We start from the raw sequence: 113,762 nt of genomic DNA, 5'->3' as shown, positions 1-113,762 counted from the left end.
ACGCAATTTCAACGATTTAATCAGTTTCTGGAAATTATATGATGCGCCCTAAGTGTTTAGTTTTGCTAGCGGCTTTTAACGGTACTCAATGGATTGAAGAGCAACTATCAAGCATTCTGGCTCAAGAGGGTGTTGATGTTACTGTATTAATCAGCGTCGATAAGTCAGTCGATGGTACAGAACTGCTGGTTGATCAATATTGTGTGCAAGACGATCGCGTTCATTGCCTTCCACATGATTTACGCTTCGGTGGGGCCGCGAAAAACTTTTTCAGGCTTATAAAGGATGCACCCATTGAAGATTTTGATTACTTCGCCCTTTCTGATCAGGACGATATTTGGCTTCCAAGAAAATTAACAGATGCTGTCGCAAAGTTAACCTCATTTGAAGCCCAAGCATACTCAAGTGACGTGATAGCATTTTGGCCTGACGGCAGAAAAAAATTAGTCAAGAAATCCCAAAAGCAAGTTGAATATGATTATCTATTTGAAGCTGCTGGGCCCGGCTGTACATACGTTTTTACACCCTACTTATTTTCTTTACTTAAAAAACATATCACGGATGTTTATACGCAGCTAGATTGTATTTCGCTTCATGATTGGTATATTTATGCCTACACGCGATCAAATGGCTACAAATGGATTATCGACTCAAGGGCTAATATGTATTATAGACAGCATAGTAATAACCAAGTAGGCGTAAATACAGGATTGCGAGCATTCAGAAAACGGTTGTCCTCTGTATTTGATGGTTGGTACTTAAGACAAGCTGCCTGTATAGCAAACCTGATAGGTATCCAAAATAATTCATTCGTTAACTCATGGATTGACCTTGATCGTAGGGGAGTTCTGAATTTAGCATTCAATGGTAACGATTGCCGTAGACGTAGGCGTGACAAATTTGTATTTGCAATAATTTGCTTAGTGCTTACTGTGAAAGGTAATAAGTAAATGACAAACAAATTACTGATTACCGGATCTACAGGATTTGTGGGCAAGCAGTTGTTAGTTAAACTAATTGAAGATCAAAACTATAATATTAATCTGCTGAATAGGTCTGTTAAAACCCAAATATCTAGCTGTGTAAGCGAATTTACTGTCAAAGATTACAGCTCCTTAAAGCATACTCATGAATGTTTAAGTGATGTCGATACGGTTATTCATCTTGCTTCTCGTGTTCATGTTATGGCTGAAACTGAGTCTGACCCATTATTGGCGTTTAGAAAAGTTAATGTTGACATGACTCTTCATATTGCCCGAATGGCAGTGAGTGCCGGGGTACGCCGATTCATTTTCATAAGCTCTGTGAAAGTTAATGGTGAACAGACTAAGCCTGGCAGATATTTTTCGGCAGAAAGTATTCCAGCCCCGATAGATGCTTACGGAATATCAAAATACGAAGCTGAAATTGGTTTGAAAAAAATAGCTTCTGAAACCGGTCTCGAACTGGTAATTATTAGACCTGTTCTTGTATATGGCCCAGGAGTAAAAGCAAATTTTGACACAATGATGCGCTGGCTGACTAAAGGTATTCCCCTTCCATTCGGTGCGATCAACAATAAGCGTAGTTTTGTTGCAGTTGAAAATCTAGTAGATCTGATGATTACATGCATCCAGCACCCTGCAGCAGATGGAGAGGTATTTTTAGTAAGCGACGGCGAGGATATGTCTACTTCAGAGGTACTGAAGAAACTGGCTTTGTCATTGAATGTTAAGTCGCGCTTGATCAAAGTGCCTTGCGTGTTTTTGAATATATTAGCCGGATTAATAGGCAAAAAAAAATTATCACAAAGAGTTTGTGGCTCTTTACAAGTAGATATAGCTAAAACCTGTGCGGTTTTAAATTGGAAACCTATAATTTCCACCGATTTAGCTTTCCAAAAAACAGCTGATCACTTTTTAAGTGAACGCAAATGATAAATTATTTATATTACTCAATTATAGCATTTGTTACTTCATTCTGTTTAACGTGGATATTGAGACAGTATGCGCTTTCAGCGAATATTATAGATACTCCAAATGGCCGAAGTTCACATACGATCCCTACCCCACGAGGAGGTGGGGTCTCATTTGTGTTCACATTTCTAATAGCTGAATTGTTCTACTTATTCTTCAACGACGCACAATTACATATTACTTTCGCTGTCTTTGGTGCTGGCCTGATTGTAGCTGTAATTGGATTTATGGATGATCGAGGACATATTCCTGCTCGATGGCGTTTATTAGGCCACTTTTGTGCTTCGTTATGGGCTGTCTTTTGGTTACAAGGGCTTCCACCGCTCATGATGCTTTGGCTAAAAATAGATATTGGATGGCTTTCTTACATTCTTTGTACTTTGTATTTAGTCTGGATGCTTAATTTATACAATTTCATGGATGGTATCGATGGTTTAGCAGGTGTAGAGCTTCTTACATCATGTATGTCACTCGCACTTATCTATTTTTTGGCTGGTCATTTTGATATGGTATTTGCACCCTTAATCTTATCCATATCTGTAGCAGGATTTCTTTGCTGGAATTTCCCCCGAGCCCGTATATTTATGGGGGATGCAGGGAGTGGTTTTTTAGGAATTCTTCTAGGTATATTTTCTATTCAAGCTGCTTGGATAGCACAAGAATTTTTTTGGTCATGGTTAATAGTTATGGGTGTTTTTATTGTTGATGCGACTGTAACACTGTTGCGTAGGCTTATACGGGGCGATAAGGTCTACGAAGCTCATCGGAGTCATGCCTATCAGTTTGCAGCCCGACAATACGGAAAACATGCCTACATAACAATTGCGGTGGCTGCGATCAATATTTTTTGGTTGTTACCAATTGCAATGGCCGTTTGTTTTTTAAGCCTTGATGGGCTTGTCGCAGTTGTAATTGCTTACTTTCCCCTTATTGCTCTTGCATTGAAATATAGAGCAGGACAACAAGAAAACATCAAAATCTAGTTATACATGTGCACATGCAGTTGTTAACACTAGGAGGGGTTGTGAATAGATTTCGATCAAGTTTATTAGGTTTACCAAGGCGCCAAAAAAGGTTTTTGCAAGTCCTAACAGATATAGTTTTAGTTTGGACTTCGTTGTGGTTGGCGTTTGTTGTACGACTGGGTATTGACGAAATGAGCAACCCGGTTAAATTACATGTCTGGTTGTTTGTTGCTGCGCCGATAGTCGCCATACCTTTGTTTATACGGTTCGGAATGTATAGGGCTGTAATGCGTTACTTTGGTAACGATGCATTGATTGCAATAATAAAAGCAGTGAGTTTATCAGCGTTAATATTAGCTGTGCTTGTATATTGGTATAGCAATCATGAAAATATCGTCCCCCGATCAATAATTTTCAATTATTGGTGGCTCAGTTTAATCATGATCGGTGGTTTGCGTTTGATCATGCGTCAGTATTTCTTAGGGGATTGGTTTACAGCTGCACAACATGTCCCATTTACCAGTCGAAATGATGGACTTCCTAGGGTTGCCATTTATGGAGCTGGTGCTGCGGGTAATCAGTTGGTAGCAGCATTGCGTATGGGCAGGATTATGCGGCCTGTGGCATTTATTGATGATGATGAATCTATAGCTGATCGGGTGATATCAGGACTTCAAGTTTTTCGTTCTACTCAAATACAGGAAATGATAGAGCGTACTAGTGCGCAAGAGCTTTTATTAGCAATACCGTCATCTTCTCGTGCTCGACGTCGAGAAATTTTGAGTTTGCTTGAAGGGTTTCCGCTTCATGTAAGAAGCGTGCCAGGTTTCATGGATCTCGCTAGCGGACGCGTCAAAGTCGATGATATTCAAGAGGTGGACATTGCTGATCTTTTAGGGCGTGATGCTGTTCCTGCTCAGAGTGAATTGCTCGAACATTGCATTAAAGGCCTCAGCGTCTTAGTCACAGGTGCTGGGGGTTCCATAGGCTCTGAGCTGTGTCGTCAAATTCTGACGTTACGACCAACGACACTGATATTGTTCGAACACAGTGAGTTTAATCTTTACAGTATTTTGTCTGAATTAGAGCAGCGCGTTGATATTGAATCTCTTTCCGTCAAACTTTTACCTATATTAGGTTCAGTAAGTAATTCTAAAAAACTATTAGATGTCATGAGAACTTGGAAAGTAAGTACGGTTTATCATGCTGCTGCTTATAAGCATGTGCCGATTGTGGAACATAATATCGCTGAAGGTGTCCGTAACAATGTCATTGGCACGCTTAATACAGCGCAAGCAGCCCTTCAGTCGGGTGTTTCTAATTTTGTATTAATTTCTACCGACAAAGCAGTTAGACCTACTAATGTTATGGGCAGTACAAAACGTTTAGCAGAAATGATATTGCAGGCGTTGAGTCTGGAAATGGCGCCAGTACTTTTGGGAGATAAAAATAATGTTTTTTGCGTAAATAAAACCCGCTTCACTATGGTGCGTTTTGGTAATGTTCTTGGTTCCTCTGGATCTGTTATACCATTATTCCATAAACAAATTAAATCCGGTGGGCCAATAACAGTTACTCATCCCAAAATTACTCGGTATTTCATGACTATACCTGAGGCTGCTCAACTCGTATTACAAGCCGGATCGTTGGGTAAAGGAGGAGATGTTTTTGTGCTTGATATGGGTGAACCTGTTCGTATTGTCGAGCTAGCAGAAAAGATGATTCATCTATCCGGGCTCAGTATCCGGTCAGATATAAATCCACATGGCGATATTGAAATAGAGTTCACAGGACTCCGTCCAGGTGAGAAGCTTTATGAAGAATTGCTTATTGGTGACAATGTGATAGCCACACCTCATCCAATGATTATGAGTGCTCATGAAGATATGCTGTCATGGGATATTCTCAAGCAACGTTTATTACAACTACTTGAAGCTGTCGAGTTAGATGACTATGCTCGGGTTCGCCAATTATTACGCGACACTGTCAGTGGGTACTCTCCTGAAGGTGAAATCGTCGATTGGATTTATTTACAAAAACGTTTTGATGTTTAAAAGTTCTTATTTATTATAAATGTAGGAGTCATGTTTTGAAAATCGATTCACACAATTTGTGCGTAGTCATACCAAGCTATAAGGTCATTAAGCATATACTAGATGTTATTGAGTCTATCGGGCCTGAAGTAGACAAAATTTACGTTGTTGATGACTGTTGCCCTGAAGGTTCTGGTACTCATGTAGTTGAGCATTGCTTAGACCCACGGGTATCTGTCATATTTCTGGCTGCTAACGTCGGTGTAGGCGGCGCAGTTATGGCTGGTTATCAAAAAGCCATTGATGACAAAATGGATGTGATAGTAAAGATTGATGGCGACGGACAAATGGATCCATCGCTAATCAAAAAGTTTATTACACCCATCATTCTGGGACAGGCAGATTACACTAAAGGAAACAGATTTTTTGACCTGGAAGAAATCACAGCTATGCCGAAGATTAGATTGTTTGGCAACGCTGTTCTCTCTTTCATGACAAAGTTTTCTTCTGGCTATTGGGACTTATTCGATCCGACTAATGGATACACGGCAATTCATACGGATGTGGCAAAGCATTTACCCTTTAAAAAAATAAGCTCACGCTATTTCTTCGAAACAGATATTTTATTCAGATTAAATACTTTGAGAGCGGTAGTTGTTGATATACCCATGGATGCAAAATATGGAGATGAAGTTAGCAACCTGAGAATATCAAAAGTTGTTGGTGAGTTTTTAGTCAAGCATTTAAGAAACTTTGGTAAGCGTATATTCTATAATTATTATTTACGTAACATGTCTCTTGCTTCTTTTGAACTACCTGTAGGGCTTCTGTTGCTTATAAGTGGATTTGTATTTGGCGGAACGAATTGGTGGGTTTCCTCCCAAGCAGGTGTGCCTACGTCTGCGGGTACAGTAATGCTAGCGGCACTGCCTGTGATATTGGGAGTTCAGTTAATTTTGGCTTTCCTGGGCTATGATATTGCTTCAGTACCAAGTCGTATTATTCATACTAAACGTAATATCGATACTGTTAGAGGCGCAGAGTGATTAGTTTATTATCGTATCTAATAGCAATTATATGTGTAGTGGGTATCGCATCTGGGCAAATTCTATTTAAGTTAACCGCTAATGAATTTCACAAAAGTGGAAGTTTCTTTGATTACAAAACCTTCATTCTATTGTTTTCAGCCCTCGCTTTATATGGAGTGACAACTATTGCGTGGATTTGGGTATTGCAGAAAATTGAATTGGGGCGCGCTTATCCGTTGATGGCGCTTGCGTTTGTACTGGTGCCTTTAGGTAGCCACTTTATCTTGGGTGAAAGGTTTCAAGTTCAATATTTTGTAGGCGTATTGATTATAATCATCGGTATTTTGGTAGCTGTAAAGTCATAATTAATAATGCTTTTTTCTTAAGATGGGGGAGTGTATGTTTAAGCGGTTAAATTTGGAAGGCATGTGGTTATTATTGATATTCACGTCTGCTTTTTTTATGTCTACAATCATTCCACCTTTGCAGTCCCCAGATGAAGCAGATCATGTTAGGAGGGCTTATTTTCTTACGCAGGGTGTAATTATACTTGATAAGTCAGGAGGCAATTCTGGCGGGTTATTGGATACTGGGCTTCAAGCCTTCATGAATGCTTATGTCGTTTATCCCGGTCAACCAAGTCACAAATTGTCAAGTGATGAAAGAGATTTTGCTAATAATATAAAATGGACCGGCAGGTCATCGTTTGCCGACGCCCCAGGTACAGGTTATTATTTCCCTCTTATATACACTCCTCAAGCTGTGGGTCTTATAATTGGGAAAATACTCGATTTAACTGTTTTTGATTCCTATAGACTTTCTCGGTTTTTTTCATTACTCGCTATCACTGGATTGCTTTATTTTTCACTCAAGTTATATAAAATAAGTCCGTTGGCAATAGCATTTCTGATATTACCAATGAGTTTATTTCAACTGGCATCTGCAAGTCTGGATGGTATATCGATTGGAGTTGCTATTTTTGCGATTTCTATCTTCATGAAATTATCTGAGGATAGACAGAGTTCAGATAATAGACTTTTTTATTTTCTGTGTCTTTCGCTTATTTTGTTAGTCACTAGTCGTGCCTATTTGGTTCCTTTGCTTTTAATGCCTTTGTTTTTGGCATTCGTAACCAAGCGAAAAATATTTTACTATGTATCAATATTAACTATCTTTTTTTCGCTTGCGTGGTTGGCGATTGCGATCGGCTCAACGGTTGATACTCGAGTCACAAGAAATATATCGACTGGTTCAGCTGTTTATCTATATCTGAGTAATCCTCTAGAATTTATAAAAATATTTATCCACACTATCCCGGGATTTTATAAGTTTTATATTAACTCCTTCATAGGAATGTTGGGTGCGCTCGATACAGTATTCAAACCTGTAGTCTATATATGTATCAGTTACTTTTTAGTGTTCGTCGCACTATGCTCATTTTCCGTAGAGGCAATAAAGAATAATTTAAAAAATAGGCTATTTCTTCTGTTTAGTTCGTTTGTATCGATTTTAATTATCTTTTTTGCTTTGCTCGTCACATGGACTCCACATCCAGCCGAGTATATTCTTGGTGTTCAGGGCCGATATTTCCTAATACCTTTACTGCTTGCGGCTTATGCAATATCGCCGGGGGGATGGGCAAAATATAAATCCCTTGATAATATAGGCATGTTAGCTGTTATTGTTTTTTGGTTATTTTCAGTTGCCCTTACCAGTGAGTCAATACTGGGGCGTTATTATATAACTGATTTTAATACAAAGCAGTCTCCTGTGGCTACTCATCCAAGTGCACCTCTAGATATTAATACACCTATAGTTATTCAGCTAAAAGATGTCAAGGATGGTTCACAACAAGTTCTAAAGAGTATAGGGATAAATCTTGCAACTTGGGCAAGATCCAATACAGGCATGGCCAACTTGCAAATGATTACAGCTTCTGGTGATGAGTTTAACGAAAAGTTTAATTTGGAAGATGTCAAAGACAATGCTTATAAATTCTTCGACCTTCCCTTGGGTACCTATATTTCCGCTCGTATAACTGCGTTTGAAGGCGGTGGCATAAGTACATGGGAGGCTCATTCTGATGGTCGTATTGATACTTGTGTTGTTTTTGTATACGAAGCAGGTATCACTCGATATGTTCCGGGATGCCCCAGAGACTAAATGTTGCGAGTTTGTGCGGCTTTATATTTAATGTGTATTAAGGATCAGCATATGAAGATGTGCTGGTTAGAGGTTTATATGAAAAAGTTGAATAAGTTTTATACACATGAAAAAGCTTTGTGTGAATCTGTAAATGTAGGACCCGATACTAAAATTTGGGCCTTTGCTCATGTTTTACCAAATGCTATAGTGGGTTCTGATTGTAATATTTGTGATGGCGTGTTTATTGAAAATGACGTTGTCATTGGTGATCGCGTAACTTTAAAGTGTGGTGTTCAAGTTTGGGATGGTATAACATTAGAAGATGATGTGTTTGTTGGGCCTAATGCAACTTTTACAAACGATCTTTTTCCAAGAAGTAAAATTTATCCTAATAAATTTTATCGAACTATCGTACGTAAAGGCGCTTCATTAGGTGGTAATTGCACTATTCTGCCAGGGCTTACAATAGGTGAAAATGCTATGGTGGGAGCAGGGGCTGTAGTTACTCGTTCAGTCCCTGCAAATGCCATTGTTGTTGGTAATCCAGCAAAAATAATTGGCTATGTCGATACTGTTCCAATCTCTCAATCAGTTTCTGATGCAAGTAGGGTTGGGCTAACTAAAACAACAGTTTCTGGTGTGACGCTACATAAGTTCGATGAGGTTGTTGATATTAGGGGTAGTCTTTCAGTGGGGGAATTTGGAAGTACTGTGCCGTTCGATGTCGCGCGTTACTTTCTTGTATATAATGTTCCTACGGCCGAGACCCGTGGAGAGCATGCGCACAAAGAGTGTCACCAATTTTTAATAGTGGTCAAAGGGTCTATTCATGTTGTTGCAGATGACGGTGTTAATAGGCAAGAATTTGTGCTCAATGCCCCAACTCAAGGTTTATACCTTCCTCCGATGACTTGGGGGGTTCAATACAAATACTCAAATGATGCTGTTTTACTTGTTTTTGCATCGCATGTTTATGATGCAGCGGATTATATCCGGGATTATAATAAATTCTCTGAGTTAAAGAGCAATGGCTAGATTTAAAATAACGCTTTTTTTCAACTGTGAATATTCAACTCTGTTGAATTAGAACTCGCACTCTAAATCCCATTTGTGCGTTAGCATTTTAATGCTAGCTGATTCTTAACATCGTGATCCGTTTCTCGTAATTTACTACTCAAAGCTCATCATATATATTGCTCGATTAATTTATTCTTTACCCTCCTGAAGGGCCATCAGGAATAAATTTAATGAAACACGCTGTAACCTACACATCTTTGACACCCTCAGTCCATCGCCTACGTTTGGAGTACAGCTCAGGAAAGCTGTTTCCACTTAACGATGTAATGGAGTGTCATTTATGCGTAGTGCCTTAATTTCTTCGATGTTTTTGGCTTTGGTGGTCGGTATCTCCAGCGGAGTTCACGCGTCTCCTGCGCCAGTTGGTGCTGATCCGATTGCAGCTGCGAACATCTTGCCGGATGCGGAGTTGGTCACGATCAACCTCAATACGGCCGATGAGGTGACACTCCAGCGTGAGCTCTCCGGTGTAGGCGCCGCCAAGGCCAAAGCCATTGTGGCGTACCGTGAGGCTAATGGTGAGTTCACTTCTGCTGATGAGTTGCTGGAAGTGAAAGGCATTGGCAAAGCCATTTATGAAAAAAATCGCGACAAGGTAGCGGTTAATTAAACCGGTTACTTGAATGCTTGAGGCCAGTCATTGACTGGCCTTTTTCGTTTCCGGGTTTAAGGTTTGTGATTGCAGCCGCTTCAAAACCACCGCTCAAACCACCCGCAATCTCACCCGTCCTTGTTCTCTTTCGCATCCATTTCTGCATTACGCTCGGCAACACGCTTACGCTGTTCTTCAGTCAGCTCGACTTTGTTGGCTGTCTCACGCAGGGTCATCAATGCGCCAACGATGGCGCCGATGGCAACGATCAGAATTAACCAGGCATACCACGGCATTGTGTTCTCCTTGAAGGGCTATACGCTGGGCAAGAGGTTTACCCAGCGGGCGTTCTTTCATATGTGAGTAAGGTGATGTTCAGTGGTTCAATTGTAGGCCGGTTATTCCAAATAGCACTCTATGGGGCCACCGGGATTAAAATCGTGAAAATGCGATCATCGGGTGCCGGAGAGCGGCTGGTTCCGCTACAATGCGCGCCGATTTCGACCAGCCTGAGAACCCGCTAATGTCCGACTGCCAGACTCCTATTATCGTTGCCCTGGATTTTCCTACGCGCGACGCCGCACTGAAACTGGCCGATCAGTTGGACCCCAAGTTGTGCCGCGTCAAAGTGGGTAAAGAGCTGTTCACCAGCTGTGCTTCAGAAATTGTCGGCACGTTGCGTGACAAGGGGTTTGAAGTATTCCTCGACCTTAAATTCCATGACATTCCCAACACCACCGCAATGGCTGTTCAAGCGGCCGCCGAGATGGGTGTGTGGATGGTCAATGTTCACTGTTCGGGCGGTTTGCGCATGATGGCTGCTTGCCGTGAAGTGCTCGACAAGCGTACTGGCCCACAGCCGCTGCTGATCGGTGTGACGGTGTTGACGAGTATGGAGCGCGAAGACCTGGCCGGTATTGGCCTGGATATCGAGCCACAGGAGCAGGTATTGCGCCTGGCAGCCCTGGCGCAAAAAGCCGGCATGGATGGTCTGGTTTGTTCGGCTCTGGAAGCACAAGCCCTGAAGGCTGCACACCCGTCGCTGCAATTGGTGACTCCGGGTATTCGCCCAGCGGGCAGTGCTGTCGATGACCAGCGTCGTATTCTGACGCCGCGTCAGGCGCTGGATGCAGGCTCGGATTATCTGGTGATTGGCCGTCCGATCAGCCAGGCAGCAGACCCGGCCAAGGCTCTCGCTGCAGTGGTTGCTGAGCTGGCTTAAGAGTCAGTAATCGCTGCCGCATTTACGCGGCAGCGATTACGATTTCAGACCTTTAGAATCAATTTGCCGTTGTTCTCACCGCTGAACAACTTCATCAGGGTTTCCGGGAACGTTTCCAGACCCTCGACAATATGTTCTCTGCTTTTCAATTGGCCTTTTGCCAGCCATCCCGCCATTTCTTGCCCCGCAGCGACATAGCGGTCGGCGTAGTCCATCACGATAAACCCTTCCATGCGCGCGCGGTTCACCAGCAAAGACAGGTAATTGGCCGGGCCTTTTACAGCTTCTTTGTTGTTGTACTGGCTGATGGCGCCGCAGATGATGACGCGGGCCTTGAAGTTCAGTTGGCTCAGGACTGCGTCGAGGATGTCGCCACCGACGTTGTCAAAATACACGTCGACCCCTTTGGGGCATTCACGTTTAAGGCCCGCGATGACGTCTTCGTTCTTGTAGTCGATAACCCCGTCAAAGCCGAGTTCTTCGATCAGCACTTTGCATTTCTCTTTACCCCCGGCAATGCCGACCACACGGCAGCCTTTAAGCTTGGCTATTTGCCCGGCAATACTGCCCACCGCGCCTGCTGCTCCCGAAATCACAACCGTGTCACCGGCTTTAGGTGCGCCGACCTCGAGTAATGCAAAGTAGGCCGTCATCCCTGTCATGCCCAGTGCAGACAGATACACCGGCAAGGGGGCAAGTTTTGGATCGACCTTGTAAAAGCCCTGGGGTTCTCCGAGGAAGTAATCCTGTACGCCCAAGGCGCCATTCACATAGTCGCCAACAGCAAAGTCCGGGTGGCAGGAGGCAATTACTTCGCCGACCCCAAGAGCGCGCATGACTTCACCCAGGCCCACAGGCGGAATATAGGATTTGCCCTCATTCATCCAGCCACGCATCGCCGGGTCGAGGGACAGGTATTGGTTTTTGACCAGAATCTGGCCTTCTTTCGGTTGCCCGACCGGGACTTGCTGGTACGTGAAGGTATCGCGGGTGGCTGCACCAACGGGGCGTTTGGCGAGAAGAAATTGGCGGTTGGTCTCGGTGGTCATCGCAGGCTCTCAGCGTTAAAGACAAAGCCTGTTGATAGACCTTCTTGAAGCGGTGAGCAAGTGCCTGCTGAGTTACGAATGTTTTTTTATCAGTTTGAGTGATTATTGTGGTCGGGTGTTTATCACTTCGATAAATAAGCGCTTGATAGACGACAGCGTAGCGTTTCCTGGCTTGAGAGCCTGTACCCCTGTGAGGACAAGAATAATGAGCATGACGTTTTCCGGTCAGGTTGTGGTGATCACCGGAGCCGGTGCTGGCATTGGGCGCGCCACCGCGTTGGCCTTCGCCGCTGAGGGTTTGAGCGTGATAGTGGCTGATGTCGATGTGCCGCGCGCCGAGCAGACCGTTGAGTTCATTCGGGCTGCGGGTGGTAACGCGCACTGTGTGCCGTGCGATGTGACCCGCGAACTGGATGTGAAGCATCTGATGGAGCAGGTGTTACTGATTTATGGTCGCCTTGACTACGCCTTCAATAATGCCGGTATTGAAATTGAACAGGGGCGTCTGGCTGACGGCACACAGGACGAATTCGACGCCATCATGGGCGTCAATGTTAAAGGAGTCTGGTTGTGTATGAAGTATCAGTTGCCGCTATTGATGGCTCAGGGCGGTGGTGCAATCGTCAATACTGCGTCTGTGGCAGGGTTGGGAGCAGCGCCGAAGATGAGTATTTACTCGGCGTCCAAGCATGCGGTGATTGGGCTGACCAAGTCGGCGGCCATCGAATATGCCAAAAAGCATATTCGCGTCAATGCGGTGTGCCCGGCGGTGATCGATACCGATATGTTCCGCCGGGCCTACGAATCTGATCCCAAAAAGGCTGAGTTTGCGGCAGCCATTCACCCGGTGGGACGTATCGGCACCGTTGAAGAAGTCGCCAGTGCCGTTTTGTATTTGTGCTCCGACGGTGCCGCGTTCACCACCGGGCATGCATTGGCGGTCGATGGTGGCGCGATGGCGATCTGAAGGGTTGACCGACAGCCCCTACTTGGCTTTCCAGTTCAAGATCATCAAGGTCAACACCCCTGCGACGATGCCCCAGAACGCCGAGCCCACTGAAAACAATGTCATACCGGAAGCGGTCACCATGAAGGTAACAAGCGCCGCTTCGCGTTCTTTCGCTTCGCTCATGGCGATGGTCAAGCCATTGATGATGGAGCCGAACAGGGCCAGCGCTGCAATCGACAACACCAGTTCTTTGGGCAAGGAGGCGAACAGCGCCGCCAGTGTGGCCCCGAAGATGCCGGCAATACCGTAGAAAATCCCGCACCACATGGCCGCGGTGTAACGTTTTTTCGGGTCTTCGTGAGCATGCGGCCCGGTGCAGATGGCGGCGCTGATCGCGGCGAGGTTGATGCCGTGGGAGCCAAAGGGCGCCAGCAGCAGCGAGGCCACGCCCGTGGTAGTGATCAGCGGGGAGGCGGGGACGGTGTAGCCATCGGCGCGCAGCACTGCAATCCCCGGCATGTTTTGCGACGTCATGGCGACTACAAATAAAGGGATGCCGATGCTGATGGTGGCCGCCAGCGAGAATGAAGGCGTGGTCCACACGGGTATGGCCACCTCCAGAGCAAAACCGCTGAAGTCCAGCAGCCCGAGCAAGCCCGAGAGCAGTGTGCCGACCACCAATGCCGCCAAAACGGCATAGCGTGGGGTCAGGCGCTTCACGATCAGGTAGGTGGCGAACATGCCGATCACTAGCCCGGTGCGGTGTTGGGCTGCGACGAATATTTCACTGCCGATTTTGAACAGGATGCCGGCCAGCAAAGCCGCCGCCAGTGACGCCGGTATGCGTTTGACCAGCCGCTCGAAGCTGCCGGTCATGCCGCAAATGATCACCAGCACTGCACAGGTGATGTACGCACCGATGGCCTCGTCATACCTGACGCCACCCAGGCTGGTAATCAGCAGTGCGGCGCCGGGTGTCGACCAGGCAATGGTGATGGGCGTGCGATAACGCAGCGACAAGCCTATGCTGCACACCGCCATGCCAATGGATAGCGACCAGATCCACGAAGAAATTTGCCCGCTGCTCAGGCCCGCTGCCTGACCGGCCTGGAACATGAGCACCAGCGAGCTGGTGTAACCGGTCATCATGGCGATAAAGCCGGCAACCACCGCCGAGGGTGACGTATCGGTCAGCGGATGCAGGCGCGGCAGGGTGGCGTCGTTCATGAAGCGAGAGTCCTTGTTCTTGAATAAGTACGGTTGCGATGGCGCTGGCGTCAGCCTAAGCGCAAACGTTACATTTCGTTGCCATACAGACGGTGGCGCAAATGACCGTACAGTCGTACTGGCACTGCTGGTTGTGTACAATGCGTGCTGTTTTTTTCGCATTAATTCTCTGTCAGCGACGTCCGTTTACGTATTAACGTAGCGCCTATTCGCCGCCGCTTTCCCACACGAGTGCCCATGAACGAACAGTTGCAGCCTCTCAAGAAACAACCCCGTGCAGGCAAGACCGGCCGCACTGGAACCCAGGATGACATCGTCTACGCGCATATTTTCGAGGCGATCCTCGAACAGCGTCTGGCGCCTGGCACAAAGTTGAGCGAAGAAGCGCTGGGCGAAATCTTTGGGGTGAGTCGCACCATTATTCGACGCGCACTGTCCCGTCTGGCTCATGAGGGCGTCGTGTTATTGCGGCCCAATCGTGGCGCGGTGGTGGCGAGCCCTAGCGTAGAGGAAGCACGCCAGGTGTTTTTCGCCCGTCGACTGGTTGAAAAGGCGATCACGGAATTGGCGGTTGTGCATGCTACGGCCGAGGATTTGTCGCAGCTACGCGGCATGGTGCAGGACGAGCGCGACAGTTTTTCGCGAGGTGATCGCGGGGCTGGCATTCGGCTTTCGGGTGAGTTCCACCTCAAGCTGGCCGAGGCGGCCAAGAATGCGCCCTTGATCAGCTTCCAGCGCAGTCTGGTGTCGCAGACGTCCTTGATTATTGCCCAGTACGAGAGTGGCAACCGTTCGCACTGCTCATACGACGAGCACATGCAATTGATCGACGCCATTGAAGCGCGGGATGCCAAGCAGGCGGTGCATTTGATGATGCACCACATGGATCACATCGACAGCAAGCTCAACCTCGACGAAGAAAGCGCGTCGGATGATTTGCATGCAGTGTTTTCGCACTTGCTGCAAACCAAGGGTAAAAATTCACGTTCAGCCCCCAAACTCTGAGCTTTTCGTAGCAGTTGCCGAAGGCGACGTCCGATCACGCAGTGATCGTAAATTGGGTGAGTGCGGCCAATCAGAAATAACGCATTCTGCGACTTTACGACGGCTGCGCCGCCGGACGCAGCCTTCGGCAGCTGCTACGGGTTGAGCTTGTCCTTAGCGTGCGTGCACCAAATTGCCCGCTGCATAGGTCTCTTTTACGGTGCGGTCGTCGCCCAGGGTCATCAATACGAACAGGGTTTCAGCGATGTTTTTCGACTGCTGAAGGCGATAGCTCATCAATGGCGTGGCGTTGTAGTCGAGAACCAGGAAATCGGCATCGCTGCCCGGTTGCAGGTTACCGATACGGTCTTCAAGACGCAGTGCCCGTGCTCCGCCCAGGGTCGCCAGATACAGCGACTTGAACGGGTTGAGGCGGGCGCCTTGCAGTTGCATGACCTTATAGGCTTCGTTCAGGGTGTTGAGCAGCGAAAAGCTGGTGCCGGCGCCCACATCCGTTCCCAAACCGACATTGAGTTTGTGCTTTTCAGCCATCGGCAAGTTGAACAAACCACTGCCCAAAAACAGGTTGGACGTCGGGCAGAATGCGACAGCTGAACCTGTTTCTGCCAACCGTGCGCACTCTTCATCACACAGGTGCACGCCGTGGGCAAACACTGAGCGCTCACCCAGCAGTTGGTAGTGGTCGTACACATCCAGATAGCCTTTGCGTTCAGGGAAAAGCGACTTCACCCACTCGATTTCCTGCAGGTTCTCGCTGATATGGGTATGCAGGTACACGTCCGGGTATTCGCCCAGCAGTTTGCCGGCCAGCGTCAGCTGCTCAGGGGTGCTGGTGGGGGCGAAGCGGGGAGTGACGGCGTAATGCAGGCGGCCTTTGCCATGCCAGCGCTCGATCAGGGCTTTGCTTTCGCTGTAGCCGGATTCGGCGGTGTCGGTCAGGTACTCGGGCGCATTGCGGTCCATCATCACTTTGCCGGCGATCAAGCGCAGGTCCAGACGTTGGGCGGCTTCAAACAGGGCGTCAACCGATTGCGGGTGAACGCTACCAAATACCAGTGCGGTGGTGGTGCCGTTGCGCAGCAATTCCTTCAGGAAAATATCCGCGACTTCGTCGGCGTGCGCCTTGTCGGCGAACTGTTTTTCGCACGGGAATGTGTAGGTGTTCAGCCAGTCCAGTAATTGTTCGCCATAGGCGCCGATCATGCCGGTCTGCGGAAAATGGATGTGGGTGTCGATAAAGCCCGGCGTTATCAGCGCGTCGGTGTATTCGGTGATGGGGGTGTCGCTGGCCAGCGTCGCCAGCAGTTCACTGGCGTGGCCGACAGCGCTGATCTGACCGTTCTCAACCACCAGCAAGCCGTCTTCGAAGTACTCGTAGGACGCTTCTATTCCGACTTCGGCAGGGTCGGCGATGCTGTGCAAAATGGCGGCGCGGTAGGCTTTGCGGGTCATGACGTTTCTCAAGTCGTGGCGTGGCTGCGTCTTGATGACGGCAGCAAGTGCGTAATGGGATCGGCGCGGGCGGTGTGCTGGCCGAAATGGGCATTGTAGGTGGCGATAATTTCGCCGGCGATGGAAATGGCAATTTCAACAGGCAACTTGCCTTTGACTTCACTCAACCCCATCGGGCAGCGCATGCGCTGCAGGTGTTGTGGACTGATACCTCGGTCGCGCAGGCGATGCTCGAACTTTACGCGCTTGGTTTTGGAGCCGATCAAGCCAAAATAAGTAAAGTCGTTGCGTTTGAGCAGTGCGGCGCTGAGTTCCAGATCCAAAGCATGATTATGCGTCATCACGATGCAGTAGCAACCGGCTGGCAGGTCAGCTATTTCGTCGACGGGTTCATCGGTGACGATTTTACGCACGCCCGACGGAATGTGCTCGGGGAATTCCAGTTCGCGTGAGTCGATCCAGCGCACGCGGCAGGGCAGGCTGGCAAGCAGCGGCACCAAAGCGCGCGCTACGTGGCCTGCGCCAAACACGGCGATCTGCGCCTGCACCTGCCCCATCGGTTCGAACAGCAACACGGTGGCGCCCCCGCAACACTGGCCCAGACTGGCGCCCAGGTTGAAGCGCTGCAGTTGAGTGTCTTGTTTGCCGCTTTCGAGCATGTCGCGGGCAATGGTCATGGCTTTGTATTCCAGATGCCCGCCACCGATGGTGTCGTAGGTGCGGGTGGCGCTGACCACCATTTTCGAGCCGGCATTGCGAGGGGTCGAGCCGAGTTCTTCGATGATGGTGACCAGCACGCAAGGTTCGCCTTGTTGCTGCAAGTCGGCGAGGGCGCTTATCCAGTTATTCATGGCAATGTCCTTCGACAGCGACGGCTTCATGAGTACGGTGTGTATTGACCCTGTGTTTGCGCATTTGCTCGCAGCCCCACAGCACACGTTCGGGCGTTGCCGGTGCGTCGATGCTGGGGTGCACGCGGTAATCCGCCAGGCTGGCGACGGCGTCCTTGATGGCGCACCACGCAGCGATGCCGAGCATAAACGGTGGCTCGCCCACGGCCTTGGAGTGGAATACCGTGTCTTCCGGGTTTTTGCGGTTTTCGACCAAGGTGACGCGCAAGTCCAGCGGCATGTCGGCGACGGCCGGGATCTTGTAGCTGGCCGGGCCATTGGTCATGAGTTTGCCTTTGGCGTTCCACACCAGTTCTTCCATGGTCAGCCAGCCAGCACCCTGGAGGTAGCCGCCTTCGACCTGACCTATATCGATGGCCGGGTTCAACGAGGCGCCGACGTCGTGCAGGATGTCGGTGCGCAGCATTTTGTATTCGCCGGTCAGGGTGTCGATGATGACTTCGGCGCAGGCGGCGCCAAAGGCGAAATAGTAGAACGGCCTGCCGCGTGCCTGGGTGCGGTCATAGAAAATCTTCGGTGTTTTGTAGTAGCCCGTGCTCGACAGCGACACTTGGCCGAAGTACGCCTGCTGGATCAGGCTTTCGAAGCTCAGCAGTTGTTCGCCAATGCGTACTTGGCCATTGCGGAAAACCACCGCCTGAGGCTCGACTTGATATTTTTCAGCCGCAAAGGTCACCAGGCGCTGCTTGATGATTTCAGCGGCGTTTTGCGCAGCCTTGCCGTTCAGATCGCTGCCGCTGGAGGCGGCGGTAGGTGAGGTGTTAGGCACTTTGTCGGTATTGGTCGCAGTGATTTGCACCCGGCTGACGTCGACCTGGAATACCTCGGCCACCACTTGCGCAACCTTGATGTTGAGGCCTTGGCCCATCTCGGTGCCGCCGTGATTAAGGTGGATGCTGCCATCGGTGTAAATGTGGATCAGTGCGCCGGCCTGATTGAGAAAGCTGGCGGTAAAGGAAATGCCGAATTTGACCGGGGTCAATGCCAGGCCTTTTTTCAGGATGGGGCTGCTGGCGTTGAAGGCTATGATCGCTTCGCGCCGCTCTGCGTACTGGCTGCTGGCTTCCAGTTCCGCGGTCATTTCTTCGAGCAGGTTGTGTTCCACGGTCTGGTGATAGTGGGTCACGTTGCGTTCGGTCTTGCCGTAGTAGTTGGCCTTGCGCACGGTCAGCGGGTCGAGTCCCAAATGGCGGGCGATACGGTCCATGACTTCTTCAATGGCCACCATCCCTTGTGGCCCACCAAAGCCACGGTAGGCGGTGTTTGAAGCGGTGTTGGTCTTGCAACGATGGCCGTTGATGGTCGCGTCGCCCAGGTAATAGGCGTTGTCGGCATGGAACATGGCGCGGTCAACGATAGAGTTGGACAAGTCCGGTGAATAGCCGCAGTTGCCCGCCAAATCCAGCTGGATCCCTTGCAGTCGGCCTTGATCATCAAAGCCGACGTCATATTCGATGTAAAACGGATGACGCTTGCCGGTCATCATCATGTCTTCCACACGCGGCAAGCGCATTTTTGTCGGCTGGCCAGTCAGCCGTGCCACCACTGCGCACAAGCAAGCCGGGCTAGCGGCCTGTGTCTCTTTACCGCCAAAGCCTCCGCCCATTCGACGCATGTCGACGACGATTTTGTTCATTGAAACGTCGAGGACTTCGGCCACCAGTTTCTGGATTTCAGTCGGATTCTGCGTCGAGCAGTAAACGATCATCCCGCCATCTTCGGTGGGCATGACAGAAGAAATCTGCGTTTCCAGGTAGAAGTGTTCTTGCCCGCCAATGTGCAAATTACCTTGCAGGCGATGAGTGGCTTTGCTCAGGGCGCGGCTGGAATCGCCGCGTTGGTGGGTGTGGCTGTCGAGCACAAAATGCTTTTTGCGCAAGGCCTCCACCACATCAAGCACGGGTTCCAGATCTTCGTACTCAATAATGGCTGCCATCGCGGCTTTGCGGGCAGTGTCCAGGTCGTATGCGGCCACAGCCAGCACCGGTTGGCCAACAAACTCGACGGTGTCGATGGCCAGCAGCGGGTCGCCGGGCAGTAGCGGGCCAATGTCTTTCAGGCCGGGAATATCGGTGTGGGTGATCACCAGCCGAACGCCATCGAAGGCATAGCAAGGCGAGGTATCGACACTGAGGATTCTGGCGTGAGCACGGTCGGACAGGCGCGCGTAGAGATGCAACTGGTTAGGAAACTCCAGGCGGTCGTCGATGTACTGCGCTTCACCGGACACGTGTTTCTCGGCGCTGTCGTGTTTGACGCTACGGCCCACACCGGTCTTCAGGTCTTGCTGGAAGAGGGCGCTGAGCTCGGCTTGTGTCGGTTCGGTCTTGTGCTGGTTAGACATAAGCGGTCACCCGCGTTTCGAGGTGGGGTGTTTGCTGCTCGATGAAATATTTGCGCAGCAGGTTTTGCGCGCTTAACAGGCGGTATTCCTTGCTGGCGCGAAAGTCGGAGAGCGGGGTGAAATCGTCGGCCAGTGCGGCGCAGGCATGCTCAACGGTGGCTGAGTTCCAGGGTGAACCCAGCAAAACGGCTTCGCAGCTGATGGCCCGTTTGGGCGTTCCCGCCATGCCGCCGTAGGCAATGCGTGCCTCGGCTACTCGGCCCTGGTCGATGCGCAGGTTGAAGGCTGCACAGACGGCGCTGATGTCGTCATCCAGGCGTTTGGATACTTTGTAGGCGCGAAAGGTATGGCCAGGTTTGGCGCAGGGTATGACGATCTTTTCAATAAACTCGCCTTCCTGACGGGCTGTCACTCGGTAGTCGATAAAGAAATCTTCAATCGCCAGCGTGCGACGAACTGCACCTTTGCGCAGGACAAGCTGCGCGCCAAGTGCAATGAGCAGGGGCGGGGTGTCGCCAATCGGTGAAGCATTGCCAATGTTGCCGCCCAACGTGCCTTGGTTGCGAATTTGCAGTGAGGCAAAGCGGTGCAGCAACTCCCCGAAGTCCGGGTATTCAGTTGTGAGCGTTGCATAAGCGTCTGTCAGCGTGACGGCAGCGCCGATTTCCAGCTGATCGCCGACGCGTTCGATGTGCTTCATGTCGGCCACATTGCCGACATGAATCATGACCGTTAGCGGGCGATGCATCTGAGTCACTTCCAGTGCCAGATCAGTCCCGCCCGCCAGCAGGCGTGCTTGTGGCTGCGCTTGATACAGTTCGGCCAGATCGTCGATGGTCAGGGGCGACAGGCAGCGTTTGTCATCTTTGTGCAGCTCTGCGGGCGGTGCGGTTGCGATGGCTTTAAGCCGGTTGAGAGTCTGGCTGTGGTGCGCATCAAATTGATCCGGTTGGCGAGAGCAGCAGGCCTGTTCGGCGGCCGCCAGAATCGGCCTGTACCCTGTACAGCGACACAGGTTGCCGGCGAGGGCTTCGTGGGCTTGCTGGCCATCATGATTGCCCGTGGTGTTTTTTTGCAGGGCGAACAGCGACATGACAAACCCCGGCGTGCAAAAACCACACTGCGAGCCGTGGCAGTCCACCATTGCGCGTTGCACGCTGTGCAGTTGGCCTTGATGCTTGAGGTCTTCGACGCTGATCAGTTGTTTGCCGTGAAGGGTCGATACAAAGGTCAGGCACGCATTAATGCTGCGGTAGCGCAATTGCTCGGCGCCTTCCTGATTGGTATGCAGCTCGCCGACTACGACGGTGCAGGCGCCGCAGTCGCCGCTGGCGCATCCCTCCTTGGTGCCGGGTTTGTGCGCATGCTCGCGCAAGTACTCCAGCACGGTAATATTCGGATCCAGTGCGTGCTCAGTGCGCAATGTCTGGTTAAGTAGGAACTGGATCACGCATCACCTCGCAAAATCATTATTTTTCTTCAGGCGGGATCTACTGAATCTAGTCAAAGCTGACCTTCGGGTCAACAAATGGCCTTCGGCGATCCCTGGAATTCATATCCACCCGATTTAATTGCTTAAATCGTGCCAAATTGGGCCCTTAGGCCTCTGCGCGAGTACGTATCAACTGAGTTACACTGCGCCGCTTGCACTGATCGAAGATTCTGAAGGTAAAACATGACGTTCAAGGCGCCGGATAGCCTCGCCGAGCAAATCGCTCACCACCTCGCCGAACGGATCATTCGCGGGGAGCTCAAGCCTGGGGAGCGTATTCAAGAACAGAAGGTCACGCTGGCGCTTAATGTCAGCCGTGGTTCTGTGCGCGAAGCATTGCTGATCCTTGAACGCCGCCATTTGATCGCCATCCTGCCTCGGCGCGGCGCCCAAGTGACTGAGCTGACCACGCACAATGTGCAGAGTCTGTGTACGTTAATGAGCGAGATGTACATCTTGCTCGGTAACGCCGTGGCCCAGCGCTGGTCGGTGCCTGCCGACCTGGGCCCGTTCCTGCAAATCCAGCAGCGTTTGACCGCCTGCCTGGAGCGTCAGGACATCAGCGCCTTTGTTGAGGAAAGCTTCAATGTGATGCGTGCGGCGTATCCATTTGCGGATAACCCGTACTTGCAGGAAACCGTCGAAAACCTGCAGCCGGCCATGAGCCGTGCCTATTACCTGGCACTGGAACAGCGCAAGGCCGAGATGAGCGAGTTTCTGGCCCTGTTCGCGCAGTTGCTCGAAGCCGTGCTGGCGCGTGATTTGCCGCAAGTTCGAGTGGTCCTGAGCTGCTACTCCCAGCGCAGTTGTGCGCTGGTGTTGTCTGCCTTGACGGGTGCCTGAGCGTGCGTCTGACCTGTATCAAGCTGGCTGGCTTCAAGTCTTTCGTCGATCCGACCACGGTTAACTTCCCGAGCAATATGGCCGCGGTGGTTGGTCCTAACGGATGCGGCAAGTCGAACATCATCGATGCCGTACGCTGGGTAATGGGCGAGAGTTCGGCTAAAAACCTGCGTGGCGAGTCGATGACGGACGTCATTTTCAATGGCTCCACAACCCGCAAGCCGGTCAGTCAGGCCAGTATCGAACTGGTCTTCGATAACTCCGATGGCACTTTATTGGGCGAGTACGCGGCTTACGCCGAAATTTCCATTCGCCGTAAAGTGACTCGCGACAGCCAGACCACCTATTACCTCAATGGCACCAAGTGTCGTCGACGCGATATCACCGATATTTTCCTCGGCACCGGCCTTGGCCCGCGCAGTTATTCGATCATTGAGCAGGGCATGATCTCGAAGCTGATCGAGTCCAAGCCCGAAGACTTGCGTAACTTTATCGAAGAGGCGGCCGGCATCTCCAAGTACAAGGAGCGCCGCCGCGAGACTGAAAACCGTATTCGTCGTACCCATGAAAACCTCGCCCGTCTAACCGACCTGCGAGAAGAGCTGGGGCGTCAGCTTGAGCGCTTGCACCGTCAGGCGCAGGCCGCTGAGAAATATCAGGAATACAAAGGCGAAGAGCGCCAGCTCAAGGCACAGCTGTCGGCCCTGCGCTGGCAGGCGCTGAACGATCAGGTCGGGCAGCGCGAAGCGGTCATTGGGACTCAGGAAGTCAGCTTCGAAGCCTTGGTGGCTGAGCAGCGTAATGCCGATGCCAGCATCGAGCGCTTGCGTGATGGGCACCATGATCTGTCAGAGCGCTTCAATTTGGTGCAAGGACGCTTCTATTCGGTCGGTGGCGACATTGCTCGGGTGGAACAAAGTATTCAGCACGGTCAGCAGCGTTTGCGCCAGTTGCAAGACGATTTGCGTGAAGCGGAACGCTCGCGCCTTGAAACCGAGTCGCACCTGGGGCATGACCGCACGATGTTGGCAACCTTGGGTGAAGAGTTGGAAATGCTCGCACCCGAGCAAGAGCTGACCAGCGCAGCGGCTGAAGAGGCCGCCGCCGCGCTGGAAGAGTCTGAACACACCATGCACGGCTGGCAGGAGCAGTGGGATGCGTTCAATCTGCGTTCGGCTGAACCGCAGCGTCAGTCTGAAATCTTGCAGGCCCGTATCCAGCAGCTGGAGACCAGCATGGAGCGCGTGGCTGAGCGTCAGCGCCGCTTGGCAGAAGAGCGTGCCTTGCTGGCGGCAGACCCTGAAGACGCGGCCATTCTTGAGCTGAGCGAATTACTGGCCACCAGCGAGCTGACCCACGAAGAACTGCAAGCGGCTGAAGAACAACTGGTTGAGCGGCTTGAGCAGGTGCGGCATGACTTGCAGCAGGCCACGCAGAATCAACAGCAGGCACAAGGCGAGCTGCAGCGCCTCAATGGTCGTCTGGCTTCCCTTGAAGCCTTGCAGCAAGCGGCGTTGGATCCGGGCACGGGTGCCGGTGAGTGGCTGCGTGAGCAGCATCTGGCCGAGCGTCCGCGTCTGGCCGAAGGGTTGCGAGTTGAGGCGGGTTGGGAGCTTGCCGTTGAAACCGTACTGGGGGCCGACCTTCAGGCTGTGCTGGTGGATGATTTTGCTGCGCTTGATCTTGCCGGGTTTTCTCAAGGTGACTTGCGTCTGTTCAGTGCCGGTACTCAGGCTGAGCGAATGGCTGGCAGCTTGCTGGATAAGGTTGAAGCTGACTTTGACCTGGGGCCGTGGCTGGGTCAGGTCAAGCCGGTGGAGACCCTTGAGCAGGCGCTGGCTTTACGCAATCAATTGGCTGACGGTCAAAGCCTGATCAGCCGCGACGGGTATTGGGTGGGGCGAAACTTTCTGCGGGTGCGCCGTGCCAGCGAGGCTGAAAGCGGCGTGTTGGCGCGCGGTCAGGAAATTCAGCGTCTGGGCCTGGAGCGCGATGAGCGTGAAGCCACCCTGGCGACTCTTGAAGAGCACTTGCAGCACCTGCGTGAGCAGCAACTGACGCAAGAAGAGGCTCGCGAGCAGGTTCGCCGTCGCTTGCAGGACGAAGCCCGTCAGCAAGGAGAGATCAAGGCAAAGCTGTCGGCCAGTAAAGCCAAGGTCGAGCAATTGACCTTGCGTCGTCGCCGCCTCGATGAAGAGCTGGCCGAGTTGGGCGAACAGCGTGCCTTGGAGCACGAGCACGTGGGTGAATCTCGCTTGCAGCTTCAGGACGCGCTGGACGCCATGGCCACCGATACCCAGCAGCGCGAATTGCTGCTGGCTCAGCGTGACAGCTTGCGCGAGCGGCTCGATCGGGTGCGCCAGGAAGCGCGTCAGCACAAGGATCATGCGCACCAGTTGGCCGTTCGATTGGGCTCGCTAAAAGCGCAGCACGATTCCACCCGTCAGGCCCTTGAACGGCTTGAAATGCAGGCCGAACGCCTGGCCGAGAAGCGTGAACAGCTCAACCTTAATCTGGAGGAGGGCGAAGCCCCTCTTGAAGAGCTGCGTCTTAAACTCGAAGAGTTGCTCGACAAACGCTTGACCGTGGATGAAGAGCTTAAGGTGGCTCAGGCGGCCCTTGAAGATGCCGACCGCGAATTGCGCGAGGCTGAAAAGCGTCGTAATCAGGCAGAGCAGCAGTCGCAGTTGATTCGCGGCCAGCTTGAACAGCAGCGCATGGAGTGGCAGGCGCTGACCGTGCGACGCACCACGCTGCAAGATCAGTTGCTGGCCGATGGTTATGACTTGCATGGTGTGCTTGCCACCCTCAATGACGAGATCAATGAACAGCAGGCCGAAGAAGAACTGGAGCGCATTGCTGCGCGTATTCAGCGTCTGGGTGCAATCAACCTGGCAGCCATTGATGAATATCAGCAGCAGTCCGAGCGCAAGCGTTATCTGGATGCCCAGGATGCCGATCTGGTCGAGGCGCTCGAAACGCTGGAAAACGTGATTCGCAAGATCGACAAAGAGACGCGCAGTCGCTTCAAAGATACCTTTGATCAGATAAATGGTGGATTACAGGCGCTTTTCCCAAAAGTTTTCGGTGGTGGCAGCGCTTACTTGGAACTGACGGGCGAAGATTTACTCGATACAGGGGTAACGATCATGGCGCGTCCACCGGGCAAGAAGAACAGCACGATCCATTTGCTGTCCGGTGGCGAGAAAGCACTGACGGCTCTGGCCTTGGTTTTTGCCATTTTCAAACTCAATCCGGCACCGTTTTGCATGCTCGATGAAGTCGATGCACCGCTTGATGATGCCAACGTGGGCCGTTATGCCCGACTGGTTAAAGAGATGTCGCAGACTGTGCAGTTCATTTACATCACCCACAATAAAATCGCCATGGAGATGGCCGATCAGTTGATGGGCGTGACAATGCATGAGCCCGGTTGCTCGCGTCTGGTAGCGGTCGATGTCGAGGAGGCAATGGCAATGGTCGATGCATGAGCTATAAGCATGTAAGGGCGAAATATTTTGTTAGTAAGTGATTTCCTGGAAATTTGACCGAATTTGTTTATAGAGCGAAGGTCACACGGCATTAGCTCATTGCGACGGACGGTGTAAAGTTATCTTTGGTCGTGCTAATTTAGCGTTTCATTTTTTGTACGTGGGCAAAACGCCATTCAGAACATAGAGTTGGCGCCACGTTTTAAAGGGCTTTAGCTCTTCTTCATAGAATCATTTTTTTAGGGGCACGGGATTACATGGAAATCGGTCTGCGCGAGTGGCTGATCGTCATCGGCATAGTGGTCATCGCCGGTATTCTTTTTGATGGCTGGCGCCGTATGCGCGGTGGCAAAGGCAAACTTAAGTTTCGCCTGGATCGCAGCTTTTCAAATGCCCCGGACGAGGAGACCAGTGCTGAGTTGCTCGGTCCTTCCCGGGTATTGGACACTCCGGGTCATAAAGAGCCGCAGCTCGATGAGCATGATTTGCCATCGGTCAGCATGCCGGCCCGTGATAAAGGCGCCAAGCGCAGCAAGCGTTCAGGCGAGCCAAGCCAGGGTGATTTGAACCTCAACCTTGATCTTGAAGATGATGGCCCGAGCCTTAGCGCCCGAGATGATGACTTTGTTCATGACGCCAAGCCGCGTGGTCGCTCGACGCCTGCGGTATCGGCCAGTGAAGAGAAAGCCCAACCTCAGCCAGAAGCTCAGGAAGTGTTGGTCATTAGCGTCATCAGCCGCGACACCAATGGCTTCAAAGGGCCTGCGTTGTTGCAGAACATTCTTGAAAGCGGCCTGCGATTTGGTGAGATGGATATTTTCCATCGCCACGAAAGCATGGCTGGCAACGGTGAAGTGCTGTTCTCCATGGCCAATGCCGTGAAGCCGGGTGTGTTTGATCTGGACGATATCGACCTGTTCAGCACCCCTGCGGTCAGCTTCTTCCTCGGCTTGCCGGGGCCGCGTAATCCTAAGCTGGCCTTTGATGTCATGGTGGCGGCTGCCCGCAAGCTGGCCCAAGAGCTCAACGGTGAGCTTAAAGATGACCAGCGCAGTGTTTTGACGGCACAGACCATCGAACATTATCGTCAGCGCATCGTCGAATTCGAGCGTCGTGCCCTGACCCAAAAACGCTGAGCAGAGGGGGGCTGGTGCGCTGGCCCCCACTGACACATGAAATGAATAACTCAAGAGCAGCCCTGGCTGCTCTTTTGCTTTGTGAGAGAACACCCGCCATGACCGCCGCCAATACCCGCATTCTAGAGCTGCGTGCTGAACTGGATCAGCACAACTATCGCTACCACGTGCTGGACGAGCCGAGCATTCCGGACGCTGAATACGATCGTTTGTTTAACGAGCTCAAAGCGCTGGAAGCCGAGCATCCCGAGCTGATCACGGCTGATTCACCGACCCAGCGGGTCGGCAGCGCGGCGTTGTCTGCCTTCACTCAGGTGCGTCACGAAGTGCCGATGCTGAGTTTGGGGAACGCCTTTGAAGAAACCGACATGCGTGACTTTGATCGTCGTGTGCGCGATGGCCTGGACATGCCCGCAGGTGATCTGTTCGGTGGCGGCGCTGAAGTCGAATACAGCTGCGAACCCAAGCTCGATGGTCTGGCGGTCAGCCTGCTGTATCGGGATGGCGTTCTGGTGCGCGGTGCAACCCGTGGTGATGGCACTACGGGTGAAGACATCAGCGTCAATGTGCGCACGGTGCGCAACATCCCGCTCAAGCTGCATGGCAGTGGCTGGCCCGCCGTGCTGGAAGTGCGCGGTGAAGTGTTTATGTCCAAGGCGGGTTTTGAGCGTCTCAATGAGTCTCAGTTGGCTGTGGGCGCCAAGACGTTTGCCAACCCGCGTAATGCGGCGGCGGGCAGCCTGCGTCAGCTGGACTCGAAAATTACCGCCAGCCGCCCGCTGGAGTTTTGTTGCTACGGGTTGGGGCAGGTGTCTGAAGACATCTCTGACACTCACATCGGCAACCTTAAACAGTTGCAGCAATGGGGCATGCCCATCAGTCATGAGCTGAAGCTGGCCAAGGGTATCGGCGAATGCCTGGATTACTACCGTGACATTGGCGAGCGCCGCGTGTCGCTGCCCTATGAAATTGACGGCGTGGTGTTCAAGGTCAACAGCCTGGCGTCACAACGCGAGCTGGGCTTTCGTGCGCGTGAACCACGCTGGGCCATTGCCCATAAATTCCCGGCAATGGAAGAGCTGACCGAACTGCTGGATGTGGAGTTTCAGGTGGGCCGTACCGGCGCGGTCACGCCCGTGGCGCGCCTCAAGCCGGTGAAAGTCGCCGGTGTAACGGTGTCCAACGCTACCTTGCACAACATGGACGAAGTGGCGCGTTTGGGGTTGATGATTGGCGATACGGTGATTATCCGCCGTGCAGGCGATGTGATTCCGCAAGTTGTGCAGGTGGTGCTTGAGCGTCGGCCTGCCGATGCGCGTCCCGTGCATATTCCTGAGAAGTGCCCAGTGTGCGGCTCGCACGTTGAGCGCACGCAATTGATCAAACGCAGCAAGGGCCGCGAAACCATCAGCGAAGGGGCGGTGTACCGCTGTGTCGGTCGGTTGGCCTGTGGGGCGCAGCTCAAGCAGGCGATTATTCATTTCGTGTCGCGCCGGGCGATGGACATTGAAGGCCTGGGCGAAAAGAGCGTGGAGCAACTGGTGGACGAAGGTCTGGTGAGCTCACCTGCCGACCTGTACACCCTGACCTTCGAGCAGATTGTCGACCTGGAAGGCTTTGCCGAACTGTCGAGCAAGAATTTGCTCGCGGCAATCGCCGACAGCAAGCGGCCGACCCTGGCGCGCTTTATCTATGCGCTGGGTATTCCGGATGTGGGTGAAGAAACGGCGAAAGTTCTGGCCCGTTCGTTGGCCTCGCTGGAGCGTGTGCAACGTGCCTTGCCGCAAGTGCTCACCTATCTGCCGGATGTCGGGCTGGAAGTGGCTCACGAGATTCACAGTTTCTTCAGCGACGCGCACAACCAGCAAGTGATCGCCCAACTGCTTGAGCGGGGGCTTGAATTGCAGGATCAGGGCGAGCTGGGTGCCGAGTTCGCGGCCAGCGCCACGCTCGGTGGTCTGATCGACAAATTGCATATTCCGTCTGTGGGGCCGGGCGGTGCGCAGAAGCTGGCGGATAAATTTGGCTCCCTTGAAGCGGTGATCAATGCCGATTGGCTCGATATGCGCCAAGCGCTGCCAGAGAAGCAGGCCAAGGCGGTGCGGGAATTCTTTGACAATGCCGAGAATGCTCGCATGGCACTGGCGGTCGAGGCGCAACTGCGTGATTTCGGCATGCATTGGCAGAGCGAGAAAAAGGCGGTTGAAGGTTTGCCACTGGCCGGGCAGACCTGGGTGTTGACCGGTTCGCTGGAGTTGATGAGCCGTGATGTGGCCAAGGACAAGCTTGAGAGCCTGGGCGCCAAGGTGTCGGGTTCGGTGTCTGGCAAGACCCACTGTGTGGTTGCGGGGCCGGGCGCAGGCTCCAAGCTGGTCAAGGCCAATGAGCTTGGGCTTAAAGTGCTGGATGAAGAGGCCTTTGTCGCGTTCCTGGCGCAGCAAGGGATTTCGATTTAGCGTTTGGAGCAATTCGTGCCGCTGACGACTCGTCAGCGGCTACGCGATTAAGTGTTCCCTGCTTGACCGCGAACAGGCCTTCGAGAGAGAGACCGCCACCTCTGAATCCAAGTCATTGAGACGGCTCATTTTTTTATTCGGTCATGGCGGTTGTAAGTTTTTCTCAGACAGGTACAATGGCGCCGTTCGCTGCCAAGCGGATGTTGTTATGGTGACCCTATCGGTCCCTCCGCAACGATTACCCGTGAACCTGGTCAGATCCGGAAGGAAGCAGCCACAGCGGGAACATTGTGTGCCGGGGTGTGGCTGGTGGGGTTGCCTCCATTTTAAAAGTCCTCATTTGCGCAGGGCTTTTAGTCAGAAATTCAGCATCTTCCTCATCTAAAAATCAATCGACGCTTTATGCCTCAGTCGACATTTTTTTGTGGGCGCAGAAAACGTACTTCAACTGCACCAAGCAGTTTAAAGTGCGCATCGGATGCAATTTTGCCCTTGCTCCGCTAGCATTAGCCCCTTCCGCTTTTCAGACGCGACGGTTATCAATGAGTTATCAGGTTCTTGCACGTAAATGGCGTCCGCGCTCGTTCCGCGAAATGGTCGGCCAGACCCATGTGCTCAAGGCTCTGATCAACGCCCTGGACAGTCAGCGCCTGCATCACGCCTACCTGTTTACCGGGACGCGAGGTGTCGGCAAGACCACCATTGCGCGGATCATCGCCAAATGCCTGAACTGTGAAACAGGTATTACCTCGACGCCATGCGGCGAGTGTTCGGTGTGCCGGGAGATTGATGAAGGGCGCTTTGTCGACCTGATCGAAATCGACGCCGCCAGCCGCACCAAGGTGGAAGATACCCGCGAGCTGCTCGACAACGTGCAGTACGCCCCGAGCCGTGGGCGCTTCAAGGTCTACCTGATCGACGAAGTGCACATGCTCTCCAGCCATTCCTTCAATGCGCTGTTGAAAACACTTGAAGAGCCGCCGCCCTACGTCAAGTTCATTCTGGCGACGACCGATCCGCAAAAGCTGCCCGCCACCATCCTTTCTCGGTGCTTGCAGTTCTCGCTGAAAAACATGACCCCTGAGCGCGTAGTCGAACACTTGAGCCATGTGCTGAGTGTCGAGAACGTGCCGTTCGAAGACGACGCGCTCTGGTTGTTGGGCCGTGCGGCCGACGGCTCGATGCGAGACGCCATGAGCCTCACCGATCAGGCCATTGCCTTCGGTGAGGGTAAAGTGCTGGCGGCGGATGTGCGGGCGATGCTCGGCACCCTCGACCATGGTCAGGTATTCGATCTGCTGCATGCCTTGATTGAAGGGGATGCGCGAGCATTGCTTGAAGCAGTTCGTCATTTGGCCGAGCAAGGCCCGGACTGGAATGGCGTGCTGTCCGAAATTCTCAATGTGTTCCACCGCGTAGCCATTGCTCAGGCGTTGCCTGAGGGTGTCGACAACGGTCACGGCGATCGTGATCGCGTGCTGGCGCTGGCCAAGGCGATGCCGGCGGAAGATGTGCAGTTTTATTATCAGATGGGCCTGATTGGCCGGCGCGATTTGCCGCTGGCGCCCGACCCGCGAGGCGGCTTTGAGATGGTCTTGCTGCGGATGCTGGCCTTCCGCCCGGCAGATGCGACAGACTCGCCGAGTCAGCCGCTAAAGCCAGTGGGGATCAGCCAGGCCACAGTTGATTCCGCTCAATCCGTGGCGGCGCCAACACCTGTTGCTCCAGCCGCCAAGGCAGTGGTTGTTGAGGAGCCCGCGCCAGAGCCGGTGGTCGAGACTGCACCGGCACCTGTAGAAGCGCCCAAAGTAACTGCGCCACCGCCGGTGGACTTGCCGTGGAACGAGCCGTCTGTTCCGGTGGTCGATGACACGCCAGTGCCTGAGCCGATGCTGGATACGGTCAGCGAACCGCCCGAACTGCCGCCGATGCCGTTGCCGACGCCCGACAGTGTGGTGCCGGACGCCCCCGAGTGGGTGGCGCCGTCCATGCCTGAGCCCACGGTGGATCAGGTTGACGCCGCGTTGTCGGGGATGGATCGCGATGACGAGCCGCCGCTGGATGAAGACTACATCGAGCCGGACATGGACTCGGCTGCCTACAGCTACCTGGATGAGTTGGCCAGCGAGCATGCCGCTGAACCTGCGCCAGAGCCAGAACCTATGCCGGCGGCAATGCCAGCCACGGGCCTGGCCCTTGAATGGCTGAATATGTTCCCCAAATTACCGGTATCGGGGATGACCGCGAGCATTGGTGCCAACTGCACCTTGATTGCGGTGGAAGGGGATAACTGGCTGTTGCATCTGGACCCGGCGCACAGTGCGCTGTTTAACGCGACCCAGCAGCGCCGACTCAATGACGCACTGAACCAGTACCACCAGCGCACACTCAAAGTCACTATTGAGCTGGTCAAGCCAGAGCAGGAAACCCCGGCTCAGGCAGCGGCACGCTTTCGGGCAGAGCGACAGCGTCTGGCTGAAGAGTCGATTTACGCAGATCCGCTGGTGCAAAAAATGATTGAACAGTTCGGTGCGGCAGTTCGCGACGATACGATCCAGCCTGTCGACGTTGAAGAGGCCAAGGCCTCCTGACGGCAAAGGTATACATTTACAGCTCGGGGTTCTTTAAGCCGCGGGTGCATTGTCCAAATAACGTTCGAGGTGATTCCCATGATGAAAGGTGGCATGGCCGGCCTGATGAAGCAGGCGCAGCAAATGCAGGAAAAAATGGCCAAGATGCAAGAAGAACTGGCCAACGCCGAAGTCACCGGTAAAGCGGGTGGCGACATGGTGACGGTGGTGATGACCGGTCGCCACGACATCAAGCGCGTCAGCATCGACCCGACACTGCTGGAAGGTGTGAGTGAAGATGATCGCGAAGTGCTGGAAGACTTGTTCGCCGCTGCCGTCAATGACGCCGTGCGCAAGATCGAAGCCAACAGCCAGGACAAAATGTCGGGCGTTACCGCTGGCATGCAACTGCCGCCGGGCATGAAGATGCCTTTCTAAGGCGCTGAAATGCCAGGCCCCGCGCCTGGCATTTTTTTGCCTGTTTTACGGGTATTTGACCTGGTTTCACCCTGCGGGTATAAACCGCTTCTCGTTGTTTTGTCGGACCTTTCCTTATGAGCTTTAGCCCCCTTATTCGCCAATTGATCGATGCCCTGCGTACCTTGCCGGGTGTGGGTCAAAAAACCGCACAGCGCATGGCCCTGCAATTGCTGGAGCGTGATCGCAGTGGCGGGTCGCGTTTGGCGCTGGCCTTGAGCCAGGCGATGGACGGCGTGGGGCATTGCCGTCTGTGCAGAACCTTGACCGAAGATGACCTGTGCCCGCAGTGCGCCGATGTGCGCCGTGATGACACCTTGCTCTGCGTGGTGGAAGGGCCGATGGATGTGTACGCCGTTGAGCAGACCGGCTACCGCGGACGTTACTTCGTGCTCAAGGGGCATTTGTCGCCTCTGGATGGGTTGGGGCCGGAGGCTATTGGCATTCCGCAATTGATGGCGCGCATTGCCGAGCAAGGGACCTTCAGAGAGGTGATTCTGGCGACCAACCCAACGGTGGAGGGTGAAGCGACAGCGCATTACATTGCCCAGTTGTTGAGCAATAAGGGGTTGATCGCCTCGCGTATTGCCCACGGTGTGCCGTTGGGCGGCGAGTTGGAGCTGGTGGATGGCGGAACCTTGGCTCACTCGTTTTCCGGGCGTCGGCCGATCGTTTTGTAGGCGTCGGCCAAAAGCCCCTCACCCTAGCCCTCTCCCGGAGGGAGAGGGGACTAAAAGCAAAAGCAGGTGTGCGCAACGACACCGATCAAGTTCCCTCTCCCTCTGGGAGAGGGCTAGGGTGAGGGCTGTTTTCCAGCCATACCCCTGACTAAAACCCGCCGCTAACCCCCTGAAATACAAGGGATGGCCCACGGCCATTAAAAAAATCGAAAAAAGCCCTCAAGCAACGTGCATTGACGACGATAACTATTACGAAGGTTCTCTAGGCCACACCCGGCGGTTGCCAGGGCCGGAAGCCGCAGTAATTACCCAGTGAGGATTTCGTCATGGCTTTAACCGTAAACACCAACCTTGCATCGCTGAACGTTCAGAACAACCTGAACAAATCCTCGACTGCTCTGTCGACTTCCATGCAGCGCCTGTCTTCCGGCCTGCGTATCAACAGCGCTAAAGACGATGCGGCCGGCCTGCAAATCTCCAACCGTCTGACCAGCCAGATCAACGGCCTGGGCACAGCGATCAAGAACGCCGGTGACGGTATCTCCATTGCGCAAACCGCTGAAGGCGCAATGCAGGAATCCACTAACATTCTGCAAACCATGCGTACCCTGGCTCTGTCGTCTGCCAACGGTTCCCTGAGTGCAGAAGACCGCAAGTCGAACAACGCCCAGTACGCGGCCCTGACTTCGGAACTGACCCGTATTGCAACCACCACCACTTTCGGTGGCAAGAACCTGCTGGACGGCTCGTTCGGTACCACCGCTTTCCAGATCGGTGCCAACGCCAACCAGACCATCAACATGACCATGGGTGATGTGTCGGCAAACGCCATTGGTTCGCAGCAGGTTAAGTCTGTGGCGATTGTGCCTACTGCAGGCGGTGTGACTGGTGGCGTCATCAACGTTACAGGTGGTGGCGAGAGCAAAGAAATCACTGTGGGTGGGGGTGAGTCAGCCAAGAAGACTGCTACCCAACTGAATGGCTTGATTGGTGGTCTGTCTGCAACCGCCAGCACTGAAGCCAAATTGACGGTTACTGCTCCTGCGGGCACGCCTGCGAACTTCAACCTGAAAGTTGGCGGTCAAGACGTAGACTTTGTAGGCGTTACTGACCTTGATAGTCTGGCTGATCAGCTGAGCTCCAACGCAGCAAAGCTTGGCATTACCGTAAACTTTGATAGCAGTGCTCAGTCACTGTCTATTAAGTCTGATTCTGGTGAGAATTTTGAATTTACCAGTGCTGCTGGCGGGACAGGTGTTTCGGTTCAAGCCAAGGATGGTGCAGGAAAATTCGCTACAGCTCTTACTACATTAGCAGCCGGTACCGACAAACTCACGGTAACTGGTGCAATCTCCCTGGATTCGGCTAAAGGCTATTCGTTAAGCGGTGCGGGTGTAGGTGGTGTGTTTGCAGTGGGTGTTGGTGGCGCGGACTTAACAAAAGCTTCCGTTAAAACCACTATCGCAGATACCGATGTAACGACTGCTACCAGCGCACAAGACGCCATCGCTGTTATCACTCAGGCGATCGCCAACATCGACTCCCAGCGTGCTGACCTGGGTGCCGTGCAAAACCGTTTCGACAGCACTGTTTCCAACCTGCGCAGCATCTCGGACAACTCCACTGCGGCACGTGGCGCGATCCAGGACGTTGACTTCGCATCGGAAACCGCTCAGCTGACCAAGCAACAAACCCTGCAACAGGCTTCCACTGCAATCCTGTCCCAGGCTAACCAGCTGCCGTCCGCTGTACTGAAACTGCTTCAGTAACTCCAGCGCTTGGTAACAAACGGAGGGGCGCGTTTACGCGCCCTTTTGTGTTTTCAGTGAAGAGGGCTGCGTCATGGACATGAGTGTCAAGCTGAACCACGCTTACTCCGCACCAGTGCAGGTGCTGAACCCATCGGCTGCCAATGCTCAGCCCAAGGCTGAAAGCGTTGAAGCGGACCGCATCCCCCAGCGCGATGAGCTGGAGAAAGCCGTCACGGATATTCGCGAGTTTGTGCAATCGACTCAGCGCAATCTGGATTTCTCCATCGATGACTCCACCGGTGTGGTGGTGGTCAAGGTGATTGCCACGGACAGTGGTGAAGTGATCCGTCAGCTCCCCTCGGAAGCCGCGCTGAAACTGGCGCAAAGTTTGACCAATGCCAACAGCCTGCTGTTTGAAAGCAAGGCCTGAGCTGGCACGAAATTTGTTGCTGTTTGTCTTGAGGCGTTGTTCGTCAACAAAACAGCAGCCACTGGATAAGGAGAAGGATGATGGCAGGTACTACGGTTAGCGGTATCGGTTCGAACGTCGATACTCAGGCGATTGTAAAGTCGTTGGTTGCGGCTGAAAAAGCGCCCAAGCAAACACAAATCAACAACCAATCACTGAAAGCAACCACCACGCTGTCGTCCATCGGTAAGGTGCAGTCGGCCTTGAGCAATTTCCGCTCGGCCCTGGCGACGATGAACACCACCACCATTTTCGGCGGTTTGACCGCCACCTCGTCGGATGAGAAAACCGCCAAGGTGACTTTGAGCGGCAGTGCGTCCAACGGCAGCTTCGCGCTTAAAGTCGAGCAATTGGCTACCGCGTCGAAAATCTCCACCAAGGTTTACGACAAGGGCGCCAGTTCAGTCGTCAATACAGGCTCCACGCCGAGCAATCTGATCATCAAGCAGGGCGACACCAAGTTTGATGTCAGCGTACCGGCCGGGGCGACCTTGCAGCAGGTGCGCGACTCGATCAACAGCCAGTACGGAGCCAAGGGCATCAGTGCCAACATCCTGACCGACGCCAATGGGTCGCGAATGGTCTTGACCACGACTACCATGGGCGAGGGCAGCGACCTCAGTCTGGAAGGTGACAGTGGCCTGGAAGACGCCTTCAAGGTGATCGACCCGCCACAAAACGCCCTGTACAGCATCGACGGCATCGAAATGGTGTCCAAGACCAATAACATTGCCGACGCGATCAGTGGTGTCAGTCTTCAGTTGATTGCGCCAACCGCCAGCGGCGCCGCTGCGACCACAGTATCGGTGTCCACCAGCTCGACTCAGCTCAAGTCGGCGGTCAAGGGCTTCGTAGACACTTACAACGCATTGCTCACGGCCATCAATGCCGAGACCAAAGTCACCAAGAGCGAAGACGGCACGCAGACCGCGGGCGCGTTGACCGGGGATGCCACCATGCGCACCCTGACCTCAACCTTGCGCAATGAACTCAATGCCATGTCGGGCACCGGTGAATTGAAGTCGCTGGCGCAGTTTGGTGTGAGCACCAACCAGACCTCGGGTTTGCTTGAGATCAACGACAAGAAGTGGGATGCCGCGGTGGCCACCAATGCGTCAGACCTCAAAACCATCTTCACCGGTGACAAAGGCTTGCTGATGCGCCTGCAAAACTCGACGGCTGACTATGCGCGAAGCAATACCGGCATCCTCGCGGCGCGTTCCGCCAGTTTGACCACCAGTCTCAATGACCTGACCAAGCAGCAGACAGCGCTGGAAACACGCATGAACAGCCTGCAGCTGTCGTTGATGGCCAAGTACAACGCGATGGACACGCTGGTCGCTCAGATCACGGCATCGGCCACCAGCATGATGACCACGCTGAACTCGCTGAACAATCCTAAATCGACTTGATAAGCCGCGCTCAAGTTCTGTGTCGTCACGTCGACATACAACACAGTGGCGTCTTTTCAGTCGTTTATTTCAAGCGCTTATATTTCCAGCGGTCCCTGTTACGAGGTAGAAACATGAATCCCATGAGAGCCCTTCGCCAGTACCAGAAGGTCAATTCCCACGCTCAGATCTCCGAGGCCAGCCCGCATCGGTTGGTGCAAATGCTGATGCAGGGTGGGCTTGATCGCATGGCTCAGGCCAAAGGGGCAATGGAGCGCGGAGATATTGCGCAAAAAGGCGAATTGCTCGGCAAGGCCATCGACATCATTGTCGGGCTGCGTCAGGGGCTGGATGAAAAAAAGGCCGAAGACCCGGCTTCGATTCGTCAGCTGGATGATCTGTACGAATACATGGGCTCGCGCCTGCTTCAAGCCAACCTGAAAAACGATCCCGAAATCATCGATGAAGTCGCTCGTTTGTTGATTACGGTTAAAAGTGGTTGGGATGAAATCGCGCCTGAGTAAAACCGCCTGAGTAGCCGAGGAGTGCGTTATGAGCCAATTGCAACGAATTCAAGAAACCCGTGATGCGCTGGTCAATGCCCTGGCAGAGCGCAATTGGGATGCTATTGGCGAGTTGGACTTGGCCTGTCGCCAGTCGGTCGAGTGCGTTCTGGATGAAGCGCCGGTGGACGAGGCTGTACTGCGCGAGAATCTGGAGGGGTTGTTGGTGGTTTATCGCATGCTGTTGGAGGCTGCGACAGGCGAACGGCAGCAGTTGGTCGATCAGATGTCTCAGATCAACCAAGCAAAAAATGCATCAAAGGTTTACCATCTATTCGGTTAAGGCATAAAAAATGTGTGGTTTATTGACGCAGTGCGCCATAAATTTGACTGTATGTAGGTTTATGACTTAACTAGTGCTGTATCCTGTTTCAGTCGTCCTAAGCATCCAACAGGGTAGGGCGGCTAAATAATGCCCTGCCATCCGGGTATTGAGCTGACTAGGGAAGTTGCTATTGCATGTGGCGTGAAACCAAAATTCTGCTTATCGATGACGATAGCGTACGCCGCCGTGATCTGGCGGTGATTCTAAATTTTCTGGGCGAAGAAAATTTAGCCAGCACCAGCCACGCATGGGAACAAGATGTCAGTCTGCTGACCTCCAGTCGCGAGGTGCTGTGTGTGCTGGTAGGCGCTGTAAACATCGCTGGCGGCATTTCGAGCTTGCTTAAGACAGTGGCAGAGTGGGATGAGTTCCTTCCCATTATGCTTTTAGGTGAAATTTCTTCGGCAGAGTTGCCTGAAGACCAACGTCGCCGTGTTCTGTCCAGCCTTGAAATGCCCCCCAGCTACAGCAAATTGCTTGATTCCCTGCACCGCGCCCAAGTCTATCGCGAGATGTACGACAAGGCTCGCGAGCGCGGCCGTCACCGTGAACCCAACCTGTTTCGTAGCCTGGTCGGTACCAGCCGTGCCATTCAGCACGTGCGTCAAATGATGCAGCAGGTGGCCGATACCGACGCCAGCGTATTGATCCTCGGTGAATCCGGCACGGGCAAGGAAGTGGTCGCGCGCAATTTGCACTACCACTCCAAGCGCCGCGACGCACCGTTTGTGCCGGTCAACTGCGGGGCAATTCCTGCCGAGTTGCTCGAAAGCGAATTGTTTGGTCATGAGAAGGGCGCCTTCACCGGCGCCATCACCAGCCGTGCCGGGCGTTTTGAGCTGGCCAATGGCGGCACGCTGTTTCTTGATGAAATCGGTGATATGCCACTGCCGATGCAGGTCAAACTGCTGCGTGTATTGCAGGAGCGCACCTTTGAGCGTGTGGGTAGCAACAAGACCCAGAGCGCGGATGTGCGCATTATTGCCGCTACGCACAAAAACCTCGAAAGCATGATTGAAGTCGGCGCTTTTCGCGAAGACTTGTATTACCGCCTCAATGTTTTCCCGATCGAAATGGCGCCGTTGCGTGAGCGTGTCGAAGACATCCCGTTGTTGATGAACGAGTTGATTTCGCGCATGGAGCATGAAAAGCGCGGTTCGATTCGCTTTAACTCTGTCTCGATCATGTCGTTGTGCCGACACGCCTGGCCGGGCAACGTCCGAGAGTTGGCCAACCTGGTCGAGCGTATGGCGATCATGCATCCGTATGGTGTGATTGGGGTTGCTGAGCTGCCGAAGAAATTCCGCTATGTAGACGACGATGACGAGCAGGCTCCGGACCCGATGTTCAGTGAAATGGAGGAGCGGGTAGCGATCAATAACAGCGTGCCTGACTTCAGCTCCTCTGCGATGCTGCCGCCCGAAGGGCTTGACCTCAAGGATTACCTGGGCGGCCTGGAGCAGGGGTTGATCCAGCAAGCGCTGGACGATGCCAACGGCATCGTCGCACGGGCAGCCGAACGCCTGCGCATTCGACGTACCACCCTGGTCGAAAAGATGCGCAAATACGGCATGAGCCGTCGCGAAGGCGAAGAGCAGTTGGACGATTGACCCTTCGCGTTTAAATCCGGGCCGCAGCGCAGCCCTTTGTGTTCTTCGGCAGCGGCTGCAGATCTGCATCAGAGTTTCAGGCACGGGTATTGCTTTGCTTGGTGTAACGAACCGTTTTATGACGGTCAGCCAAGCGAGAATGCCTCATGCCCCATACTGCCCAACACGCCTCGGCCCCTGATCTTGCAGGGCAGGGCCTCCCGCTTGCAACGCAGCCAGCCCGTCGCGAAGGACTGGAGCAAGCGTTCTCGCTGTTCAATGAAATGTCGACTCAGTTGAGCGATTCCTACAGCCTGCTCGAAGCCCGTGTGGCTGAGCTTAAAGGTGAGCTGGCCGTGGTCAGTGCTCAGCGCATGGCCGAGCTGGCCGAGAAAGAACGGCTGGCCAACCGGCTGCAAAACCTCCTTGATCTGTTGCCAGGCGGGGTCATCGTTATCGATGATCGCGGTCACGTGCGCGAGGCCAATCCGGCCGCCATTGAACTGCTGGGTGAGCCGCTGCAAGGCGAGTTGTGGCGGCAGGTGATTACTCGCTGTTTTGCGCCTCGTGAGGATGATGGTCACGAAGTGTCGCTCACGGATGGTCGGCGTCTGTCGATTGCCACCCGTTCGCTGGATGCAGAGCCCGGGCAGTTAGTGCTGCTCAATGATCTGACGCAAACCCGTCGCTTGCAGGATCAGCTCGCGCGCCATGAGCGTCTGTCATCACTGGGCCGCATGGTGGCCTCGTTGGCCCACCAGATTCGCACGCCGTTGTCCGCCGCGTTGATCTACGCCAGTCATTTGACTGAGCAGGAGCTGCCGGTGCAGACCCAGCAGCGTTTTGCCGGTCGCCTTAAAGAGCGGCTGCATGAGCTGGAGCATCAGGTGCGTGACATGCTGGTGTTTGCCCGTGGTGAATTGCCATTGGCGGACAGGGTGTCGCCCGCGGCCTTGATGCAAGCGCTGCAGTCGGCCGCCCAGGTTCATGTTCAGGGTGTGGCCATCCGCTGGCAGTGTGATGCTCATGAGGGGCAACTGCTGTGCAACCGAGACACGCTGGTCGGGGCGTTGCTGAATCTGATTGAAAACGCTCTGCAAGCCGGCACGCCTCAGGTACGCCTTAAAGTGCACCTGTATGCGCGGGGCACGGCGTTGCGCCTGTGCGTGAGTGACAGTGGCAGTGGCATTGCGCCCGGCGTGCTGGAGCGACTGGGCGAGCCTTTTTTCACCACCAAAGCCACGGGCACCGGGTTGGGGTTGGCGGTGGTCAATGCGGTGGTGCGCGCGCATCAAGGGCAATTGCACATGCGTTCGCGAATGGGGCGCGGCACCTGTGTGCTGATGAGCTTGCCGTTGATCCACGCCGCGCCGGAGCACAACTGATGGTCATGCGAATCAAAGTCCTGTTGGTCGAAGACGATCACGCTTTGCGTGAAGCCCTGGTGGACACGCTGATGCTGGCTGGGCATGGTTTTCATGCTGTGGCTTCGGCAGAAGAGGCGTTGCTGGCAGTGGCCGAGCAGCCATTCAGTCTGGTGGTCAGCGACGTCAATATGCCCGGCATGGATGGTCATCAACTGCTCAGCCGTTTACGTGCGACTCAGCCACAGTTGCCGGTGTTATTGATGACGGCGCACGGTGCCGTTGAGCGTGCTGTTGACGCGATGCGTCAAGGGGCGGCCGATTATCTGGTAAAGCCGTTTGAGCCCAAGGCGTTGCTGGATCTGGTGGCTCGCCACGCACTGGGCAGTCTGGGTGTGGTCGACACGCTTGGCCCGGTGGCGGTTGAGCCGGCCAGCGTGCAGTTACTGGAGTTGGCCGCTCGGGTGGCGCGCAGTGATTCGACGGTATTGATTTCGGGCGAGTCGGGCACGGGTAAAGAAGTGCTGGCTCGCTACATCCATCAGCATTCGAGCCGTGCCGAGCAGCCCTTTGTCGCGATCAACTGCGCAGCCATTCCCGACAACATGCTTGAAGCCACCTTGTTTGGTCATGAGAAGGGTTCCTTTACCGGCGCCATCGCGGCGCAGGCTGGCAAGTTCGAGCAAGCGGACGGCGGTACGTTGTTGCTCGACGAGATTTCCGAAATGCCCCTGAGTTTGCAGGCCAAATTACTGCGGGTGTTGCAAGAGCGCGAAGTGGAGCGGGTGGGCGGGCGCAAGCCGATTGCGCTGGATATTCGGGTGGTCGCCACGACCAACCGGGATCTTGCCGCCGAAGTGGCAGCGGGGCGCTTTCGTGAAGATTTGTTTTACCGGCTTTCGGTATTTCCGCTGGCCTGGCGTCCCTTGCGCGAGCGCACCGCGGATATTCTGCCGTTGGCCGAGCGCATGCTGGCCAGGCACATCAGCAAAATGAAGCACACGACGGTACGTTTCTCGTCTCAGGCCAAAGCGACCCTTATCGGCTACCCGTGGCCGGGCAATGTGCGTGAGCTGGACAATGCGCTCCAGCGCGCGCTGATTTTGCAGCAGGGTGGTTTGATCGAGGCGGCCGATTTTTGCCTGGCCGGGCCGGTGGCTTGTGCGCCGTTGCCGGTGCTGGCTGAAACCTTGCCGGTTGATGCGGGTGATGGCGCCGGGGCGTTGGGTGAAGACCTGCGCCGTCGTGAGTTTCAGATGATTATCGATACCCTGCGCAACGAGCGCGGGCGGCGCAAGGAAGCTGCTGAGCGACTGGGTATTAGCCCGCGTACCTTGCGCTACAAGCTGGCGCAAATGCGTGACGCCGGGATGGATGTAGAGGCGTATCTGTTTGCGTCGAGCTAGTTGCCCTCACCCTAACCCTCTCCCGGAGGGAGAGGGGACTGATTGGGGGATGTTCTAGCGATCATTCACCTTGAGTGCAGACACTGAATCCGAATTCAGCTCGGTAAAGCTCCCTCTCCTTTTGGGAGAGGGTTGGGGTGAGGGTTGATCTTGATTTCAATCCGCAGACGCGACGTTTTGTTACGTTAATCACACTATGTGGCATAGAGCTGGCATCTTTGTTGCTTTAACCCAGTAAGCGTTGTCCCAGCGTCAAAAAAATGCGGGTTGTCGGAGGCAGTGGTCCATGAGCCAAGGTATTGAATTTAATCGATTGATGTTGGATATGCGGGCCATGCAAATGGACGCTATGGCGCAATCGAAATCGTCTGTGCAAGCCGCGCCTGAAGCGGGTGCCAGTAGCTTCTCGGACATGCTCGGTAACGCGATCAATAAGGTCAGCGATACTCAGCAGGCGTCGACTCAACTCTCTAACGCTTTTGAGATCGGCAAGAGTGGTGTCGACCTGACGGATGTGATGATCGCCTCGCAAAAGGCCAGCGTTTCATTCCAGGCCTTGACCCAGGTACGAAACAAGCTGGTTCAATCGTACCAAGACATCATGCAGATGCCGGTTTAAGGGCGATATCAAGTCATGGCAGATGCACTCACGGATAACGTTCCGGCCAATACCGGCCCGGCGGGCGGCAAGCCCCCGCTGTTTGGTCTTTCCTTTCTGGACAACCTGGCTGATATGACCATGTTGCGTCAGGTCGGCCTTATGGTCGGTCTGGCAGCAAGCGTGGCAATCGGCTTTGCTGTAGTCCTGTGGTCGCAACAGCCCGACTACCGGCCGCTATACGGCAGTCTGGCCGGTATGGACGCCAAGCAGGTCACCGAAACCCTGGCCGCCGCCGACATTGCCTACACCGTTGAACCTAACTCGGGAGCCTTGCTGGTCAAGGCCGATGACGTTGCCCGTGCGCGTCTCAAGCTCGCCGCCGCCGGAGTCACGCCGACCGACAGCAATATCGGCTTTGAAATCCTCGACAAGGATCAAGGCCTGGGCACCAGCCAGTTCATGGAAGCCACGCGCTACCGCCGCGGTCTTGAAGGCGAACTGGCTCGCACCATTTCCAGCCTGAACAACGTCAAGGCTGCCCGCGTGCACCTGGCCATTCCCAAAAGCTCGGTCTTTGTCCGTGACGAACGCAAGCCCAGCGCCTCGGTGCTGGTCGAGTTGTACGCCGGGCGTTCGCTTGAGCCGGGGCAGGTATTGGCCATTATCAATCTGGTGGCCACCAGTGTTCCTGAACTGAGCAAGTCGCAGATCACGGTCGTCGACCAAAAGGGCAATCTGCTGTCTGATCAATCGGAAAACTCCGAATTGACCATGGCCGGCAAGCAGTTCGATTACAGCCGCCGCATGGAAGGCCTGCTCACCCAGCGCGTGCACAACATCCTGCAACCGGTGCTGGGCAACGACCGCTACAAGGCTGAAGTATCCGCCGATGTCGATTTCAGCGCAGTCGAGTCCACTTCCGAACAGTTCAACCCGGATCAACCGGCGCTGCGCAGCGAGCAATCGACCAACGAGCAGCGCACTGCCAGCAATGGTCCGCAAGGCGTCCCGGGGGCGTTGAGCAATCAGCCGCCTGGCCCGGCCACGGCACCGCAGCAAACGGGGCAAGCCGCCGGTGCGGGCGCTGGCATGGTTCAGCCCGGCCAGCCTTTGCTTGATGCCAACGGTCAGCAGATCATGGACCCGGCCACCGGCCAGCCCATGCTCGCGCCGTACCCGGCGGACAAACGCACGCAGTCGACGCGCAACTTTGAGCTCGACCGCTCCATCAGTCACACCAAGCAGCAGCAGGGCAAGGTCAATCGCCTGTCGGTGGCCGTGGTGATCGACGACAAGGTCAACGTCAACCCCGCTAACGGTGAAATTACCCAGGTGCCGTGGACCAGCGATCAATTGGCGCGCTTTACCCGTCTGGTACAGGACGCCGTGGGTTTCGATGCCAGCCGGGGTGACAGCGTCAGTGTGATCAACGTGCCGTTCTCCGCCGAACGCGCAGAAGTCATAGCCGATATCCCGTTTTATTCGCAGCCCTGGTTCTGGGATGTGCTGAAACAAGGGTTGGGTGTGCTGTTTATTCTGGTGCTGGTGTTTGGCGTGTTGCGCCCGGTGCTCAATAACCTCACCGGCAACGGTCGCAACAAGCAGGTGGCGGGTATTGGCAGCGACGCCGAGCTGGCCGGCATGGGCGGTCTGGATGGCGAACTGGCCAACGACCGGGTCAGCCTGGGCGGGCCTAAAAGCATCCTGTTGCCTAGCCCGAGCGAAGGCTATGACGCACAGTTGAATGCCATCAAAAGTCTGGTAGCAGAAGACCCGGGCCGTGTGGCTCAGGTCGTTAAAGAGTGGATCAATGCCGATGAGTGATAACCGCGCCGCCGCGAACGCCAAGCTGAGCCGCGTCGACAAGGCCGCGATCCTGTTGCTGTCACTCGGTGAAGCCGATGCGGCCCAGGTGCTGCGACATATGGGCCCCAAAGAGGTCCAGCGGGTGGGTGTGGCGATGGCGCAAATGCGCAACGTACACCGCGAGCAGGTCGAGCAGGTGATGAGCGAGTTCGTCGAGATCGTCGGCGATCAAACCAGCCTTGGCGTTGGCTCCGACAGCTACATCCGCAAAATGTTGACCTCGGCGCTGGGCGAAGACAAGGCCAACGGCTTGATCGACCGGATTCTGCTGGGTGGCAACACCAGCGGCCTCGACAGCCTGAAATGGATGGAGCCGCGTGCGGTGGCGGATGTCATTCGTTACGAGCATCCGCAAATTCAAGCCATCGTGGTGGCGTACCTCGACCCGGATCAGGCGGGTGAAGTGCTCGGCCACTTTGATCAAAAAGCGCGTCTGGACATCATCCTGCGCGTGTCGTCGCTCAATACCGTGCAGCCGGCAGCGCTCAAAGAACTGAACCAGATCCTCGAAAAACAGTTCTCCGGCAACTCCAATTCGGCCCGCACCTCTTTGGGCGGGATCAAGCGTGCGGCTGACATCATGAACTTCCTCGACAGTTCGATAGAAGCGCAGTTGATGGATTCGATTCGCGATATCGACGAGACCCTGTCCGGTCAGATCGAAGACCTCATGTTTGTGTTCAACAACCTGGCCGATGTTGACGACCGCGGTATTCAGGCGCTGCTGCGCGAAGTCTCCTCCGATGTGCTGGTGCTGGCGCTCAAAGGGTCTGACGACAACGTGCAGGAGAAAATCTTCAAGAACATGTCCAAACGAGCGGCCGAACTGCTGCGCGACGATCTCGAAGCCAAGGGCCCTGTTCGCGTCAGTGACGTCGAGACGGCGCAGAAGGAAATCCTCACCATCGCCCGCCGTATGGCCGAAGCCGGAGAAATCGTTCTCGGCGGGAAGGGCGGCGAAGAGATGATCTAAGTGAGTAACGGTGACTCTCCGGGAGATGTGATTCGCGCCAAGGATGTGGGTGCTTTTGATCTGTGGGGCCTGCCCAGCTTCGACCCGTGGCGTGAGCCGGTCGAGCCTGAGCCCGAGCCCGTTGAAGAAATGGTCGACGAGGTTGAAGAAGTGCCACTGGATGAAGTCCAGCCACTGACCCTCGAAGAGCTCGAAAGCATCCGTCAGGAGGCTTATAACGATGGCTTCGCGACCGGCGAAAAAGAAGGTTTTCACAGTACCCAGCTCAAGGTGCGTCAAGAGGCCGAGGCCGCACTGACGGCCAAGGTGGCCAGTCTCGAACATTTGATGAACAACCTCATGGCGCCGTTGGCCGAGCAGGACATGCAGCTTGAAAAAGCCATGGTCGGACTGGTGGAGCACATGACGCGTCAGGTCATCCAGCGCGAAATGAAAACCGACTCACGGCTCATCGAACAGGTGCTGCGCGAAGGCCTGAAACTGTTGCCGATGGGGGCTGACAATATCCGCCTGTTTATCAACCCCCAGGATTTTGAGCAGATCAAAGCCCTGCGCGAGCGCCATGAAGAGCGCTGGCGAATTGTTGAAGACGACACGCTGCAACCCGGTGGTTGCCGCATTGAAACTGAACACAGTCGTATCGACGCCAGTATCGAGACGCGCATCAAGCGGGCGATGAGCCAACTGTTCGATCAGCTTCACGAGCAAGCGCTGCACCCGGCCGCGCCAGACATCGCTGTCGACCTGGACACCCCTGATGCGCCTTGAGCGAACCAGTTTTGCCAAGCGCCTGAGCACCTATGCGCCGGCCGTATCATTGCCTGCCCAGCCGGTGGTCGAAGGTCGCCTGCTGCGCATGGTCGGTCTCACCCTCGAAGCTGAAGGCCTGCGTGCCGCGATGGGCAGCCGTTGCCTGGTGATCAACGACGACAGTTTTCATCCGGTCGAAGTCGAAGCTGAAGTGATGGGTTTTTCCGGCAGCAAGATTTTCCTGATGCCCGTGGGCAGTGTCGCCGGGATCGCGCCGGGCGCCCGCGTGGTGCCGTTAGCCGATACCGGGCGCTTGCCCATGGGCATGAGCATGCTCGGGCGTGTGCTGGACGGGGCGGGCAGGGCGCTGGACGGCAAAGGCGGGATGAAAGCCGAGGACTGGGTGCCAATGGACGGCCCAACCATCAACCCGCTCAACCGCGATCCCATCAGCGTGCCACTGGATGTGGGTATTCGCAGCATCAACGGGCTATTGACGGTGGGTCGCGGTCAGCGGCTTGGCCTGTTTGCCGGTACGGGTGTGGGCAAGAGTGTGCTGCTGGGGATGATGACGCGCTTCACCGAGGCCGACATTATCGTGGTGGGCCTGATCGGTGAGCGGGGCCGCGAGGTGAAGGAGTTCATCGAGCACAGTCTGGGTGAAGAAGGTCTCAAGCGTTCGGTGGTGGTCGCCTCGCCTGCCGATGATGCGCCGTTGATGCGCTTGCGTGCGGCGATGTACTGCACGCGGATTGCTGAATACTTTCGCGACAAGGGCAAGAATGTCTTGTTGCTGATGGACTCGCTCACCCGATTCGCCCAGGCTCAGCGAGAAATCGCGCTGGCCATTGGCGAGCCCCCTGCCACCAAGGGCTATCCGCCCTCCGTATTTGCCAAATTGCCCAAGCTGGTCGAGCGCGCCGGTAATGCCGAAGCCGGGGGCGGCTCCATTACTGCCTTTTACACCGTGCTGTCCGAAGGTGATGACCAGCAAGACCCGATTGCAGACTCGGCGCGGGGCGTGCTCGACGGTCATATCGTGCTATCCCGGCGCTTGGCCGAAGAGGGCCATTACCCGGCGATCGATATTGAAGCCTCTATCAGCCGGGTCATGCCTGCGGTGGTGACGGTAGAGCACATGCGCCGCGCTCAGCAGTTCAAGCAACTGTGGTCGCGCTTCCAGCAAGCGCGGGACTTGATCAGTGTGGGTGCCTACGTGCCGGGCGGTGACCGCGAAACCGATACGGCCATCGCCTTGCAGCCCGCGATGGTGGGCTACTTGCGTCAAGGCCTTAACGACAAGATCGGCATGGCTGAAAGCGAAGGTCATCTGGCCTCTCTCTTTGCTCCAGCAGCAGGCGGGTAACTATTCGTGGCCAAGGATGGAAGAGCAGCGCGCCTTGCGCCTGTGGTCGACATGGCCGAGAAAACCGAAAAAGCGGCGGCCATGCGCCTTGGGCACTTTCAGGGGCAGGTCAACCTGGCCAACAGCAAGCTCGGCGATCTCGAAAACTTTCGTGGCGACTACCAGGCGCAATGGGTCGAGCGCGGCAGTCAGGGTGTGAGTGGGCAATGGATGCGCAACTACCAGTACTTTCTTAATCAGCTGGAAACCGCAGTTACCCAGCAACGGCAAAGTCTGGTGTGGCATGAGAACAACCTCAACAAGGCTCGCGAAACCTGGCAGCAGGCCTACGCCCGTGTAGAAGGGTTGCGCAAGCTGGTGCAGCGCTACGCCGATGAAGCCCGCCAGCTCGAAGACAAGCGCGAACAAAAGCTGATGGACGAATTGTCTCAGCGTCTGGTGCGTATAACGCCAATCGAGTAACCACTGGCGAGCAGCGAAGGTTGCACGTGCTCCGTTTTCAGACCGTCTATAGTCTCCCTGTCAAACCGACACCTGACACGGGAGCAAGCTTATGGCGGTTACGTCCGTAATCTCGGAAGACGGCAGCAAACTGACAATCGCGATCAAAGGCCGGTTCGATTTTGCCAAGCACCAAGAATTTCGTGACGCTTACGAAAAACTTCAACCCAAGCCTAAGTCGATCGTGGTGGACTTGAAGGAAGCCACCTACCTCGACAGTTCGGCGCTGGGGATGTTGTTGATGTTGCGCGACTATGCAGGCGGAGATGACTCGGACATCCGGGTCATCAACAGTAGCTCGGATGTGAGCAAAACCCTGGAGATTTCTAACTTCAACAAGCTGTTCGATATCCCGTGAACAGCCCGCTGACGATACTGATTGCCGAAGATAATGCGGTCGATCGTCTATTGCTGTCACGGATCGTGCAGAGGCAGGGGCATCAGGTGCTGTTAGCGGCCAATGGTGCTGAGGCGGTCGAGCTTTTTGTCCGCGAACGTCCACATCTGGTGTTGATGGACGCCTTGATGCCGGTGATGGACGGGTTTGAGGCCACTCGCCAGATCAAGGCGCTGGCCGGGGATGCGCTGGTGCCGGTGATCTTCCTTACTTCGCTTGATCACGCGCATGCGTTGGCGCGTACGCTTGAAGCGGGGGGCGATGATGTGCTGATCAAGCCTTACAACCCGTTGGTGCTGGCGGCGAAAATCACCGTGATGGATCGCTTGCGGCGCTTGCAAGACACGGTGTTGCAACAGCGCGATCAGATCGTGCGGCACAACCTCTATCTGCTCAATGAACAGCGTGTGGCCAAAGCGGTGTTTGACCGGGTGGCGCACTCGGGCTGTTTGAGTGCGCCCAATATTCATTATTTGCAGTCACCCTATGCGCTCTTCAACGGCGACTTATTGCTGGCTGCCTACACCCCGACCGGCGATACACACCTGCTGCTTGCCGACTTTACCGGGCATGGGTTGCCCGCTGCGATTGGCGCGATGCCGCTGGCTGAAGTGTTCTACAGCATGACGGCCAAGGGCTACAGGCTGGGCGAAATACTTCGCGAAATGAATGCCAAGCTCAAGCGCATCTTGCCCACAGACATGTTTTGCTGCGCCACATTGGCCTGTGTAAGCGCGCTGCGGCGCAGTGTAGAAGTCTGGAATGGCGGTATGCCCGATGGCTATCTCCTGAGTCGGGCGGGTCATGACGCGATCCTGACTTCGCAGCATTTGCCTTTGGGGGTATTGCCTGCGCAGCGCTTCGACCATGGCACGCAGGTGTGGCCGATGCTGCCCGGTGATCAGCTGTTTTTATTGACGGATGGGGTGGTCGAGACCAGTGGTCCCGATGATCAGCTGTTTGGGGTTGAGCGCTTGCAGCGGGTAATGGCCAACAACCGCGACCCGCACCAGTTGATTGCCGAGGTTGAACAGGCGCTTCGCGATTTTCAAGGGAGCAGCCGTGATGACGTCAGCATGGTACACATCACCTCACAGTTACCGCAGAAGTTGGGTGCGCCGGCCATGCTTTATTCCGACAGTGGCCAGTGCAGTCCCCTGGACTGGTCGGCCAGCTTTGAGTTTCGTGCCCTTTCACTGCAACAGTTCAACCCGCTCCCCTATCTGCTGCAATTGTTGATGGAAGTTCATGGGTTGCGACCCCAAGGGGCGGTTATTCATGCAGTGCTGTCCGAGCTTTACAGCAATGCTCTGGAGCATGGCGTGCTGGGGCTGGACTCAAGCCTCAAACGCGACCCTCAAGGGTTTACAAAATATTACGAGCTGCGCAAAGAGCGCCTGGCAGTCCTGCAAGACGGTTATGTGCGTGTGAAATTACACGTAATCCCCCTGCGCAAAGGCGGTAGGGCGGTGCTTTGCGTGGAAGACAGCGGTGCTGGCTTTGATGTCGCCAGCATACTGGCCAGACCGCTGGACAGAGACCGTTTATCGGGTCGCGGGGTCAGTTTGATCCGGCAAATGTGCCCACAGGTGCATTGGTCCGACGATGGTCGAAGCGCCACCGTAGAGTTTTCATGGGAGGCTCAGGCATAATCTGTCCATTCTTGATCAAGGAGTGAGCAAGTGTCTGACATTCATATGGACCCCAACGTGGTCAGTGCTTTACGCGACATGATGGAGGGTGGGTTTGCCGACCTGCTCGATACCTTTCTTTCCGACTCGCAAGAGCGCCTTGACCAGCTCAAGTCCGCCCATCTCGCCAGCGACCTGACATTGGTTGCGCACAGCTTCAAAGGCAGCAGCAGCAACATGGGTGCCATTCGTTTGGCGCACCTGTGTGGTCAGCTTGAAGAGCGTGCACATAAAAAGCAGTTGGCCGGAGTCGAGAAACTCGTCATCGAAATCAGCGATGAGTACCAAATGGTACGTCGACTTTACGTCGCCGAGCGACAGCGTTACGCCGCATCCGAGTCGGCCTCGAACTAATCGGGCCAAACTGGCCCGAACCTTGCTCTGAATCTCTGACCTGCACCTACGCCTGCCGTGCAGCGGAGACTCATCAATGCCATTTGCTGCCAACCCGCTTCTATCATCACCTGCCGCCTCAGCGTCCAAGGCCGCTGCCAGCAAGGCTGCGCAGCCTGTTGAAGCTGGCGACCAAAAATTTTCCAGGGTGTATGCCAAGGCGTCCGATCCAGTGTTTAACAAAGCACCGGAGCCGGCTGCCAAGGGTGTGGCGGGCGCCGACACATCATCGACCGTTGCCGATAGCGGCAAATCCTTGCCTGCCGGCAAGGCCAAGGAAACTGCTGACACTGACCTGAACAACACCTCCCCGGGCGACACAGCCTCTGCGCCTGAGCCGGTTGCCGTGGTCCCGGTGGTCGACTTAACCGAGACTCAGCCCACAGTCGAGACGACTCAGGTCGATGCTCAGGCGCCACCACTGCCCAACGTGGCATTGATCGCCGCCCAGGTTCAGCCTGACCCGGTAGTGGACGACACCGCAGAACCGCCCGCCGACCCGTTGGACAATCTGCCTGCATTGCGTCTGGCGATGGAGCAGGGCGGTCATATATCTGCCGGTAGCAAGTCACCTGCCAAATCGGGTGTCGCTGACACCCTGGCGGCGAACGCTCAAGGGCCTGTCGCGACAGCGGCCCTGTTGAACGACACGCAAGCCGATGCCTCTGAACCTGGCGAAGGTGGCGACAAAGCGTTTAAAGGTCTGGTCGAAGAAGGCCTTAAAGACCTCAAAAGCGCGTCCAGCGACACGCGGGTCGATGACTTCGCCAACCGTCTTGCTGCACTGACTCAGGCGGCGGTGCCCAAAACAGCCAACGCGCTGCCGATCAACCAGCCCTTGGCCATGCATCAGAGCGGTTGGTCCGAAGAAGTGGTAAACCGGGTGATGTACCTGTCCAGTGCCAACCTCAAATCGGCGGACATCCAATTAGAGCCTGCGGAATTGGGGCGTCTGGATATTCGCGTCAACATCAGCGCCGATCAGGCGGCTCAAGTGAATTTTGTCAGCGGTCATGCGGGTGTGCGTGAGGCGCTGGACAGCCAAATGCACCGCCTGCGGGAGATGTTTGCCCAGCAGGGTATGGGGCAAGTCGATGTGAATGTTTCTGATCAATCGCGTCAATGGCAAGGTCAGGGGCAGGAGCGTCAGGCACAGAATAGCTCTGGGGGCCAAAGGCTTGAAAGCAATGGTGCTGAGGATCATGCGGGCGCTGTAGCAGAGGCTCTAGCGCCAAGTGTCGTACTGGGTAGCAGTGCGGTGGATTACTACGCGTAAGCCCCGGCCTTATAGCCGCGGCGCAAATCTTGTAGCAGCTGTCGAGTAATGCGAGGCTGCGTTCGACGATGCAATCGTCGCAAGCGCTATGAGCACGATGTATCTGAAGCAAAGTTCTTGGCCATTCTGCTAGGTCTGATTGAACTGTCTTGCGACGGCTTTGCCGCCGATCGCAGCCTCGCGGAGCTCGTCAGCTCCTACAGGGCTTTCTCACCTTCCAGATATGCTTTCACTCACACGCGCAGAGCAGTTTTGTTCAATACATGGCCCCGCTCAAGGTGATCTCCTTGACGCTCAGTCATAGAGCGGAGAGCAGGGACCATGAGTGTATTTTTATCAATGGCAGCGTTTGCATTAGCCGCGTCCATTTCCCCCGGGCCGGTCAATGTCGTGGCCCTGAGTTGCGGGATGCAATATGGCCTGGGTGCCACTTTGCGTCATGTGTTGGGCGCCACGGTAGGCTTCGTCGTGCTGCTGTTGTTTACCGGTTTTGGCCTGCACGAAGTGCTGGAACGGTGGCCGGTACTGACCGAGCTGATTCGCTGGGCAGGCATGGCATTTTTGCTGTACCTGGCCTGGAAGCTGGCCGTCAGTGACGGGCGCCTCGACGTTCAGGGCTCCATCCCGCCGCCATCTTTTATGCAGGGTGCTGCCATGCAATGGCTTAACCCTAAAGCCTGGCTGGCGGCTATAGCGGGCATGGGGGCGTTTGTCGCCAGTGGCGAAGCGACGCTGATCGGCTGGTTTGCGTTGATCTATTTTGTGGTCTGCTACCTGTCCGTCGGCTGTTGGGCCTACGCCGGTGCGTTTCTGGCTCGATTTTTACGCAGCGCGCCGCGCATTCGTCTACTCAATCGCAGCATGGCAGTCATGCTGGCCGGCTGTGCCGCGTCGTTGCTGATGATTTAAGCCTTGTATTGGCCGGGTGTAGCGGCGATGTGTTTTTTGAACACGCGCTGGAAGTGTGCCTGGTCTGAGAAACCGGCTTGCTGGGCAATGTCGGCGATCGACGCCCCGTTGCGCAGTTGCTTTTGCGCATGCTGTATCCGCCGATTGAGCAAATAGGCATGGGGTGTCATGTGATAGCGCAATTCAAAAGCGCGTATCAGGTAGGCCTCGGACAAGTTCGCTGCTTCACACATGTCCTGCAAGCGCACGGTGCTCAGGTAATGCGCATCGATGTATTGCGCTACCCGTTCGACTTTGGGGCTGGTCATTTTCAAAGGCACAGAGGGGCGGCCAATTTTCTGCTGCATCAGCGTGAAAAAACCAATCGCGGCTTCATGCTTGGCCAGTACCGCGACGCTGGGGTCGACCAGTGTTGCGTAGAAGTCGACAAGGCCTTTGAAGACCTCTGCGGACAGTGTGTAAGTGGCGGCAACAGGTTCAAAAACCTGATTTTCAATCGAATCTGAGGCGTGCTGAATGCCCGCCAGCCACTGTGCGTCTACATACAACATCACGTAAGACCAAGGCTGATCGTCGACCGGATTGCAGGCGTGCACGTCCCCCGGATTCATCACCACGACGGTTTCGGCGCAGATTTCACGGCGGGTCTTTTCGTGCAAGTACTCACAGCGCCCTGAAGTGATCGCGCCGATGGAAAAAATTGTGTGGGAGTGTCGGGCGTAGCTGACCTTACGACCGTCCGCAATCGAGCGTGCCTCGATGAATGGCAACTGAGGGTCGCGCCAGAACTGGGGGGTTGCGCTGGGTACGTCAAGCAGCATGGCGTTTACCTGAGCATGAGCCTGCATGAGGGTGAACCGACTTTACGATGAACCTGCCTCTGACGACAACGCAGTACCTTGTTGATTGTCTGAATCTCTCCTCGATCCTGCTTCTGGCATAACACTTGCTCTGCCTTTGCGTGCACCTGTGAAACCCTAAAAGTGACGGATTATTGGCATGGCGACGAGCGACGCAGTAAAGGATCCCGCCGATAAAGGCAAACTCAAACTGATTATCCTGATCGCGGTGGCTGTGCTGCTGGCGATGGGCGCGTCAGTGGGCGCGACCTGGTATTTCATGAAGTCCGCCGACAAGGATTCCGCGACGGTGGCCCAGGCTTCCAGCGCTAAGCTGCCTGCCATTTACGAGGCCATGTCGCCGGCGTTTGTGGTTAATTTCAATGCCAATGGCCGTCAGCGCTACATGCAAGTGAGCATGAGCCTGCAGGCCCGCGATCAGGATGACCTCAATGCGCTTAAGGTGCATATGCCGGTCATTCGCAATAATTTGGTGATGCTCTTTTCCGGGCAGTCGTTCGATGACCTGGCCACCCCGGTCGGCCAGGAAATGCTGCGTCAGAAAGCGACGGCCAGCGTGCAGGAAGTCGCACAGAAGGAACTCGGAAAAGTAGTTATCGATCAGGTGCTCTTTACTAACTTTGTATTGCAGTAGGACCACGACATGGCCGTGCAAGACCTGCTGTCCCAGGATGAAATTGACGCGCTGTTACATGGCGTCGACGACGGTCTGGTACAGGCCGAAGTAGCTGCCGAGCCCGGCAGTGTCAAAAGTTACGACCTGACCAGTCAGGACCGGATTGTCCGGGGCCGCATGCCGACCCTGGAAATGATCAATGAACGTTTCGCCCGTTATACCCGCATCAGCATGTTCAACATGCTGCGTCGTTCGGCGGACGTGGCGGTGGGCGGGGTGCAGGTGATGAAGTTCGGCGAATATGTGCATTCGCTGTACGTACCCACCAGTCTTAACCTGGTCAAGATCAAACCGTTGCGCGGCACGGCGCTGTTCATCCTCGATGCCAAGCTGGTGTTCAAGCTGGTGGACAACTTCTTTGGCGGTGATGGTCGTCACGCCAAGATCGAAGGCCGTGAGTTTACGCCTACCGAGTTGCGCGTGGTGCGCATGGTGCTGGAGCAGGCCTTCATCGACTTGAAGGAAGCCTGGCAGGCGATCATGGAAGTCAATTTCGAGTACATCAACTCGGAAGTGAATCCTGCGATGGCCAATATCGTCGGCCCCAGCGAAGCCGTTGTGGTCTCGACCTTTCATATCGAACTCGATGGAGGCGGCGGCGATCTCCACGTCACCATGCCGTACTCGATGATTGAGCCGGTGCGTGAAATGCTCGATGCCGGGTTCCAGTCCGACCTTGACGATCAGGACGAGCGCTGGAGCAAGGCCCTGCGTGAAGACGTGCTGGACGTCAACGTGCCCTTGAGTGCCACCGTGGCCAGACGTCAGTTGCGTCTGCGCGATATTTTGCATATGCAACCGGGGGATGTGATCCCCGTTGAGCTGAATGACGAACTGGTGATGCGCGCCAACGGCGTGCCCTCGTTCAAGGTCAAGCTGGGCTCGCACAAAGGCAATCTTGCCTTGCAAGTGGTTGAGCCTATCGGTCGGCGCTAAGCGCCGGCTCTTTTAAAAAATGCTGTGTTAACGATTGACTGCTCGCCGAGGACACCCATGGCTAACGAACACGATACAACCGCTGCAGACCAGGCGCTGGCTGATGAATGGGCGGCAGCGCTGGAGGAAACCGGCGATGTCGGTCAGGCCGACATTGATGCGCTGCTGGCGGCCGATGCAGCCAGCAAACCGGTGTCCAATCGCCTCGCCATGGAAGAGTTCGGGAGCGTGCCGCGCAATAACGATCCGGTGACGCTGGATGGCCCCAATCTGGATGTGATTCTGGACATTCCGGTGTCTATTTCCATGGAAGTGGGCAGCACTGAGATCAACATCCGCAACCTGCTGCAACTCAACCAGGGGTCGGTGATCGAACTGGATCGTCTGGCCGGCGAGCCGCTGGATGTGCTGGTTAACGGCACCCTGATCGCTCACGGCGAAGTGGTGGTGGTCAACGAAAAGTTTGGTATCCGTCTGACCGACGTGATCAGCCCAAGCGAACGCATCAAGAAGCTGCGCTAAGTGAAGCGACTTCTCGGCGGTTTATTGGCGCTGCCTCTCGGCGCGCTGGCAGCAGAGCCGGTGATCAGCGCAGCGGCCACGGCGGCGCCTGTGGTGAGTGCAGGCGTGGGTGGCCAACTGATGCAGTTGGTCATGGGCTTGTTGCTGGTGCTGGGGCTGATTTTTGCCTTGGCCTGGTTGCTGCGGCGGGTGCAGAACACCGGTTCACGGCAGGGGCAGGTCATAGAACTGATCAGCTCAAGGGCGCTGGGTGCGCGTGACCGCCTGGTGCTCGTACAGGTAGGCGACGAACAGATTCTGCTGGGTCTGACGCCGGGGCGCATTACGCCCTTGCATGTGCTTAAAGAGCCCGTACACGTGCCGGACGCTGCACAAAAGGCTACCCCCGAATTTGCCAAACGCTTGATGGAAGTACTGGGTCAGCAAAAGGACAAGCCGTAATGCGTTTAGTTGTCGCGCTGTTTTTAGCGTTGCTTGCACCGTTGGCGTGGGGGGCTGATCCGCTGTCCATCCCGGCCATCACGCTGGGCACCGGTGCCAACGGTCAGCAGGAATACTCGGTCAGCCTGCAAATTCTGTTGATCATGACCGCGCTGAGCTTTATTCCGGCGTTCGTCATGCTGATGACCAGCTTTACCCGGATCATCATCGTGTTCTCGATCCTGCGTCAGGCGCTGGGTTTGCAACAAACCCCCTCGAACCAGATCCTCACCGGCATGGCACTGTTCCTGACGATGTTTATCATGGCGCCCGTGTTCGACAAGGTGAACAACGACGCCCTGCAGCCCTATCTCGCTGAAAAACTGTCCGCGCAGGACGCTATTCTCAAGGCTGAAGGTCCGATCAAGGACTTTATGCTGGCGCAGACCCGTACCAGCGATCTCGACTTGTTTATGCGCCTGTCCAAGCGTACTGACATTGCCACGCCCGATGCTGCGCCCTTGACCATTCTGGTGCCGGCCTTTGTAACGTCTGAGCTGAAGACCGCGTTCCAGATCGGCTTTATGATTTTCATCCCGTTCCTGATCATCGATCTGGTGGTGGCCAGTGTGTTGATGGCCATGGGCATGATGATGCTCTCGCCGTTGATTATCTCGCTGCCGTTCAAAATCATGTTGTTTGTACTGGTCGATGGCTGGGCGCTGATTATTGGCACCTTGGCCAGCAGTTTTGGCGGGGTATAGCGCATGACGCCGGAAGTTGCGGTTGATCTGTTTCGCAGCGCGCTGTGGCTGACCACGATGATGGTCGCGGTGCTGGTTATCCCCAGTTTGCTGGTGGGGCTGCTGGTGGCAATGTTTCAGGCGGCCACCCAAATCAACGAACAAACCCTGAGCTTTCTGCCGCGCCTGTTGGTCATGCTGGTGACCTTGATCGTGGCCGGACCGTGGCTGGTGCAAACCTTTATGGAATACATCCTGCAGTTGTACGGCAGCATCCCGCAGTTGATCGGCTAAATGTCACTGCTCGCCCTGACAGACGCGCAGATCAGTACTTGGGTCGCCAGCTTTATGCTGCCGCTGTTCCGGGTGGGTGCTTTGCTGACGACTATGCCGATCATTGGCACGACCCTGGTGCCCAAGCGCATCAAGCTGTTTCTGTCGCTGGCAATCACCCTGGCGATCATGCCCAGCTTGCCGCCGCTGCCCACCGTCAACCCGCTGGACCTGAGCGGCATGATGCTGATCGCCGAACAAATCGTGATCGGTGCCTTGCTGGGTTTCTCGCTGCAACTGTTCTTTCAGGCGTTTGTAGTGGCTGGGCAGATTGTCGCGATCCAGATGGGCATGGGCTTTGCCTCGATGGTCGACCCGGCCAACGGCGTCAACGTGGCGGTCATCGGGCAGTTTTTCACCATGCTGGTGACGTTGTTGTTTTTGTCCATGAACGGACATTTAGTGGTGTTTGAGGTGCTCACCGAAAGCTTCACTACCTTGCCGGTGGGTGGCGGGCTGCTGACCAATCACTATTGGGAAATCGCCAACAAGCTCGGTTGGGTGTTGGGCGCAGCCTTGTTGCTGGTGTTGCCGGCGATCACCGCTTTGCTGGTGGTCAATATTGCCTTTGGTGTGATGACCCGCGCTGCGCCGCAACTGAACATCTTCGCCATCGGCTTTCCGCTGACGCTGGTGTTGGGCATGGTGATTCTGTGGATCAGCATGGCTGACATCCTCAACCAGTATCAGCCGCTGGCCTCTGAGGCGTTGCAGTTTCTTCGCGAACTGGCGAGGGCCAAATAGTGGCAGAAAGCGAAAGTGGTGCCGATAAAACAGAAGACCCCACGGAGAAGCGAAAAAAGGACTCCAGGGAAAAGGGTGAAATCGCGCGCTCCAAAGAGCTCAACACCTTGGCCATCATGCTGGCCGGCTCTATAGGCTTGCTGATTTTTGGCGGCGCGTTGGCCCAGGACATGATGGAGTTGATGCGTTACAACTTCAGCATCAGCCGCGAGACCCTGCTTAACACCGACTCGATGGGCGCGTTTTTACTGCACTCCGGCAAAGTCGCCTTGCTCGCCGTGCAGCCGGTATTGATCACCTTGTTGATCGCCGCGCTGGTGGGGCCTATCGCACTGGGCGGGTGGTTGTTTGCAGCAGGCAGCATGGCGCCAAAATTCAGCCGCATGAACCCTGCCGCTGGGCTCAAGCGCATGTTCTCGGCCAAGGCGCTGGTCGAGTTGCTCAAAGCCTTGGCCAAGTTTTTTATCATCCTGATTGTCGCGTTGCTGGTCTTGAAGTCCGATATTGACGACTTGTTGCGTATCGCTCAGGAACCCCTTGAGCAGGCGGTGATTCACAGTCTGCAGGTGGTGGCCTGGAGCGCTTTGTGGATGGCTTGCGGGTTGATCCTGATCGCAGCGGTGGACGTGCCGGTGCAGTTGTGGGAAAGCCACAAGAAGCTGCTGATGACCAAGCAGGAAGTGCGCGACGAGCACAAGGATCAGGAGGGTCGTCCTGAGGTCAAGCAGCGCATTCGCCAGTTGCAAAGGGAGATGTCCCAGCGACGCATGATGTCGGCCATTCCGGACGCTGATGTGATCATTACCAACCCGACCCATTACGCGGTGGCGCTCAAATACGACCCGGAGAAGGGTGGGGCGCCGATGTTGCTGGCCAAGGGCAGTGATTTTCTGGCATTGAAAATTCGTGAGATCGGCGCCAAGCACAACATTTTGCTGCTGGAATCGCCTGCATTGGCGCGGTCAATCTATTACTCCACCGAGCTCGAGCAGGAAATTCCGGCGGGGTTGTACCTGGCCGTGGCGCAGGTGCTGGCGTACGTGTACCAGATTCGCCAACACCAGGCTGGGAAGGGCAAGCGGCCTGATCCCCTTGACGATTTGCCGATTCCGCCGGATTTACGTCGCGATGAATAACCGAAGTCTCAACATGCGATTCTCGGGGTGCTGTCAGGATTGACCGATTCACTGTCATTTTTGTCAGTAGAGGCTTCGTGCAAATCTGCTTAACTTGAAACGGCAGGTGTCATATTAATTCGTGTGCAGGCAAGGAGAGGCGCGATGTCGATCGAGTTAACCCTGATTCCTGATGGTGCTGTACGCACTTATGCGTTGAGTGATTCTTTTGCCACGGCCCATGTGGATCTGGATGGGTTATTCCCCAAGTTCCCTGCGCTGGAGGGTACTTTTGCGATTTTCTGGATTGATCAATTATCGGATCAACGCATCGTCGGGTTTAGCACCGAAGGCTCCAACTTGCTGGCAGTCATTTCTTTGCCCACAGCTCCGCAAGGGTGGGGCAGTGAGGAGTATTACTCCGCGATCATGGATCGGTGTTTCAAGGAACGTGACAGCATCCTGCAATTTTTGCGCAAATCTCTGAGCTTTGAAGGCATCAATGGGCGTTGTGTGCGCAGTTTTATCCTGTGCAACCTGGTGCGTCAGTTGCAGTTGGACAGCGTACCGGTCTGGAAAGATCGTCCGCGAACCCGTGATGGTCGTTGTGGCGACATCTTGATTGGTGGGCATGGTAGCGAGCGTTACGAGCCAAATCGCAAGATTGACGTGGTGTTTGGCGCCAACAGCAGTGCGTGTCTGGTGATTGATTTGGGTGAATGGCGCTGGAATTGATGGCGGGTCCCATACCCTCACCCTAGCCCTCTCCCAGAGGGAGAGGGGACTAAAAGCAGATGTGCGCAACGCCACCCATCAAGCCCTTTCTCGCAGAGGCAGAGGTAGAGGGGGGCTAAAAGAGGATATCCGCAACGCCAACAACCTAGTCCCCTCTCCCTCTGGGAGAGGGTTAGGGTGAGGGTAGCTTTTGATTCTGATGTGGCAATTGGCCAAAGTTGGAAGGCTTCTTGCAAAGGCAGGCTTTACGGCGCATTCAGCGTCAAAAGTTTGCTAAAGGTTTGTTGCAATGTCATTGGATCGCTCTCAGTTAATCAACACAGCCCGTAATGGCCTGGCCGGTTTGGGGCAAGGGCAGTTGGGCGTGCCGTTGCTGCTGTTGGTGATGCTGGCAATGATGATGTTGCCGATTCCGCCTTTTCTCCTCGATGTGTTTTTTACCTTCAACATTGCCCTCTCCATCGTTGTGCTGCTGGTCTGCGTCTACGCGCTGCGCCCGTTGGATTTCGCGGTATTCCCCACTATTTTGCTGGTCGCGACGTTGATGCGCCTGGCACTCAACGTGGCTTCCACCCGAGTGGTCATGCTCCACGGTCAGGACGGCCATGCCGCGGCCGGCAAGGTGATTCAGGCCTTTGGCGAGGTGGTGATCGGCGGCAATTATGTCGTTGGTATCGTGGTCTTCGCCATTTTGATGATCATCAACTTTGTGGTTGTGACCAAAGGTGCCGGGCGCATTTCCGAGGTGAGCGCACGCTTCACCCTCGACGCCATGCCCGGTAAGCAAATGGCCATTGATGCTGACCTCAACGCGGGCCTGATCGATCAGAATCAAGCCAAGCTGCGTCGTCAGGAAGTCGCCCAGGAGGCCGAGTTTTACGGCTCGATGGACGGCGCCAGTAAATTCGTGCGCGGTGATGCCATCGCCGGTCTGTTGATCCTGTTTATTAACCTGATCGGCGGCATAGCCGTGGGTATCTTTCAGCACGGCATGACCTTTACCGACGCCGGCAAGGTTTACGCCTTGCTGACCATCGGTGACGGTTTGGTGGCGCAGCTGCCTTCGTTGCTGCTGTCCACCGCTGCGGCGATTATGGTTACCCGTGCCTCCGGCTCCGAAGACATGGGCAAGCAGATCAACCGGCAGATGTTTGCCTCGCCCAAAGCATTGGCGGTGTCGGCGGGCTTGATGGCGGTCATGGGTATCGTGCCGGGCATGCCGCACTTCTCCTTTCTGAGCCTGGCGGCCGTCGCCGGTGGCGTGGCGTATTTGATGTGGAAGAAGCAAAACGCAGCCAAAACTCAAGCCTTGCAGGAAGTGAAGTTGCAACAAGACCTGCTGCCGTCCCCGGCCCGTGCCCAAGAGACCAAAGAGCTGGGTTGGGATGACGTCACGCCTATCGACATGATTGGCCTTGAAGTGGGTTATCGACTTATTCCGTTGGTGGACCGCAATCAGGGTGGTCAATTGCTGGCGCGGATCAAGGGCGTGCGCAAGAAGCTTTCTCAGGATCTGGGCTTTCTGATGCCCACCGTGCACATTCGCGACAACCTTGATCTGGCCCCCAGCGCCTACCGCTTGACCTTGATGGGCGTGATTCTGGCCGAGGCCGAGATTTACCCGGATCGAGAAATGGCAATCAACCCGGGGCAGGTGTTTGGCACGCTCAACGGCATCACCACCCAAGACCCGGCCTTTGGCCTCGAAGCGGTGTGGATCGAGGTCAGCCAGCGCAATCAGGCCCAGTCGCTGGGTTACACCGTGGTTGACGCCAGCACGGTCGTGGCCACCCATTTGAACCAGATTCTGTACAAGCACTCCCATGAGCTGATCGGTCATGAGGAAGTGCAGCAATTGATGCAGTTGCTGGCCAAGTCTTCGCCCAAATTGGCAGAGGAACTGGTACCGGGCGTATTGAGCCTCTCACAGCTGCTCAAAGTGTTGCAGGCGCTGCTGGCCGAGCAGGTGCCCGTGCGCGATATTCGCAGCATTGCCGAAGCCGTCGCCAACAACGCTCACAAGAGTCAAGATACTGCCGCTTTGGTGGCCGCCGTGCGTGTCGGGTTGTCCCGCGCTATCGTGCAAAGCATTGTAGGCGTTGAGTCCGAGCTGCCTGTGATCACCCTGGAACCCAGGTTGGAACAAATATTGCTCAATAGTTTGCAAAAGGCCGGACAAGGCCAGGAAGAGGGCGTTTTGCTGGAACCGAGCATGGCTGAAAAGCTACAGCGCTCATTGATTGACGCGGCTCAGCGTCAGGAAATGCAAGGCAACCCGGTGATCTTGCTGGTGGCAGGCCCGGTACGCGCAATGCTTTCGCGGTTTGGCCGTTTGGCGGTACCTAACCTGCATGTGCTGGCGTACCAGGAAATCCCGGATAACAAGCAAGTCACGATTGTTGCGACAGTAGGCCCGAACGGCTGAGGGTTTGATTTATGCAAGTGAAGCGATTTTTCGCCGCCGATATGCGTCAGGCCATGAAGCTGATTCGTGATGAGTTAGGCGCTGATGCCGCCATTATTGGCAATCGCCGCATTGCCGGCGGCGTTGAGTTGACCGCAGCGCTGGATTACAAGCTGTCTGCCTTGGCCCCCCGCGTGCCGAACGTAGAGCTTGAAGAAGAGCTGCGCAAAACCCAGTCCAAAATAGTCTCGGCGCAGGCCGAGCTAAGCCTGCGCAGCGAAGGCGACGGTGATGTAAACCGCCAGCTGTTTGCCGGCTTGCCCTTGACGGCTGCCGAGCCGTTGATTGAGCCGACGCTCGAAGAGCCGCCGCGTCCGGCTGCGACGCCTTCGACCGGCATTGACCGTCGTGTCTTTGACAGCATGCGTTCAGAGCTCAATGGCCTGCGTGAATTACTCGAAGTGCAACTGGGCTCGCTGGCCTGGAATCAGTTGCAAGGTGCCAAGCCTGCGCAAGCAAATTTGTGGCGCCGGTTGCAACGTATTGGTTTGTCGGGGCCGTTGTCCCGTGATCTATTGGCGCAAGTTGCCGAAATTGAAGAGCCACGTCAGGCCTGGCGCATGCTGTTGGCGCATCTGGCGAGGATGATTACGACCCCGGAAATCGAGCCGCTTGAAGAAGGCGGCGTGATTGCTATGGTCGGCCCGGCTGGTATGGGTAAAACCACAACGCTGGCTAAGCTGGCGGCGCGATATGTACTCAAGTACGGCGCGCAACACATCGCATTGGTGAGCATGGATAGCTTTCGTATTGGCGCTCAGGAGCAACTCAAGACCCTGGGCCGAATTCTCAATGTTCCGGTAACTCACGTAGCGCCGGGCCAGTCGTTGGGTCAGACGCTCGAGCCCTTGGTGCGCAAGCGCGTGGTGTTGATTGACACTGCAGGCCTGCAAGCCAGTGACCCGGCGCTGCGTCTGCAACTGGAAAGCCTGGCGGGACGCGGGATCAAGGCACGTAATTACCTGGTGCTGGCCACCACCAGTCAGAAGCAGGTGTTGCAGGCCGCCTACCTCAGCTATAAACGCTGCGGGCTGGCCGGTTGCATTCTGACTAAACTCGATGAAACGGCCTGTTTGGGCGAAGTGCTGAGCCTGGCAATCAGCAACGATTTGCCGGTGGCGTATCTGACTGACGGCCCGCGTATCCCCGACGACCTGCATCTGCCGCGTCGTCATCAGTTGGTGAGTCGTGCAGTCAGTGTGCAAATGCAGGAAGATCCCAGCGAGGAGGCCATGGCCGATATGTTCGCTGATATCTATACCAGCCCCCCCGAGCGGGTCGGTTAAGCGAGTCGATATGAGTTGCAATGTACCTACACCGATGGTTTGCAAGGTGTGGTGCCTACGGGCACACGCAGCCAGCCGTTGTAGCCGCGTCTAAGAAAGACAAGGTAAGAAAGATCATGGGCAGCATGCATCCCGTACAGGTGATCGCAGTGACCGGCGGCAAAGGTGGCGTCGGTAAAACTAACGTGTCAGTGAATTTGTCCATCGCGTTGGCCGAACTGGGTCGGCGTGTGATGTTGATGGACGCTGATCTTGGGTTGGCTAACGTTGATGTCCTGCTGGGGCTGACCCCCAAATACACCCTGGCCGATGTGGTCGAGGGCCGTTGTGAGCTGCGCGATGTCCTGCTGACAGGCCCCGGCGGCATACGTATCGTACCGGCCGCTTCTGGCACTCAGAGCATGGTCAACCTGAGTCCGGCGCAGCATGCGGGTCTGATTCAGGCGTTCAGTGACCTCAGTGACAACCTCGATGTGCTGGTGATCGATACCGCAGCCGGCATCGGTGATTCGGTCGTGAGTTTTGTTCGAGCCGCCCAAGAGGTGTTGCTGGTGGTCTGCGATGAGCCCACGTCGATCACGGATGCCTACGCGCTGATCAAGTTGCTGAACCGCGATTACGGCATGAACCGCTTCCGCGTATTGGCCAATATGGCGCAAAGCCCTCAGGAAGGCCGCAACCTGTTTGCCAAGCTGACCAAGGTCACGGACCGCTTTCTTGACGTTGCCCTGCAATACGTGGGCGCCATCCCCTATGACGAATGCGTACGCAAGGCGGTGCAAAAACAGCGCGCCGTGTATGAAGCATTTCCGCGTTCCAAATGCTCGCTGGCCTTCAAGGCCATCGCGCAAAAAGTCGACACGTGGCCGTTACCGGCCAATCCCCGAGGCCATCTCGAATTTTTTGTCGAGCGTCTTGTGCAGCAAGCAGGTGGAGGACGGCATTGATGACCGCGAGCGGCTATCGCATGTACAGCAAGGCGTCGCGCGACAATCAGTACGAACTGATCGAGCGCTACGCACCGTTGGTCAAGCGTATTGCCTATCACCTGCTGGCGCGCTTGCCCGCCAGCGTGCAGGTGGATGATTTGATCCAGGCCGGGATGATCGGTCTGCTTGAAGTGTCGACCAAGTACGACGCAACCAAAGGTGCGAGTTTTGAGACGTACGCGGGCATTCGCATTCGCGGCGCCATGCTCGATGAAGTGCGCAAGGGCGACTGGGCGCCACGCTCGGTGCACCGCAATACGCGCATGGTCAGTGACGCAATTCGCGTTATTGAAGCAAAAACCGGGTGTGACGCTAAAGATCATGAGGTTGCGGCCGAACTCCAGTTAAGCCTGGATGATTATTACGCCATTTTGAATGACACCCTGGGCAGCCGCTTGTTCAGCTTCGATGATCTGTTGCAGGACGGCGAGCACGAAGGGCTGCATGAAGATGGCGCCAGCGCGCACCTTGAACCTTCGCGGGATCTGGAAGACGAGCGCTTTCAGGTGGCGTTGGCCGAGGCCATCAGCCTGTTGCCGGAGCGCGAACGTCTGGTGCTGGCGCTGTATTACGACGAGGAGTTGAACCTCAAGGAAATCGGCGAAGTGCTGGGGGTCAGCGAATCGCGGGTCAGCCAGTTGCACAGCCAGTGCGCCGCGCGTTTGCGCGCCCGTCTGGGCCAGTGGCGCGCACATTGAAACACTGATTCATTCGTAGCAGCTGCCGCAGGCTGCGTTCGATTGCGCAGCGATCGTCAATCCAGAGCCCGTGGTGTGTCAGATACACCGCAGTCGCTGCATTGACGACGGCTTTGCCGCCGAACGTCGCCTGCGGCAACTGCTACGAAATTAACGGGCTTTTGATAATTACCGAATTGATTGAATGGCGCGCTCAGAGTGTGGGCGCGGCAAAGACCGCTTGGAGGCCGTATTGGACAAGAACATGAAGATCCTTATCGTTGATGACTTTTCAACGATGCGCCGGATCATTAAAAACCTGTTGCGTGACCTCGGGTTCACGAACACGGTCGAGGCGGATGACGGCAATACCGCGTTGCCGATCCTCAGGTTGGGCAGCATCGACTTTCTGGTGACCGACTGGAACATGCCGGGCATGAGCGGTATCGATTTGCTGCGTCAGGTGCGAGCCGACGAAAAGCTCAAACATTTGCCTGTCCTCATGGTGACGGCCGAGGCTAAGCGCGAGCAAATCATCGAAGCGGCCCAAGCCGGGGTTAACGGCTACGTGGTCAAGCCGTTCACGGCTCAGGCGCTCAAAGACAAGATCGAAAAAATCTTTGAACGCATCGGTTGATCGGCTGGAAGGGGGGCGCAATGGAGCATAAAGAAGCGACTCAGGGCGAGTTTGAATCGACCCTGAAAAAACATGCGCGCGAATTGGTCGAAAGCCTTGAAAAAGGGCAGTTCGGCGAGGCAGTGCAGTTGATTCATGAACTGAACCAGACCCGCGACCGCGGTCTGTACCAGGAAGTCGGCAAGCTGACCCGCGAGTTGCACAGCTCCATCGTCAACTTTCAAATAGATCCTGGCATGCCGCGTGCCGAAGAAGTGTCACAGATCACCGATGCCGCCGATCGTTTGGCTTATGTTGTGAAGCTGACGGAAGCGGCGGCCAATCGGACGATGGATTTGGTCGAAAGCAGTACACCGCTGGTCAATGCCTTGGGCACGGATGCCAAGGCGTTGAGTGCCGATTGGGGGCGCTTTATGCGTCGCGAAGTCGGTGCCGAAGAGTTTCGTGAGCTGGCGCGTCGCGTAGACAGTTTTTTGACGCGCAGTGACATTGAGAGCACCCAGGTATCAGCCAACCTCACTGATATTTTGATGGCCCAGGATTATCAGGACCTCACGGGTCAGGTGATCAAGCGGGTGACGCAATTGGTCACCGACGTTGAAAGTAATTTGCTCAAGCTGGTGTTGATGGCCAGCCAGGTTGATCGCTTTGCCGGCATCGAACACGACCGCGAGGCACTGCGTGCTGAAAATAATTCGCAAAAAAACCTGACCAAGGGTGAAGGTCCGCAGATTCATGCCGATAAACGTGAAGATGTCGTGTCCGGCCAGGATGATGTTGACGATTTATTGTCCAGTTTAGGTTTCTAGGCACCGAGTAAATGCCCCTGTACGGTTCTGTGCGGCGGCATCCAAAGGCCCTATTTCAAGGAGCACGTACATGAGCTTCGGCGCCGATGAAGAAATCCTTCAGGATTTCCTGGTTGAAGCCGGCGAGATTCTAGAGCTGTTGTCCGAACAACTGGTTGAGCTGGAAAGCCGACCGGATGATGCGGACTTGCTCAATGCAATTTTTCGCGGTTTTCACACTGTAAAAGGGGGCGCCGGCTTTCTACAACTCAATGAGCTTGTGGAGTGCTGCCATATCGCCGAAAACGTATTCGACATCCTGCGCAAGGGTGAGCGAAGCGTAGACGCCGAGCTGATGGACGTAGTCCTTGAAGCGCTCGATGCGGTCAATGGCATGTTTGCTGAGGTTCGTGAACGCAGCCCGATCACGGCTGCCACGCCCGAACTGCTGGCGGCTTTGGCGCGTTTGGCTGAACCTGCGACAAGCCAGCCGGTGGCTGCGCTTGAACCGGCCAGGCAGGCAGAGACTGCCGGCGACATTACCGACAGCGAATTTGAGTTGCTGCTCGACTCGCTCAATGCGGTCAAGGCGGCAGCCGCCGAACCTCAGCCGGTAAACCCGCCAGCACCCGCCAGTGATGAAATCAGCGATGCCGAGTTTGAGTCTTTGCTCGATCAGCTGCATGGCAAAGGGCAGTTCTCCCCCGATACCGTCACCAGCGTTGCGTCAGAGCCCGCAGTCGAAGCCACTGCGCCTGCCAGCAATGAAATCACTGACGACGAATTTGAAGCCTTGCTCGATCAATTGCATGGCAAAGGCTCGTTCAATACCGATGCGCTGGACGCGGTGGTAACAGCTCCCGCACAGAGCGCCGTGGAAGCACCGGCCAACCCCGATCACATCAGTGATCACGAATTTGAAGCGTTGCTGGATGAGCTGCACGGCAAGGGCCAGTTTTCAGTCCCAAGCCCTGCAGTCGATGGTGCGCAAGCGCCCGTCGCGGCCAAGCCGGTCGACGCGGCTCCGGCACGTTCAGCCCCGGCCCGCACGCCGGCTGCCCAGCCGGAAAAGGCTCATGCCAACGAGGCCGAGACCACCGTACGGGTGGACACTGCGCGGCTTGACGACATCATGAACATGGTCGGCGAGCTGGTGCTGGTGCGTAACCGTTTGGTGCGACTGGGCCTTAACAGCAGCGATGAAGAAATGGCCAAGGCCGTCTCCAACCTCGATGTGGTCACGGCAGACTTGCAGACCGCGGTCATGAAGACGCGTATGCAGCCGATCAAAAAAGTCTTCGGGCGCTTCCCGCGCCTGGTTCGCGACTTGGCTCGTCAGTTGAAAAAAGAAATCAGCCTGGAGCTGGTGGGCGAAGAAACCGATCTGGACAAAAACCTGGTCGAGGCGCTGGCCGATCCGTTGGTTCACTTGGTGCGCAACGCGGTTGACCACGGTTGCGAAACCCCCGAAGAGCGCGAAGCTGCCGGCAAAAATCGTTGTGGCCGGGTGATCCTGTCTGCCGAGCAAGAGGGTGACCATATCCTGCTGTCGATTTCTGATGACGGCAAAGGGATGGACGCCAACGTGCTGCGGGCAATTGCCGTCAAGAAGGGTTTGATGGACAAGGACGCCGCTGACCGCCTCAGCGAGTCCGATTGTTACAACCTGATTTTTGCCCCCGGGTTCTCGACCAAAACCGAGATCAGCGACGTGTCCGGGCGCGGCGTTGGCATGGACGTGGTGAAAACCAAGATCGCCCAGCTCAATGGCTCTTTGAGCATTGAATCGACCTTGGGTCGCGGCTCGAAAATCGTCATCAAGGTGCCACTGACGCTGGCCATCATGCCGACACTGATGGTGATGCTGGGCAATCAGGCATTCGCCTTCCCGCTGGTCAATGTGAACGAAATTTTCCACCTCGACCTGTCGCACACCAATGTGGTCGATGGTCAGGAAGTGGTGATTGTGCGTGACAAGGCGCTGCCGCTGTTCTACCTCAAGCGCTGGCTGGTGGCGTCTGCGATTCACGAAGAGCAACGCGAAGGGCATGTGGTGATTCTCTCGGTAGGCACCCAGCGCATCGGTTTTGTGGTCGATCAACTGGTTGGCCAGGAAGAGGTGGTCATCAAGCCATTGGGCAAGATGCTTCAGGGCACGCCGGGTATGTCGGGTGCCACCATTACCGGTGATGGCCGTATTGCCTTGATCCTCGATGTGCCGAGCATGCTCAAGCACTACGCTTCGCGGCGTATTTGATTCTAGTGGTGTGGGCGGTGCGTTCGCGCCGCCTAACGGAGTGTTTATGGTAGTCAAAGTCCTGGTGGTGGATGATTCCGGTTTTTTCCGCCGCCGTGTCTCGGAAATTCTCTCGGCTGATCCCACTATTCAGGTGATCGGTACGGCCACCAATGGCAAGGAAGCCATTGATCAGGCGCTGGCCCTCAAACCCGACGTGATCACCATGGATTACGAGATGCCGTTGATGGATGGCATCACGGCCGTGCGCCACATCATGCAGCGCTGCCCGACCCCGGTGTTGATGTTCTCTTCACTGACCCACGAAGGCGCCCGCGTGACACTCGACGCGCTGGATGCCGGGGCGGTGGATTTCCTGCCGAAAAATTTTGAAGACATCTCGCGTAATCCCGAGAAGGTCAAACAAATGCTCTGCGAAAAGGTTCACAGCATTTCGCGCAGCAACCGTCGTCTGTCCAGCTACAGTGCAGCGCCCGCGCCATCTCCTGCGCCGGTAGCCAGCAAGCCGGCATTGGGCGGCTTTGTGCCGCCGCCTGCGCCAGCTGCCCCGGCCCGCACCACACCGATTGCCAGCCGTTCCACGACTGCCCCGGTCTCGGCCGCGCCCAAGCGCAAAGCCTACAAGTTGGTGGCCATCGGCACGTCGACAGGTGGGCCAGTGGCGTTGCAGCGGGTACTGACCCAATTGCCGGGTAACTTTCCGGCGCCCATTGTGCTGGTTCAACACATGCCGGCGGCGTTTACCAAAGCGTTTGCAGAGCGTCTCGACAAACTGTGCCGCATCAGCGTCAAGGAAGCCGAGGACGGCGATATGTTGCGTCCGGGGTTGGCGTTGCTGGCGCCTGGAGGCAAACAAATGATGATCGATGGTCGCGGTGCGGTGCGCATCCTGCCCGGGGACGAGCGCCTCAACTACAAGCCGTGCGTGGATATTACGTTTGGCTCGGCGGCCAAGTCTTTCGGTGACAAGGTGTTGGCGGTGGTGCTGACCGGCATGGGCGCGGACGGCCGCGAAGGCGCGCGTTTGCTCAAGCAGGGCGGCAGCGCGGTATGGGCCCAGGACGAAGCCAGTTGCGTGATCTACGGCATGCCAATGGCTATCGTCAAAGCCGATCTGGCGGATGCGGTGTACAGCCTCGACGATATTGGTCGCAACCTGATCGAGGCCTGTCACTGATGGATGTACTGAGCCTGATCGGCATCATCATGGCGTTTGTTGCCATCATCGGCGGCAACTACCTGGAAGGCGGCCATCTGGGCGCTTTAGCCAATGGCCCGGCAGCCTTGATTGTATTGGGTGGCACGGTGGGCGCGGCGCTGTTGCAATCGCCCATGAGCGCGTTCAAACGGGCCATGCAAACGGTTCGCTGGATCCTCTTTCCGCCGCACATCGACATGGCCGGCGGTATTGATCGGGTCGTCAACTGGAGTCTTACGGCGCGCAAGGAAGGCCTGCTGGGCCTTGAAGGCGTGGCGGATGCCGAGCCCGACAGTTACTCGCGTAAAGGCTTGCAACTGCTGGTCGACGGGGTAGAACCCGAAGCCATTCGCAGTGTGCTGGAAGTCGATTACATGACCCAGGAAAGTCGCGACGTCGAGGCGGCCAAAGTCTTTGAAAGCATGGGTGGATATGCACCCACCATCGGCATCATCGGTGCGGTGATGGGCTTGATCCATGTGATGGGTAACCTGGCTGACCCGGCCCAATTGGGCAGCGGCATTGCCGTGGCTTTTGTGGCGACCATTTATGGCGTGGCCAGTGCCAACCTCGTGCTGTTGCCGGTGGCCAGTAAACTTAAAGCCATTGCCCAGCGCCAGTCGCTGTACCGCGAGATGTTGCTCGAAGGCATTCTGTCGATTGCCGAAGGTGAAAACCCGCGCTCCATCGAACTTAAACTGCAAGGCTTTGTAGGTTAACCATGAGTCGCCGTCGCCGCTCCGAGGATGAGCACGTCAATCACGAACGCTGGCTGGTGTCCTACGCGGATTTCATCACCTTGTTGTTTGCTTTCTTTGTCGTCATGTACTCCATTTCGTCGATCAATGAAGGCAAATACAAGGTGATCTCGCAGGCGCTGGTGGGGGTGTTCAATGACCCGGAGCGCAGCATGAAGCCTATTCCCATTGGTGATGAGCGACCGCTGAGCACCACCCCCGCCGAGCCGCTGATCAAAGACAGTGAGCACACCGATGCAGGCATCGGTCAGATGCCGACTGACCCGCTCAAAACCATTGCCGATGACATCAGCCGTGCGTTTGGCGATTTGATCGCCTCCAATCAATTGACGGTGCGCGGAAATGAGCTCTGGGTCGAAATCGAGTTGAACTCCAGTTTGTTATTTGGCAGCGGCGATGCCATGCCCAGTGATATGGCCTTCACCATCATCGACAAAGTGGCCGCGATCCTGAAACCTTTCGATAACCCGGTTCACGTCGAAGGTTTTACTGACAACCAGCCGATTCGCACGTCGCAATACCCGACCAACTGGGAGCTGTCCTCAGCCCGTTCGGCCAGCATCGTACGCATGCTGGCGATGCAAGGTGTCAGCCCCGCACGCATGGCCTCGGTGGGCTACGGCGAATTTCAGCCAGTGGCCAATAACGCCACCCCACAAGGCCGCGCAATGAACCGTCGGGTGGTGCTGGTGGTGTCGCGCAACCTGGAAGTGCGGCGCAGCCTGACCGGCGTGGGCAGCGCAAATGCTACTGCTGATGCGGCGCTCAAGCGCGCTGGCACACAAACTGCACCGCAGCAAACAAAGCCACGGGTTGGTGGGGATACCGTCAATTCTCCGTCGTCGCCCTTATAAGATTTTCGGCCGGCATGTACGAAGCCGGGAGGAACCACTAAATGAGAGTCTGGGCAGTAGCCAATCAAAAAGGTGGCGTCGGCAAGACGACCACATCCATAGCGCTGGCCGGTTTGCTGGCCGAGGCGGGTAAACGCGTTGTGGTGGTCGATCTCGACCCGCACGGTTCCATGACCAGCTACTTCGGTTATGACCCCGATGGCCTTGAACACAGCGTCTACGATTTGTTCTTGCACAAAGGGCAAGTGCCGCAAGGGTTGGCGGCGCAGTTGCTGCTGCCCACCAGCCACGCCAATATCGCCTTGCTGCCAGCGACCACTGCACTCGCCACTCTGGAGCGTCAAGCGCCGGGTCAAAGCGGTCTGGGGCTGGTTATCGCGCGCAGCCTTGCGCAAGTGTGGCAGGACTATGATTACGCGATTATCGACAGCCCGCCGATTCTGGGCGTGCTGATGGTCAATGCATTGGCGGCGAGCCAGCAGTTGGTGATTCCGGTACAGACCGAACACCTGGCACTCAAAGGGTTGGAGCGCATGGTCCACACCCTGAGCATGATCAACCGTTCACGCCCGCAAGAATTGCCCTTCTGCATCGTGCCAACCTTGTTTGACCGCCGCACACAAGCGTCGATCAGCACCTTGCGGGTGTTGCGCGACCTCTACCCGGACACCTTGTGGCAGGGCTTTATCCCGGTTGATACACGCTTGCGCGATGCCAGCCGGGCCGGGCAGACACCGTCACAGTTTGATGACAAAACCCGTGGCGTGATCGCTTACCGGGCGCTGCTCAAACACGTCCTGACCCGACAGCTTTCACCGCAGGCGGTGTGAGGTGGGGGTGTATTCAAGTATCCGCTGCGTGCAGCCGATAACGTCTACAAGCCTCAGATATGAGGCCGTTGAATGGGTCACCTTATGACACAACCGATAGCCGTTTCGACTCGTCCGCAATTGGCGTTGCAGTCTTATCTCGATGATTTGTTGTTTGATGCCACCGAGGCGTTGCCGCCCATCGAAGATGAGCCTCACGTCACGGTTACCGAGTCGCAAAGCGCGGAGCTGGATGAGTTCCGTGCCGCCATGCTCGAAGAAGAAGTGCGCGATGCCCGTGCCCCTGCGATGCCGGTTGAGCTGGCGAGCGTAGGTGTGGCCGCTGAAGCCTTCGTCAACCCGCTGGTAGAGGCTCACCGTCCGCGCGCGGTTGCGGCGCCTTTGCCGGTACTGGAAGACGGCCGACCTGCGTGGGCCACTGAACCCTTCGAGTGCTTGCTGTTTGACGTGGCCGGCCTGACGTTGGCAGTGCCGCTGGTATGTTTGGGGTCGATCTACTCGCTCGAAGGGCGTGAATTGACTCCCTTGTTCGGTCAGCCTGACTGGTTTTTGGGCCTGTTGCCCATTCAGAGCGGCAACCTCAAGGTGCTGGACACGGCGCGCTGGGTGATGCCCGACCGCTATCGCGATGATTATCGCGAGGGTTTGCAATACGTTATTTCGGTTCAGGGCTACGAATGGGGGTTGGCCGTGCATCAAGTCAGCCGCTCGTTGCGCCTGGACCCTAACCAGATCAAATGGCGCTCTCAGCGCGGACAACGCCCCTGGCTGGCCGGCACGGTGATTGAACACATGTGCGCGCTGCTGGACGTTGAACAGTTGGCCGAATTGATTACCCAGGGCAAGGGATAAATGTATCTCCGCTGCCCGTGATCACCATCAGCGGTTTTTTAGTTAAGGGTTTGGTGCATGAACAAGTCAGCCGCACAACAGAGTAGTGAAGATCCGATCCTGCAATGGGTCACCTTTAAGCTGGACAACGAAACCTACGGCATCAACGTGATGCAAGTGCAGGAAGTGCTGCGCTACACCGAAATCGCCCCTGTACCGGGTGCGCCTTCTTACGTGTTGGGCATCATCAACCTGCGCGGCAACGTCGTCACTGTGATTGATACCCGTCAGCGGTTTGGTTTGAATAACGCTGAAATCACCGATAACACACGAATCGTGATCATCGAAGCTGACAAACAAGTGGTCGGCATTCTGGTCGACAGCGTGGCGGAAGTGGTTTACTTGCGTCAGTCTGAAATCGAAACGGCGCCGAATGTGGGCAACGATGAGTCGGCCAAATTTATCCAGGGTGTGTGCAACAAGAACGGCGAGCTGCTGATTCTGGTTGAGCTGGACAAAATGATGACCGAAGAAGAATGGTCGGACCTGGAGAACATCTGATTGATCCTTGAGGTAGCAGTAATCGTTCTGGCGCTCTTGTGGGTAGTTACCCTCTGGCAGTTCCGTTCTTACCAGCGCCGCCAGCGCGATCTGGCGACGCAGCAGGCCACGGCAGATGCCGAGCGTGACCGGCGGATCAAGGAGCTGGCGCGGCGTCTGGACACCTACCAGAACGGCAGCGTGCAGATGGGCGAAGACTTGCTGGAGCTAAGCGCGTTGGTCGCGCCGCTGCCCGAGAAGCTGGCGCAGCTGGAGCAACGCGATCCCACCAGCCTGTCGTTCAATCAGGCCGCGCGCCTGGTGAGCATGGGCGCCAGCGTCGATGAACTGACTCAGTCGTGCGGGTTGACTCAGGCTGAAGCCGAGTTGATGAGCAAGATGCACAAGGGCTGACACAAGGCCGAAGCCGCTGACGAGCACCGCGAGGCTGCGATCGACGGTGTAGCTGTCGCAGGTTGAGATTCTCACTGTGTCAGATACAACGAGGAACTCGGTTTTGCGACGATTGCATCGTCGAACGCAGCCTCGCGGTGCTCGACAGCGGCTACATGGGTTTAGACCTTGCGCAGCACTCTGTGCAAGCGTCCACCAGCGTGCTCGTTACTGTTTAAGGTGTTTAGCCTGGGGTGATATCGCGCTCTACGGGCTGTTCATCGGGGTCAAACCCTTCCGGGAATTTGCCTTTGAGTTGCCAGGCAAAAGCAATGATTTCTGCCAGTGTTCGATACAGCTCCTGCGGGATGCTGTCTCCAAGCTCCATCCGTGCCAGTAGTTTCACCAGTTCGGCATTTTCGTAAATCGGCACTTCGTGCTCGCGGGCCAGTTGCAAAATGGCCTCTGCCAGAGCGTCGTCGCCTTTGGCGGTCAACGTGGGTGCTTGTTTGCCGTCGTATTTAAGCGCAATGGCCTGCCGCGGTTCGGGTTGTCGGGTCATGCTGTTTCATCCACCCAGCGTTGTTCCAGTGGGCTTTGAGCACCTTGCGGTGGCGTGCCTTGATGGCAGTCGAGATCAGTCACAGTCAATCCTGCATCGTTCAAGCGTTGGCGCAAATGACCTAACTGGCTGGTAATCAGTTCGGCGGTAAATACCCGCTGTGCCCACAAGTGCCCCGACAAGTTCCCGCGAATAAGCTGCGCCTGTACGTGCAAAGGGCCCAACGGTGTCAGGTCGAAGGCCAGTTCAACGCGCCACAGCGGATCTTTGTTTTCGCGCACCTCAGGGCTGTCTTGCGCATCTTTTTCGGGCGGGTCTTCACGCTGGAATTTGACTTGCAGCGGCACGATGTCGTGGGCGTTGCGCATTGGGATTTCCAGCTGCCAGGTGGTCAGCAGATTGCCATCAGCCGTGCGTGTGCTTTGTTCAAGGCTGGACAGCTGATGACTTTGCAGGCGTGACAGGGCCGCAGCGGCCAACTTGAGAAGGGTTTGCAGGCTGTCTTCACCATCGCTGCTGTGCAGTGTGCGTTGTGGCAGCGGAAACCCCCCGTACTGTGGCTTGGCGCTGATCTGGCCAAGCATGCCCAGCGCAGTGCGCACAAATGTCGGCATGGCCTGGGCCTGGGTGCTTGCAGCGATGCCTGAGCTGAAGTTGGGGTTGGCAGGTGTGCCGGGCAGGATTTGCGCAATCAGGCGCAGGAGCGCGGCCTTCATGTCTACATTCAGCGACTGGGGCTGGCCATTGAGCAGGTTGGCTTCCAGAAATGCGCCGCTGTTAAGCAGGGCTGATTTCAGCAGGGCCGGGTTGCTCAATTGCGGCGCAGTCGGTAACCCGGCCAGCAAGGTGTCGATCGAAGCGCGCAACGGGGCGGACAGGTTATCGCCGGGGGGCAGTTTTTGCAGAGCGCTGAGCAGCCCTTGCAATGAACCCTGGCGGCTTTGCTGGGCAGCAAGTTGTTGCGCCAGCGCCAGTTGGTCTTGTCGACCGCTCAGCGGGACGAAACTCAAGGTGTGTGCATCTTCAACCTGTGCACTCAACAAGCTGGCGACCCGCAACGGTTGCGGGCTGTCCAGCGTCAGGGTGCGGGTGCTCATGGCGGTGTTGAGCACGCTGACCAGTGAGCGATAGACCGCCGGTTGCCCGGCTGTCTGGGGCAGCAGATAGCTGCCAAGCACTTTACCTTGCAGCAGCGTACCCACCGGTAACTGTTGCAGGTCAAGGCGGGTGAGCGGGGCGCTGGTGCCGCTCACGCCTTGTTGCAGATTGATCGCCAGGCTGCCGGCGGAAGATGGGCTGACGGTCAACAACGTGCCGAGCGCGAAGGGTTGGAGGCTGCTGACTTGCACGTTAGTCTGACGCCCGCCTTCGAGGGTCAGGTTAAGCAGCAGTTGAAAACTCGCATCGCCCTGTTTCAGCGACAGCACCTGGGCCTGAGCGGTTTGCCCGGGGCTTATCAGGCCGTTCAGAGGAGACAGCAGCTTGAACTCCTGCGCGCCAGCGACTCCGGGGCGTACACTGGCCGGGTTCGCAGGTAGGACGGGCGGAATAGTTATGTCGCTTTTCATCGTTACAACCTGTCGAAAATGCCCTCTTTTATGTAGGACATGGCATGTATAATGCCGCCCCGTCATTTAGAGAGTGGCAGAACGTCACAAATGTTTGATCCAGCTCTCTTAAACAGGCCGCAAATGCATTTATCCTGCATCACTTTAACGGCCGCGCCTGAGCCGACTTGAACCGTGAAGGCCTCAATTACGTGACCAGCCCTCTTCTAGACGCCGTAGCGCTCGCGTGTGAGCGTGACTGGCGGATGTTGTTCGAACACCTCGACCTGCAACTGGCCAGTGGCGACATGCTGCAAATCAGCGGCCCCAATGGCAGCGGCAAAACCAGCCTGTTGCGTTTATTGGCGGGCCTGATGCAGCCCACTGCGGGCGAAGTGCGCCTCAATGGCGAAGCGCTTGAGGGGCAGGGCCGCCACCTGCTGTGGATCGGTCACGCGGCCGGCATCAAGGATTTGCTCAGTGCTGAAGAGAATCTCGCCTGGTTGTGCGCCTTGCATCGGCCCGCATCGCGCAAGGCTATTTGGTCAGCCTTGGCCAGTGTCGGTCTTAAGGGCTTTGAAGATGTGCCGTGTCATACATTGTCGGCCGGGCAGCAGCGTCGCGTTGCCCTGGCCCGTTTATATCTGGACAGCCCACGGCTGTGGATTCTCGACGAACCCTTTACCGCGCTCGACAAACAGGGCGTTACCGATCTTGAAGAGCACTTGGCCAGCCACTGCGAGCGCGGCGGCGCGGTGGTGCTGACCACTCACCACACCTTGAACCGCACACCGCCCGGTTATCGCGATATTGACCTTGGGCGTTGGGCACCATGAATGTGTTCGCCACGTTAGTGGCGCGTGAGGCGCGCCTGTTGTTTCGCCGCCCGGCTGAACTGCTCAATCCGCTGGTATTTTTTGCGCTGGTGATCGCCTTGTTTCCGCTGGCGGTCGGCCCCGAAACACAGCTGTTGAAAACCCTGTCTCCGGGGCTGCTGTGGGTCGCCGCACTCTTATCGGTGCTGCTCTCGCTGGACGGCCTTTTTCGCAGTGATTTTGAAGACGGCTCACTTGAACAGTGGGTGCTTTCACCGCACCCGCTGGCGCTGCTGGTATTGGCCAAGGTGCTTGCACACTGGGCGTTTTCCGGCTTGGCACTGGTGATCCTTTCACCCCTGCTGGGGTTGATGCTGGGGTTGCCGGTGGCCTGCCTGCCGGTACTGTTGGTGTCGCTGTTGCTGGGCACCCCGGTACTCAGTCTGCTCGGTGCCGTGGGCGCCGCGCTGACCGTGGGCCTCAAACGGGGCGGACTATTGCTGGCACTGCTGATTTTGCCTCTTTATATTCCGGTGCTGATTTTGGGCAGTGGCGCCTTGCAGGCGGCATTGCAAGGCATGCCTGCGACCGGATATTTATTGTGGCTGGGGTGTTTGACTGCCTTGGCCGTCACCCTGACACCTTTTGCTATAGCGGCCGGGCTGAAAATCAGCGTCGGCGAATAATGAGGTCTGGCCTTGCACAGGCCAGTAAAGACCCTGGCTGGCACGACACTCAACAGGTCGTGACTGGCACCGTGATGGAAACAGCGTGATGAACTGGACTTGGTTTCACAAACTCGGCTCGCCCAAATGGTTTTATGCCATCAGTGGGCGGTTGTTGCCGTGGTTAAGCATTGCTGCCGTGTTGCTGATCAGTTGCGGGGTAGTCTGGGGGCTGGCGTTTGCACCGCCGGACTACCAACAAGGCAACAGCTTCCGAATTATTTACATCCATGTTCCCGCGGCCATGCTGGCGCAGTCCTGCTACGTGATGCTGGCCGTGTGCGGGGTGGTGGGGTTGGTCTGGAAGATGAAAATTGCTGACATCGCCCTGCAAAGCGCTGCGCCCATTGGCGCCTGGATGACGGCTGTGGCACTGATCACCGGGGCGATCTGGGGCAAGCCGACCTGGGGGGCGTGGTGGGTCTGGGACGCCCGTCTGACCTCGATGCTGATTTTGCTGTTTCTGTATTTCGGCCTGATTGCCCTGGGCAACGCCATCAGCAATCGTGACAGCGCCGCCAAGGCCTGTGCGGTGTTGGCTATTGTCGGCGTCATCAACATCCCGATCATCAAATACTCCGTGGAATGGTGGAACACCCTGCATCAGGGCGCCACGTTTACCCTGACCGAAAAGCCCGCGATGCCGGTGGACATGTGGCTGCCCTTGCTGCTGACCGTTGTCGGCTTTTATTGCTTCTTTGGTGTCGTGCTGCTGTTGCGCATGCGCCTTGAGGTGCTCAAGCGCGAAGCCCGCAGCAGTTGGGCAAAGGCTGAGGTGTTAAAAGCGCTGGAGGGCACGCGATGAGCTTTGATTCTTTGGGCGACTTTTTGGCCATGGGCCATCATGCGCTGTATGTCTGGTCGGCCTATGGCATTTGCCTGGCGGTACTGGGGTTGAACGTGGCGCTGCCCTTGCTGGCGCGCCGTCGGTATCTGCAACAAGAGGCGCGTCGTCTGCGCCGGGAGAACGCGAAGTGAACCCGCTGCGCAAGAAACGTCTGATCATCATTCTCGCCGTTCTGGTCGGCGTCGGGGCGGCTGTTGCGCTGGCGTTGAGTGCCTTGCAGCAGAACATCAACCTGTTCTACACCCCGACTCAAATTGCCAGTGGCGAAGCGCCACTGGATACGCGAATTCGCGCGGGCGGCATGGTTGAAGCCGGGTCGCTGAAGCGCTCCGGGGATTCGCTGGATGTCGAGTTCGTGGTCACTGATTTCAACAAGTCGGTGACCATTCAGTATCGCGGCATCCTGCCAGACCTGTTTCGTGAAGGGCAGGGCATCGTCGCGTTAGGCAAGCTTAATGCTCAGGGCGTGGTGGTGGCCGACGAAGTGCTGGCCAAGCATGACGAAAAATACATGCCGCCCGAAGTCACCAAGGCACTCAATGAAAGTGGCCAGTCGGCACCTGTCCCGGCCCAAGAGGTTAAGTGATGACGTTTGGATTGATCGTTCCTGAGTTGGGCCAACTGGCCATGATTCTGGCCCTGTGCTTCGCCATCGTGCAGGCCACTGTGCCGCTATTGGGCGCCTGGCGCGGCGACAAGTTATGGATGAGCCTGGCGCAACCAGCGGCCTGGGGCCAATTCGCCTTCTTGCTGTTTGCGTTCGGTTGCCTGACCTACGCGTTCATGACGGATGATTTTTCGGTCAGGTATGTCGCCAGCAACTCCAACAGCGCGCTGCCCTGGTACTACAAATTCAGCGCCGTGTGGGGCGCTCATGAAGGCTCGCTGCTGTTGTGGGCGATGATTCTGGGCGGCTGGACCTTTGCCGTGTCGATCTTTTCGCGACAATTGCCGCAGGTGATGCTGGCGCGGGTGCTGGCGATCATGGGCATGATCAGCATCGGCTTTTTGCTGTTTTTGATCGTCACTTCAAATCCTTTTGCGCGCCTGTTGCCGCAAATTCCTGCCAATGGCAATGACCTTAACCCGCTCTTGCAGGACATTGGCCTGATCGTTCACCCGCCCATGCTGTACATGGGCTATGTCGGATTCTCGGTGGCCTTTGCCTTTGCCATCGCAGCCTTGTTGGGGGGGCGACTGGATGCTGCATGGGCACGCTGGTCGCGCCCCTGGACCATCGTCGCCTGGGCCTTTCTCGGCATCGGCATCACCTTGGGTTCGTGGTGGGCTTACTACGAGTTGGGCTGGGGCGGCTGGTGGTTCTGGGACCCGGTCGAAAACGCCTCCTTCATGCCATGGCTGGTGGGCACTGCGCTGATTCACTCGCTGGCGGTGACGGAAAAACGCGGTGTGTTCAAAAGCTGGACGGTGTTACTGGCCATCGCTGCGTTTTCGCTCAGTTTGCTCGGCACGTTTCTGGTGCGGTCGGGTGTGCTGACGTCGGTGCATGCCTTCGCCTCCGATCCTGAGCGCGGCGTGTTTATTCTGATCTTCCTGCTGTTTGTGGTTGGCGGCTCACTGACCCTGTTTGCTGTGCGTGCGCCTGTGGTTAAAAGTCATGTCAGCTTCAAGCTGTGGTCGCGCGAGACCTTGCTGCTGGGCAACAACCTGATTCTGGTAGTGGCCGCGTCAATGATTTTGCTGGGCACTTTGTACCCGTTGATTCTGGATGCCATCAGTGGCGCCAAAATGTCGGTCGGCCCACCGTACTTCAATGCGCTGTTTGTCCCGTTGATGGCCCTGTTGATGGTGGTCATGGCGGTGGGTGTGCTGGTGCGCTGGAAAGACACCCCAGTCAAATGGCTGCTGGGCATGCTGACCCCGGTGTTGCTCGGCAGCGCGGCGCTGGCGGTGATTGCGGGTGTGGCGTGGGGTGATTTCAACTGGGCGGTGTTAGCCACCTTTATGCTGGCGGCCTGGGTGCTGTTGGCCGGGGTGCGCGACATTGGCGAGAAAACCCGCCACAAAGGCTTGATCAAAGGGCTGCGCAGCCTGACCCGCAGTTACTGGGGGATGCAGATTGCTCACCTGGGCATCGCGGTCTGCGCGCTGGGCGTGGTGTTGTCGAGCCAGAACAGTGCCGAGCGTGATTTGCGTCTGGCACCGGGCGAGTCGATGGAGCTGGGCGGTTATCACTTTATTTTCGAAGGCGCACGCCACTTCGAAGGGCCGAACTTTACCTCGGACAAAGGCACGGTGCGGGTGATCCGCAATGGCAAGGAAGTCAGCGTGCTGCACCCGGAGAAGCGCTTGTACACGGTACAGAACTCAATGATGACCGAAGCCGGGATCGACGCAGGTTTTACCCGTGACCTCTATGTGGCGTTGGGTGAGCCTTTGGGTGATGGCGCGTGGGCGGTGCGGGTGCATGTGAAACCCTTTGTCCGCTGGATCTGGTTCGGCGGTTTGCTGACGGGCTTTGGCGGGTTGTTGGCTGCAATGGACCGTCGTTATCGGGTCAAAGTGAAAAGCCGTGTGCGTGATGCGCTGGGCATGACGGGAGCCACTGTATGAAACGCTGGTTGATGCTGATCCCGCTGGCCGTGTTTTTAGGCATGGCGTGGTTTCTGTACAAAGGTTTGTATCTGGACCCCACTGAGTTGCCGTCGGCGATGATCGACAAGCCGTTCCCTGCGTTCAGCCTGCCGTCTGTTGAGGGCGACAACACCCTGACTGAAGCCGACCTCAAGGGCAAACCGGCACTGGTCAACGTCTGGGCCACCTGGTGCATCTCGTGCCGGGTCGAGCACCCGGTGCTGACCAAGCTGGCCGAGCAGGGCGTGGTGATTTATGGCGTGAACTACAAAGACGTCAATGCCGATGCGAAGAAGTGGCTCAAAGACTTCCATAACCCCTATCAACTCGACATCAACGATGCTGACGGCTCGTTAGGCTTGAACCTTGGGGTGTACGGCGCCCCTGAAACCTTTCTGATCGACAGCAAAGGCGTGATTCGTCACAAATTTGTCGGTGTGATTGACGAAACGGTCTGGCGCGAACAACTGGCCAGCCGTTATCAGGCACTGGTTGACGAGGCCCGGCCATGAAGCGCTGGTTAGCGGCTGTTGCGTTGGGCCTGACACTGACCGGCGCGGCCCATGCGGCCATCGACACCTATGAGTTTGCCAATGATGCCGAGCGAGCGCGTTTTCGTGAATTGACACAGGAGCTGCGCTGCCCCAAGTGCCAGAATCAGGACATTGCCGACTCCAATGCGCCGATTGCCACCGACTTGCGTCGCGAGATCTACCGCATGCTCGGTGAGGGCAAAAGTAATCAGCAGATCATCGACTTTATGGTCGATCGCTATGGTGACTTTGTACGCTACAAACCGGCCCTGACCGGCAAAACCTCCGTGCTGTGGTTTGGTCCTCTGGCTTTGCTGGTCGGCGGAGTGGTGCTGATCGGCGTGATAGTCGGGCGCCGTCGACGAGTTCTGCAGGCCGAAGGCGCGGGCTCCCTTTCTTCCGAGGAGCGTCAGCGCCTCGCCGCTTTGCTGGATAAAAACCAAGATGATTGAATTCTGGCTCGCAGCCGGTTTGCTGCTACTGATCGCCCTCAGTTTTTTATTGATCCCGGTGTTGCGCGGGCGCCGTGCCCAGCGTGAGGAAGACCGTACCGCGCTGAATGTGGCGCTGTATCAGGAACGCCTGGCTGAGTTGCAGGCCCAGTTCGAAGACGGCGTGTTGAACCCGCAGCAGTTTGAAGACGGCCGTGCAGAAGCGGCTCGCGAACTGTTGGCTGACACCGAAGGTGTGGGGCCGGCGCGGGTTTCAAGTTTGGGCAAAGCGTTACCCTTGTTGGCTGCGGTTATGGTCCCGGTGCTGGGGCTGGGCTTGTACCTGCATTTTGGCGCCAGCGACAAGGTTGAGCTGACGGCAGAATTTTCCCAGCCGCCGCAGTCCCTTGAAGACATGGTGTCGCGCCTTGAGCGTGCGGCAGCCGCGCAGCCTGAATCGGCTGAAGGCTGGTACTTTCTGGGACGCGCCTACATGGCCCAAAACCGCCCGGCCGATGCTGCCCGGGTGTTTGAACGCAGCGCCGCGCTGGCCGGGCGTCAGCCTCAATTGTTAGGCCAATGGGCGCAGGCGCAGTACTTTGCCGACAACAAGCAATGGAGCGAGAAAACACAGGCGCTGACTGATGAAGCCTTGAGAGCCGATCCCAAAGAAGTCACCAGTCTGGGGTTGCTCGGCATAGCAGCCTTTGAAGACAAGCGCTTTGCAGAGGCGATCGGTTACTGGCAGCGCTTGATGAATGAACTGCCCGAAGGCGATCAGGCACGTGCCGCCTTGCAAGGCGGCATCGAAAAGGCTCGTGAGCAACTGCTGGCCAGTGGCGCAAAAATAGAGACAGCGCCACAGGCCAAGTCGCTGGCCTCAATCAAAGTCAGTGTGGATCTTGCGGATGCGGCCAAAGCGACCGTGTTGCCGGGGGACAGCGTGTTTATTTTCGCCCGTGCAGTATCGGGCCCACCGGCGCCTTTGGCGGTGAAGCGCGTCACCGTAGCGGATTTGCCCATTACCGTGGAGCTGGGGGATGTGGACGCCATGATGCCGCAATTGAAACTGTCCAACTTTCCTGAAGTCATACTGATGGCCCGCGTCTCACGCGCCGGTCAGCCGACGGCGGGCGAGTGGGTAGGGCGCAGCCAGCCAATGGCCAGCAGCACCCGGGAGTTGCAGCAGTTGACGATTGATAGCCCGGATAAGCAATAACCATTGCTGAGCGCGTAGGACGCCCAACCTCGTAGCAGCTGTCGAGTAGTGCGAGGCTGCGTTCGACGATGCAATCGTCGCAAGCTCAATGAGCAGGGTGTTTGAGCCATCACATACCCGCTCATTGTGATACGCCTGACTCACCGGATTGAATGGTTTTACGGCGGCTATGCCGCCGATCGCAGCCTCGCGGAGCTCGTCAGCTGCTACAGGTTTTTGCATGCCTTGGTCAGCGGCTACCTAAATAATTGTCTGAATAATGTTTAAACAAGAGAAATTGTCATGAATCCACTTGCACGCATCACCTTGCTCAGCCTGGCGTTAGGCTTGAGCGCCTGTGCGGTTCATCAGCCTTACGAGCCGACTCAACCGTCCACGCCTGCGCCGCCGCCCTCGACACAGCCATCCGGCAAACCGCTGCCGGACATGCCCATCCCGAAACCGCCCAAGCCGCTGCCGCGCACTTCGGCCACCTTCGCGCCGCCGCCGGGTGGTCCGAGCCATTGGGATGCCCGGCTTGGGGTGTATGTGCTGGATGACCAAACCAACGTCTTCTATCGTCAGCGCGCGTATTACCGCTGGAACAACGGCTGGAGCCGCGCCGTCCGCCCCAATGGGCCGTGGGAAGAAACCGACATCAGTGGTGTACCGCCGGGGTTGAGCCGGCAGTTCAAGTAATGCTCTGAGCCATCACTCAGCTGCGAGGGGTGCTTCCAGGGAGGGTCAGGCTTGATTGGCGCGTGACTCATGACGTTGTTGAGCTGTAATAACTGACAGTTCAGCCACAGGCTTTAGCCTGTTAGGCTCAAGCGTGACGCAGCGGTCTGCTTTCGCATGTCCCGTTGTAGCGCGCTCGGCTTCGTTCTGTCCTGCCCCTTCAAGAGGAGAGATGGCAATGCCTTACCACTCCATAGAGAAACATGAGCAGCCGGGTCGCAGGGCTGCCGCCCCCTCACAACGACCTTATTTGTGGGGGGCTGTTCCGTTAGTCAATAATCTTGGGCTGTATGCGTACCGCAGTGCCAGTGGCTTGAATTACGACAAGTCGGTCACTCTGGATTATCAAAAATTCACCATCAAGCAGTTTGAATTGCACAGCCCGTCGGCCTCCAAAGAACTGATCATCCAGGCTCACGGAGCCTTGCGTTCACCGGTTCATAAAGTCTGGAATTCGAGTCATGTACTGAATTTTTACACGCCACAAGAGACTGATTTAATAGCTCGGCCCAATGATTTTTTCAGGTTTCAGGCGCGAAAAATAACCGTGCCTCCTGTGGAGGTCATCGAAGTGGGGGAAGAGTCCAGGGATTACAACCTGGGATACTCTGATGCGTTTGAAAGCGGTGTTTCTTCATTTTTTCATCAAAGTCAGGCGTTGAATCCAAAGCCGCCCATCGAGTCACTGGCAGACCTCGACGCGCTGAATTTTCACGATGTCTTGACGATCAAATCAGGGAAATCTGTGACGCTGTCGGAGGTGCTGAAGCAGTTACCTGGCTATAGCAAAGTGCATTGTTTTTTCTGTCGCAGCCGCCATTCGGGCAAAAGGGAATATGCGCCATTTTCAGAGGTTCAAAAGCGTGAGTAATGACGACGCCATGACCGTCGTTATTTTTTCTTCACGGCGCGCTTGGTGGTTGTTTTCGTAGCCGTACTCCTGCGTTTTTTCTTCCACGCAGGTGCCACGCCCGCCGGGCTTGCCGGGCTTTTGATGCTCATGGTCATGGCGCTGCACCGCTCGATATGTTTGCTCATCCACGCGGCCTGTTTAGCCACGAAGATGTCGAGGGTCATTTCGCCGCTTTGCACCATATCCAGTGCCTGCTCCCAGATAGCGGTGGTGCCGGGGTCGGCGATGGCCCGGGGCACGGCATCAATCAGGCTGAATGCGGCTGGCGTGGCAGCCAGGGCCTTGCCGTTTTTGCTTAAGTAACCCCGATCAAGCAAACCCTGAATAATCCCGGCACGGGTCGCTTCGGTACCAATGCCGGTGGTGTCTTTGAGTTTTTGCTTGAGCAGTGGGTCTTGCACCAGCTTGGCGACGTTTTTCATCGCTTTGATCAGGTCACCTTCGGTGAACGGTTTGGGCGGCTGGGTCCACAGGTCTTTGAGCTGAACGTTGGCAACAGTGCAGTCCAACCCTTCGTGCAAGCGTGGCAACGGTTGTGGGGCCGGGGCTTCGCGGCCTTTGGCCGGGGCCAGGGCTTCGGGCAGGGCGCGCTTCCAGCCGAGCTCGACGATTTGCTTGCCAACGGCGCGCAGGGCTTGGCCCGCGCAATCAAAGTCAGCCTGGGTTCGGTCGTATTCGTGGTTGGGCAGAAATTGCGCCAGGTAGCGGGCGCGAATCAAGGTATAGACCGCACGGTGTTTGCCGCTCAGGCGCTCAAGGTTCTTTGCTGCAGCCGTTGGAATGATGCCGTGGTGAGCGCTGACTTTGGCGTCGTTCCAGGCCCGAGAACGGCGCTGAGGGTCAAGGTGCCCGGCCAGCGGCGCCAGCGCCGAATCGGCGTGAGCCAAGGCGGCAAGGATTGCGGGCGCTTCACCGTGCTGGCTTTGCGGCAAGTAACCGCAATCACTGCGCGGGTAGGTGACGAGCTTGTAGGTTTCGTACAGCGCTTGAGCGATGTCGAGGGTTTCCTGGGCGCCGAGACCGAGCTTTTTCGAGCAGATCTCTTGCAAGGTGCCCAGGTCGAAGGGCAGTGGGGCCACTTCCCGCATGCGCTCGGTGCGCAGTTTAACCACCCGGGCACTGTTGGCGTCTTGCATGGCCGTCGCCGCCTGCTGCGCGTGGGCCTGATTGAGGCAGCGGTCTTGATCGTCGCAGGTGTCGGGGTCTGCGCGCCATTGGGCGGTGAACAGGTGGCTGTCGTGGTTGAGCTGTACGTCGATGGCCCAGAAGGCGACGGGCACGAAGTCGCTGATACTGCGATCGCGGTCGACCACCAGCCGCAGTGTCGGCGTTTGTACTCGGCCCACCGGCAGAACGCCTTGATAACCCGCCTGACGCCCCAGCAGGGTAAACAGGCGGCTCATGTTCATGCCGATCAGCCAGTCAGCCCGGGAGCGGCCCAAAGCCGAGTGGTAGAGGTTGAAGGTTTCGGCGCCGGGTTTGAGTGCGGCCAATGCTTTGCGAATGGAGGCGTCGTCCAGTGCGGACAACCACAGGCGCTGAATGGGCCCGCGATAACGGCAATGCTCGACCAGTTCACGGGCGATCATTTCACCTTCACGGTCGGCGTCGGTGGCGATTACCAGTTCGCTGGCTTCGTCGAGCAAGCGCTTGACGGCCTTGAACTGGCTCGCGGTCTTGGGCTTGACGCGCATTTTCCATTTGGCGGGGATGATCGGCAGATCAGCCAGCACCCAGCGCTTGTAGCGCTCGTCGTAGGCGTCCGGCGGGGCTGTTTCAAGAAGATGGCCTATACACCACGTGACTGTGGCATTGGCCCCCACCCAGCAGCCATCACCGCGTCGGCTGGCGCCGAGCACGGCTGCAATGTCTTTGGCCTGGGAGGGTTTTTCACACAAAAACAGCCGCATCGGTCCGCTCATTCATCATGCTGTACACAAGGTGCACAGCATGGGCAGAGAATAGACAAAGGGCAACCGTTTTAACTGTGTTTTTATACAGGTGTGCGGGTTTTTGGATTATTGCCCGTTGTAAATCTGATCGAACACGCCGCCATCGTTGAAGTATTTCTTCTGCACGTCGCGCCAGTCACCGAAGGTTTTCTCTACCGACAGGAAGTCGACTTTCGGGAAGCGATCGTTATATTTCGCCAGCACTGCCGGGTCTCGTGGACGCAGGTAGTTGTTCGCGGCAATTTCCTGACCTTCTGGCGACCACAGGTATTTCAGGTACGCCTCTGCCACTTCACGTGTGCCCTTTTTGTCGACCACTTTGTCGACCACGGTCACCGGCGGCTCGGCTTCAGCCGAAACGCTTGGGTAGATCACTTCGAACTGATCACGACCGAACTCACGGGCGATCATTTCCGCTTCGTTCTCAAAGGTCACCAGTACATCGCCAATCTGGTTAGTCATAAAGGTGGTGGTGGCAGCACGGCCGCCGGTATCCAGCACTGGTGCCTGTTTGAACAGTTTGGCCACGAAGTCTTTGGCCTTGGTCTCGTCGCCACCGTTTTTAAGCACATAGCCCCACGCCGAGAGGAAGGTGTAGCGGCCATTTCCCGATGTTTTCGGGTTTGGGACGATCACTTGCACGCCATCCTTGAGCAGGTCGGGCCAGTCGTTCAATCCTTTAGGGTTGCCTTTGCGCACGATAAACACGGTGGCCGAGGTGAACGGTGCGCTGTTGTTCGGCAGGCGGGTGACCCAGTTATCTGGCACCAGTTTGCCGTTATCGGCCAGGGCATTGATGTCGGTGGCCATGTTCATGGTAATCACGTCGGCCGGCAGGCCGTCGATCACCGAACGTGCTTGTTTGCTGGAACCGCCAAAGGACATCTGGATGTTTTGTTTGTCGCCTTTGTGTTCGGCTTCCCAGTGCTTCTGGAAGGCGGGGTTGTAGTCTTTATAGAAGTCGCGCATGACGTCGTAGGACACGTTCAGCAAAGGTGGCTGTGCAGCATGGGCAACTGCACCCAGAGCCAGGCCAGCGGCCAGAATGGAGGCGGTAAAGAGTTTTTTCACTGCGTAGTCCTTGTTATAGGGAGCAATAGGGGCACTTTGCCAGCGACTATAGCGGCTGGCGCATAGTCCTTAAAAGATTAAAAAGCACTTTGGTTATACGTTTTTAGTAAATAACGCATTACCGCAGCGCGAGCAAAAGGAAGCCGAGGATTCGTGGCGGTTCTTCTTGCAGGTGGGGCAATCGTGTTCGAGTTTCTCGCCGCGCATGGCGTTGCTCAACTCGGCCGTGAAAATCCCGGTGGGTACGGCGATGATCGAATAGCCGGTGATCATCACCATGGCCGAGATGATTTGCCCGATGACGGTTTTGGGCACGATATCGCCGTATCCCACGGTGGTCAGGGTCACGATGGCCCAATAGATGCTCACCGGGATGCTGGTGAAGCCATGTTCCGGGCCTTCGACTACATACATCAACGTACCAAACACCGTGACCAGGGTGCAGACGCTGACCAGAAATACGACGATTTTCTGTTTGCTGCCGCGCAAGGCCGAGAGCAGGTAATTGGCCTGGCTCAAATAGGGCACCAGCTTGAGCACCCTGAAGATGCGCAGCATACGGATGATGCGAATAATCAGCAGGTACTGCGCGTCGCTGTAATAGATCGCCAGAATCCCCGGCAAGATGGCCAGCAGGTCCACCAACCCATAGAAGCTGAAGGCATAGCGCAAGGGTTTGGGCGAGCAGTACAGGCGCAGGCCATACTCCACCGCAAAGACAAAGGTGAAGCCCCATTCGATATAGGCCAGCGCATGGGCGTAGTTGCGGTGAATGCTGTCGATACTGTCGAGTACGACGATCACCAGGCTGCACAGGATGATCAGTAACAGTGTCTTGTCGAAGCGGCGTCCGGCCGCGGTGTCGGTTTGAAACACCATCACGTAGAGGCGTTGGCGCCAATCTTGATTGTTCATGCAGGTTGCTCTAATCCCCAATCCCAGCAGAGTCAGGGATTAGCGCTCAATGCGCAACCCGGATTGCTTGTTCGAGGGGACAAACAGGCGCAGGCAGGCGAGCACCAGCCAGCATCCCAGCACAAAAGGGGCGGTCAGCAGAGGCAGGCCAAGGGCGATCAGTGCCGGTGTTATCAGCAGACTGGCGATAATGCCCAGCAGCGGCAGCCAGATGCGTCGTGACTGTTGGCTCAGGGCCAGCGCAGCCAGCGCCGGGTTGTAACCGGCCAGGCCACTCAAGGCGGTTTGTGTGTCGTGTTGCCAGAGCGCGCACAGCAACCCGGCCAATGAGCCGGTCAGTGCCCATACGGCGGCTCGCCAGTTACTCAGCCACAGGCCGAGCACAATCAACACCCCGGCCAACGGGTGATCCAACAGCATGACTTGAGCGATACCGCTGAACAGGGCGTGAGCCAGCGTCAGGCCGGTCATCAGCTGTTCTTGGGAAACCCCTGAAGCTGGCGCGCTGTCGAGGTAGAGCAGCCCCCAGCCGATACCGATAAAAGGCGCGGTGTAGGGGGTGTTCGCGTGCTTGAGCCAGTGATGAATCAGGATGCTGCTGATGCCGGCACTGGCGATGATCAGCAGGGGCAGCAGGGCCGACCATTCAAAGTGATAGCTCAGTAACAGCCCCAACAATATGCCGTTGTAACTGTAGAGGCCGGCCTGTCGTTGCGCTTTGGGGTAGTCGCGGCGCTGCGCGGTGAGTAGCCCGGCAACACCGCCCAACAGCGCGCCACCCAGCAGCGAGGGGGCGCAAGTCACAATTGCCAGCAAGCACAACACGCCGCACAACGGCTGGCGTTGCAGGAAAATTTGGGCAAACCCCGCGCACAGGGCGGTGGCCCAGTCAGGGCAGTGTTGACCGAGGGAAGGGGAGTTCATGGTGGCTACTCTGGGGACGCGTGCGGGCAGGGGACGAACACCGCGCAAAGGGCCGCTTCGCAGCCCATCGCAGTCTTCGTGCCTCGTCAGCGGCTACAGGTTGTGCGGGTGTTACTCGTCGCGAATCGAGAAGTTGGCCATGTGTTCCAGGCCTTTGATCAGCGCCGAGTGATCCCAGTTGCTGCCGCCCAGCGCCGCGCAGGTGCTGAAGACTTGTTGCGCGTTCGCCGTGTTGGGCAGGTTGATCCCCAGTTCGCGTGCGCCAGCCAGTGCCAGGTTGAGGTCCTTCTGGTGCAGGCTGATGCGGAAACCCGGATCAAAGGTGCCTTTGATCATGCGTTCGCCATGCACTTCGAGAATTTTGGAGGAAGCAAAGCCACCCATTAAGGCTTCACGAACTTTGGCCGGATCAGCCCCGTTTTTTGCCGCGAAGACCAAGGCCTCAGCCACCGCCTGAATGTTCAGGGCGACGATGATTTGATTGGCCACTTTTGCGGTTTGGCCGTCGCCATTGCCGCCGACCAGGGTGATGTTCTTGCCCATGCTTTGCAGCAGAGGCAAGGCGCGTTCGAAGGTTTTTTCGTCGCCGCCGACCATGATGCTCAGGGTGCCAGCCTTGGCGCCTACTTCACCACCCGATACCGGTGCGTCGAGGTATTGAGCGTTTTTAGCGTTGATTTTTTCAGCAAAGGCTTTGGTGGCGGTAGGTGAGATCGAACTCATGTCGATCACTACTTTGTTCGGGCTCAAGCCCGCGGCGATACCGTCCTCACGGAACAATACATCTTCGACCTGCGGGGTATCAGGCACCATGACGATGATGAACTCGGCTTCCTGAGCCACTTCTTTGGGGCTGGCCAGCGCCACGGCGCCTGCGGCCAGCAGATCGGTGGGGGCGGCGCCGTGATGGGTCGACAGGAACAGGCTGTGCCCGGCCTTTTGCAGGTTGCTGGCCATAGGTGAACCCATGATCCCGGTGCCGATAAATCCGATTTTAGCCATGACAAGTCCTCTTGTTTTTATTGAGTGTTGGCGCGCCGTTAAACCGCGTTATGGGTTTTGAGCCAGCCAAGGCCCGCTTCAGTACTGGTCAGCGGTTTATATTCACAGCCCACCCAGCCCTGATAGCCAATGCGATCGAGGTGGTCGAACAGGAAGCGGTAGTTGATTTCACCCGTGCCCGGTTCGTGACGGCCAGGGTTGTCGGCCAGTTGGATATGGTTGATTTGCGCCAGGTGGGTTTGCATCGTGCGGGCCAGATCACCTTCCATGATTTGCATGTGATAGATGTCGTATTGCAGGAACAGGTTGGCGCTGCCGACCTTGTCCTGTATCGCCAGCGCCTGACGGGTGTTGTTCAGGTAGAAGCCGGGAATGTCGAGGGTATTGATGGCTTCCATGACCAACTTGATGCCCACGGCCTGCAACTTGTCGGCGGCGTATTTGAGGTTGGCGACGAAAGTGTTTTCGACGGTAGCGTCGTCCACACCTTGTGGCCGAATGCCCGCCAGGCAGTTGATTTGCTCATTGCCCAGAACTTGGGCGTAGGCGATGGCCAGATCGACCCCGGCACGGAATTCTTCAACCCGATCCGGGTGGCAGGCAATCCCGCGCTCGCCTTTGGCCCAGTCTCCGGCCGGCAGGTTGAACAGCACTTGGGTCAGTTTATTGGCTTCCAGCTGCGCCTTGATCTCGGCAGAGCTGTAGTCGTAAGGGAACAGGTATTCGACGCCGTGGAAACCGGCGTTGGCAGCCGCTTGAAAACGGACAAGGAAATCCTGTTCGGTGAACAGCATGGACAGGTTGGCGGCAAAACGCGGCATGGTGAACTCCTGCTTTGTCCCTCTCCCGCCGGGAGAGGGTGGGTATGGGCGATTGATTAATCCAGCATCGAAATGGCGGTGGGTGCATCGTTACCCACCAGCGCCAGGTCTTCAAACTCATTAACGGCGTTAATTTCAGTGCCCATCGAAATATTGGTCACGCGTTCCAGAATGATTTCGACCACCACCGGCACGCGGAACTCTTTGATCAGCGCCTGAGCCTGGCGCAATGCAGGCTGGATCTGCCCCGGCTCGAATACGCGCAGTGCCTTACAGCCCAAGCCCTGGGCAACGGCCACGTGGTCGACACCATAGCCATTCAGTTCCGGTGCGTTGAGGTTGTCGAAAGACAATTGCACGCAGTAATCCATTTCAAAACCGCGCTGTGCCTGACGGATCAAACCCAGGTAGGAGTTGTTCACCACGACGTGGATGTAGGGCAGGTTGAATTGCGCACCTACGGCCAGTTCTTCGATCATGAACTGAAAGTCATAGTCCCCCGAAAGGGCCACGACATTGCGCTCCGGGTCGGCCTTGACCACCCCCAGCGCGGCCGGGATGGTCCAGCCCAGCGGGCCGGCCTGACCACAGTTGATCCAGTGGCGCGGTTTGTAGACGTGCAGGAATTGCGCACCGGCAATCTGCGACAAACCGATGGTGCTGACGTAGCACGTGTCTTTGCCGAACACCTGATTCATTTCTTCATACACGCGCTGCGGTTTGACCGGCACGTTGTCGAAGTGAGTCTTGCGGTGCAGGGTCGCCTTGCGTTGCTGGCAGTCTTGCAGCCAGGCGCTGCGGTTTTTCAATTTGCCAGCGGCTTTCCATTCACGAGCAACTTGCAGGAACATATCAAGGGCAGCGCCCGCGTCGGACACAATGCCCAGATCGGGGGTGAACACCCGGCCAATTTGGGTTGGCTCAATGTCGACATGGATAAACGTGCGGCCTTCGGTGTACACCTCCACCGAACCAGTGTGACGGTTGGCCCAGCGGTTGCCGATGCCCAGCACCACGTCGGACTTGAGCAGGGTAGCGTTGCCGTAACGGTGCGAGGTTTGCAGGCCGACCATGCCGACCATCAGCGGGTGATCATCGGGGATCGTGCCCCAGCCCATCAGAGTCGGGATCACCGGGATGCCGGTCAGCTCGGCAAACTCCACCAGCCGTTCACTGGCATCTGCATTGATCACGCCACCGCCGCTGACCAGTAGCGGCCGTTCGGCCTGATCAAGCATGGCCAGGGCTTTTTCCACTTGCACGCGAGTCGCACTGGGTTTAGCCAGGGGCAGGGGCTCGTAGGCGTCGATATCGAATTCGATTTCTGCCATTTGCACATCAAAGGGCAGGTCGATGAGTACCGGGCCGGGGCGTCCGGAACGCATTTCATAAAAGGCTTTCTGGAAGGCATACGGCACCTGGCCTGGCTCCAGCACGGTGGTTGCCCACTTGGTGACCGGTTTTACGATGCTGGTGATGTCGACCGCCTGAAAATCTTCTTTGTGCATCCGTGCCCGTGGTGCCTGGCCGGTGATGCACAAAATCGGGATCGAGTCGGCCGAGGCACTGTAAAGACCGGTCACCATGTCTGTGCCGGCCGGGCCGGAGGTGCCGATGCACACACCAATGTTACCGGCCTTGGTACGGGTGTAGCCCTCGGCCATGTGCGAGGCGCCTTCCACGTGGCGAGCAAGGACGTGATCGATACCGCCCACCTTTTGCAGGGCTGAGTACAGCGGGTTAATGGCGGCGCCGGGGATACCGAATGCGGTATTGACACCTTCGCGACGCATCACCAAAACGGCGGCTTCGATTGCTCTCATTTTGCTCATTGCTTTGTGCCTCTTACGTTTTGTAATTGTATACAAGTGGCTGTGTGGCGAGTGTATTCATCCTCGCGGCAAGAGGTCAATGAGTTTTATTGAAGACTTGAATGAACGCTTGAAGGCCCTGTATTTCAAGGTTTGGTGCGTTTATAAGCTTTTTGAATGTTAAAAATTGTATACAAAGCACATTATTATTGTGTTCTATTGGCTGTATTGATGGCCTGCCAGCAGGCGCCTAAAGGCTTTCCAATAACACCATAAGGACGGCAACCATGAGTGCTTTAACCTTGAAAGTCGCTTTAAACCTGACCGCGCAGGCACTGAGCGCAGCACGTCAGATAAACGCTGCGCCATTGACCGTTGCGGTGCTCGACAGCAGCGGGTATTTGTTGGCGTTGCAGCGCGAGGATGGTGCCAGTCTGTTGCGACCCAGTATTGCGATTGGCAAGGCGTGGGGTGCCATTGCGTTGGGCAAGGGGTCGCGTTTGCTGGCACTGGATGCGCAGCAACGACCGTCTTTTTACGCGGCACTCAATGGCATGGGGCGCGGCGATATTGTGCCGGTGCCGGGCGGGGTGTTGATCCTCGATGAGGCCGGTAATGTGTTGGGTGCGGTGGGCATTAGCGGCGATACGTCGGACATTGACGAACAGTGCGCAATCAGCGCGGTTGAAGCCCAAGGCTTGCGCGCCGATGCGGGTGTAGTGGCTTAGCACCGCAACCCGTAGCAGCTGCCGCAGGCTGCGTTCGGCTGCGTAGCAGTCGTAAACCAGAACCTGCGGTGTGCCTGATACGCCCTGAACGCTGATTTTACGACCGCTTCGCGGCCGATCGCAGCCTGCGGCAGCTGCTACGGAGCGTGGGAGGCTTTTAGTCCGGCGCACAGCCTTTGAGCACGAGGCGGATGATCGTTTGTGTTGCCGCTTCGTAATCGCTGTCGTCGAGTTTGGCCTTGCCGGTGATGGCGGAGATTTGCCAGTCGAAGTCGGCATAGGTCTGCGTCGCCGCCCAGATGCTGAACATCAGGTGATGGGGGTCTATCGGGGCGATCTGGCCGCGATCGATCCAGGTCTGGATGCATTCGATGTTGTGTTTGGCCTGGGCGTTGAGCAACTCCACTTGGGTTTCGCTCAGGTGCGGTGCGCCGTGCATGATTTCGCTGGCGAACACTTTTGAGGCAAACGGCAGGTCGCGGGAAATCATGATTTTTGAGCGAATGTAGTTGCTCAGCACTTCATTGGGCTCGCCGTCGGCATTGAACGGCGTCGACACGCGCAGTATCGGCTCGATAATGCTTTCAAGCACTTCGCGGTAGAGGTTTTCCTTGGACTTGAAGTAGTAATAAACATTGGGCTTGGGTACACCGGCCTTGGCGGCGATGTCGCTGGTTTTGCTCGCGGCGAAACCCTTGTCAGCGAACTCTTCGCTGGCGGCTCGCAAAATCAGGTGCTTATTACGTTCACGGATGCTGCTCATAAAACGGGACTTTCCTTGCCGGCTCGGGCGGTCGGGCATGGTAGCACCGGGCCTGTGAGCGGCTCAAGATTGCAGCTCGGCGGTGCTTACGCGCTATGCTTGGAGTAATTCAACCCTCAAGGAATACCCTTTCATGGCTGGCAGTAGTTTGCTGATGTTGCTCGACGATATCGCCGCCGTTCTCGATGACGTCGCACTGATGACCAAAATGGCCGCCAAAAAGACCGCTGGGGTGCTCGGTGATGACCTTGCACTCAATGCGCAGCAGGTTTCTGGAGTACGGGCTGATCGCGAGCTGCCGGTGGTGTGGGCAGTGGCCAAAGGCTCGTTTCGCAACAAGCTGATTCTGGTGCCTGCGGCGTTGGCGATCAGTGCCTTCATTCCGTGGGCAGTGACGCCGTTGCTGATGGTGGGCGGTGCGTATCTGTGTTTCGAAGGGTTTGAAAAGCTGGCGCACAAGTTTCTGCACAGTCAGGACGACACTCAAGCGAAGCGCAAAGCCAGACAGGAAGCTCTGGCCAATGCCGAGGTCGATGTGGTGGCGTTTGAGAAAGATAAAATCAAGGGCGCCATTCGCACTGACTTTATCCTCTCGGCTGAAATCATTGCTATCACGCTGGGCACCGTGGCGGATTCACCACTGATTCAACAAGTGGTGGTGATGTCAGGCATTGCGATTGTCATGACCATCGGTGTGTACGGTGTGGTGGCCGGTATCGTGCGGCTGGATGATGGCGGCCTCTACTTGACCCATAAAACCGGTGAGGGCGCCTGGGCGCGCTTCCAGCGCAGTTTCGGTCGCGTCGTGTTAAGCGCGGCGCCGTACATGATGAAGAGCCTGACCATCATCGGGACGGCGGCCATGTTCATGGTCGGCGGGGGCATTCTGACCCATGGTGTGCCGGTGCTGCACCACGGGGTCGAAACCATTGCCGCCAGCGTAGCCCCCTATGTCGGCCCGTTGTCGGTGATTGTGCCGACACTGGTCAACGCCGTGGCTGGCATTATTGCCGGTGCCGTGGTGCTGGCAGTGGTCACCGGCGTCAGCAAGCTCTGGCGCGCCGTCAAAGGTTAAGCCAGTGAGGCCGGGTGTGGGTTGGTGCTGTTTTGCAACAGGCGATAACCCAACACAGCAAACAGCAACATGCCCAGACCTGCGGCCAGCGATACGCTGAAACCGGCTCGGGCACCGTAGGCGTCAATCACCCAGCCGCCAGCGACGGCGCCCAGCGCCACACCGATACCCAGCCCGGTAATCATCCAGGTCAGGCCTTCGGTCAATTTGGCGGGCGGGACGATATTTTCCACCAGCCCCATCGCGGTAATCAGGGTGGGGGCGAAGAACAGACCTGCGACGAACATGGCCGCTGCCAGCGTGGCGATGCTGCTGACCCACATCAGTGGCACCACGGTGAGCGCGGTGGCCGCGGCGCCGAACAGGAACAGTTTGGGCAACGGTATCTTGAGTTTCAGTGTGCCAAACACTAGCCCGGCGATGCACGAACCCAGCGCGTACACCGACAGCACGATGCTGGCGGCCGCCGGTTGGCCTTGATGCTGGGCAAAGGCCACGCTGACCACGTCAACGGTGCCGACAATGGTGCCCAGCCCGAGCAGGGCCATCATCAAAATCACCACTGCGCCCTGGCGCAATACGGTGCCGCTGTGCTCGTCACTGCGCGGGTGTACGGGGGGTTCGGTTTTCCGTTGCATGACAAACAGGGTCACACCGACGGCCAGCAAGATGGCTGCCAGTAGTGGCCCTGCTTCGGGAAACAGGCCCACGCTCAGGCCCACGGAAATCGGCGGGCCGACGATAAAACACACTTCATCGAGTACCGACTCGAACGAGAAGGCCGTGTGCAATTTGGGCGAGCCGCGATACAGCTCGCTCCAGCGTGCGCGGACCATTGCTGGCATGCTGGGGATGCATCCGGACAGTGCCGCAAAGACAAACAACGTCCAGTTGGGTGCGCCCAGATGACTGCACAACAGCAGGCCCAGCAGCGCGCATACACCAATCGCGGCCACGCCGGGCAATACGCGGCGTTGCCCGTAACGGTCTACCCATCGAGAAATCTGCGGTGCCAGCAAGGCCATGGCCAGCGCGAAGGTTGCGGCCACTGCGCCCGCCAGCCAATACGAGCCGTGCAGTTGCGCAAGCAAGGTGATGATGCCGATGCCGGTCATGGAAATCGGCATACGAGCAATCAGGCCCGCAGCACAAAAGGCCTTGGTTCCGGGGGCGCTGAAAATCTCGCGATAAGGGTTCGCCATACAGGCTCCGCAGCATTGGGAATGCGCGCGAGTGTAAAGGCTCTGTGCGGGAAGTGGGAAGATTGTGTGGTAGCGCTGAGACGCAGCTTCCTTGCGCGTCCGCAGTCACCGACAAGGATCAGAAGTGATACTTGACCAGCAGGCTTGTGGTGTTCTGATTGGTTTTGAACGAGCTGCTGTCTTCAATCCCGTATTTGTTTTTCCAGTAGTCGTATTCAACGCCGACGTACAACTGCTTGGCGCCCCAGCTCAATGCCTTGCCCAAGTCATATTTGATCTGTGGGTTGAAGTGCAGGTTGGCGTGGTACGTGCCGCGCGAGTTCTGGTCGTTATCCACGACCCAATCCATGTAGCCGTCGATGACCACATCGGATTTGCCCGCGGGAATGGTATAGGACCACACAGGGGTGATCTGCCATACGCCACGTCCGGCGCGGCTGCCTTCCGGGAAGCGCTGGTAGAAGTTCAACTGGAAGTAATCGAAACCTGGCACGTTCAAGTCGAAGCCCGGGCCGATCAGGTAAGCGTCGGAGTCACCCTCACCGAACTCGTAGGTCAAGGCCAACAGCACGTCTTTGATCGGGCCAAATTCAAGTTTCTGATCGAAGATTTTGCCGAACGACAGTCGAGGTGTGAACTCGCCATAGTAGGTGTTAGGGCCGACGTTGCCGTCTTCCTTGCCGTTATAGAAAATACGGTCGAGGAAGAAGAAGTTATCACCGTATTTCCAGCTGTCAGCGTGCTCGAAGGTCAGGGTTTGCTGAATCTTCGGGTTGACCTGAAAGTCCTTGCCATACAAATAAGTCAGGCTGTTGGTTTGCCACTGAAACAGGTCTTCGGCGACTGCCGTGGTCCCGCCCATCAAGCTCCCCGCAAGCATCAGGCCGGTAAGTGTGCGCTTCATTCGGTTGCTCCAAACGTTAAGGTTGCTGCCGTTGGGTGAACCTGCGCTCTGAATTGGCGCCTTGGTTCCGGCTTTTATAATCAGTATTAAAAGTTGCCTGAAAGGTCAGGTTCAATGCTTAGAGCAAAGACTGGGCCATAACGAATTCCGGCCAACATTTATCGCTCGACTGTCACGTGGCAGTTGAGTGAATAAGGTGGAGAAAAGGTGTTAAACACGTTGTTTAGACGTATTAAGTTGGCTTTGAAGTCAGCTTTAAACAGCGCTCGCCTTTGAGAGGGCGCGCAGAATACTGGCTCTGGGCTTTACACTCAAGTGCCCTGTTATTGCGCAATGAATCAAGTTGAGCGCGATCGCAGGGCAGGGCAGGTGTTTAAACTAAAAGTGGACTTTGATAAGAGCGCTGGCAGTGTTCTGGTTAGTGTCCAGACGGCTGCTGCTTTCGATGCCGTATTTATCCTTCCAGTAGCTGTATTCAATGCCGACATACAGTTGTTTTTCGCCCAGATTCAGCGCGCGACCCAAGTCATATTTGATTTGTGGGTTGATGTGCAGGTTTGAGTGGTACGTACCGCGCGAGTTTTGATCGTTGTCGACCACCCAGTCGATATAACCATCGATCAACAGGTTGGAGCGGCCCAGGGGAATGCTGTATGAGAACGATGGCGTGATTTGCCAGGTGCCCGTGCCAGGGCGTGGCCCCTCGGTATGGCGGCGATAAAAGTTCAGGGTGAAGTAATTGAACCCCGGCACGGCGAGGTCGAACCCCGGGCCGATCAGATAGGCTTCACTGTCACCTTCGCCGTACTCATAGGTCATGGCCAGCAACACATCCTTGATGGGGCCAAATTCCAGTTTCTGATCGAAAATCTTGCCGAACGACAGGCGCGGGCTGTACTCGCCGTAGTAGGTGTGCGGGCCTTTGTTGCGGTCTGGCTTGCCGTTGTAGAAGATGCGGTCGACAAACAGAAAGTTGTCGCCGTATTTCCATTTGTCGGCATGCTCGAAGGTGACAGTTTGTTGTATCGAAGGGTTGATGGCGAAGTTCTTGCCGTAGAGGTAAGTCAGGCTGTTGGTCTGCCATGAAAACAGATCACCGGCCATGGCCTGACTGGCAGCCAAAACCCCACCCGCGAGCGTGACGCCCCAGTGTTTGCAGTGCATGGGTAACTCCCTTTTTATTGTTTTTTACTGCAAAAGCGCCCTCACCCTAGCCCTCTCCCGGAGGGAGAGGGGACTAAAAGCAAAAGCGGATTTTCAAAAAAACCCCGATCTGCCCCTCTCTCTGAGGGAGAGGGGACTAAAGGCAAAAGCGGATCTTCAATACCCTCCCCAATCTGCCCCCTCTCCCTTTGGGAGAGGGCTGGGGTGAGGGTCAAGGGTTAGTGCTGATGCACATGCCCGCTCATGGCGGCACGGCCGGCGCCGCCCATGACGTTGAACATCAGGTTCAGACACACCGCACTAACGGCGGCCATGGCAATTCCGCTGTGGGTGATTGGCCCCATCCACATCGGCAGATGCGCGAAGAACTCCGGGCGTACCACAGGGATCAAGCCCATGCCGATACTGACCGCCACCAATAACTGATTGCGACGGTCGGCAATGTCCGCTTCCTGGAGAATTTTGATCCCCGTGGCGGCCACCATGCCGAACATCGCGATGGCCGCGCCGCCCAACACTGCAGGCGGAATCGATGCCACCAGAAACGCAGCCTTGGGCAGCAGGCTCAAGGTAATCAGAAATACCCCGGCCATGATGGTCACCGAGCGACAGCGCACCCCCGTCATTTGCACCAGACCGATGTTCTGCGCGAAGGAGGAGTGCGTGAAGGTATTGAAAAAGCCCGCCAGGAACGACGCGCCGGCATCACACAGCAGCCCACGACGCAACATGCGCGGGGTGACTTCCTGCCCGGTGATTTTGCCCAGCGCCAGAAACATCCCGGTGGATTCGACAAAAATGATCACCACCACCAGACACATGGACAAGATCGGCGCCAAGTGAAACTCCGGCATGCCGAAGTGTAATGGCGTCACCACTTGAAACCACGGCGCCAGGCCGATGCCGTTCAGGTCGACCATGCCCAGAGCGCCCGACAACAGGTAGCCCAGAGCCATGCCGATCAGCACCGAAATGTTGACCCAGAAGCCTCGCATAAAGCGGTTGATCAACAAGATGGTGCCTAGCACCAGCGCTGCAATAAACAAGTAGATCGGCGAACCGAACTGTGCGGCTGCGCTGCCGCCGCCTGCCCAGTTCACGGCGACCGGAAACAGCGACAAACCGATAGACGTGATGACGGTGCCCGTCACCAGTGGCGGAAAGAAGCGCACCACTTTGGACATGAACGGCGCAATGATCATGCCGAAAAAACCCGCCGCAATGGTGGCACCAAAAATGCCGGTCATGCCTATGCCCGGCATGCCAGCCATTGCCACCATACTGCCCACCGCGGCAAAGCTGGCGCCCATCATCACGGGCATGCGAATGCCCATCGGGCCAATGCCCAGCGACTGCACGATGGTTGCAATCCCCGCCACCAGCAGGTCAGCGTTGATCAGGAAGGCAATCTCCTCACGACTCAGACCGGCGGCCTGTCCGATGATTAACGGCACCGCAACGGCGCCCCCGTACATCAACAACACATGCTGCAAACCGACCAGAATCAATTGCAACAACGGCAACCGCTGAATGGGCGGCGGGGCGGTCACGGCGGGTATGCGCGGTTCGGTTAACTCGGACATGCAACACCTCGGTCTTTTTTATTGTTGTGAGCTAGTGGTGTGTAAATGCGGGCGCCATTAACGGCGCCCGCAGTCTGTAGGTCAGTTGGTTTGAGCTCCTGCATTGATCCAGGCGCCGACAAGTTCACGCTCTTGCTGGGTCATCTGAGTGATGTTGCCCAGCGGCATGATCGGACTGGTGACGGCTTGGGCCTGAATACGGGCAGCCATCACTTTGATTTGTTGCGCGGTGTCGAACATCACACCTGCCGGGGCCGCACTGAACAGCGGGCTGGTGGGCGTGGCGGAATGGCAGACCGTGCAGCGCTCCTGGATCACTGCATGGACTTTTTCGAAATCAACGCTGGCGACCGGTGCTGCGGGCGCCGCGGGGGCTGCAGGTGCCGGCGGCGCATCGGCCGCTTTGACCCCGCCTACGGCTGTTTCAGGCAGCGGTTGATACTTGATCACCTTGGCGGTTTCGGGGCCGGTAGCCGGTGGTTTAGGGCCGGTGACATAGGCCAGACAGACCATGCTCAACGCGGCGACCGGCAGGGTCCAGGCATATTTATGGCTGTTGTGGCGGGTGTTGAAGTAGTGGCGTACCAGCACGGCCAGCACCGCGATCCCGGCCAGAATCAGCCAGTTGTATTGGCTGCCATAGGTGCTCGGGAAATGGTTGCTGATCATGATGAACAGCACCGGCAAGGTGAAATAGTTGTTGTGGCGTGAACGCAACAGGCCTTTGGCCGGCAACGCCGGGTCGGGTGAGCGGCCTTCTTTGATCGCGGCCACCAGTGCGCGCTGGGCGGGCATGATGATGCGGAATACGTTGCCGACCATGATGGTGCCGATGATGGCCCCGACATGCAGGTAGGCACCCCGTCCGCTGAACACTTTGCTCAGGCCGAACGCCGCTGCAACCAGCAATACAAACAGGATAAAACCGAGCAACGCCGGGCGTTTGCCCAGGGCGGAGTCGCACAGAAAATCGTAGATGAACCAGCCGGCAATCAATGAGCCGATACCGATGGCCACCGCTTCAGGGCCGCTCAGGCTACTGCCGGGAGCGATCAGGTACAGCGCGGGGTTGAAGTAGAACACCAGGCACAGCAGGGCAATCCCTGACATCCAGGTGAAATAGGCTTCCCATTTAAACCAGTGGAGGTTTTCCGGCATGGTCGGTGGTGCGAGCTTGTATTTCTCGAGGTGATAAATACCACCGCCGTGAATCGCCCATAAATCGCCCGCCAGGCCGTCTTTGGGGTGCGCCCGATTGAGGTTGTTCTCAAGCCAGACAAAGTAAAACGACGCGCCGATCCAGGCCACACCGGTAATCATATGAATCCAGCGTACGCTCAGATTCAGCCATTCCATTAGATGTGCTTCCACAGTCTTTACCTCTTGCCCGTCGTTCTTTTTTGAACGTTGAGGCCTTCTCTTATTGGTGGGGGGCGAGGATCAATTGCTCATCCTCTTTAAAGAAATGCTCATCGCAGTTATTGCCGCTGCCACTGCGATCAACCACCAGGAAGTCATCCCGCTTTTCGATCGTCAGCACCGGGTGGTGCCAGACGCCGCGATGGTAATTAATGCCCTGCCTGCCATTACTGACAAAAGCGCGGACCAGGCCTGATACAGGTTCATCGCCAACTGGCGCGACCACGATCAGAAAGGGGTTGCCGAGCAGCGGAATAAACGCCTGGCTGCCCAGCGGATGGCGCTCCAGCATACGCACGGTCAAGGGCATGTCCTGCGCGTCGGCGCGGAAGATGCTGATGATGGCTTTGTCTTCTGGCGTAGCCGTTTCGACCTCGGCCAGACGATGAAAGCGCATGGTCGAACCGTTATTGATCATGAAGTGATCGCTGCTATCGGTTTCAATCACATCACCGAAGGGCGCGAAGGCTTCTTTGGTCAAGGGTTCAATCGTCAATGTGCGCATGGTGGTCTTCTTTTTCTAATGACTGTCAGGTGTTCGTTTTGCTTTTGTATCCGCTGCCGCAGGTGGCGAAGCGACCCTGCTGTTCAAGGCCCTTCGGACCTTATTGCAGCCTGCGGCAGCGACTACACTTGCGGCGTTATTTAGCGACTTTGCCCAGAATGCGCAGGCGGCTTACACCACCGTCCGGGAACAGGTTCAGACGAACGTGGGTGATCGGGCCAAGGGCTTTGATCTGTTCGCTGAAACTATGCTCGGCGTGCATGTCCATTTTTTGGCTGGGCAGCAGTTCACGCCAGAACAGGCTCTGGGTTTCGATCTGGCTGTCGGTTCCGCCTTTGACGAAAGCGCCCTGAATCGAGCAGGAGTCCGGGTAGTTGCCCTTGAAGTGCAGGGTGTCGATGACGATTTGCTCGATCACGCCAGCATGGCCCAGCGCAACGATGACCCAGTCGTTACCCGGTGTGCGGCGACGTGCGGTTTCCCAGCCGTCACCCATGTTGATGCCACGGCCCGGGTTGAGGATGTTGCTCATGCGCCCGAAGTGTTCGTCGGAACAGGCGAGTGCGCGGCCACCGTTCAGGGCTGACGCCAGGTCAACCTGTTCGTTGTCGCCCACGGCGGACCAGTCACGGAACGGCACACCATAGACACGCAGGCGGGCTACGCCGCCGTCCGGGTAGATGTTGAAACGCAAGTGGCTGAACGCCTGATCGTTGTTGATTTCGTGGTAGTGATGGCTGTTGCCTTGCAGTTCGACGGCCGACAGCACTTCAACCCACTGAGTATTGGCGTCAGGTTCGCCCGACGCCAGGAAGCAGGCTTCAAGCGAGGCAGACGGCGGGAAGTTGCCGGTGAAGAATGAAGTGTCGATGTCCACGCCTTTGATCGAGCCTGGAACGCCGAGGCGGATGACGGCACTGTCATAGCCTTCAAAGCGTTTGCGGCGCGACTCCCAGCCGTCCATCCACTTGCCGTTGTCATCGAAAACGCCCTCCTTCCACACGGCCGGGGTCGGCTGGAACAGGCGGTTGGCGTCGGCGAACCAATCATCGGTCACGGAGATGATTTTGGTGCCCAGGCGGGCATCGGCCAAGTTGACGAACTTCTCGAACGGTACGGCGTAAGCTTTCATTCTTCTGGTCTGCCTTTAAAAAAGTGGCTGGGGATCCGTTGCCGACAGGTGCCGGCCCGGCTTAGAGCTGGAGTAATCGGAACAGGGCGATCTTGTTGATTTCTGCCAACGCACACTTGAACTCGACGTCTGCCGGGTTGTGGATGCGCGTTTCGAACGCGGCGAGGATCTGGTGCCGGTCGCTGCCTTTTACCGCCATGATGAAGGGAAACTTGAACTTGGCTTTGTAGGCTTCGTTCAGCTCGGTGAAGCGTTGAAACTCTTCGGCCGTGCATTGGTGGATACCGGCGCCAGCTTGTTCGTGGGTGCTGGCTTCGGTGAGTTGGCCCTGAACGGCAGCTTTGCCGGCCAGGTCCGGGTGAGCATTGATCAGTGCCAGCTGGCTGGCGTGATCGGCGCTCAACAAAATGTCACTCATGCGTTGGTGCAGGGTCTGGATGTCATCGACGCTGGCGTCCAGGCCCAAGTCGTAGGCCATTTCGGCCACCCACGGCGAGTGCTCGTAAGTATCGGCAAAGGCTGCCACGAACGCTTCTCGGCTCAGTTGGGAAGGCTTGAGGGTGGTGAAGGCGCTCATAGGGCTGTCTCTGCGTTGAAAGGGTGAGTGGCGTGCCAGTGGCGGGCAATGTCGACGCGGCGGGTAAACCAGACCTGTTCGTGACTTTTGGCGTATTCAATAAACCGCTTAAGGGCGGCCAGACGGGCAGGGCGGCCAATCAGGCGGCAATGCAAACCGATGGAAAGCATTTTTGGCGATTCAGCGCCTTCGGCGTAAAGCACGTCGAAGGCGTCCTTTAAGTACTGGAAAAACTGCTCGCCCGTGTTGAACCCTTGCACCTGAGTGAAGCGCATGTCGTTGGTGTCCAGCGTGTACGGAATCACCAGATGCGCTTTGCCTGTGGGGTTATTCGGTTCCCAGTAGGGCAGGTCATCGTCGTAGGTGTCGGAGTCGTACAAAAAGCCGCCTTCTTCCATCACCAGTCGCCGCGTATTGGGGCCTGTGCGCCCGGTGTACCAGCCCAGAGGGCGTTCGCCGGTGATCTCGGTGAGGATGCGGATCGCTTCGAGCATGTGCTCGCGTTCCTGGGCTTCATCCATGTACTGGTAGTCGATCCAGCGATAACCGTGACTGCAAATCTCATGGCCTTCGGCGACCATCGCGCGAATGACATCCGGATGGCGCTGGGCGGCCATCGCCACGGCGAAGACGGTGAGCGGGATGTTGAATTCGCGAAACAGTTTGAGCACGCGCCACACGCCGGCGCGGCTGCCGTATTCATAGAGCGATTCCATGCTCATGTTGCGCTCGCCTTGCAGTGGCTGCGCGGACACCATTTCCGAGAGGAACGCTTCAGACTCTTTGTCGCCGTGGAGGATGTTGCGCTCACCCCCTTCTTCGTAGTTGAGTACGAAAGACAGGGCAATGCGGGCGTTGTCCGGCCAATGAGGGTGCACAGGGTTTGGACCGTAACCAATCAGGTCGCGTGGGTAGTCGGCGCTCACTGCAGTCTTCCTTATTGTGGGTGTTAACAGTTGATTGGCCAGACCTGGCGTCACTGTGCTGGCCTGATTGTATACAACTTTATAATCCATTTGTAACCCTGCATGCATGCATTTTTACCATGTATGTTTCTGGAAAGGTACTTGCAAGAAACTTGCCTGATTGGTCAGGTTATGAATCCGAAGTCGCTTTAGGCTATGGCTTTCGTGGAATACGGCTCGAAGCCGCGTTAAACGCGGGCTGCGCTTTGTCGGGGTTTTAATTGTGTACAATTTTGATAATAAGTGTCTTAATCTTTGCAGCGCCGTTTTTTTGGGTGGCCCCAAAAAGGTTCGGCAATGCTTTTATTTACCGCTGGGTGGAGGTTGCGCAATCGTATGGGACGTTTGACTACGCACGTTTTGGATGCTGCACACGGCTGTCCGGGCAGCTCGATCAAGGTTGAGCTATACCGGGTGGAGGGTTCGCAATTGACGCTGGTGGCGACGGCGCTGACCAACAGTGACGGTCGTTGCGACGCGCCGCTGTTGCAGGGTGATGACTATCAGTCCGGGGTTTATCAGGTGCAATTCAGTGCGGGGGATTACTACCGTGCACGTGGCGTGCAACTGCCCGAGCCGGCGTTTCTGGATGTGGTGGTGCTGCGTTTCGGGATCAGCGCCGAGCAGGACCATTACCATGTGCCGCTGCTGATATCGCCCTATAGCTACTCGACGTACCGCGGCAGCTAACGGTTTCGTTCTGCGCATGTGGTTCTTTGCCCGCTCACACTGCGGGCTTTTTTTTGCCCGCAGATTGCCACTCGTAGCAGCTGCCGAAGGCTGCATTCGATTGCGAAGCGATCGCAAAATCAGCGGCTCGGGTTAACTGAGAGACCACGCACTCTGGTTTTACGACGGCTGCGCCGCCGAACGCAGCCTTCGGCAGCTGCTACGAACGGCGCATCGTTTTAACGGCTCAACAACGACGCGGTGCCCGCCACGCTGAACAGTCCGGCACTGACGCGGTTAAACCAGCTCTGGCCCTTGCCGCTGCGCAAATAGCCCGCCGCACCGTGGGCGCCAAGGCCGTAGGCCAGCTTGCAGAGCAGGTCGAGCACGGTCCAGGTCGCGATCATGACCAGCAACTGTGGGAGGAACGGCTGCCCAGGGCTAAGAAATTGCGGCAGGAAGGCGGCAAAGAACAAAATATCCTTCGGGTTGCTGGCGCCCAGTACGAACGCGCGCCCAAACAGTGCGCCAAAGCGCGGTTTCGGTGCGGCTACAGGTACATTCGCCGCCGTGGCAGGCTCGCGTGATTGTTTCCAGCTTTGCCAGGCCAGATAAAACAAATACAGCGCCCCCACGATTTTCAGCACGCTGAACAGTTGCTCCGAGGCCAGCAGCAGGGCGCCCAGGCCCAGTGCCGAGGCACTGAGCAGGCAAATCGAAGCCAATACCCCGCCCAGAAAGGCCGGATAAGAACGCCGCAGGCCATAGTTCAAACTGTTGCTGATCATCAATAGCGACAGGGGCCCCGGTATCAGAATCACTATCAATGCCGCGCTGCTGAACAGCAGCCAGGTTTCCAGACTCATCATGTCCTCCATGCACAATCCCCCGCGCACCATTGCCGGGTCACTCGATTTATGACTTTGTATACAAAAAAAGCAAGTTTTGTTTTTAGTTGGCGTGGTGCATCAAGACAGTCGGCTCTGGCCCAGCGCCGTGTTGATGGCCAACCAGCCATTGACTGCCTCTTCGCCAGCCTGGACGAAGACCCGTTGCAGCAGCTTGACCTGTTCGCGGCGTAAATTGGCTTCAAAGCGCACCCCCTCTACGGTCAGCTCCAGCAGTCGCTTGCGCTTGTCGGTCTCGGGAGCCACGCTGCGCACCAGGCCCATTTCTATGAGCTGGCGCAAGGGTGTGTTCAGTGCTTGCTTGCTCACGCCGAGCAGCGAGAGCAATTCTTTGACGCTGACGCCGGGGTGATGGGCGATAAAAAAAACGATGCGCTGATGCACCCGACTCAGCCCACGACGCGCCAGCATTTCGTCCGCTTTGGCGGTAAATGCTTGATAGCCAAAGAAGAACGCTTCCATGGCGTTACGCTGAATGGTTGGATTTTTAAGGTCAAGCATATTGACGTATCTAGGCTTCGCGGCGTAATTTCGGTCAATCAGTTTGACTTATTTCCAATTACTTCTGCTACCGGTGATCTGTATGGCCTTCTCCGAACGTGTTTCCCGCCTGAAAAGCTCTTTGATTCGCGAAATTCTGGCTGCGGCCCAGCGTCCGGAAGTCATGTCGTTTGCAGGCGGTCTACCGGCTGAAGCCATGTTGCCCAAAGTTGACTGGAGCGATATGCCCGCCTCAATGGGCCAGTACGGCATGAGTGAAGGCGAGCCGGCGTTGCGTGAAGTGCTGGCCGCTGAAGCCCGTGCCTTGGGCGTGGATTGTGACGCCAGCCAAGTGATAGTGCTGAGCGGCTCGCAACAGGCGCTGGACCTGGCAGCCAAGCTGTACATCGACAAAGGCACCGAGATCATGCTCGAAGCGCCCACTTATTTGGCCGCGTTGCAGATCTTCCAGCTGTTCGGTGCTGAATGCCTGAGCTTCCCGCTGCTGGCCGACGGTCCGGATCTGGCGGCGCTGCGCGTTGAGTTGACTCGGCACAAACCTGCGTTCATCTACTTGATTCCGACTTTCCAGAACCCGTCTGCCGTGCGTTACAGCGAAGCGAAACGTGATGCCGTGGCGGCTTTGCTGGATGAGTTTGGTGTCACCCTGATTGAAGACGAGCCGTACCGCGAATTGAATTTCGATGGCGGCAGCGCCACGCCCATTGTCAGCCGTCTGAAAAAAGCCAGCTGGATCTACACCGGGACTGTTTCCAAAACCTTGCTCCCGGGTTTGCGTGTCGGGTTCCTGATTGCCAGCCCGGATTTGTTCCCGCACTTGTTGCGCCTTAAGCAATCGGCGGACTTGCACACCAACCGTGTCGGTCAATGGCAAGCCTTGCAGTGGATCGGCACTGAAAAGATGAGCAGTCACCTGGCTGAACTGCGCGATTTCTACCGTGTGCGCCGCGATGGCTTCCAACTGGCGCTCGAAGAGCATTTCAGCGACCTGGCAGACTGGCATGTGCCTCAAGGCGGGCTGTTCTTCTGGCTGACTCTAAAGCAGCCCTTCGATACCCGCACTTTGCTCAAGCCTGCGCTGGAGCAGAACGTGGCGTTTATGCCGGGTGAGCCGTTCTTCGCCAATCCGGATGAAAACGTCGGCAGCCTGCGCCTGAACTTCAGCCATATCGACCCTGAGCGTCTGCACGAAGGTCTCAAGCGTCTTGCTTCGGTTATTCGTCAAGCACAGGCCGCACAGGCTGCCTAAAGGAGTTGTGATGCTCAAGGTTTACGGCGATTACAACTCGGGCAACTGTTACAAGGTCAAGTTGATGCTGCATTTGCTGGGCCTTGAGTATCAGTGGCACTCGGTCGACATTCTCAAGGGGGAGGCGCAAGCACCCGCGTTTCTGGCTAAAAACCCGAACGGCAAAGTGCCGGTGCTGGAACTGGAAGACGGTACATGCCTGTGGGAATCCAATGCGATTCTTAACTTTCTGGCCGATGGCAGCGAATTTTTGCCGGGCGAACCGCGTTTACGCACGCAGGTGTTGCAGTGGCAGTTTTTCGAACAGTACAGCCACGAACCCTACATTGCGGTAGCGCGGTTTATCGAGTTTTACCTCGGCTTGCCGCAGGAGCGTCTTGAGGAATATCGCAAGCTGCAAACTCGCGGTTACAAGGCTTTGGACGTGATGGAGCAGCAGTTGGGGCGCACGCCATATCTGGTGGGCGAGCATTACTCCATCGCCGACGTGACGCTGTATGCGTACACCCATGTGGCGCATCAGGGCGGTTTTGATCTGAGTGCTTATCCGGCTATCACGGCATGGCTGGAGCGAGTGGCCAGCCACCCGCGCCATGTGACCATGTTGCAGTAGTCGCTGACGGCTCAGCGTTTAAACTGCCCCAAACCGCTGGTTCAGGTAGTCAATGATCACTTTGGAGTCGTACATCCAGGTGGTCTTGCCGTCTTCTTCGATGCGCAGGCAAGGCACTTTGATCTTGCCGCCTTGCTCCAGCAGGGTCTGGCGATCCTGCTCGTTATTCTTGGCGTCACGCAGTGCCACGGGCACGTTCAAGCGACGCAGGTTACGACGGGTTTTTACGCAAAACGGGCAGGCATGAAACTGGTACAGGGTCAGGCCTTTGGCAGCTTGATCGACCTGCGCCTGTTCGGCTGCGCTGCGTTGTTTTTTGCTTGGGCGGGTAATGAAATCGCCCGCGATGATCAACTGACCCAGGCCTACGCGAAGCGCTTTGATAAACACAGTAAAAGCCTCATTGGCGTTTAAGAAAGCGCGAAGCTTACCTGAAATTGGCAGGCGAAAAAAAACCGGCGATGAGCGCCGGTTTTTTTTGGCACGCCGAGTTACTTGATCAAGCTAAGAAACTCAGTGCGCGTGGCCGCATTGTCGCGGAATTCGCCCAGCATCACTGAGGTGATCATCGACGAGTTTTGCTTCTCGACACCGCGCATCATCATGCACATGTGCTTGGCCTCAATCACCACGGCAACGCCCAGGGCACCCGTCACCTGCATGACGGCGTCGGCGATCTGGCGGCTCAGGTTTTCCTGAATTTGCAGGCGACGGGCATACATGTCGACGATGCGCGCAACTTTCGACAAGCCCAGCACTTTGCCGCTTGGAATGTATGCGACGTGAGCCTTGCCGATAAACGGCAGCAAGTGGTGTTCGCACAGCGAGTAAAGCTCGATGTCCTTGACCAGTACCATTTCGCTGTTGTCCGAGCTGAACAAGGCACCGTTGGTGACTTCTTCAAGCGTCTGCTCGTAACCGCGGCAAAGGTACTGCATGGCCTTGGCGGCACGCTTTGGCGTGTCCAGCAAGCCTTCACGGGATACGTCTTCACCAAGCTGGCCCAGAATGGCGGTGTAGTTTTGTTCCAATGTCACAGGGCTATTTCCATGCGGGTTTCATAGTGGCACTTCGTCGGGTCGTACCAATGTTGTACCAATCAGGCGGTGTTCGAGTGTCCCGAGCTCGCTCCAGTGCGTACTGGAATCAAACCACTGAGCGTCAGTTGATAGCAACCCTTGCACGCTGTGGCCAAGCTGATTGGTGATAAACGCAGGGTTCATGCCTGCCATGGGGCACATGGTAGCGTAGGTGTGCCTCCAGTTGCATGAGCGACGTACGATGAAATTCGGATTTGGCAGGCTTCGCGCAACGGTGCATCCGCAAAATGGCTCAGAAATACCCGTAATGCCAAGAGACATTAACTGACAGCGGTGGGGTGTTGCGCCCCCCCTTGAATGGTTCTTTTGTTCGGCTTCGTACAATTGAATCGGAAAGGGCCGACATCAATTATCCAGTACCCCTTCATAGAATCGCCTGCTCATCAATCAGGCGGATTGCTATATGGCTCAAGAGCCCTGGAAGGATTACTGCTGCCCGGCGTGCTATGCCCGGGTATTGAAGGCGAGGGCCAGGGCCGTCGAACTCAAAAGCAGGGAAGTGCCTTACACCCCCGCGCCGCCACGACCGTCCCCCAAACCTGCGCCGCCCCCCACATTACAACCGCCGACCAAAGGCTGTGTGTTTGCCAAGTCGTGCACGTTGCCCAATGGCGTGATCGAGCATAAAAATCCCAATGGTTTTGTGCCCCTTGAGTCGCTAACCGAGTACGGCGCTTACGCGGTACTGGGAACGGTGGGTGAGATCACCTCGGCTGGCACGCCATTGGGCTGGGTGGGCGGCTCTGGCAGTGCCGCCTCTGTGGTCACACGATTGGGCGGCAGCCTGGCGCTCGCGGCGACCAGCACAGGGTCGGCAGTCGCGGCGCCCTTTCTGGTGGGCAGTGCCGCGTTACTGATGCCCAACACGACCTCGTCTGACAGTGCTTTTTATAAGTCCGAGCAATACGCCCAACTGAGCCAAGGCAATACCCAGGTTCGAATGAACCTCAAGTATCTGGACGATGACGCGGTGAGTGTTTACGGGTTCTACACCGGCAACCAACCGGATTGGAGGCAGGTTCCGGTCATTGCGGCGGTACCCCGCGGCGAACAACTGGTGGCTGACGTCGGCAACGGTCTGGAGGTTATCTGGACCCCGGCCGTCGACACCGGCGCGGTGCTGGGTATCCCGGCACTGGAAGGAATGACGCTCAAGCCTGGGGCCTGGGTATTCCCGGCGACCGAGCAAACCGACCGGATTCTGGAAAACCCGGAACATCCACCGCAGTACCAGGATTTCATCATCTGGTTTCCCACCCAGCCGCAGATTGCGCCGATCTATCTGTCGCTCAGTGTGCGCTATGCGCCGGGAGTGGTGTCAGGAGCAGGGGAGAATGTGTCGGGTGTATGGCTTGATCATGCCAGCAGCGGCATGGGGGCGCCCATTCCGACGGCAGTGGTCGATGTGCTTCGGGGGAGAACGTACAGCAGGTTTGATTCGTTCAGGCGTGCGTTTTGGAGAGAGGTTTCGAGGGTGCCGGAGCTGGCGGATCAGTTCAATGTTCGAGTTTTACAGAAGGCACAGAAAGGAAATGCTCCATTGGTAGATTTTTTCGACAAAGCAGGGAAAAGACAACGTTATGAGTTACATCATTTAACGCGAATAGTGGATGGTGGTAGCGTATATGACGTCGATAATATACGTGTAAACATCCCTAAAAATCACATAGCGCTTCATGAGCAGGAGTGAACATGGAACTTAGAAAAGCATTGAGCGACTACACTGAACGTCAGTTTGAACAGTTTGTTCAGGAAATGATTGACGATGTTGGTACGGAAAATTATCAAGACGAATTGATGTATCACTTTGATCTTCTTGTGGGGGAACTAGGTGGGACTAATTTGATTTTTTACCCTCAGCCCGGTGTAGATGACTCAGCAGAAGGCATCACAAAAACGGTTAAAGCATGGTGCGAAGCCAGAGGCTTGCCCGGTTTTAAATCACGGTTTTAAGGCTCTGGATATTGTAAAGCTCTGGAGAATCCGAATGACTGCTTACTCAATTGCTATTTAGGATTGGGCAGGCAATGCATGGTTTTAGTTTTGAAATGCATTGCAGGGTGCGAATAGTCGATGGTGGAGCGGTTTATGGTGTAGACAACCTCCGTATAAATACCCCTAAAAATCACATAAAGCTGCACGAAAGAGAGTAATTATGGAACTTAAGAAGTCGTTAAGTGAATACACCGAAGCTGAATTCAAAAGGCTTGTACAAGAAATAAGTGAGGATATTGGTACTGAAAAGTATCAAGATGAATTGATAGGGCATTTCAGAGATCTAGTTAACGGGGTGGGCGGGGCAGATTTGATTTTCTACCCTGAGCCCGGCGCAGATATTTCAGCAGAAGGCATAATGAACACGGTTAAGGCAAGGTGCGAGGCCAAGGGCTTGCCCGGTTTTAAATCACGGTTTTAGGATTTATGAAATTACGTGAAACTTAATGATGGAGAGTAAAATTGGAATTTAAAAAAGCATTGAGCGATTACACGGAATATGAATTCAAACAACTGATCACAGAAATAAAAGAAGATGTTGGTACGGAAAAATATCAGGACGATTTAGTATTTTATCTTAATGAGTTGATCGGGCCCGTTGGTGGTTCTGATTTGATCTTCTATCCGAAGCCTGGAGCAGACAAGTCAGCTGAAGGTATCGCTAAAACTGTTAGCGATTGGTGCGAAGCCAGCGGTTTGCCGGGTTTTAAACCTCGGTTTTAGGACTCTCGAAATCACGTAAAACTCAATGATGGAGAGCGAGTATGGAATTAAAAAATACGCTCAGTGATTACACGGAGCTCGAGTTCAAGAAATTAGTCAACGAAATAATAAAAGTTTATGGCACCGAAAAATATCAAGATGAGTTGATAATTCATTTCAGATTTTTGGTTAAGGACGTTGGTGGGGCGGATTTGATTTTCTACCCTGAGCCTGGCGCAGATGTTTCAGCAGACGGCATAATTAACACCGTAAAAGCTAGGTGCGAAGCCAAAGGCATGCCGGGTTTTAAACCAAGGTTTTAAAAGTCTTCTTGCGAATTCC

General features: G+C 56.1%; 115 protein-coding genes, 1 other RNA gene and 1 pseudogene (1 of these 117 only partly in view). 85 read left to right on the top strand and 32 right to left on the bottom strand.

The genetic code is table 11. The annotated features are described in order from the left end of the window. The 10 genes from FJD38_RS01495 to FJD38_RS01450 form a co-directional block, all read left to right on the top strand. Positions 1-20, top strand: the 3' end of a protein-coding gene (locus FJD38_RS01495; RefSeq protein WP_146383734.1) for an EpsG family protein. It extends 1,042 nt beyond the left edge of the window; 20 of the gene's 1,062 nt are visible here — the last part of the coding sequence; the start codon falls outside the window, past its left edge; the stop codon is at positions 18-20. A gap of 18 nt (positions 21-38) precedes the next feature. After that, positions 39-950, top strand: a complete 912-nt coding sequence (locus FJD38_RS01490) for a glycosyltransferase (protein WP_146383733.1) — start codon at positions 39-41, stop codon at positions 948-950. Next, positions 951-1,916, top strand: coding sequence for an NAD-dependent epimerase/dehydratase family protein (locus tag FJD38_RS01485; protein ID WP_146383732.1), 966 nt, complete (start codon positions 951-953; stop codon positions 1,914-1,916). Beyond that, entirely contained in the window at positions 1,913-2,938 is a 1,026-nt protein-coding gene (locus FJD38_RS01480; protein ID WP_146383731.1) for an MraY family glycosyltransferase, read from the top strand. Before FJD38_RS01485 ends, FJD38_RS01480 begins: the two co-directional genes overlap by 4 nt. Before the next feature lie 41 nt (positions 2,939-2,979). After that, complete coding sequence (locus FJD38_RS01475) at positions 2,980-4,974, top strand: polysaccharide biosynthesis protein (protein WP_146383730.1); 1,995 nt, start codon at positions 2,980-2,982, stop codon at positions 4,972-4,974. Positions 4,975-5,009: 35 nt separating this feature from the next. Then, complete coding sequence (locus tag FJD38_RS01470) at positions 5,010-5,999, top strand: glycosyltransferase family 2 protein (RefSeq protein WP_146383729.1); 990 nt, start codon at positions 5,010-5,012, stop codon at positions 5,997-5,999. Further along, on the top strand, positions 5,999-6,346 hold the full coding sequence (locus FJD38_RS01465) for an EamA family transporter (RefSeq protein ID WP_146384591.1): 348 nt from the start codon (positions 5,999-6,001) through the stop codon (positions 6,344-6,346). The genes FJD38_RS01470 and FJD38_RS01465 overlap by 1 nt, the downstream gene beginning before the upstream one ends. 34 nt (positions 6,347-6,380) lie before the next feature. Next, positions 6,381-8,144 carry a DUF2142 domain-containing protein gene (locus FJD38_RS01460; RefSeq protein ID WP_158637843.1) on the top strand — a complete coding sequence of 588 codons (1,764 nt, stop codon included), beginning with the start codon at positions 6,381-6,383 and terminating at the stop codon, positions 8,142-8,144. Positions 8,145-8,195: 51 nt separating this feature from the next. After that, positions 8,196-9,161 (top strand): WxcM-like domain-containing protein, encoded by a 966-nt coding sequence (locus FJD38_RS01455; RefSeq protein WP_244302692.1) that lies wholly within the window; start codon positions 8,196-8,198, stop codon positions 9,159-9,161. A 322-nt stretch (positions 9,162-9,483) separates the two neighbouring features. Continuing rightward, the gene (locus FJD38_RS01450; RefSeq protein WP_146383727.1) at positions 9,484-9,813 is read left to right on the top strand and encodes a ComEA family DNA-binding protein; all 330 of its coding nucleotides are present in this window, start codon (positions 9,484-9,486) and stop codon (positions 9,811-9,813) included. Between the two features lie 110 nt (positions 9,814-9,923). Here FJD38_RS01450 and FJD38_RS01445 read toward each other — a convergent pair whose 3' ends face one another. Next, positions 9,924-10,091, bottom strand: coding sequence for a DUF2897 family protein (locus tag FJD38_RS01445; protein WP_122783318.1), 168 nt, complete (start codon positions 10,089-10,091; stop codon positions 9,924-9,926). A 227-nt stretch (positions 10,092-10,318) separates the two neighbouring features. On the opposite strand from FJD38_RS01445, the gene pyrF reads away from it, so the two are divergent. Beyond that, positions 10,319-11,017, top strand: coding sequence for an orotidine-5'-phosphate decarboxylase (gene pyrF, locus FJD38_RS01440; RefSeq protein ID WP_167654241.1), 699 nt, complete (start codon positions 10,319-10,321; stop codon positions 11,015-11,017). 44 nt (positions 11,018-11,061) lie between these two features. Here pyrF and FJD38_RS01435 read toward each other — a convergent pair whose 3' ends face one another. Further along, a complete protein-coding gene (locus FJD38_RS01435; RefSeq protein WP_146383726.1) occupies positions 11,062-12,066 on the bottom strand; it encodes an NADP-dependent oxidoreductase in 1,005 nt (334 codons plus the stop codon). 205 nt (positions 12,067-12,271) lie between these two features. Here FJD38_RS01435 and FJD38_RS01430 point away from each other — a divergent pair, with 205 nt between their 5' ends. After that, positions 12,272-13,033, top strand: a complete 762-nt coding sequence (locus FJD38_RS01430; RefSeq protein WP_146383725.1) for an SDR family oxidoreductase — start codon at positions 12,272-12,274, stop codon at positions 13,031-13,033. Positions 13,034-13,051: 18 nt separating this feature from the next. Here FJD38_RS01430 and FJD38_RS01425 read toward each other — a convergent pair whose 3' ends face one another. Beyond that, complete coding sequence (locus FJD38_RS01425; protein WP_146383724.1) at positions 13,052-14,242, bottom strand: benzoate/H(+) symporter BenE family transporter; 1,191 nt, start codon at positions 14,240-14,242, stop codon at positions 13,052-13,054. A gap of 237 nt (positions 14,243-14,479) precedes the next feature. On the opposite strand from FJD38_RS01425, the gene FJD38_RS01420 reads away from it, so the two are divergent. After that, entirely contained in the window at positions 14,480-15,247 is a 768-nt protein-coding gene (locus FJD38_RS01420; RefSeq protein ID WP_122783323.1) for a GntR family transcriptional regulator, read from the top strand. Between the two features lie 153 nt (positions 15,248-15,400). On the opposite strand, the gene guaD is transcribed toward FJD38_RS01420, so the two are convergent. The 4 genes from guaD to xdhA are packed head-to-tail and all read right to left on the bottom strand — an operon-like array spanning position 15,401 to position 21,404. Continuing rightward, a complete protein-coding gene (gene guaD, locus FJD38_RS01415; protein WP_122783324.1) occupies positions 15,401-16,699 on the bottom strand; it encodes a guanine deaminase in 1,299 nt (432 codons plus the stop codon). Positions 16,700-16,707: 8 nt separating this feature from the next. Next, the gene (xdhC, locus tag FJD38_RS01410; RefSeq protein WP_146383723.1) at positions 16,708-17,550 is read right to left on the bottom strand and encodes a xanthine dehydrogenase accessory protein XdhC; all 843 of its coding nucleotides are present in this window, start codon (positions 17,548-17,550) and stop codon (positions 16,708-16,710) included. After that, positions 17,543-19,954, bottom strand: a complete 2,412-nt coding sequence (gene xdhB / locus FJD38_RS01405) for a xanthine dehydrogenase molybdopterin binding subunit (protein ID WP_146383722.1) — start codon at positions 19,952-19,954, stop codon at positions 17,543-17,545. The genes xdhC and xdhB overlap by 8 nt, the downstream gene beginning before the upstream one ends. Continuing rightward, the gene (xdhA, locus tag FJD38_RS01400; protein WP_146383721.1) at positions 19,947-21,404 is read right to left on the bottom strand and encodes a xanthine dehydrogenase small subunit; all 1,458 of its coding nucleotides are present in this window, start codon (positions 21,402-21,404) and stop codon (positions 19,947-19,949) included. The genes xdhB and xdhA overlap by 8 nt, the downstream gene beginning before the upstream one ends. A gap of 225 nt (positions 21,405-21,629) precedes the next feature. Here xdhA and FJD38_RS01395 point away from each other — a divergent pair, with 225 nt between their 5' ends. The 27 genes from FJD38_RS01395 (at position 21,630) to FJD38_RS01265 (ending at position 52,680) form a co-directional block, all read left to right on the top strand. Continuing rightward, positions 21,630-22,289 carry a GntR family transcriptional regulator gene (locus FJD38_RS01395; RefSeq protein WP_122783328.1) on the top strand — a complete coding sequence of 220 codons (660 nt, stop codon included), beginning with the start codon at positions 21,630-21,632 and terminating at the stop codon, positions 22,287-22,289. Positions 22,290-22,291: 2 nt separating this feature from the next. Beyond that, positions 22,292-25,780, top strand: coding sequence for a chromosome segregation protein SMC (smc, locus tag FJD38_RS01390; RefSeq protein WP_146383720.1), 3,489 nt, complete (start codon positions 22,292-22,294; stop codon positions 25,778-25,780). A gap of 257 nt (positions 25,781-26,037) precedes the next feature. Beyond that, positions 26,038-26,916 carry a cell division protein ZipA gene (gene zipA, locus FJD38_RS01385; RefSeq protein ID WP_122783330.1) on the top strand — a complete coding sequence of 293 codons (879 nt, stop codon included), beginning with the start codon at positions 26,038-26,040 and terminating at the stop codon, positions 26,914-26,916. 98 nt (positions 26,917-27,014) lie between these two features. Next, positions 27,015-29,372 carry an NAD-dependent DNA ligase LigA gene (gene ligA, locus FJD38_RS01380; protein ID WP_146383719.1) on the top strand — a complete coding sequence of 786 codons (2,358 nt, stop codon included), beginning with the start codon at positions 27,015-27,017 and terminating at the stop codon, positions 29,370-29,372. A gap of 218 nt (positions 29,373-29,590) precedes the next feature. Continuing rightward, positions 29,591-29,687: signal recognition particle sRNA small type (ffs, locus tag FJD38_RS01375), an RNA gene on the top strand. A 227-nt stretch (positions 29,688-29,914) separates the two neighbouring features. Next, complete coding sequence (dnaX, locus tag FJD38_RS01370) at positions 29,915-31,963, top strand: DNA polymerase III subunit gamma/tau (protein ID WP_146383718.1); 2,049 nt, start codon at positions 29,915-29,917, stop codon at positions 31,961-31,963. A gap of 78 nt (positions 31,964-32,041) precedes the next feature. Beyond that, positions 32,042-32,380: a YbaB/EbfC family nucleoid-associated protein gene (locus FJD38_RS01365; RefSeq protein WP_122783037.1), complete on the top strand. Its 339-nt coding sequence runs from the start codon at positions 32,042-32,044 to the stop codon at positions 32,378-32,380. A gap of 116 nt (positions 32,381-32,496) precedes the next feature. Further along, positions 32,497-33,099 carry a recombination mediator RecR gene (recR, locus tag FJD38_RS01360; RefSeq protein ID WP_146383717.1) on the top strand — a complete coding sequence of 201 codons (603 nt, stop codon included), beginning with the start codon at positions 32,497-32,499 and terminating at the stop codon, positions 33,097-33,099. A 326-nt stretch (positions 33,100-33,425) separates the two neighbouring features. After that, complete coding sequence (locus FJD38_RS01355) at positions 33,426-34,868, top strand: flagellin N-terminal helical domain-containing protein (RefSeq protein WP_146383716.1); 1,443 nt, start codon at positions 33,426-33,428, stop codon at positions 34,866-34,868. 73 nt (positions 34,869-34,941) lie between these two features. Further along, positions 34,942-35,280 (top strand): flagellar protein FlaG, encoded by a 339-nt coding sequence (locus tag FJD38_RS01350; RefSeq protein WP_146383715.1) that lies wholly within the window; start codon positions 34,942-34,944, stop codon positions 35,278-35,280. Between the two features lie 80 nt (positions 35,281-35,360). Beyond that, positions 35,361-36,731, top strand: coding sequence for a flagellar filament capping protein FliD (fliD, locus tag FJD38_RS01345; RefSeq protein ID WP_146383714.1), 1,371 nt, complete (start codon positions 35,361-35,363; stop codon positions 36,729-36,731). Between the two features lie 113 nt (positions 36,732-36,844). Beyond that, positions 36,845-37,234: a flagellar export chaperone FliS gene (gene fliS / locus FJD38_RS01340; RefSeq protein WP_122783032.1), complete on the top strand. Its 390-nt coding sequence runs from the start codon at positions 36,845-36,847 to the stop codon at positions 37,232-37,234. 28 nt (positions 37,235-37,262) lie between these two features. Continuing rightward, positions 37,263-37,556: a flagellar protein FliT gene (fliT, locus tag FJD38_RS01335; RefSeq protein ID WP_146383713.1), complete on the top strand. Its 294-nt coding sequence runs from the start codon at positions 37,263-37,265 to the stop codon at positions 37,554-37,556. 176 nt (positions 37,557-37,732) lie between these two features. Beyond that, positions 37,733-39,208, top strand: coding sequence for a sigma-54 dependent transcriptional regulator (locus tag FJD38_RS01330; protein ID WP_146383712.1), 1,476 nt, complete (start codon positions 37,733-37,735; stop codon positions 39,206-39,208). A gap of 146 nt (positions 39,209-39,354) precedes the next feature. Then, on the top strand, positions 39,355-40,572 hold the full coding sequence (locus tag FJD38_RS01325; RefSeq protein WP_146383711.1) for a sensor histidine kinase: 1,218 nt from the start codon (positions 39,355-39,357) through the stop codon (positions 40,570-40,572). Between the two features lie 5 nt (positions 40,573-40,577). Then, positions 40,578-41,957, top strand: coding sequence for a sigma-54-dependent transcriptional regulator (locus FJD38_RS01320; RefSeq protein WP_146384587.1), 1,380 nt, complete (start codon positions 40,578-40,580; stop codon positions 41,955-41,957). A gap of 286 nt (positions 41,958-42,243) precedes the next feature. Then, the gene (gene fliE, locus FJD38_RS01315; RefSeq protein ID WP_122783028.1) at positions 42,244-42,576 is read left to right on the top strand and encodes a flagellar hook-basal body complex protein FliE; all 333 of its coding nucleotides are present in this window, start codon (positions 42,244-42,246) and stop codon (positions 42,574-42,576) included. Positions 42,577-42,591: 15 nt separating this feature from the next. Next, positions 42,592-44,382 (top strand): flagellar basal-body MS-ring/collar protein FliF, encoded by a 1,791-nt coding sequence (gene fliF / locus FJD38_RS01310; protein ID WP_122783027.1) that lies wholly within the window; start codon positions 42,592-42,594, stop codon positions 44,380-44,382. Continuing rightward, on the top strand, positions 44,375-45,397 hold the full coding sequence (gene fliG / locus FJD38_RS01305; protein ID WP_122783060.1) for a flagellar motor switch protein FliG: 1,023 nt from the start codon (positions 44,375-44,377) through the stop codon (positions 45,395-45,397). Before fliF ends, fliG begins: the two co-directional genes overlap by 8 nt. Beyond that, positions 45,398-46,165, top strand: coding sequence for a flagellar assembly protein FliH (gene fliH, locus FJD38_RS01300; RefSeq protein ID WP_146383710.1), 768 nt, complete (start codon positions 45,398-45,400; stop codon positions 46,163-46,165). Next, positions 46,155-47,513, top strand: coding sequence for a flagellar protein export ATPase FliI (gene fliI, locus FJD38_RS01295; RefSeq protein WP_146383709.1), 1,359 nt, complete (start codon positions 46,155-46,157; stop codon positions 47,511-47,513). The genes fliH and fliI overlap by 11 nt, the downstream gene beginning before the upstream one ends. Positions 47,514-47,519: 6 nt before the next feature. Then, positions 47,520-47,975 (top strand): flagellar export protein FliJ, encoded by a 456-nt coding sequence (gene fliJ, locus FJD38_RS01290; RefSeq protein ID WP_146383708.1) that lies wholly within the window; start codon positions 47,520-47,522, stop codon positions 47,973-47,975. 91 nt (positions 47,976-48,066) lie between these two features. Further along, positions 48,067-48,372 (top strand): STAS domain-containing protein, encoded by a 306-nt coding sequence (locus FJD38_RS01285; protein WP_146383707.1) that lies wholly within the window; start codon positions 48,067-48,069, stop codon positions 48,370-48,372. Continuing rightward, positions 48,369-50,063, top strand: a complete 1,695-nt coding sequence (locus FJD38_RS01280; RefSeq protein WP_146383706.1) for an ATP-binding SpoIIE family protein phosphatase — start codon at positions 48,369-48,371, stop codon at positions 50,061-50,063. Before FJD38_RS01285 ends, FJD38_RS01280 begins: the two co-directional genes overlap by 4 nt. 30 nt (positions 50,064-50,093) lie before the next feature. After that, positions 50,094-50,456 (top strand): Hpt domain-containing protein, encoded by a 363-nt coding sequence (locus FJD38_RS01275; protein ID WP_146383705.1) that lies wholly within the window; start codon positions 50,094-50,096, stop codon positions 50,454-50,456. A gap of 76 nt (positions 50,457-50,532) precedes the next feature. After that, on the top strand, positions 50,533-51,771 hold the full coding sequence (locus tag FJD38_RS01270) for a flagellar hook-length control protein FliK (RefSeq protein ID WP_146383704.1): 1,239 nt from the start codon (positions 50,533-50,535) through the stop codon (positions 51,769-51,771). Between the two features lie 321 nt (positions 51,772-52,092). Further along, positions 52,093-52,680, top strand: coding sequence for a LysE family translocator (locus tag FJD38_RS01265; RefSeq protein ID WP_146383703.1), 588 nt, complete (start codon positions 52,093-52,095; stop codon positions 52,678-52,680). Here the strand turns inward: FJD38_RS01265 and FJD38_RS01260 are convergent. Further along, complete coding sequence (locus tag FJD38_RS01260; RefSeq protein ID WP_167654223.1) at positions 52,677-53,501, bottom strand: AraC family transcriptional regulator; 825 nt, start codon at positions 53,499-53,501, stop codon at positions 52,677-52,679. The genes FJD38_RS01265 and FJD38_RS01260 overlap by 4 nt on opposite strands. Positions 53,502-53,679: 178 nt before the next feature. On the opposite strand from FJD38_RS01260, the gene fliL reads away from it, so the two are divergent. From fliL to FJD38_RS01145, 23 genes are all read left to right on the top strand, one after another. Beyond that, the gene (gene fliL / locus FJD38_RS01255) at positions 53,680-54,174 is read left to right on the top strand and encodes a flagellar basal body-associated protein FliL (RefSeq protein ID WP_146383701.1); all 495 of its coding nucleotides are present in this window, start codon (positions 53,680-53,682) and stop codon (positions 54,172-54,174) included. A 9-nt stretch (positions 54,175-54,183) separates the two neighbouring features. Further along, positions 54,184-55,152 carry a flagellar motor switch protein FliM gene (gene fliM, locus FJD38_RS01250; RefSeq protein WP_122783016.1) on the top strand — a complete coding sequence of 323 codons (969 nt, stop codon included), beginning with the start codon at positions 54,184-54,186 and terminating at the stop codon, positions 55,150-55,152. 57 nt (positions 55,153-55,209) lie between these two features. Next, the gene (gene fliN, locus FJD38_RS01245; protein WP_122783015.1) at positions 55,210-55,674 is read left to right on the top strand and encodes a flagellar motor switch protein FliN; all 465 of its coding nucleotides are present in this window, start codon (positions 55,210-55,212) and stop codon (positions 55,672-55,674) included. Continuing rightward, complete coding sequence (gene fliO / locus FJD38_RS01240; RefSeq protein ID WP_122783014.1) at positions 55,675-56,115, top strand: flagellar biosynthetic protein FliO; 441 nt, start codon at positions 55,675-55,677, stop codon at positions 56,113-56,115. Then, the gene (gene fliP, locus FJD38_RS01235) at positions 56,115-56,858 is read left to right on the top strand and encodes a flagellar type III secretion system pore protein FliP (protein ID WP_122783013.1); all 744 of its coding nucleotides are present in this window, start codon (positions 56,115-56,117) and stop codon (positions 56,856-56,858) included. The genes fliO and fliP overlap by 1 nt, the downstream gene beginning before the upstream one ends. A gap of 3 nt (positions 56,859-56,861) precedes the next feature. Continuing rightward, positions 56,862-57,131, top strand: a complete 270-nt coding sequence (gene fliQ, locus FJD38_RS01230; protein WP_122783012.1) for a flagellar biosynthesis protein FliQ — start codon at positions 56,862-56,864, stop codon at positions 57,129-57,131. Continuing rightward, complete coding sequence (gene fliR, locus FJD38_RS01225; RefSeq protein ID WP_122783011.1) at positions 57,132-57,914, top strand: flagellar biosynthetic protein FliR; 783 nt, start codon at positions 57,132-57,134, stop codon at positions 57,912-57,914. Next, a complete protein-coding gene (gene flhB / locus FJD38_RS01220; protein ID WP_146383700.1) occupies positions 57,914-59,050 on the top strand; it encodes a flagellar biosynthesis protein FlhB in 1,137 nt (378 codons plus the stop codon). The genes fliR and flhB overlap by 1 nt, the downstream gene beginning before the upstream one ends. A gap of 144 nt (positions 59,051-59,194) precedes the next feature. After that, positions 59,195-59,764 carry a hypothetical protein gene (locus FJD38_RS01215; protein ID WP_122783009.1) on the top strand — a complete coding sequence of 190 codons (570 nt, stop codon included), beginning with the start codon at positions 59,195-59,197 and terminating at the stop codon, positions 59,762-59,764. A 295-nt stretch (positions 59,765-60,059) separates the two neighbouring features. Next, entirely contained in the window at positions 60,060-62,189 is a 2,130-nt protein-coding gene (gene flhA / locus FJD38_RS01210) for a flagellar biosynthesis protein FlhA (protein ID WP_122783059.1), read from the top strand. A gap of 11 nt (positions 62,190-62,200) precedes the next feature. Next, positions 62,201-63,514 (top strand): flagellar biosynthesis GTPase FlhF, encoded by a 1,314-nt coding sequence (flhF, locus tag FJD38_RS01205; protein WP_122783008.1) that lies wholly within the window; start codon positions 62,201-62,203, stop codon positions 63,512-63,514. A 116-nt stretch (positions 63,515-63,630) separates the two neighbouring features. Then, positions 63,631-64,461 carry a flagellar synthesis regulator FleN gene (gene fleN / locus FJD38_RS01200; RefSeq protein ID WP_122783007.1) on the top strand — a complete coding sequence of 277 codons (831 nt, stop codon included), beginning with the start codon at positions 63,631-63,633 and terminating at the stop codon, positions 64,459-64,461. Beyond that, positions 64,458-65,201: an RNA polymerase sigma factor FliA gene (fliA, locus tag FJD38_RS01195; protein ID WP_233609141.1), complete on the top strand. Its 744-nt coding sequence runs from the start codon at positions 64,458-64,460 to the stop codon at positions 65,199-65,201. The genes fleN and fliA overlap by 4 nt, the downstream gene beginning before the upstream one ends. Positions 65,202-65,445: 244 nt before the next feature. Continuing rightward, entirely contained in the window at positions 65,446-65,817 is a 372-nt protein-coding gene (locus FJD38_RS01190) for a chemotaxis response regulator CheY (RefSeq protein ID WP_167654222.1), read from the top strand. 20 nt (positions 65,818-65,837) lie between these two features. Next, complete coding sequence (locus FJD38_RS01185) at positions 65,838-66,626, top strand: protein phosphatase CheZ (protein WP_122783005.1); 789 nt, start codon at positions 65,838-65,840, stop codon at positions 66,624-66,626. Positions 66,627-66,696: 70 nt separating this feature from the next. Beyond that, positions 66,697-68,862 (top strand): chemotaxis protein CheA, encoded by a 2,166-nt coding sequence (locus FJD38_RS01180; RefSeq protein WP_122783004.1) that lies wholly within the window; start codon positions 66,697-66,699, stop codon positions 68,860-68,862. 46 nt (positions 68,863-68,908) lie between these two features. Then, the gene (locus tag FJD38_RS01175) at positions 68,909-70,039 is read left to right on the top strand and encodes a protein-glutamate methylesterase/protein-glutamine glutaminase (RefSeq protein ID WP_122783003.1); all 1,131 of its coding nucleotides are present in this window, start codon (positions 68,909-68,911) and stop codon (positions 70,037-70,039) included. Continuing rightward, entirely contained in the window at positions 70,039-70,779 is a 741-nt protein-coding gene (locus tag FJD38_RS01170) for a flagellar motor protein (RefSeq protein WP_122783002.1), read from the top strand. Before FJD38_RS01175 ends, FJD38_RS01170 begins: the two co-directional genes overlap by 1 nt. Before the next feature lie 2 nt (positions 70,780-70,781). Next, positions 70,782-71,672 carry a flagellar motor protein MotD gene (motD, locus tag FJD38_RS01165; protein WP_146383699.1) on the top strand — a complete coding sequence of 297 codons (891 nt, stop codon included), beginning with the start codon at positions 70,782-70,784 and terminating at the stop codon, positions 71,670-71,672. Between the two features lie 41 nt (positions 71,673-71,713). Then, positions 71,714-72,502, top strand: a complete 789-nt coding sequence (locus FJD38_RS01160; RefSeq protein ID WP_122783000.1) for a ParA family protein — start codon at positions 71,714-71,716, stop codon at positions 72,500-72,502. Positions 72,503-72,586: 84 nt separating this feature from the next. Beyond that, entirely contained in the window at positions 72,587-73,354 is a 768-nt protein-coding gene (locus tag FJD38_RS01155; RefSeq protein ID WP_146383698.1) for a CheW domain-containing protein, read from the top strand. A gap of 57 nt (positions 73,355-73,411) precedes the next feature. Then, positions 73,412-73,894: a chemotaxis protein CheW gene (locus tag FJD38_RS01150; protein ID WP_122782999.1), complete on the top strand. Its 483-nt coding sequence runs from the start codon at positions 73,412-73,414 to the stop codon at positions 73,892-73,894. Beyond that, a complete protein-coding gene (locus tag FJD38_RS01145; protein WP_146383697.1) occupies positions 73,895-74,287 on the top strand; it encodes a DUF2802 domain-containing protein in 393 nt (130 codons plus the stop codon). It abuts the gene before it with no gap. A gap of 223 nt (positions 74,288-74,510) precedes the next feature. Here FJD38_RS01145 and FJD38_RS01140 read toward each other — a convergent pair whose 3' ends face one another. Both FJD38_RS01140 and fliK read right to left on the bottom strand, forming a co-directional pair. After that, positions 74,511-74,828 carry an EscU/YscU/HrcU family type III secretion system export apparatus switch protein gene (locus FJD38_RS01140; RefSeq protein ID WP_122782997.1) on the bottom strand — a complete coding sequence of 106 codons (318 nt, stop codon included), beginning with the start codon at positions 74,826-74,828 and terminating at the stop codon, positions 74,511-74,513. Next, positions 74,825-76,396: a flagellar hook-length control protein FliK gene (gene fliK, locus FJD38_RS01135; protein WP_146383696.1), complete on the bottom strand. Its 1,572-nt coding sequence runs from the start codon at positions 76,394-76,396 to the stop codon at positions 74,825-74,827. The genes FJD38_RS01140 and fliK overlap by 4 nt, the downstream gene beginning before the upstream one ends. Before the next feature lie 245 nt (positions 76,397-76,641). Between fliK and ccmA the strand changes: the two genes are divergently transcribed. From ccmA to FJD38_RS01080, 11 genes are all read left to right on the top strand, one after another. Further along, the gene (gene ccmA, locus FJD38_RS01130; RefSeq protein WP_233609143.1) at positions 76,642-77,211 is read left to right on the top strand and encodes a cytochrome c biogenesis heme-transporting ATPase CcmA; all 570 of its coding nucleotides are present in this window, start codon (positions 76,642-76,644) and stop codon (positions 77,209-77,211) included. After that, positions 77,208-77,876, top strand: coding sequence for a heme exporter protein CcmB (ccmB, locus tag FJD38_RS01125; protein WP_122782995.1), 669 nt, complete (start codon positions 77,208-77,210; stop codon positions 77,874-77,876). Before ccmA ends, ccmB begins: the two co-directional genes overlap by 4 nt. A gap of 85 nt (positions 77,877-77,961) precedes the next feature. Beyond that, positions 77,962-78,720 (top strand): heme ABC transporter permease, encoded by a 759-nt coding sequence (locus tag FJD38_RS01120; RefSeq protein ID WP_199750973.1) that lies wholly within the window; start codon positions 77,962-77,964, stop codon positions 78,718-78,720. Beyond that, positions 78,717-78,893, top strand: a complete 177-nt coding sequence (gene ccmD, locus FJD38_RS01115) for a heme exporter protein CcmD (RefSeq protein WP_122782993.1) — start codon at positions 78,717-78,719, stop codon at positions 78,891-78,893. The genes FJD38_RS01120 and ccmD overlap by 4 nt, the downstream gene beginning before the upstream one ends. Further along, positions 78,890-79,348, top strand: a complete 459-nt coding sequence (gene ccmE / locus FJD38_RS01110; protein ID WP_122782992.1) for a cytochrome c maturation protein CcmE — start codon at positions 78,890-78,892, stop codon at positions 79,346-79,348. Before ccmD ends, ccmE begins: the two co-directional genes overlap by 4 nt. A 14-nt stretch (positions 79,349-79,362) precedes the next feature. Continuing rightward, the gene (locus FJD38_RS01105) at positions 79,363-81,336 is read left to right on the top strand and encodes a heme lyase CcmF/NrfE family subunit (protein WP_167654240.1); all 1,974 of its coding nucleotides are present in this window, start codon (positions 79,363-79,365) and stop codon (positions 81,334-81,336) included. Beyond that, positions 81,333-81,869, top strand: a complete 537-nt coding sequence (locus tag FJD38_RS01100; protein WP_122782990.1) for a DsbE family thiol:disulfide interchange protein — start codon at positions 81,333-81,335, stop codon at positions 81,867-81,869. The genes FJD38_RS01105 and FJD38_RS01100 overlap by 4 nt, the downstream gene beginning before the upstream one ends. Next, entirely contained in the window at positions 81,866-82,342 is a 477-nt protein-coding gene (locus FJD38_RS01095; protein ID WP_122782989.1) for a cytochrome c-type biogenesis protein, read from the top strand. The genes FJD38_RS01100 and FJD38_RS01095 overlap by 4 nt, the downstream gene beginning before the upstream one ends. Beyond that, the gene (gene ccmI, locus FJD38_RS01090; RefSeq protein ID WP_146383695.1) at positions 82,335-83,540 is read left to right on the top strand and encodes a c-type cytochrome biogenesis protein CcmI; all 1,206 of its coding nucleotides are present in this window, start codon (positions 82,335-82,337) and stop codon (positions 83,538-83,540) included. The genes FJD38_RS01095 and ccmI overlap by 8 nt, the downstream gene beginning before the upstream one ends. A gap of 282 nt (positions 83,541-83,822) precedes the next feature. Next, entirely contained in the window at positions 83,823-84,218 is a 396-nt protein-coding gene (locus tag FJD38_RS01085; RefSeq protein WP_146383694.1) for a hypothetical protein, read from the top strand. A 217-nt stretch (positions 84,219-84,435) separates the two neighbouring features. Beyond that, positions 84,436-85,128, top strand: coding sequence for a putative adhesin (locus FJD38_RS01080; protein ID WP_146383693.1), 693 nt, complete (start codon positions 84,436-84,438; stop codon positions 85,126-85,128). A 20-nt stretch (positions 85,129-85,148) separates the two neighbouring features. On the opposite strand, the gene FJD38_RS01075 is transcribed toward FJD38_RS01080, so the two are convergent. The 7 genes from FJD38_RS01075 to gcl form a co-directional block, all read right to left on the bottom strand. Then, positions 85,149-87,080 (bottom strand): DNA topoisomerase III, encoded by a 1,932-nt coding sequence (locus FJD38_RS01075; RefSeq protein ID WP_146383692.1) that lies wholly within the window; start codon positions 87,078-87,080, stop codon positions 85,149-85,151. Between the two features lie 108 nt (positions 87,081-87,188). Next, positions 87,189-88,193, bottom strand: a complete 1,005-nt coding sequence (locus FJD38_RS01070) for a sulfate ABC transporter substrate-binding protein (protein WP_146383691.1) — start codon at positions 88,191-88,193, stop codon at positions 87,189-87,191. 93 nt (positions 88,194-88,286) lie between these two features. After that, positions 88,287-89,108, bottom strand: coding sequence for an ion transporter (locus FJD38_RS01065; RefSeq protein ID WP_122782983.1), 822 nt, complete (start codon positions 89,106-89,108; stop codon positions 88,287-88,289). Positions 89,109-89,147: 39 nt separating this feature from the next. Then, the gene (locus tag FJD38_RS01060) at positions 89,148-90,032 is read right to left on the bottom strand and encodes an urea transporter (RefSeq protein WP_146383690.1); all 885 of its coding nucleotides are present in this window, start codon (positions 90,030-90,032) and stop codon (positions 89,148-89,150) included. 111 nt (positions 90,033-90,143) lie between these two features. Then, positions 90,144-91,034, bottom strand: coding sequence for a 2-hydroxy-3-oxopropionate reductase (locus tag FJD38_RS01055; RefSeq protein WP_146383689.1), 891 nt, complete (start codon positions 91,032-91,034; stop codon positions 90,144-90,146). Between the two features lie 38 nt (positions 91,035-91,072). After that, positions 91,073-91,855 carry a hydroxypyruvate isomerase gene (hyi, locus tag FJD38_RS01050; RefSeq protein WP_146383688.1) on the bottom strand — a complete coding sequence of 261 codons (783 nt, stop codon included), beginning with the start codon at positions 91,853-91,855 and terminating at the stop codon, positions 91,073-91,075. Positions 91,856-91,911: 56 nt separating this feature from the next. Then, positions 91,912-93,687, bottom strand: a complete 1,776-nt coding sequence (gene gcl / locus FJD38_RS01045; protein ID WP_122782979.1) for a glyoxylate carboligase — start codon at positions 93,685-93,687, stop codon at positions 91,912-91,914. 266 nt (positions 93,688-93,953) lie between these two features. On the opposite strand from gcl, the gene FJD38_RS01040 reads away from it, so the two are divergent. Beyond that, positions 93,954-94,394: a GlcG/HbpS family heme-binding protein gene (locus FJD38_RS01040; protein WP_146383687.1), complete on the top strand. Its 441-nt coding sequence runs from the start codon at positions 93,954-93,956 to the stop codon at positions 94,392-94,394. 157 nt (positions 94,395-94,551) lie between these two features. On the opposite strand, the gene FJD38_RS01035 is transcribed toward FJD38_RS01040, so the two are convergent. Then, positions 94,552-95,157 (bottom strand): TetR/AcrR family transcriptional regulator, encoded by a 606-nt coding sequence (locus FJD38_RS01035; RefSeq protein ID WP_122782977.1) that lies wholly within the window; start codon positions 95,155-95,157, stop codon positions 94,552-94,554. Positions 95,158-95,290: 133 nt separating this feature from the next. Here FJD38_RS01035 and FJD38_RS01030 point away from each other — a divergent pair, with 133 nt between their 5' ends. Next, positions 95,291-96,232, top strand: a complete 942-nt coding sequence (locus FJD38_RS01030; protein WP_122782976.1) for a DUF808 domain-containing protein — start codon at positions 95,291-95,293, stop codon at positions 96,230-96,232. On the opposite strand, the gene FJD38_RS01025 is transcribed toward FJD38_RS01030, so the two are convergent. The 9 genes from FJD38_RS01025 to puuE form a co-directional block, all read right to left on the bottom strand. After that, on the bottom strand, positions 96,229-97,434 hold the full coding sequence (locus FJD38_RS01025) for an MFS transporter (RefSeq protein ID WP_146383686.1): 1,206 nt from the start codon (positions 97,432-97,434) through the stop codon (positions 96,229-96,231). The two genes, FJD38_RS01030 and FJD38_RS01025, sit on opposite strands and share 4 nt — an antisense overlap. A gap of 118 nt (positions 97,435-97,552) precedes the next feature. Continuing rightward, a complete protein-coding gene (locus tag FJD38_RS01020; protein WP_122782974.1) occupies positions 97,553-98,338 on the bottom strand; it encodes an outer membrane protein OmpK in 786 nt (261 codons plus the stop codon). Positions 98,339-98,716: 378 nt separating this feature from the next. Continuing rightward, positions 98,717-99,502, bottom strand: a complete 786-nt coding sequence (locus FJD38_RS01015; protein ID WP_146383685.1) for an outer membrane protein OmpK — start codon at positions 99,500-99,502, stop codon at positions 98,717-98,719. A gap of 218 nt (positions 99,503-99,720) precedes the next feature. Beyond that, complete coding sequence (locus FJD38_RS01010; protein ID WP_122782972.1) at positions 99,721-101,085, bottom strand: nucleobase:cation symporter-2 family protein; 1,365 nt, start codon at positions 101,083-101,085, stop codon at positions 99,721-99,723. Positions 101,086-101,166: 81 nt separating this feature from the next. After that, positions 101,167-102,456, bottom strand: coding sequence for a urate hydroxylase PuuD (locus tag FJD38_RS01005; RefSeq protein WP_146383684.1), 1,290 nt, complete (start codon positions 102,454-102,456; stop codon positions 101,167-101,169). Between the two features lie 49 nt (positions 102,457-102,505). Further along, a complete protein-coding gene (locus FJD38_RS01000) occupies positions 102,506-103,009 on the bottom strand; it encodes an ureidoglycolate lyase (RefSeq protein WP_146383683.1) in 504 nt (167 codons plus the stop codon). Between the two features lie 136 nt (positions 103,010-103,145). Further along, positions 103,146-104,141 (bottom strand): allantoicase, encoded by a 996-nt coding sequence (gene alc / locus FJD38_RS00995; RefSeq protein ID WP_122782969.1) that lies wholly within the window; start codon positions 104,139-104,141, stop codon positions 103,146-103,148. Positions 104,142-104,202: 61 nt separating this feature from the next. Beyond that, a complete protein-coding gene (uraD, locus tag FJD38_RS00990) occupies positions 104,203-104,718 on the bottom strand; it encodes a 2-oxo-4-hydroxy-4-carboxy-5-ureidoimidazoline decarboxylase (protein ID WP_146383682.1) in 516 nt (171 codons plus the stop codon). After that, the gene (gene puuE / locus FJD38_RS00985) at positions 104,715-105,644 is read right to left on the bottom strand and encodes an allantoinase PuuE (RefSeq protein ID WP_146383681.1); all 930 of its coding nucleotides are present in this window, start codon (positions 105,642-105,644) and stop codon (positions 104,715-104,717) included. The genes uraD and puuE overlap by 4 nt, the downstream gene beginning before the upstream one ends. Before the next feature lie 375 nt (positions 105,645-106,019). Here puuE and uraH point away from each other — a divergent pair, with 375 nt between their 5' ends. After that, on the top strand, positions 106,020-106,373 hold the full coding sequence (uraH, locus tag FJD38_RS00975) for a hydroxyisourate hydrolase (protein WP_122782965.1): 354 nt from the start codon (positions 106,020-106,022) through the stop codon (positions 106,371-106,373). A gap of 218 nt (positions 106,374-106,591) precedes the next feature. Here uraH and FJD38_RS00970 read toward each other — a convergent pair whose 3' ends face one another. Together FJD38_RS00970 and FJD38_RS00965 are read right to left on the bottom strand one after the other, a co-directional pair. After that, positions 106,592-107,218, bottom strand: coding sequence for a LysE family translocator (locus FJD38_RS00970; protein ID WP_146383679.1), 627 nt, complete (start codon positions 107,216-107,218; stop codon positions 106,592-106,594). 102 nt (positions 107,219-107,320) lie between these two features. After that, the gene (locus FJD38_RS00965; protein WP_146383678.1) at positions 107,321-107,761 is read right to left on the bottom strand and encodes a MarR family winged helix-turn-helix transcriptional regulator; all 441 of its coding nucleotides are present in this window, start codon (positions 107,759-107,761) and stop codon (positions 107,321-107,323) included. An 82-nt stretch (positions 107,762-107,843) separates the two neighbouring features. Between FJD38_RS00965 and FJD38_RS00960 the strand changes: the two genes are divergently transcribed. Both FJD38_RS00960 and FJD38_RS00955 read left to right on the top strand, forming a co-directional pair. Further along, a complete protein-coding gene (locus tag FJD38_RS00960; protein WP_146383677.1) occupies positions 107,844-109,010 on the top strand; it encodes an aminotransferase-like domain-containing protein in 1,167 nt (388 codons plus the stop codon). A 10-nt stretch (positions 109,011-109,020) separates the two neighbouring features. Beyond that, positions 109,021-109,623, top strand: a complete 603-nt coding sequence (locus tag FJD38_RS00955; RefSeq protein ID WP_122782961.1) for a glutathione S-transferase family protein — start codon at positions 109,021-109,023, stop codon at positions 109,621-109,623. Between the two features lie 18 nt (positions 109,624-109,641). On the opposite strand, the gene FJD38_RS00950 is transcribed toward FJD38_RS00955, so the two are convergent. The 3 genes and pseudogenes from FJD38_RS00950 to FJD38_RS24725 all read right to left on the bottom strand — a co-directional run. After that, positions 109,642-110,013, bottom strand: a complete 372-nt coding sequence (locus FJD38_RS00950; protein WP_122782960.1) for a glutathione S-transferase N-terminal domain-containing protein — start codon at positions 110,011-110,013, stop codon at positions 109,642-109,644. Between the two features lie 101 nt (positions 110,014-110,114). Continuing rightward, the gene (gene folE, locus FJD38_RS00945) at positions 110,115-110,660 is read right to left on the bottom strand and encodes a GTP cyclohydrolase I FolE (RefSeq protein WP_122782959.1); all 546 of its coding nucleotides are present in this window, start codon (positions 110,658-110,660) and stop codon (positions 110,115-110,117) included. A 21-nt stretch (positions 110,661-110,681) separates the two neighbouring features. Beyond that, positions 110,682-110,900, bottom strand: a pseudogene (locus FJD38_RS24725) (site-specific integrase); the annotation flags it as partial. Positions 110,901-111,126: 226 nt separating this feature from the next. Here FJD38_RS24725 and FJD38_RS00935 point away from each other — a divergent pair. The 6 genes from FJD38_RS00935 to FJD38_RS00915 all read left to right on the top strand — a co-directional run bounded on the left by FJD38_RS00935 (position 111,127) and on the right by FJD38_RS00915 (position 113,743). Beyond that, a complete protein-coding gene (locus FJD38_RS00935) occupies positions 111,127-112,413 on the top strand; it encodes an S-type pyocin domain-containing protein (protein WP_146383675.1) in 1,287 nt (428 codons plus the stop codon). A gap of 2 nt (positions 112,414-112,415) precedes the next feature. Next, positions 112,416-112,676, top strand: coding sequence for a bacteriocin immunity protein (locus FJD38_RS00930; protein ID WP_146383674.1), 261 nt, complete (start codon positions 112,416-112,418; stop codon positions 112,674-112,676). Between the two features lie 74 nt (positions 112,677-112,750). After that, positions 112,751-112,876, top strand: coding sequence for a hypothetical protein (locus FJD38_RS25100; RefSeq protein ID WP_425281159.1), 126 nt, complete (start codon positions 112,751-112,753; stop codon positions 112,874-112,876). 2 nt (positions 112,877-112,878) lie between these two features. Next, positions 112,879-113,139: a bacteriocin immunity protein gene (locus tag FJD38_RS00925; RefSeq protein ID WP_146383673.1), complete on the top strand. Its 261-nt coding sequence runs from the start codon at positions 112,879-112,881 to the stop codon at positions 113,137-113,139. A gap of 41 nt (positions 113,140-113,180) precedes the next feature. After that, on the top strand, positions 113,181-113,441 hold the full coding sequence (locus FJD38_RS00920) for a bacteriocin immunity protein (protein ID WP_146383672.1): 261 nt from the start codon (positions 113,181-113,183) through the stop codon (positions 113,439-113,441). 41 nt (positions 113,442-113,482) lie between these two features. Continuing rightward, positions 113,483-113,743, top strand: a complete 261-nt coding sequence (locus FJD38_RS00915; protein ID WP_146383671.1) for a bacteriocin immunity protein — start codon at positions 113,483-113,485, stop codon at positions 113,741-113,743. The last annotated feature ends 19 nt before the right edge of the window (positions 113,744-113,762 follow it).

Origin of the sequence: Pseudomonas saxonica (assembly GCF_007858365.1) — a bacterium.
GTDB classification, from domain to species: Bacteria; Pseudomonadota; Gammaproteobacteria; order Pseudomonadales; family Pseudomonadaceae; genus Aquipseudomonas; species Aquipseudomonas saxonica.
This window is presented reverse-complemented; position numbering and strand designations above follow the sequence as displayed.

Bases quoted from the DNA above. Each gene is read 5' to 3' on its own strand.
- FJD38_RS01490 (WP_146383733.1), top strand. From the start codon at position 39: ATGATGCGCCCTAAGTGTTTAGTTTTGCTAGCGGCTTTTAACGGTACT.
- FJD38_RS01485 (WP_146383732.1), top strand. From the start codon at position 951: ATGACAAACAAATTACTGATTACCGGATCTACAGGATTTGTGGGCAAG.
- FJD38_RS01480 (WP_146383731.1), top strand. From the start codon at position 1,913: ATGATAAATTATTTATATTACTCAATTATAGCATTTGTTACTTCATTC.
- FJD38_RS01460 (WP_158637843.1), top strand. From the start codon at position 6,381: ATGTTTAAGCGGTTAAATTTGGAAGGCATGTGGTTATTATTGATATTC.
- FJD38_RS01455 (WP_244302692.1), top strand. From the start codon at position 8,196: ATGAAGATGTGCTGGTTAGAGGTTTATATGAAAAAGTTGAATAAGTTT.
- FJD38_RS01450 (WP_146383727.1), top strand. From the start codon at position 9,484: ATGCGTAGTGCCTTAATTTCTTCGATGTTTTTGGCTTTGGTGGTCGGT.
- FJD38_RS01445 (WP_122783318.1), bottom strand. From the start codon at position 10,091: ATGCCGTGGTATGCCTGGTTAATTCTGATCGTTGCCATCGGCGCCATC.
- pyrF (WP_167654241.1), top strand. From the start codon at position 10,319: ATGTCCGACTGCCAGACTCCTATTATCGTTGCCCTGGATTTTCCTACG.
- FJD38_RS01435 (WP_146383726.1), bottom strand. From the start codon at position 12,066: ATGACCACCGAGACCAACCGCCAATTTCTTCTCGCCAAACGCCCCGTT.
- FJD38_RS01430 (WP_146383725.1), top strand. From the start codon at position 12,272: ATGAGCATGACGTTTTCCGGTCAGGTTGTGGTGATCACCGGAGCCGGT.
- FJD38_RS01425 (WP_146383724.1), bottom strand. From the start codon at position 14,242: ATGAACGACGCCACCCTGCCGCGCCTGCATCCGCTGACCGATACGTCA.
- FJD38_RS01420 (WP_122783323.1), top strand. From the start codon at position 14,480: ATGAACGAACAGTTGCAGCCTCTCAAGAAACAACCCCGTGCAGGCAAG.
- guaD (WP_122783324.1), bottom strand. From the start codon at position 16,699: ATGACCCGCAAAGCCTACCGCGCCGCCATTTTGCACAGCATCGCCGAC.
- xdhC (WP_146383723.1), bottom strand. From the start codon at position 17,550: ATGAATAACTGGATAAGCGCCCTCGCCGACTTGCAGCAACAAGGCGAA.
- xdhB (WP_146383722.1), bottom strand. From the start codon at position 19,954: ATGTCTAACCAGCACAAGACCGAACCGACACAAGCCGAGCTCAGCGCC.
- FJD38_RS01395 (WP_122783328.1), top strand. From the start codon at position 21,630: ATGACGTTCAAGGCGCCGGATAGCCTCGCCGAGCAAATCGCTCACCAC.
- zipA (WP_122783330.1), top strand. From the start codon at position 26,038: ATGGAAATCGGTCTGCGCGAGTGGCTGATCGTCATCGGCATAGTGGTC.
- ligA (WP_146383719.1), top strand. From the start codon at position 27,015: ATGACCGCCGCCAATACCCGCATTCTAGAGCTGCGTGCTGAACTGGAT.
- dnaX (WP_146383718.1), top strand. From the start codon at position 29,915: ATGAGTTATCAGGTTCTTGCACGTAAATGGCGTCCGCGCTCGTTCCGC.
- FJD38_RS01365 (WP_122783037.1), top strand. From the start codon at position 32,042: ATGATGAAAGGTGGCATGGCCGGCCTGATGAAGCAGGCGCAGCAAATG.
- recR (WP_146383717.1), top strand. From the start codon at position 32,497: ATGAGCTTTAGCCCCCTTATTCGCCAATTGATCGATGCCCTGCGTACC.
- FJD38_RS01355 (WP_146383716.1), top strand. From the start codon at position 33,426: ATGGCTTTAACCGTAAACACCAACCTTGCATCGCTGAACGTTCAGAAC.
- FJD38_RS01350 (WP_146383715.1), top strand. From the start codon at position 34,942: ATGGACATGAGTGTCAAGCTGAACCACGCTTACTCCGCACCAGTGCAG.
- fliD (WP_146383714.1), top strand. From the start codon at position 35,361: ATGGCAGGTACTACGGTTAGCGGTATCGGTTCGAACGTCGATACTCAG.
- fliS (WP_122783032.1), top strand. From the start codon at position 36,845: ATGAATCCCATGAGAGCCCTTCGCCAGTACCAGAAGGTCAATTCCCAC.
- fliT (WP_146383713.1), top strand. From the start codon at position 37,263: ATGAGCCAATTGCAACGAATTCAAGAAACCCGTGATGCGCTGGTCAAT.
- FJD38_RS01330 (WP_146383712.1), top strand. From the start codon at position 37,733: ATGTGGCGTGAAACCAAAATTCTGCTTATCGATGACGATAGCGTACGC.
- FJD38_RS01325 (WP_146383711.1), top strand. From the start codon at position 39,355: ATGCCCCATACTGCCCAACACGCCTCGGCCCCTGATCTTGCAGGGCAG.
- FJD38_RS01320 (WP_146384587.1), top strand. From the start codon at position 40,578: ATGCGAATCAAAGTCCTGTTGGTCGAAGACGATCACGCTTTGCGTGAA.
- fliE (WP_122783028.1), top strand. From the start codon at position 42,244: ATGAGCCAAGGTATTGAATTTAATCGATTGATGTTGGATATGCGGGCC.
- fliF (WP_122783027.1), top strand. From the start codon at position 42,592: ATGGCAGATGCACTCACGGATAACGTTCCGGCCAATACCGGCCCGGCG.
- fliG (WP_122783060.1), top strand. From the start codon at position 44,375: ATGAGTGATAACCGCGCCGCCGCGAACGCCAAGCTGAGCCGCGTCGAC.
- fliI (WP_146383709.1), top strand. From the start codon at position 46,155: ATGCGCCTTGAGCGAACCAGTTTTGCCAAGCGCCTGAGCACCTATGCG.
- FJD38_RS01285 (WP_146383707.1), top strand. From the start codon at position 48,067: ATGGCGGTTACGTCCGTAATCTCGGAAGACGGCAGCAAACTGACAATC.
- FJD38_RS01270 (WP_146383704.1), top strand. From the start codon at position 50,533: ATGCCATTTGCTGCCAACCCGCTTCTATCATCACCTGCCGCCTCAGCG.
- FJD38_RS01265 (WP_146383703.1), top strand. From the start codon at position 52,093: ATGAGTGTATTTTTATCAATGGCAGCGTTTGCATTAGCCGCGTCCATT.
- FJD38_RS01260 (WP_167654223.1), bottom strand. From the start codon at position 53,501: ATGCTGCTTGACGTACCCAGCGCAACCCCCCAGTTCTGGCGCGACCCT.
- fliL (WP_146383701.1), top strand. From the start codon at position 53,680: ATGGCGACGAGCGACGCAGTAAAGGATCCCGCCGATAAAGGCAAACTC.
- fliM (WP_122783016.1), top strand. From the start codon at position 54,184: ATGGCCGTGCAAGACCTGCTGTCCCAGGATGAAATTGACGCGCTGTTA.
- fliN (WP_122783015.1), top strand. From the start codon at position 55,210: ATGGCTAACGAACACGATACAACCGCTGCAGACCAGGCGCTGGCTGAT.
- fliP (WP_122783013.1), top strand. From the start codon at position 56,115: ATGCGTTTAGTTGTCGCGCTGTTTTTAGCGTTGCTTGCACCGTTGGCG.
- fliQ (WP_122783012.1), top strand. From the start codon at position 56,862: ATGACGCCGGAAGTTGCGGTTGATCTGTTTCGCAGCGCGCTGTGGCTG.
- fliR (WP_122783011.1), top strand. From the start codon at position 57,132: ATGTCACTGCTCGCCCTGACAGACGCGCAGATCAGTACTTGGGTCGCC.
- FJD38_RS01215 (WP_122783009.1), top strand. From the start codon at position 59,195: ATGTCGATCGAGTTAACCCTGATTCCTGATGGTGCTGTACGCACTTAT.
- flhF (WP_122783008.1), top strand. From the start codon at position 62,201: ATGCAAGTGAAGCGATTTTTCGCCGCCGATATGCGTCAGGCCATGAAG.
- fleN (WP_122783007.1), top strand. From the start codon at position 63,631: ATGGGCAGCATGCATCCCGTACAGGTGATCGCAGTGACCGGCGGCAAA.
- FJD38_RS01190 (WP_167654222.1), top strand. From the start codon at position 65,446: ATGAAGATCCTTATCGTTGATGACTTTTCAACGATGCGCCGGATCATT.
- FJD38_RS01185 (WP_122783005.1), top strand. From the start codon at position 65,838: ATGGAGCATAAAGAAGCGACTCAGGGCGAGTTTGAATCGACCCTGAAA.
- FJD38_RS01180 (WP_122783004.1), top strand. From the start codon at position 66,697: ATGAGCTTCGGCGCCGATGAAGAAATCCTTCAGGATTTCCTGGTTGAA.
- FJD38_RS01175 (WP_122783003.1), top strand. From the start codon at position 68,909: ATGGTAGTCAAAGTCCTGGTGGTGGATGATTCCGGTTTTTTCCGCCGC.
- FJD38_RS01170 (WP_122783002.1), top strand. From the start codon at position 70,039: ATGGATGTACTGAGCCTGATCGGCATCATCATGGCGTTTGTTGCCATC.
- motD (WP_146383699.1), top strand. From the start codon at position 70,782: ATGAGTCGCCGTCGCCGCTCCGAGGATGAGCACGTCAATCACGAACGC.
- FJD38_RS01160 (WP_122783000.1), top strand. From the start codon at position 71,714: ATGAGAGTCTGGGCAGTAGCCAATCAAAAAGGTGGCGTCGGCAAGACG.
- FJD38_RS01155 (WP_146383698.1), top strand. From the start codon at position 72,587: ATGACACAACCGATAGCCGTTTCGACTCGTCCGCAATTGGCGTTGCAG.
- FJD38_RS01150 (WP_122782999.1), top strand. From the start codon at position 73,412: ATGAACAAGTCAGCCGCACAACAGAGTAGTGAAGATCCGATCCTGCAA.
- FJD38_RS01140 (WP_122782997.1), bottom strand. From the start codon at position 74,828: ATGACCCGACAACCCGAACCGCGGCAGGCCATTGCGCTTAAATACGAC.
- fliK (WP_146383696.1), bottom strand. From the start codon at position 76,396: ATGAAAAGCGACATAACTATTCCGCCCGTCCTACCTGCGAACCCGGCC.
- ccmA (WP_233609143.1), top strand. From the start codon at position 76,642: ATGTTGTTCGAACACCTCGACCTGCAACTGGCCAGTGGCGACATGCTG.
- ccmB (WP_122782995.1), top strand. From the start codon at position 77,208: ATGAATGTGTTCGCCACGTTAGTGGCGCGTGAGGCGCGCCTGTTGTTT.
- ccmD (WP_122782993.1), top strand. From the start codon at position 78,717: ATGAGCTTTGATTCTTTGGGCGACTTTTTGGCCATGGGCCATCATGCG.
- FJD38_RS01100 (WP_122782990.1), top strand. From the start codon at position 81,333: ATGAAACGCTGGTTGATGCTGATCCCGCTGGCCGTGTTTTTAGGCATG.
- FJD38_RS01095 (WP_122782989.1), top strand. From the start codon at position 81,866: ATGAAGCGCTGGTTAGCGGCTGTTGCGTTGGGCCTGACACTGACCGGC.
- ccmI (WP_146383695.1), top strand. From the start codon at position 82,335: ATGATTGAATTCTGGCTCGCAGCCGGTTTGCTGCTACTGATCGCCCTC.
- FJD38_RS01085 (WP_146383694.1), top strand. From the start codon at position 83,823: ATGAATCCACTTGCACGCATCACCTTGCTCAGCCTGGCGTTAGGCTTG.
- FJD38_RS01080 (WP_146383693.1), top strand. From the start codon at position 84,436: ATGCCTTACCACTCCATAGAGAAACATGAGCAGCCGGGTCGCAGGGCT.
- FJD38_RS01075 (WP_146383692.1), bottom strand. From the start codon at position 87,080: ATGCGGCTGTTTTTGTGTGAAAAACCCTCCCAGGCCAAAGACATTGCA.
- FJD38_RS01065 (WP_122782983.1), bottom strand. From the start codon at position 89,108: ATGAACAATCAAGATTGGCGCCAACGCCTCTACGTGATGGTGTTTCAA.
- FJD38_RS01060 (WP_146383690.1), bottom strand. From the start codon at position 90,032: ATGAACTCCCCTTCCCTCGGTCAACACTGCCCTGACTGGGCCACCGCC.
- FJD38_RS01055 (WP_146383689.1), bottom strand. From the start codon at position 91,034: ATGGCTAAAATCGGATTTATCGGCACCGGGATCATGGGTTCACCTATG.
- hyi (WP_146383688.1), bottom strand. From the start codon at position 91,855: ATGCCGCGTTTTGCCGCCAACCTGTCCATGCTGTTCACCGAACAGGAT.
- gcl (WP_122782979.1), bottom strand. From the start codon at position 93,687: ATGAGCAAAATGAGAGCAATCGAAGCCGCCGTTTTGGTGATGCGTCGC.
- FJD38_RS01040 (WP_146383687.1), top strand. From the start codon at position 93,954: ATGAGTGCTTTAACCTTGAAAGTCGCTTTAAACCTGACCGCGCAGGCA.
- FJD38_RS01035 (WP_122782977.1), bottom strand. From the start codon at position 95,157: ATGAGCAGCATCCGTGAACGTAATAAGCACCTGATTTTGCGAGCCGCC.
- FJD38_RS01030 (WP_122782976.1), top strand. From the start codon at position 95,291: ATGGCTGGCAGTAGTTTGCTGATGTTGCTCGACGATATCGCCGCCGTT.
- FJD38_RS01025 (WP_146383686.1), bottom strand. From the start codon at position 97,434: ATGGCGAACCCTTATCGCGAGATTTTCAGCGCCCCCGGAACCAAGGCC.
- FJD38_RS01020 (WP_122782974.1), bottom strand. From the start codon at position 98,338: ATGAAGCGCACACTTACCGGCCTGATGCTTGCGGGGAGCTTGATGGGC.
- FJD38_RS01015 (WP_146383685.1), bottom strand. From the start codon at position 99,502: ATGCACTGCAAACACTGGGGCGTCACGCTCGCGGGTGGGGTTTTGGCT.
- FJD38_RS01010 (WP_122782972.1), bottom strand. From the start codon at position 101,085: ATGTCCGAGTTAACCGAACCGCGCATACCCGCCGTGACCGCCCCGCCG.
- FJD38_RS01000 (WP_146383683.1), bottom strand. From the start codon at position 103,009: ATGCGCACATTGACGATTGAACCCTTGACCAAAGAAGCCTTCGCGCCC.
- alc (WP_122782969.1), bottom strand. From the start codon at position 104,141: ATGAAAGCTTACGCCGTACCGTTCGAGAAGTTCGTCAACTTGGCCGAT.
- uraD (WP_146383682.1), bottom strand. From the start codon at position 104,718: ATGAGCGCCTTCACCACCCTCAAGCCTTCCCAACTGAGCCGAGAAGCG.
- uraH (WP_122782965.1), top strand. From the start codon at position 106,020: ATGGGACGTTTGACTACGCACGTTTTGGATGCTGCACACGGCTGTCCG.
- FJD38_RS00970 (WP_146383679.1), bottom strand. From the start codon at position 107,218: ATGAGTCTGGAAACCTGGCTGCTGTTCAGCAGCGCGGCATTGATAGTG.
- FJD38_RS00965 (WP_146383678.1), bottom strand. From the start codon at position 107,761: ATGCTTGACCTTAAAAATCCAACCATTCAGCGTAACGCCATGGAAGCG.
- FJD38_RS00960 (WP_146383677.1), top strand. From the start codon at position 107,844: ATGGCCTTCTCCGAACGTGTTTCCCGCCTGAAAAGCTCTTTGATTCGC.
- FJD38_RS00955 (WP_122782961.1), top strand. From the start codon at position 109,021: ATGCTCAAGGTTTACGGCGATTACAACTCGGGCAACTGTTACAAGGTC.
- FJD38_RS00935 (WP_146383675.1), top strand. From the start codon at position 111,127: ATGGCTCAAGAGCCCTGGAAGGATTACTGCTGCCCGGCGTGCTATGCC.
- FJD38_RS00930 (WP_146383674.1), top strand. From the start codon at position 112,416: ATGGAACTTAGAAAAGCATTGAGCGACTACACTGAACGTCAGTTTGAA.
- FJD38_RS25100 (WP_425281159.1), top strand. From the start codon at position 112,751: ATGCATGGTTTTAGTTTTGAAATGCATTGCAGGGTGCGAATAGTCGAT.
- FJD38_RS00925 (WP_146383673.1), top strand. From the start codon at position 112,879: ATGGAACTTAAGAAGTCGTTAAGTGAATACACCGAAGCTGAATTCAAA.
- FJD38_RS00915 (WP_146383671.1), top strand. From the start codon at position 113,483: ATGGAATTAAAAAATACGCTCAGTGATTACACGGAGCTCGAGTTCAAG.